Here is a 112,630-nt window from a genome sequence, read left to right as displayed (position 1 = left end):
CATCGACCACGGCCTCAGCCCGCGGTACGCCGTCCTTGGAGTGGTTGGCGAAGTAGCCCGCGAGGTCGTAGCCGCTGGACTCGAGATCGATCTCCAGGCCCCCGATGTCGTGGATCTGGGTGAAGACCACGGGCACATCACCTTCGGTCTGCGCCCCCGACGCAGCGAGGACAAGCATGTCCGCCGTGGCCGGCAGCTCCCACTCGATCCCGGTGACCTGCTCGGGCACTGCGAAGCCGCTCGTGAAGTAGCCCTTGCCGGCGAGCACGACCAGCTGCTGGTCATCGAACTCGTAGAAGGCGTCTACCTTCTCGCCCTGGCCGGGGGAGTAGGTCACCTGCGAGATGCCGAACGGCAGGGCTTTGGCCGGGGTGACCGAGCGCAGCTCGCCCGTCATGTGCAGATAGGGGCGGTAGTTCTCCTCCTTGCCCCGGTGCTTGAGGTCGAGCGATTCGACCATGACGCCGAGCTCGGCGGTCACCCCCTCCAGCCGGTACGTCTCCACTCCCCGTTCACGCAGGACACGGTGGGCCCATACGTCGTTCATCGTCAGTCCTGCGGTGCGCATCACTTGCTCCTCTTGCGGTTGGTCTTGCTCTGGTTGGTGGTCCTGGTCGTGGACTTCGGTGTGACGTCGGCCCCGGTCGCCTCGCCCCGGGCGTCCCGGATCTTCGCGATCATCCGCGTTGCCCAGCGCCACATGCCGCGCATCACGACGATCTCGACCGCGGCGAGCAGCGCGACCAGGAAAAGGAGCGGCATCAGCCACATGGCGATGGTTCCGTCCGCACTGAGCGCACCCCGGGATGCGCCCGACCGCTGGTGCAGCCATGCGCCCAGCAGCGGGATGATGACCACGGCCGTGATGAACGCCAGCAGGTAGTCGGCGAGAAGGACGATGACCCGGAAGAGCCCCGCCCACACCACGACGGAGAACCTGCCGGCCTCCTTCTTCGGGGCCAGACGCCGCCATCCGGTGCGCAGCTTCGAGTCCTTCTGCTCCTTCACGGGCTTCGCCGTGGTCTTCTTCGCTGTCGCGGCCTTGCTCGTCGGGGCAGTCGTCTCGGTCTTCTCCAGGGCCTGGGTCGACATGTTCGTGTCCTTACCTCTCGTCGGGGTCTTCTGGGATGCGTGCTGAAGCGGTGGGCGCTTTGCTCACCCGGTCGGTTTGGGGGAGGGCTGTTCCTCGCTGGCGGCAGCGGAGGCCCGATAGGCGTCCAGCGACGTCACCGTGCCGTCGTGAGAGGTGGAGTAAGTGAAGACCAGGAACTCGCTCTTGGCAGCGCTGTTCTGATCCGGTCCGAAGCGGACTGGATCGAGCCGGGCCACCCCCGTGTAGGAGTAGTTCAGGCCCTGCACCCGACTCACACCGATGTCCAGATCAGCGAGCGTGTACGTCGTCCCAGCGCCCTTCGTGGCTCCGATCGCCGTCATCCAATCCGGTACGAACTCGGTGAGCACCCGGGACTTGTGGTCGAGGAAGTCGTAGCGCGCGTCGAGCAGTACCTGCTGCTCCTTGACGGTCCGGGTTGACGTCGAGCTGTCGGTGAGACTGAGCAGGAGGGACCGGCCCGTCGCCCTGTCACGGTTCACTCGCTCGATGTCCATGCCCGGCAGCTGAACCAGCAGCGCTGTGTGCTGTGTTGCGAGCTTGGCCTGGGCGTCGCCGAGGTTTCTTTCGAGCTTCTGAACAACCGCATCGGCCTGGGTGTCCGACGCGGCCGGGCCGTCGCTGAGCAGGCTGGCTCCGAGCGTGACCACCGAGAGCGCGAGCAGCGCCCCAGTACCGCCGAGCAGGATCTTCCCGGCGTGCTGGCGCAGCTTGTCCTCGATCTCCTCGTTCACGGTGCCTTCACCTCCTGCTTCAGGGCCTCGCCGGTGGCCGTCGTGCCGGTCTGGATGTTCACGAACGCCTTGCGGACCAGGTCGTAGTCGGCGCGGGCCCAGGCCAGCACCGCCGGCTTCTCGCCCGCACCGGTCCTGGTCTCCATCGCCAGCCAGGTCGCCGTGATGGTGCTGTCGTCGTTGACCAGGTAGGGCACCTGGGCGACCCACTCAAAGCCGGAGTTGAAGCTCATCGGGATCCCGACGCCGGCTGCCACGTCCTTGTCACTGGCGAGCAGGTACCACGGTCCGAGGTTCGCCTGGTGCACCGAGGGGGCGAAGTAGGGGATGAGGTTGCGCAGTGTCGACTGAGACGTCGCCGTGTCGAGCGTGCCGCCGTCTGCTGCCACGCTGGGCGTCAGGTAGCGGTAGTTGTTCTGCAGCTTTGCGACCTGACCAGCCGCCGCCAGGGCCGCGGTCAGACCACGCTCGGCGTCGTCGGCCTTCGGCAGCGTCGCCGTCTTCGCCTCGGTGATCCTGATCTGCTCCTGCAGAGAGGAGATCTCCGGCGCAGCCGTATAGCTCACCGCGCTCTGACCGCCGGAGAACCCCGCGGAGAGTACGAAGCACAGCAGTGCGCCCACACCCATGCTCACGCCGGCCACGAGGGTGCGCTTGTGCAGGCCGCCCGCGGGCTCCGTCTGCTCAGGAGTGTCCGCGCCCTCCTGCGAGGACGCGGACGTCGCGACGAAGCGCGTCTTGCGCACTGCGCTCCCACCCGACTCATCGGTCTGTGTCGACGCCATTGGTCCTCAACTCGCTGTTTCACTTGAATATCAGTGCAACTCTATCAATGGGGCGAGTCGAAAGGGAGTCTTGGTTATCCGGAATAGCGAGTCTCGCCACTCGCCGGGACGCCGGAGAGATTCGAGACCTTGCCCTGGGCGTCGACAGTGACGAAGAGCAGCGCGCGCCGGTGCGCCGTGACACTGGCTTTGCTCGACTTGCTCTGGGTCACTGCGTCGGAGGTGACCTCGACGTCGGCCAGGACGGCGTAGGTGTAGACGCCCGCCTTGACGTCGACGACTTCGATGTCCGGATCCGCGCCGAGGGCCGAGTTCAGGCCGACCGTGTCGATGTAGTAGTAACGCCGCCCCTGGGAGTCCTCGTTGAACCTCGACGAAGGCATGAACGACTTCAGGAACGTCTTGTTCTCGGTGAGGCCGAACCGGCTCTTCAGGCTCTCGCGCGCCGCCTCGTAGCTTTGTCCCGAGTCCCACGTGAAGGCCATCGAGAGCAGCGACCTGATGCGCTCACCGTTGGTGCTCAGCCGGTTCTGGCTGACGCCCAGGGCCGCCATAACGTCCGCGTTCACCTGCTCGGCGTTCTTCTTCTGGACGCCTGCCAGATGTCCCTCGACATCGTTGATCTGGGCTTCCTGCTCAGCCAGGGCCGCGTGCTGGCTGCTCCAGGTCACACCGGCAGCCGTCGCGACGACCGTGAGGGCCGCTGCCGTCACCAGGACCGAGAGATTGCGCCGGAAGAATCCCCGCCGCGTGGGTGCTGCCGTCTGCTCCGTCATCGCTTCCCGCCCTTCTTCTGTGTGCCCGTGCCGCTGAGTTCAGGGGCTCCGGACCCGGCCGGCATCTTGATCGCGGGGTTCTCGTACTGAGACCCGGCAGCGGTCACCACGAGCGCCAAGTGGTCGAAGGCCCTTGTCGTGCCGTTGCGCACGTAGCGCGCGCTCGCCCAGGCGAGCACCTCGCTGCTCTTCGTGTCCCGGCACAGCCAGACGACCTTTGCCTCGTTCGTCGCGCCCGAGCCGTCCTTCACGCTCAGATCGGGCATCACCGTCTCGACCTTCCACGCATACGTGCTCGGGGCAGCTGCGTTCTGGCCGGCGTAGCGGATGTACCAGGCGTGGCGCGGATCGATCTCTGTGGTCGCATCGAACGGCGTCAGCGACGAGGTGCCGTATGCCTCCTTGTCATTGACCAGGAAGGAGTCCTTGCCGAACAGCGGCGCCATGTCTCGGCGGTGCTTGATGATCTCCAGCGTGGCCTGGTTCGGAGCTCCGTTGTTCGGGCTGGGCTGGACGCTGGCCTGGTGGTACAACGTGGCGAAGGTCTGCTCCCCGGTCGCGACCTTCTTCGCATCGGTGGCTGCCGCCTCGGTGAGCTTGGACAACTGCGCGCCGGCGTCCGCCTTCACGGGCGTGGACCGGGCATCGTCCAGTTGCCCCTTGAGCTGGACGATCTGGGCCTCGTTGTCCGCCGTGCTTGCCTTGAAGCTCTCGCTGGCCACGCCTGTGGCGACGACCAGGGCGAGGATCCCGGCCCCCATCACTGCGGTCACGCTGCGTCGGATCAGGCGCGCGTTGTCCTCCGGGCTGCGTGTCTGGACACGTTCGCGCTGGCGCGTCGTCCAGCTCGCGAAGCGCTCTTCGAGCTCAGCTCCGGTGACCTTCTTGCGTGTCTTCGGTGCCGCGGGCTTCTCCTCGGGCATCGACCCGGTCTTCTGCTCGGGGCCCGTGCTCTCGGACTCGTCATGGGCTGTCGTCACGGAACGAACTCCTCACTCCACGTTGCTCTCATAACGACTCAAGTCTATCTATAAAGGCATTCGAGATCGACTCTGAATCTATTCGATAAGGGCTCCGAAAAGCGAAGTCGGCACGCAGGGCCTGCACCGGACTTGAAGAAGCCGGTGCCCGGATCGCCCGGCACCGGCTTCTCGCTCCCAGATCAGATACAGCGCATCAGACCGTCTTGATCTTGTCGGAGGGGAGCATCGAATCCGACATGTCCACGAACTTCCAGCCCTCGGCCGCCATTCGCGCCGCGCTGTCGACGCGAACCCGGCCCATGTAAGCGCAGTAGCCGGCCTCGCCGAGGATGACCTTGTCGCCCTGGATGCCGAGCACCACGAGAGTGTGGCCGGCGGGGGTGCTGCCCGGGGCGGAGCCCACCGAGTAGGCCGTCGGAGTCGAGGACATTTGCTTGCCGGTCACCCTCGCAATCGTGTACGCCGTCTCCTTGCCGTCACCGGCCGGGTAGGTCTGGAACGTCGTGTACTTGTTCACGAAGTAGGTCGAGAATGATGTGCAGTTCTGCGCGTGATTGCTCCCGCACGAGCCAGGACCACCTTGGTCGCCGTAGCGGTCGTCGAGGAACTTGTCACCCTCCTTGTTGAAGAGGTCGACGAGGGCCTGAGCCTCTTCCTGGGTCATCCCGCCGTCCTTCAATGAGATAGAAGTACCGCCCTTGGTACTGCAGTTGCCCAGGATCGTGTTGATGCCGTTGACGATGTTCTCGATGATCCCGCCGACTATGTTCTTGACGCCGTCCACGATCGAGTTGTCGACCGACCAGCCGCTCATCCTGCCGAACCACATCTCGGCGTTGTCGCCTCGTGCGGTGAGCCCGGCCGCGCCGTCAGACGAACGCTCCCAGTTCTCGTGGAAGTGCAGCGCGGCCGCACGCGGGGAGCCCTGCGACGTCTTGAGCATGTCCTTGAAGACCGTGACATCGCCCGGATTGTCCCCGTCGACGATGAAGGCCAGCTGGGTCTTGATCGTGAACCAGTCGATGCCCTTGCTCTCCGCGTACTGGCGCAGCAGCGTGTTGCGGCCGAACGTCCACTGCCCGAGACCGATGCCGTTGTCCGTGTTCTGTGCGGCGCTGGCCTTCTCGGCGGTCATGGCATACGTCCCCGTGGGGAAGTTCTGCACGCTCGTCGGGTCGATTCCGGACTCCTGCGACCAGTTGCCGAGGATGCCCGCGATGTTCTCCTTCGGCATCCCCCAGCTGCTGAGCACCGAGTAGATCTCCTTGGCGTTCTTCTCCACGCCCGCCGGGACGGTGGCCCCGGAACCGTTGCCGACGCTACCCGCGTTGACGACGCACGCCGTCCCGTTCGCGTTGATGCTGCCCTCGGTCAGCGCCGTCGAGTTGAGGACGCCGGTCAAGACCGTGCCCAGCAGGGCCACGGTGGCGGTCACCGCGACCGCACCCGACATCGCTGCCGCTACAGGGATCATCGTCGCCGTGACGGTGACGCCCAGGACCGCGCCCGCCCCCTTGGCTATAAGGCTGCCGATCGCCATGAACGGCGCAGCGATCGCATGACCAACCGCCTTGGCGATGTTGACGACGAGCGTCCACAGCAGCTTCCCTGCGTTGACAGCCATCGCCATGGCGGCGAAGAACATGGACTTCAACCAGTTCAGCAAGGCCATGGCCATGACCACGCCCATGGCCGGCGGAGCAGCAGCCGCGCCACTGCCGACGGCGACGCCCTTGGCCGCCTTCGAGCCCAGGCCCTCGTCGTCTTTCGACGCACCGCGCTCGTAGCCCGTGCCGCCGGCACCCAGCTCGCGCTGGTCAGCCGGCTTGGCGTCCGGGCTGCCGCCGGTGACCTTGGACACGCCCTTGACCGCGTCCTGGGCTCCCTCGACGCCGACGTTCTTCGCTGCGCCAACGGCGGCTCCCGGAAGCCCGCCAGCCTGTGCGCCGGCCACGGCACCGGAGACGGCAGCTCCTGCGTAACGCCCGGCGTTACGGCGGGTCGCGCTGCTGCCGTCTCCCTCGATGGCCTTCTGGGCCGCGCCTCCGGCCATGTTCCCGGCGACACCGTTCATGCCCTGCTTGATCTTCGACCCGGCATTCGCGGCACCGGCCGCCTTGCCTGCGGTCTCTGCGGTGTCTGCCGCGTCCGGCATCTTCGGCGCGGCCTCCGGCATCCTCGGCGCAGTGTTCGCCGCGCCAGAAGGACCAGAAGAATCAGCTCCCGGCCCCGGGAGCTGCTTGGGCACGCTGGCCTTGCCCTCGGGAGGCTTCTCGATGCCCTCCTCGGGGCCGAGGCTCTTGGTCCCGCGACCTTGCCGGGGCACCCCCTGACTCACCGACGTGCTCGGCTGGTCCTTCGGCGTCCCCTTCCTGGGACTCCGATTCGGCTTGTCGGTGGCCATGTCGTTTTTCCTTTCCAGCTCAATGCCAGGTAGCGGGATGCTTCACTTCCTCGCCGCACTTAATGGAGAGTGGTGAGGAAGTCCTTGTCGTCGCGAATGGTGTTGTTGGACTGCACGTCCCGCAGACTCACGTCCAGTCGGAGCAGGTCGAGCGACAGATCAGACTCGTACTGCGACTTGTTCCGGGAGTAGTTCTGATACGCCTGTGAAAGATTGTTCATGATGTTCATGAGAGGGCGCATCGTCACGTCAGAGGACTGGTAGTCCTTGGTGAGGCTGGTGCCGTCCGAGAGGATCCACTGCATGTCCGAGATCTGCTGGCTCGTCGGATCCGAGCCCTCGTCACGCTTCTTGGTGAAGAACTGGGCGTAGCTCTGACCGGCCGGCACCAGGGCGTCGAGGTAACCGTCGTAGACGTTGCCTGCACGCCAGTTGAGGTCGAAGCCGCCCGTGACGACGCGCTTGGTCTGCAGCGCCAGCGTCGAGACGCCGTCCTTGGCCTCGGTAGCGGAGACGCCCGTGATCTTGTCGGTGGCAATCGAGACCGGAACGGCCGGCGGACGCAGGAACAGGCCGTCGATCTTCGTCGTCTGCAGGTCGGACGTGTACGAATGAATCTGCGTCAGATTCGTGCGCATCTCGACGAGCTTCTGGTCCAGGGCATCCCTGGCCTCGGCCTCCATCTCCTTGAGCGCGACCTCGTAGTAGGCCTGCGCAGGGTCGAAGGTCAGAGCGTCGAGCGCCGCGATCTTCTGGACCCCGGATGCGCCGGGGTTGAAGAAGACCCGCCACTGGTCGTACTTGGAGAAGGTCTCGTCGCCGGCCAGCTTGCCGCTGCTCTGCGCCTGCTCCGCTCCGGGCGTGGTGAGTTCGGCATTCGCACGGACCGTCAGGTTCAACACCTGGCGGTCGAAGGGCCGGTCGGCGTTCAGGAGGACCCCGACGTGGCCGGTCGAGCCGAAGGCGTAGAAGGAGCCCTTGATCCCGCTGGTGCTGACCGGCTCGCTGTTCAGCGAGGTGTCCGATCCGAGCAGGAACGCCCTGTAGTCCGCGGCGTTGTACGAGATCTGAGCGGTCGGACTGAAGTGCATCATCACGAGCGCCTTGTTGCCGTTCTCGTTGGTGTAGATCCCGTCGACGGTGCCGTCGAGATTCGTCTTCGACGTCTTGAAGTCGCTGGTATACAGCGCCGTCTGCGACAGCGAGTCACGCTCCGCCTGGTACGCCGAGGCCCCCGATGCGCTGATCACGATCGAGCCCGTGACCGCGAAGATGCCGAAGAACACCCCAAAACGCTCGATCGCGTGGTGCGAGTCGAGCTTGCACTTCCTGCTGAAGGCCAGTGCCTTGTCCTTGATCCCCATGTTCTGCTCTCTTTCGTGCCTGCACCGTGCTGCGGGCCCGGATATGGCGAACCGGGCCGGAGGAGGCCTTGCACCTCAACCGACCCGGTTCGCTCGACGCCTCTGTCCCCGGTCGTGTGCACGGTCTGTGACGGCCCCTTACTTGGAAGGGCCGCTCAGGAACCCACTGAACTGCTCAGCGGTCTGGACGATCACCGTGCCGCCGCCGAGGTCCGTGATGGTCTGCTGGCCGCCGGAACCGACCGTCGAGATCAGCGACCACCCGCCGGTGCCCAGGGCTCCGCCGACGAGAATGAGGAGCGCGATCGTGCCCCAGCCCTGCTGCTGACCCGCGGACTGCGGGTTGGCCATCAGCTTCTTGATCAGGAGCACACCGCCCCAGACCAGGCCGACAGCACCGACCAGCATGAGCAGAAGACCGCCCCAGTGCTGGATCTGGGACTTGGCGTTCTGCAGGAAGCTGGTCAGGTCCCAGGCTGCACTCGGCAGGGAGGCCTGTGTGAGGACGGCTGCCTCGTAGATCTTCGTCACGGTTCTTTCCTCTCGCCTTTCGAATCATTCGATGGCATGACAGTGAGTCACAAGGCGACAAGCACAGCCCATCCACCAGATCGGGCAGTGATAGAAGCCGGAGTGGTCGGTGGGCATGCTGTCAGCTCCCCCGCTGGCTCGTATACGTGCGCATCAGCAATGGTCAATCTACCTCATTCGAATGGCGGATCGCAGAGGCGCAAAGAAAGATCTATTGGTAAAGAGTCGAAAGGGACTCGAAAACGAGGTGAGTCGGCATCGCGGCGCGCGACCGCAGGGCCGTGGTGGACGCCTGTGGAATCCGCAGTGCGAGATGTGTAATGTGCCGCTCCAGCACCGCTGCGACGCCGGCCTGCTCGATCTCGAGGCGGGCCACCCTCACGCACCCTGTCGATCGCGATCTCGACCAGGAAGTACCAAACCGCCATGAACCCACTGCCCGGGGACCTTTTCGCCCGCCGACTTCGTCAAGAACGCGAACGCCTCGGCATCAGCCAGGCAGAGCTAGCACGCCGTATGGCCGCACTGCTCGGCACGAACGTCGACTCCACCGCCATCACACGCATCGAGCAGCAGACCCGCGCGGTCCGGCTCGATGAGGCCGTCGCCGCCGCCCGGGCGCTCGACGTGCCACTGATCCTCCTGATCAGTGAAGATCCCGCCGCCGAGTGCGTAGCCCAGCTGCAGCAGTACCGCGCCGAGCTCGTACTGGCCCGATGTGAATGGGAGAAGAACGGCCTCGAGATCCAGCGCCTCACCCGGGCCGTCGAGGTCCTCACCAGCGACATGGAAGCCCTCCCCAGCGACGACTCGTCTCCGGCCTCACTTGACCCGGGGCTCCGGGAGGCAATCGACGCCCGGGTTCCCGCTGAGGGCAAACCCTTCGGTGACGGGCCCGCCACACACCAGGGCACATGACAACCTCACAGGCTGGCGGGAAGCCGGGACCCCGGTCCTGCGCGTGCTCCGCGTCGCTCTTCTGACAGGAGCTCCTGCTTCGGGATCAGCGGCCCGCCACGCCGCCAGCCCAAGAAGCAGAGGCCCCCGACCGGAGTTCCCCGGTCGGGGGCCTCTGCTTCTTGGGTGAGGGGCTGAGCTGCACTCGGCCTGAGGAAGAGACCGGACTCTCCTCTGGGGCCGACGGGCTCAATACGCGCGCCGCCCGGATCCCCGAAGGGCTCGGGTAGGGTCCTGCCCATGGGTTACGACTGGGAGAACATCCTCGGCGCTAGCGGGGCTGGAATTGAAGAGGCCTACGACGCCGCCGTATCCACTGTCATCTATGACCAGGATCCCGGTGACGACGAACTGGCTCTTCCCTTCGACGAAGAGTAGACCGCGCCAGCCAGACACACCCTCACGGGCTGCCTCACGCAGCGGGTTTGAACCGTGTACCGGACGACTTGGTCCGGTCGCTGCCAGCAGGACGCGCGCTGGCCTTGCGGCGGCGGGCCTTGGCCAGGTCCGACGGTCTGGCCCTCTCGCGATTCATCTCCTGTATCTCACGGCAGTCCTGAAGGCTGAACCGCAGGAACTTGCCGAAGCGGTGGTGAGGGAAGCCGCTGTGGTTGGCCCCATCCCTGAGCCACCTCTCGCCGCAGCCGATGGCGCGGGCCGCTTCCTCTGGAGAGAGCATCACTTCGCCCTGCTCAAGGGCCTTCTTGGCCGCTTCGACGATGGCCTCCCGATCGGCATGAGTGTGGTTGGTTTCCGAGCTGGTCATGGCACCTCCTCTGCCGAGGACTGTCTGGAAACTTCGAGGGGATTCGGCTGTGGCTGATCCCCCGGCCGAGCGTTCGCGCGCGATCCGGAAACGCTGGCATCGCCGCCTCGCTCGGCTGGGGGCAGCCAGGCATGAAGGCAATGTACGTCATCCGACTCGCAGAAACTAGCAATATCGTCACCAAGGCTTGAATGAAATCGCAGATTCTGCACGGTTTTTGTGTGCCCTAACTGTCAGTATGCGCGTGGCCCGACCTGGATCATGAGGGTTCCTGGATGTTTCTGTGAGTCCCTGGGAGGATGTGCCCATGCCCTCGCCTGCAGATGAGACCGCGCTCCAGACGCTCGCCGACGCTGTCCGGCAACGCCGAGTCCAGCTGGACTTGAAAAAGATCGATGTCGCCAACGATGCCGAGATCGCCATCAACACCTACATGAAGATCGAAAACGGCCAGTCCGTCCGCGACGTCACCTACGGGAAGATCGAAAGCGCGCTCGGATGGGCACCAGGTTCCTGTCAGGAGGTGCTGTGCGGCGGCCAGCCGACCATTGCTGAACGCCTCACAGACGAAGCCGTGGTCTCACCTCTCACCAGCGCACAGCTGGAAGCCGACGTGGAACAGGCTGTCGTCAACGCCGCCATCGCCGTGACGGACAATCTCAGTGCCTCCGAGATCCGCAAGCTGAAGCATGCGGTGATCGAAGAGCTGCGCCAAGCCGGTCACCTCCCCAAGGGCAACAGCTGACGGGGCCGGCACTGATGGACCGGTGTAGATCCCCACCCTGCGAGAACTCGCCTTCGGCTCCGCCGCATTCAACCCCAACCCCTGACATGCCAGGCCATGAGTGGGTGAAGAACGCGCCTGCCATGGCCATCGAACCAAAGACCAGGAGGCCTCATGCCCTACATCGAATGGCGCGGCGATAAATGCCGAGTCAAGTGGTGGGCGGGTGAGTACCTGCCCAACGGCCGCAAGAAGTATGAGTCGGAGTCCGGCTTCGACGACGAAGAAACGGCCCGCAACTACGGCCTCGACCGTGAATACGAAGTACGCCATGGCACCGCGGTCAAGTCGAAAGACGGCAAGGCCCTCATGTCGGACTACTGTTGGGACTGGTTTGACGCACAGGACCTGCGGCCGTCGTCAATGCGGTCCTACAAGGCCATCATCAACAGGAGGATCGAGCCTTATTGGGGAAGCCGGGCCGTCGGCGACATCACTGCATTCGAGTACGAAGCGTGGAGGAGAGCCCTGCGCGCGTCCGCCGACAACGGAGAGATTTCGGCCAGATACGTCATAGACATTCTCATGGTCTTTGGTGCCATGATGGATGACTCGGTGACCCGCTACCACCTCCGCACGACGTCACCAGTCGTGAAAGAGAAACGAGGCCGCGGCAAGTACAAGAAGAAGATACGTGTGCCGAAGCGCCCCATGGAGATGATCACGCTCCATCGGCTCGCGGCTAACGCGTACCAGGTCTGGGGGTACACCGGCTGGACGTACATCTGGACCGCAGCGTTCACCGGTATGCGGCCGAAGGAGATGTGGGGGCTGCAGCGGTGCTTCGCCTCACCGAACTGGCCGGCCTCGGACCCGTTCGAGGTGGACGACGTGAGACGTGAACCGGACCTGGATCGGTACACGAAGATGCCGGCGCTCCGGGTGCAGTACCAGCATCAGTGGGTTGATGGGGAACGAACGCTGGTGGAGCCGAAATACGAATCGTGGCGGACGTTGGTCGTGCCGCCGTTTCTGCATGAGATGCACACGGCACTGCTGGCGTCGCATGATGCTCAGTGGGTGTTCCGGGCTTACAGCGGGGGGCCGCTGCTCGGAACGCAATTCGAGCAGACGTATTGGTATCCGATCCGGGACGGGAGTCCGGCACGCCAGGGGCAATATGCGCGGCCGGAGATCCCTGCGGTGCCGGAAATGGTGAAGAAACGGATCTATCTCCTGAGGCACGGCCACAAGGAGTGGCTCGACGAGGACGGGCACCCGCGGGTGGCGGTCGAGACTCGCATGGGACACGAGCTCGGGGGAGTGGAAGGCGTGTACGCGAACGTGACACCGGCGATGGAATCACGGATCGCAGAATCGTTGCAGGAGCGTTGGGAGAAGTTCGTGGGGGAGGGGGATGTATGGCTGCCGCCGTTTCCCAGTCCTCTCCCAGTTGATCACTCGATTCGCGTACCAGGCCAGGTCAGGGCAGGTGTCACCCGAGATGTAGATTCATCGCCATGAGCAATCTCGATCGCCAGGCCGCACTCTCCGTCTGCGGAGGACGGGGTTTCGTCGTCGCCGAGCCCGTACGGGAACTCCTCACCCCGCGCCACGTCCAGCTGGGTGAGTCCACCGAGGTCCGCAGGCTGCTGCCCAACCTGGGCCGCAGGATGGTCGGCGCGTGGGCCTTCGTCGATCATTACGGGCCCGACGACATCGCCGGCGAACCAGGGATGCAGGTGCCGCCCCACCCGCACATGGGTCTGCAGACGGTCAGCTGGCTGCACGACGGCGAGGTCCTGCACCGGGACAGTCTCGGCAGCCTGCGGACGATCCGCCCGCGCGAGCTGGGACTGATGACGTCGGGCCGCGCCATCAGCCACTCCGAGGAGAGCCCGAAGTCCCATGCGAGGTATCTCCACGGCGCCCAGCTCTGGGTCGCCCTGCCGGAGGCCCACCGGCACGTCGAACCGCACTTCCAGCACCACACCGAACTGCCGACCGTCACCGCGCCCGGCCTCACCGCGACCCTGATCCTGGGTGGACTCGACGGCGCCACTTCGCCCGGCACCGCCTACACCCCGATCGTCGGCGCCGACGTGTCCCTGTCCGCCGGTGCCGAGGCCCGCCTGCCGCTCGATGCGGACTTCGAGTACGCGGTGCTCTCGATGTCCGGCCAGGCCGAGGTCGACGGCGTACCCGTGCTGCCCGGCTCCATGCTCTACCTCGGTTGCGGGCGCTCCGAACTTCCCTTGCGCGCGGACACCGACGCGGGTCTCATGCTGCTCGGCGGCGAGCCCTTCGAGGAGGAGATCGTGATGTGGTGGAACTTCATCGGGCGCTCCCACGAGGAAATCGAGGAGGCGCGGAGGGGCTGGATGTCGACCACCCGCTTTGGCGAGGTGAAGGGCTACGACGGTGACCGACTGATCGCCCCCGAACTGCCGCCTGTTGCCCTGAAACCGCGAGGTCGGGTGCGCTGACCTGGTGTGATGCGTTCGCTCCGCTCTTCTGTCGTGTGCCCTTGCTGCGTCCCCTCGCCGGTACGGCGAGGAGACGCGGTTGCGCCTGGCGCGGGTCGGCTTCTCGGGTGGTTGGTACGTGCAGGTGCTGGCGCCTGTGATCAGGTCTGATCGGACACTTGCTGACCCTGCTGACAAGTAATCTGACGGGGCCAGGCCCGCAATCTCCTGGTCGCCCGGCCTGGGGTGACACACGGCCGGTCCTGGTCGCACTTGTCTGCCAAGGGCGCCCGGTGCTGCCGCTGGCCGCGTTCGGGCACCATGTGTTCGTCAGAGCGACTGTTCTGCCGCGTCGATGACTGTTCGGCTGTTCCCACGCCACCACAGACCGAGCCGGGCCGACCGTAGTCCTTCGTCGCCGTGCTCACCCCTGACGGGCCCTCGCGGACACAAGTTCCTGGACGCGAGCCGGACTGGTCCAGGTGGCGCGAGGTACGCGAGGCTGGTCCGCGACCGCGTCGGCAGTGGAGGCGGTGGCGACGGCGCCGCCGAGCAGCAGCGTGCCGGTGCCGGGTGTCGCGAGCCGGTGGACCTTTCCGGTCGCAGCTCCAGTGATCAGTGGGCGCAGATGTGGGGGGCCGCGGCGCCCGCGGCCGGGGGCTCGCTCGCGGCGGCGGCACGCGCCACATCGGCCAGCAGGCGCAGGCGTTCCCCGCGGTCCAGGTAGCGGCCCGCGACCAGGACGGAATCGATCCGCCGCGTATGACGGATGTGGGTGCGCGGGTCCGCGTCCAGGACCAGCAGGTCGGCGCGGTCGGTGGGCAGGCCGAGCATCCGGGCGGGCGCGGTGGTCGCGGCGTGGAGGACGTCCCGGGTGGGCAGTCCGGCCTCGGCGAGCAGCTCCAGCTCGTGATGGAGGGAGAAGCCGGGGACCGCGTAGCCGGTGCCGGTGTCGGTGCCCGCGAGCAACTGCACGCCGGACCGGTGGAGTTCGGCGACGAGGCGCAGCCGGTGCTCGTAGATCCGGTGGATCCTGGCGGTGTCCTGCGCGGTGCGGCCGGCGGTGAGAGCGGACCAGACGGTGGGCCAGTAGCCGGTCATCCATTCGGGTAGATACTTGAACTCCGTTGATTCGGAGGAGAGTTGGTCGGTCCGCTCCAGGGAATGGTGGACGGTGAGGGTCGGTGTGACGCGGGTGCCGTTGGCGGCGAGCCGGTCGAAGAGGGCGCGGGTACGGCCGACGTCGTAGGTCCGCACCGCCTGCCACTCCACAGCGTGCACCTGTCGGAACCAGCTCGCGTAGCGCTCGAAGCTGGTGTGCAGGGTGGGGTCGATACGGACCTTCGCCATGGCCCGCCTGATCTCGGACTCCCGGGCGGAGGTGGCGAGGAGCAGGGCGTGGAGGTGCTCGATGGACTGCTGCCCGGCGTCGCTCGCGCGGGCGATGGGCAGGGTGTCGGGGCAGTGGCCCGCGTGGCGCAGGCCCTGGCGGCGGGACTCGTCGGCGATCGCCTCGTACGCCTCGGGTGTGAGCCGTGAGTACACCTTGACGAAGTCGGCGCCGCTTGCTTTCGCCTCCCGTACCGCGCGGCGTGCGGACGGGGCGTCGGTGACCTCTACGACTCGCTGACCGGTGTCATTGGCCCAGATCGAGGGGCCTCCGTCGATGATCGAGCCGGCGATCAACCAGCGCGGGCCGAGGAGTTCGCCCGCGCGGACCTTGTCGCGCCACTCGTGGTGGACGGGTCCGCCCCACATCTCGCGGACCGCGGTCACGCCGTTGAGCGGGAACAGGGGCGGCAGCACGCTCTCGGGCCCGTCGTTGTGGACATGGGCCTCGACGAGGCCGCCCGGGACGATGTACTTGCCGGTCAGGTCGTACGTCGTCGCCCCGCGCGGGACCGGGACCTCGGCCGAACGGCCGGTACGGGTGATGCGGCCGTCGCGGATGAGGACGGTGTGGTCGGGGCCCGCGCCGAGGACGGTGGCGTGGGTGAGGGCGATGGTGCTGCCGGGGCGCTGACCGGGCGCGGGCGTTGCGCGGTCCGGGGCCGCGCGGGGGACGGCCGCCGCGGTCGGGGCGGCGGACAGGAGGGCGCCGCCGGTCAGGGCGGCCGAGGTGGCGAGGGCTTCGCGTCGAGTGGACATGGCACCACTCTGGTCCGGGACGGATCCTCGATCACTGGCCCCAGGCCGTGAGTTGGGGGTGTCGGTGGCAACACCATGGGGAGTGGCACTACCACGGGCCAGGTCGGGTCCCGGATGGACAACCGGGTGCTCGATGTCATCGACGAGACACGCCGGGGCGGCCCACCCCACTCCACCTCTGGCGTCGGCCCGGGTGCCGGGACCGGTCCCACCGAGTCCGGCGCTCAGTTCCTCGCTGCCGGTCTCGGGCCGTGGTCGGGGCGGGCCGGGCCGCCGGCTTCACGCACCGGATACCGATGGCTCGATACGGGACCAGTGACGCCTGTCCTCCGATCCTCTGACGAGGGCCACGCCGGCGCCGCACTGGCGTCCGGCCGTATCAGACGTGAGTGAGGAGACGCTCCAGCGGCCGGGGAACGCGATCGAGGGGCAGGTGTGCGACCAGCGCCTGCGCGTAGAGCGCCTTGCGACCGCTGTGCGTCCCCATGAAACGCCGCAGCTGGTGTTCCACGGGCCGCTCCCGTTGTGCCGGCTGGCCCTGGAAGGTGTGGAAGGGACGCATCTCGCCTTGGGCCTCGATCACATCCTGCACGCCCTCGGCCCCGACAGCGCGGATCAGCTCGTCCTCCAGGTCGGCGACGCACACATGGAACCCGAGTGTTTCCAGTTCGGCGTGCGCGAGACCGGACCCGAGCCCGACCCGTTCAAGATGACGCCGGAAATGCCGCTCCTCACCGATGTCGCAGAGACCGGCCAACGGGAGGCCGAGCCCCGGAGGACCGCACACGTCCAGGAAACGCCCGATGTTCGTCGCACCTCCGAGCGGTACTACCGCCACGCCCTCTGCACCGAGGTCGCGCCCGTGGCGCGTGGCCAGTGCTTCGAGCGCGACCTGATCACTGGTCCCCTCGACGAGCACGATCGTCCGCACACCGCCGCCGGCCAGCTCCCGTGCCACTGCGGCGGCCGCACCCGCCTCCGCTCCGCCGGCCGCCCATGCGACCAGCGCCAGGCGGAAGTGCCTCAACTCGTCCACGAGACCTCGCTTTCCGACGCCATCCTGGCACGGTCGAGCGCGCGTACGCACGCACGTTTTCCAGGGGGCAGCGCCGGTTCTGCGCTCGCTCCACGAGCGGTCGGACCGGTCCCGGACGCTGATCGGCTCCAGCCACGTGCGGGCCGCTCGGCCGGGTCCAGAAGCGGAACGAGCCCGGTCGACCGTGCCCGACCGGGCAGCAGACGCGCCCTCGGTGATCCCCGTGGTCCGCAGCGGCTTCCTCGGCTCGCCTCGCATCCACCGACGCGAACGCGTCGTCACGGCCCTCGACGCCACGCCCTGCTGCGAAACAGCCAGGACATCACCGTCTCCGGCCTCGCCCGCGCAGCACGGGTCGAACACACCGTTCCCTACTGGTACTTCAGACGGTGACCTGCGGCTGTGCCGGGCTGAGGTAGTACACGGCGGTCTGTTCGGCGTGAAGGGCGAGCAGACCCTGCAACTCCTCCGCTGCGGCCTTGAGGAGGTGGCCGTCATCGGGGGCACGGAGGGTTTCGAGGACGAAGGCCATGTGTGTGGAGTCCTCGGTGACGCGGGTGCGGTGGGCGTCGCGATGGTTCCAGTGGCGGGTCAGGACGCCGTTGGTGTCCGCGTAGATGATCTCGCCGGGCTTGGGGTTCTCGACGGTGTCGGGTTCGCCGAGCGGGGTGAAGGATTCGGTGCCGTCCGCGTGGCGGATGTCGATGGCACCGGTGACGCGGTCCAGGTCGAAGGCGCCGGCCGGCAGGCCGTGCTGCACGGAGACGCCGTTGTAGGAGTCGACGGCCGGGTTGATGCGCGGAAGGGTTCCCTTCTTCGCGAAGCGGCGGCCGAGCGCGTCGACGCTGGGGCGGATGCGGCGGGGGTTGGTGCCGAAGGAGCGGTAGGCGGCGTGCCACGCCTCGATACGGGGGTCGGTCTCGTCGGCGGGCCGCCAGGTGCCGTCGGCGAGCTGCTGCTCCAGGTCTTCGAGGGCGGCGGCTGTCCGGGGCCAGGGTCCGTGGCCGCACACGCCGGCGGCGGTGACCAGGGCAATGAGGGTGTCGGGGAAGGCACCCGCGATGGCGGGGGCGAGGCGGAAGTCGGTCATGTGCGGGGTTCCGTTTCATGGGCGCGTGCGGGGTCGGGGTGAGGGTTTCCAGGGGGCGATGCGGTCCGGGCGGCGGCTGCCGGCGTGCGGCGGGGGCGACGAGGGCCTGGCCGCGTGGGGGAGGGGTGGGCTGCGGGCTCGCTCAGGTCAGGGCGAGGAGGCTGACGGCGAGCGCTGCGGTACCCAGGCCGACGATTTGGCCGCGGTGGATGCGTTCGGCGAGCACGCTGCGGGCGAGCAGGACCGTGCCGGCGGGGTAGAGGGCGGTGATCACGGCGACGACGGCCAGGTCCCCGCTGCGGGCGGCGAGCAGGAACAGCAGGTTCGCCACGGAGTCCAGCACACCGGCGGCTGCCGACATCGCGTAGGCGGGTCGCTCGGATCCGAGCTTGCTGAGCATCAGCCCTGCCGCGGCCAGGGTGACGGCCGAGGAGACCGCCCGGCCCACGATCAGCGGCGCCACCCCGCTGTCGGACGGCGCCTGGTGCAGAAAGATCAGCTGAAGGGCGATGGCGGCGCCCGCGCCGAGGGCCAGCAGGAGCGCGGTACGTGAAGGTCGCGCCGACCCGGTGCCGTTTCCGGCGCTGACCAGCACCACCGCCACGAGCGCGAGCGGGAGGCCCACCAGCCCGGCGGCGCCCAGGTGCTCGCCCTGCAGCAGACCCACACCGACGGGCAGCGCGGCGGACACCACGGCGGTCACGGGTGACAGCACGTTCATCGGGCCGATCGCCAGGGTGCGGTAGAGCAGGGTGAACGCGGCGGCCGAGGCGACCCCGGACGCGGCACCCCAGCCGAGAGCGCCGATGCTGAGCGAGGCGCCCAGGAGCGGCCACAGCAGCATCTCGACCGCGAGGCTGGCCGGGGCCGCGATCATCACGGTACGCAGCACATGAGTCCTGCGGGCGCCGAGGCCGCCGAGGAAGTCTGCGCACCCGTAAGCGAGTGAGCTGCCCAGGGCCAGCGTCAGAGCGATCACGGCACATCCCTTACCATTTCAGTGGAATGACTGAACCGTACAACGGATCGACCGGGTCGTGTCAACCGAACGACCGCACGGTGCATTCCAGTGGTCCACTCGCAAGGATGGTGATCGGATGGCCGAGACGGCCGCAGCCCTGCGGACGCTTGCGCACAACGTCAGGGCGGCCCGCACTCGCGCCGGCCTGTCACTGGACGAGCTCGGCCGACGCGCCCAGGTCAGCAAGGGCGCACTGGTGGGGCTGGAGAAAGCCCAGGGCAACCCCAACTTCGCCACCCTGGTCCGGCTGGCCGACACGCTCGGCCTCTCCGTGTCCGCGCTGATGGAAGGGCCGGCCGAAGGCCGCGTCCGCGTCGTGACCGCCGACGCCGTGGCCCCCTTGTGGACCGGGGTGCAGGGCGGCGAAGCCCGGCTGATGCTGACGACCTCGGGCCCGGCGCCGGTCGAGGTCTGGCGCTGGAGACTGGAGCCCGGCGAGGAGTACCCCAGTCACCCGCACCAAGCCGGAGTCACGGAAACCGTCAGCGTCACCTCCGGTCGGATGACCTTGGTCGTCGACGGCGCCGAGTACCCCGTCGAAGCCGGACAGACCGCCACCTTCGACGGCGATGCCCCCCATGCCTACCGCGGCTCCGGCACCGAGACCTGCCACCTGATCATGACGGTTCACCTGCCGCCCGGCCCTGCCTCCACGACCTGACCCGCGCAGCGCGGGCCGGATTGCCAACCCGAAGAAGTGGTGGGCGAGTTGCTCGGCCATGAACTTGTTGGCCGATTGGACAACAAGGTATTGTCCACCTTGCAAACAGGAGAGGGTCATGGTTGCCGGACGGCGAAGGCGTACACCTGAGCAGGCGCGGACGGAGATTCTGGACGCTGCCACCGACCTCATCGCGCGGCACGGGCCCGACGGTGTGGGGCTGCGCCGAGTCGCGGAGGCGGTCGGGGTCACGCACGGTCTGGTCACCCACTATTTCGGCACGTATCGGGCGCTGGTGCGGGCTGTTCTGGAGCGTGAGAACGAGCGCAAGCGAGAGCTCGTACGGGAGCGGATGCGGGCGGACGGGAGCGTGCCGTACGCGGACGGGATGACGAGGGTGCTCTTCGAGATCCTCGGGGACGAGCGGTATGTCCGGCTCTGGACGTGGTCCCAGCTGCATGACTGGGGCGTCGAGAAGGACCCGGACTCCGCGACCGATCTGTCCCGGCTGGTCGACGCGATCGAGGAGGGGGTCCGTACGGTCCTCCCCGGGCCCGAGGGGCCGGACCGGGCGCGGATCGAGATGGTCGTGCTTCTGGCCATGTCCGGCGCGTACGGCTACGCGCTCGGTCGGCGCTACTGGTTGACCGACCTCGGCCACGACCCCGAAGAGCCGGGGCGCGACGACGCCTACCGCACTGCCCTGTCCTCAGTGCTTGCCGCCTATCTCGGAGGGTTGACACCATGACGCCGCACGACCTCGACTTCCTGGCTTCGGACGATGAGCGCTACGAGGCCGAGGAGCGGCTGCGGGCCGCAGTGGAGAACGGCCGGCTGCCCCTGGAACAGCTTGCGCCCCGGCTGGACGAGGTGCACGCCTCGCGCACCCGGGGCGATCTGGAGGCCGCCTGCCGGGGTCTGCCGCGACCGGGCCCGCGGGACGCGCTCGTCGTGGACCGCCCGCCGACCTCCCGGCGTTTCGTGGCGGGGATCTTCGGCGGCTTCGAGCGCAGGGGCCAGTGGGTCGTGCCGTCCCGGATGACCCTCTGGTCGATGTGGGGCGGCGGCAAGCTGGATCTGTCCGAGGCACGCTTCAGCAGCCAGGACACGGAGATCCGGGCCGTCGCGCTGTGGGGTGGCACCAGGATCGTGGTTCCGGACGACATCGAGGTCGAGGTGAGGGGCCTCGGCCTGTTCGGCGTCTTCGACAAGCGCGCCGCGCGCAGGATCGGCAAGCCGGGCACACCGCGCGTCGTCATCAAGGGCCTGGCCCTCTTCGGTGCGGTCGTGACCCGTACGAAGAGGTAGGGCGTGTTCGGCGCCGGCTCGCTGGGGTCAGTGACGCGATGGGATGCGTGGAACTCGACTGTTGGAGCACGAGTGTGCGAGCTCGGGTGGTTGTGCTCGAACTCCTCGTGGGCGAAGACCGGTTTGCAGGTGAGGCGGGATGCCGGTGCCGTCGAAGGTCTGCCCTGAGCCGGCCAGGAACTCCTCGTTCGGGAGCCAGACCTTCATGCCGCCCGGCAGCCTGCGGCGACACATGGACCGGCGTCCGGGGTGCCCGTCGCAGGGAGGGCGTCCATGGGCGTCCATCCTCATGGCGGAGTCCAGCGATCCGGCCGTCGTGCCTGTTGGCGCCGGTGGCCGGACCTTCGACAACAAGTTGATCGCCGGGGTGAGCTCGCACGAGCGTCACCGCTTCCTCATGATGTTGCTGTACTCGGGCCCGCCACGCGCAGCGTGCCGCTGCCGTCAGGTCCAGTGGGCCGTTTCAGGGCCCACTTGCCTCCCCGAACGGGCCCGGTCGGCTCAACCGTGGGCGTCCGGTTCCGGATTCACTCGACATATGACCACTTCTGACCGTCACACCCCGAAGGGGGCGTCACATGCATCACCGAACCGTCGCAGAGCTCATGACGCGAGACGTCGTCCGGGCGCGGCGTGACCTGCCGTTCAAGGAGATCGTCAAGCTGTTGGCGGAGAACGACGTCACCGCGGTGCCCGTGGTGGACGAACTCGACCGGCCCATGGGTGTGGTGTCCGAGGCCGACCTGCTGCGCAAGTCGTCGGACCAGGCCGATCCCTCCGGCCTGACGCCGATGCCGCATATCGAGGCGTGGGAGCGGGCCAAGGCCGAGGGGGCCAGAGCGGAGGAGTTGATGTCGGCCCCCGCGGTGTGCGCGCGTCCGGAGTGGACCGTGGTGGAGGCGGCCCGCCTCATGGAAGTGCAGGATGTGAAGCGTCTGCCCGTTGTGGACGAGGCGGACAAGCTGCTCGGCATCGTCAGCCGCGGAGACCTGCTGCGGGTCTTCCTGCGCCACGACGACGCCATCCGTGAGGAGATCAACCGGGACGTGCTGCAGCGGACGATGGGCCTCGATCCCTCCGCGGTGACGGGCGAGGTCCGGCAGGGGGAGGTGGTCCTCGGCGGATCCGTCGAGTTCAAGAGCCAGATCCCCATCATCGAACGGTTGTGCAGGAGCGTCGACGGTGTGGTGTCCGTCGCCGAGCACCTGGCCTACCGGACCGACGACGTACGGAGTTCACCCACCGGCGCCTGAGAGCCTGTCGGGTGGCCTCCGACCGGGCGGGACCGCCTGCTCACCGTGCGCGGACCGGATTTCCCTCCCCGAGCGCCACACCGGGTTCCGCATGCGCCACCGGAGGATCTGGGGTACTTGTCGAAGGAAGAGAACCCGTGCTCGGCGCGACTGCGCAGACGGTCACGACGGGGTGAGCGTCCGCGTGGACGCACACTGCGTCGATCCTGTGCCGTGGTCCTCCACATCCCGGACCGGGGCACAAGGGCGACGGCAGCGGGGCAGGCGGCCCCACACCGCCACTCAGGCTTCTTGCGAGACGGAGGCAGTCGTCATGGAGCCAGTCGTCACCGTCGGCCTCGACGGCTCACCCGAGAGCCTGTCCGCTGCCCGCTGGGGCGCCGATGAAGCCGAGCGCCGCAATCTCACGCTGCGCCTGCTGCACGCGTGGCCTCTGCTGGTGCCGGAATCGACCCGCGTTCCCGCCGAGATGGATCAGAACTACTGGGCGAGGCGGATCGTGCACAACACGCGGGCAGAGATCCAGGCACACCACCCCGGCCTCCCCGTCATCGGCAGCCTGGTCGCCGACGATGCCGAGCACGCGCTTCTGCGAGCGGCATCGGAGTCCGAGATGATCGTGCTCGGTTCGCGGGGTCTGGTGCCTGTCGAGAGCTTCTTCCTCGGCGACATCAGCATGCCCGTCGTGGCACACGCCGAGCGGCCGGTGGTCCTGGTGCGAGCCGGTACGGGCGAAGACGGGCCACATCCCACTCGAACCGCGGCAGGCGGCGTGGTGGTGGCGCTCAAACTGGACGGCCCCTGCGACGATCTGCTCGCATTCGCGTTCGAGACCGCTGCCGTGCGGGGTCTGCCACTCGAGGTCGTCCACGGCCGGAGTCTGCCGGTGGCCGCATACGTGCCCTGGGGCGTCAACCATGACATGGCGGATGGAATCGTTCAGGACGCACAGAAGCTCCTCAGCCAGACCCTCCGACCCTGGTGTGACAGGTTCCCGCAGGTGGAGGTCACCGACAGCACCCCACTTGTCAGCCCTGCCAAGGCTGTCGTACGGGCCGCCGAAGGTGCCGATCTGTTGGTCGTCGGCCGACGACAACACCATCGCGCCCCGGCACCGCATCTGGGCCCCGTCGCCCAGGCAGCCGTTCATCACGCGCGCTGCCCGGTCGCCGTCGTCCCTCACGACTGACGCGAGGACCACACGGGCCGACCCATCGAGGCACCGGGCCGACCACGCGTTCCTCGGCGCCGACGACGTGCCGCGCTCTCCCCGAGCCCGCGCCCTGATCGGGTTCTCGTCGGCGACCACCCCCATGCGGACCGTTCAGCCCCCCCCGGCAGGGTCCGTGCTCTCTCCCCTCGACGGCGCCGCGTCGCGCCATCCTGGAACTGTCGACAGTCGGCCGTCCTGAAGAAGGTGATCGGCATGATGTGGTACCACGGCGGTTGGGGCGGTGGATGGCTCCTCATGACCGTGATCATGATTGTGTTCTGGTCGCTGCTGATCATCGGGGTCGTCGCGGTCATCCACTACCTCACCAACGCCCGCCGTAGTCATCAGCCCGGCCCGCCCACCGGTGAGGCAGCATGGGGAAGCCGACGAGCCGAAGACCTGCTCGCGGAGCGGTTCGCCCGCGGGGAAATCGACGAGGACGAGTACAAACGCCGCCTCACGCTGCTGCGCGAGCAGCGCTGACCAGCGCCGCCAACACACCGTGGCCGGGCATCCGCGGGGGTGCCGCCGCGGTGCGGGGCGGCGCTGTGCGCAGGATGTGCCCGGCAGTCCGGCAGCCCGGCAGTCCACGGTTCTTGTCGGCTGGGTGATCTCGCTCCAGGGAGGCGCCCCGCTGTGCAGGGGAGTGAGTGGCAGAACCTCCGCCGTCATCCGACCGTGTAGGGGCGCATCATCTCGTTGTCCTCGTGTTCGAGCATGTGGCAGTGCCAGACGTACCGGCCCGGCCGGTCGAACGTCGCCTTCAGCCTCGTGGCGACACCTGGGTAGGCGACTGCGGTGTCCTTGAACCCGCGCTCCCACGGCTCTGCGGGCTGGGCGGCACGGCCGGCCCGCAGCCGGTCGAGGACCTGGAACTGGACCTCGTGGATGTGGATGGGGTGGGCATCTTTCGTGAGATTGTGAATCTCCCAGATCTCGGTCGCACCCAGGGCCGGATTCTCCGTGACGGGGTCGTCCCAGAGCATCGGCACAGCGGCTCCGTTCTGGTCAAGGGTGCCCAGCAGCATTTGTCGGGGGCCGACATGCGGGAGTGACGAGGAGTTCTGCTCACTCAGGGAGAGCCGTCGGATGCGACTCGCCTCACCCAGGGGCTCGATCGACGGCAGCGACAGCTGCGAGGGCGGGACGGTCGTGTCCGGCGTGGTGAGTGCTCCGACCGTGAGCTTCATGACCTGCCCGGTGGTGGCCGGGTCAGCCGGGGAGAAGTCCGCACCCGCCTTCCCGCCCTGGAACGCTTTGTCGGGAGCCTCATTGATGAGATACAACTCGGTCCCGACCGGTACCGACGCGAAGTCGACGATCACGTCGGCGCGTTCTGCGGGAGCGATGAGCAATTCGTCGCGCCGTGCGGGTGCGGGGAGAAAGCCTCCCTCGCTGCCGATCTGCCAGAAGGGGAGTACGGCGTGCACGGGCCTGCGAGCGAGCGGGCGGGTGACGATCTTCAGGATCAGGTACCGCGAGTTGCATCCGTTGAGAAGCCGGAGCCGGTAGCGGCGCGGTTCGACTTGAAGGATCGGCCAGGTTCTCCCGTTGGTCACCATCGTGTTGCCGAAGAACTCGGGGCTCCAGATCGGAGAGATGTCGCTGGCCGGAATGTAGGGGCCCTTGAATCCGTCGAACGCAGCGCGTCCGGCCGGGTAGAAGAGGCTGCCGTCGACGTGGAACGAGCGGTCCTGGATGACGAGAGGGATCTCGTAGTACTTCCGACCGGGCGGATCACCGGCCCGGGGTGCGGGACCGGGCAATACCCCGTCGGGAAGGTCCGCAGGGCCGCCTCGTAGGAGGTAGAACCCTGCCAGTCCGGCGTAGACATTCAACCGCGTGACACCCAGCGCATGATCGTGGAACCACAAGGTCGAGGCCCTCTCCGCGTTGGCGTACTGGAACACGGCATCTCCCCGGCCCCAGGCGTCGCCGAACCGGTCTTCGAACTTGTCCTTGAACTCCGCGTAGAAGGAACCGACTTCGGCGCATCCCGCAGGGAGGTCGACCGCGTCGGGGAGGTACCAGGCTTCGGTGTAGCCGTCGCTCTCCTCCGTGCTCCGCCCGCCATGGAGGTGCGTCACGATCGGTACCGGGCCCGAGTACGCTCCGGGTGTCGAGCGGAATCCGGGACGTGTGTCCCGGGCCGAGGTTCCGCCCGTCGGGTTCGCCCAGTGCAGTGTGGGGTCGACCGGCAGCAGGTGCGGCAAGTAACGACCCTTGCGATCAAGCAGCTGGTTCTTCCATCTCACCCGCACAGGCGTTCCGTAGCGGGCCTCGACGGTGAACGCGGGGTAATGGAAGCTGCGCGGATGCAGAGTCGAGCCGTACCCCCACACGGTTGTCGCCGGCAGGCCGGGGGGCAGGATCTGCTGCCGGAACTGTCGTACGCCGATCACGTAGTGGTCGATGCGACCAGCGACGGTGCCGCCGGACTGCGGCATCGTGGGAGGGACGACGAGCCGCGTGACGTACTTGTCCACCGTTCCCGGATCCAGGACACCCTTGCCGCCGGGCACGCGGAGGCGTGGAGCCACCGTGGCCGCCGGAAGGAGCGCGAACATTCCCCCGGCCGCTGCCTGGACGACACGCCGCCTCGTGACCACCCACATCCTCCAAAGCCTGTCGGACCGTCTCCGGTGCTGCTTCCTTGCTTCAGCTCCGCCGGGCGGCGGCCCGAGACCGCCGACAAGCACCGGGCATCACCAGGTTGCCGCAGACGGCAGCTCCGCGCGCTGTCGCACTGCTCCAGGGGAGGGATCCATGCCGGACCGGTTCGCTGCCACGTCAGTTCTTCGATGGACCCCCGTAGGGCCTCGTCCGTGTTGTCGTCCCCGCCGATCTCATGACGTCATGCCGGCCGATTTCCCCGCAGGCCCTTGACGACGAAGACCCGGTCGGGCGGCTTCAAGCTCGGTGTGTCAGCAGGTCATCCAGTTCGGCCGCGAAGAGCAGGGCGGGGTCGAAGCCCATCCCGTTGAAGTGGCCTGCGAGTTCGAGGGACAGGATTCCGTGCACGCGGGTCCAGAAGGTCAGGGCCCGATGGAGGACAGCGGGGTGGGCGGGGTGGTTGCCGGCCCAGTCCCGGTGCTCCTCCAGGTGCTTGTCGAACGGCGTCGCGGGGCTGTCCCCCGGGAGCGCCATGAAGGCATCGAGCAGGGTCGCCATCATCTCGGACGAGATGGCGGTGGTCTCCTCGGGTGCGTGGTAGCCGGGGACGGGCGTGCCATAGATGAGGAAGTACCGCTGAGGGTCCTGAAGGGCCCAGTCGCGCAGGGCGTGTGCCAGTCCGGCCAGGTCGGCGCCGCCGGCGGCGGCCGTGCGAAGGGTGTCGGCGAGGCTTCGGTAGGCGTCCTTGACGAGTTCGGTGATCAGTGCGTCGCGGCCCGCGTAGTAGCGGTAGAGCGCGGGCCCGCTCATGCCGATCTGTTTGGCGATCGCATTGAGGGAGAGCGCGGACGCTCCCGCTCTGGCGATCTGCTCCCAGGCGCGTTCCTTGATCTCCGCGCGCACCTCGGCCCGATAGCGCTCCCGCGGGGTCTTCGTGTCCGATTTCGTCACGAGTTGTCACCCTTCCTCATCTGTGCGGGTATAGCTTCAAAGTTTCGTTAGAGGTTATCACGCAAGGTGTTGACCCCTGATGTGGTGCGTTATACCTTCTAACGCAAGAGAGAGCCTATAAGGGTTCTGGTGGTGCAGCCGCCGGAGCCTTCCCGCGCGGTGACGCGAATCCCGCACGTCGACCAACGCGCGCTCAACCACCGAAGCCTGTTCAGCAACTGACAAGGAGACCGCCATGCCCGGCATCAGGAGCACCGGCGCCCCTGCCGCCCTCTTCGCCATCCCGCTCGTCGCCGTCAGTCTTCTCGGTACCGCCGCGGCACCTGCCGGGGCCGCTCCTTCCCACTCCGCCAAGTCCCTCATGTGCCACGGCAAAGGCGTCGATCCCGACGCGCGTGTCCGCTACAGGACCGAGACCGTGATCCACGCGCCCCTGAAGACCGTCTGGAAGCTGCAGACCGACGTGGAGCGGTGGCCGAGCTGGCAGGCCCCCGTCAAAACCATCGAACGCCTCGATCAGGGGCCCCTCCGGGAGGGATCGGCCTTCCGGTGGACGACTCCGGTACCCCCCAATCCTGCGATCCCCGCCACCAGCCTGGACATCACTTCGACCGTCGAGCAGCTCAAGCGCGACTCCTGCATCCGCTGGACGGGCCCCGCGGTCGGTGAAGGGCTGCGCATCGACGGCGTCCACGTGTGGACCTTCACCAGGATCGAGGGCGGTGTCCGTGTGCGGACCGAAGAGACCCACACCGGCGACCAGGTCGAAGCGGACGTTCCCGCCGCGACCGAGATCCTCGCCAATGGCCTCGAAGCGTGGCTGCGCGACCTGAAGACCACCGCCGAGGCCCGCAGCCACGGTTAACCGCACGGAACCATGAACCGGGCCGGACCCGCGCCGCCGTCCTCCTCGGACCCGCGCACGATGAGGGCGGTGCCCGGACCGAGGCGCTCGCCGGCACACGCCCGGCCGCACCGCCGTGTCGATCCTGAGACATTCGCCGTGCCGGTCGGGGGGCAGGAATCGTATTGACCACGGTTCTGACGGAGAGCGCCCGCAGGACCATTGAGCAAGGCAAGGAGTGTTCAGAATGCGTACGAACTGGAAGTTCGCCGTCACCGTCGCCGCCACCGTGCTGACAGGAGTCGCTGGTGCGGGAGTCGCGCAGGCTTCGTCCGTATCGGCCGACGGTGTCGCCCCTTCGGCCTGCCGGCCGGCCAACCACATCGCGAAGATCACCCCTGGACCCGCCAGCGCGGGGCACCGCCACTACCGCGTGACGTTGACCGCGCCGCGCGGGTACGAGCCGTGCAAGCTGGCCGGTTCACCCACCGACGTGCAGTTCTCGAACCGTGGTTCGGAGATCGGGGTCACCGCCGGTCACTACGGCGGCCAGGCGACCGTGGTGACCTTCGGCCCGGGGCACCCGGTGCACTTCGACATCCAGGTTCCCAACAGCGGCCGCGGCACCGCCGCGACGGAGGCGTCGTTCACGCTTCGGGCCCCGGACGGGGAGATCCCCGGTACGTCCGTCGCCGAGGGCGAGTTCCAGGTGGCCACCGGCACCCTCATCGGTCCGGTCGAGCGCGGCGCCTGACCCCCTTCCGCACCCCGGTGTGTTCCGCGGCAGTGTGACGGCGGCGGGACTCACCGGGTCTTTCGCGTGCGGCGTACCGCCGATGGGCCCCCATGGCCGGGCCGTTTCCGGTCCCGGCCCGCGTACGGCCGCAGCCCGTAGCCTTCAGAAGCCCTCCCTGTCGGCAGTCGGCGTGGCCCGCGCCGCGCAGCAGCACGCAGAGTGAGAGCAGCCCCGACAGGCCGAGAAGCAGCGTGGACCAGAACCAGAAACGCACCCAGGTGTCGGGGACCGGCAGCAGGATCACCAGCGCGGCCGGATACAGAACCAGCAGCCACCCCAACCGCCTTTCCGATGATGCCTGTTGACGCAGTCGCCCGGTCACGCCCTCGCCCGGCCCGGTGGCCCCATGGGTGGTCAGTTTCAGGCCGTCGGCGATGGTCAGCCGACACGTATGCACGAGCGCGCCGATCAGCGTGAGGAGCAGGGCCAGCCCCAGTAGCTGGGCCCATTCGGGCACTCTGGGACGGCCTGCTGTGGTGACCGTCAGCATGGGTACCGCGAACAGTACGGTGCTCATCGCCTCGAAGGCGAAGAGCCGGGTGGCCGGGGTGCGGCTCAGTGCCGTGGACACCGGCGACTCCTTGGACAGAAGCCTCCGTCGGCCGCAGGCGCAACCGATCGCCCGGGGGCGGCGAGGGCTCGTCATGACCCCGGCTGCGCTTCGCCGGCGCCCACGCGGTCGGCCCCGCCGGAGACGTGCCGGTCCGGGGCGTCGCGCGATGCCGTCAACATGTAGTCGATCGGGTCGATGGCTCGGGTACGACGGCGAAAGCGCCAGGTCGGCGCGGGCCAGATGGTGGTGACACGGCCGGTGCGGTCCTGGTACCAGCCGGAGCAGCCGCCGGCGGCCCAGACGGTGGGAGCCATCCGGTTCTGCAGCTCGGCGTTGTACGCGTGCTGCGTCTTCGTGCGCACGTCTACGGCGCCCAGGCTGCGGTTGTGCATCAGCCGCAGGGTGCTGACGAGGTAGTTGATCTGTGACTCGATCATGTAGATGAGGCTGGTGTGTCCCACGCCCGTGTTGGGACCTGCCATCAGGAACAGGTTGGGGAATCCCGCGACGGTCGTGCCGAGGTATGCCTGCGGGCTGCCCTGCCAGACCTCGCGCAGGGACCGTCCGTCACCACCGATGATGCGCTGCGCGTAGGAGGCGTCGGTGACACGGAAGCCGGTTCCGAGAATCAGTACGTCCACTGGATGGGTGGCGTCGGCGGGTGCGATGCCACCGGGTGGGGCTTGCGGGCGTTCGCCCGGTGCGGTGAGGACGGCGTCCGGCCCGACGCTCGCGATCGGGTCGGTGACGACGCGGACGTTGGGTTGAACCAGTGCCGGGTAGTAGTCGTCGGACAGCAGGACCCGCTTGCAACCCAATGCGTAGCCGGGGGTCAGCTGGGACCGCAGCTCAGGATCCTTGACCTGGCGGTGCAGGTGGGCCAGTGCCTCCCGACGCCCCAGAGCGGCCATGCCGCTGTTGCCGAGCAGTGCGGGCAAAGTCGCCTCCCGAACCATGTACTCCCAGCCTCGCGCCATTCGTTGCACCGGCGGAGCCAGCTGGAACAGGCGGCGCTGCCATGCCGGGACCGGTCGATCCCGGCGCGGAGCGATCCATGACGGAGTTCGCTGAAAGACCGTCACATGTCGGGTCGTGCGCTGCAGATGGGGGATGAACTGGACGGCGCTTGCGCCGGTCCCGATCACGCCGACGCGCTTGGCCGACAGGTCCAGGTCGTGCCTCCACCGGGCGGAGTGGAACACCTCTCCGGTGAAGCCCTCCAGACCGGGCAGTGCGGGGACGACCGGCTCCGAAAGGGGGCCCTGGGCCATCACCAACAGCCCGGCGCTGAGTGGTCCGGTGCTGGTTTCCAGGTCCCAGCGCAGCCGCCGAGGGTCCCAGGTGGCGCGCTGCAACTCGCAGCCGAGACGAAGGCGGGGCGTCAGCCCGTATGTGTCGACGCAGCGTTTCAGGTACCGCTCGATCTCTTCCTGGGGCGCGAAGCGCCTGCTCCAGGTGGGGTTGGGTGCGAACGAGAACGAGTACAGGCGCGAGGGCACGTCGCAGGCGCATCCGGGATAGGCGTTGTCCCGCCATGTGCCGCCGGCCTCGTCGGCCCGCTCCAGTATCAGCAGGTCGCGGTGGCCCTCCTGCAGCAGCCGGATGGCGGTGCCGAGGCCCGCGAAACCCGCGCCGACGATGACGACGGACACGTGACGCTCGGGTGAGGCGCTGCCCGGCCCGATATGCCGATGCTGCGCCGCAACTGGCCCATGGGGGGCCGAATCAGTGCTGTGCGGATCGGTCATGATCCTCCTCCATCAATAATCGCTCACTTCAAATACGATCGGATCGTCTACGATCGTATTACACACGATGAATGGAGCATGCGATGAGGATTCTGGCTCTCGGTGGCCCCGGAGCGATGGGTGCCGTGGCGGTACGCGTGGCGGCCGGACTCCCCGGCGTCACCGAGATCGTGGTGGCCGACCGGCACCTGGAGGCGGCCCGGGCGCTGGTGCGCCGACTCACCGAGGACGGCACGGGTGGCGCGCCGTTGCGGGCGCTCAAGGTGGATGTGACCGACAGCGGTGCCCTGCACGCCGCTCTGGAGGGCGCGGACGTCGTCCTCAACACCGTCGGCCCGTACTACCGCTTCGGCCTGACCGTGCTGCGTGCCGCGATCGCGACCCGGACGCACTACCTGGACATCTGCGACGACTGGGAGCCGACCTCGCAGATGCTCGGCCTGGACGAGGAGGCCCGGGCCGTCGGCGTCCGCGCCGTGGTGGGAATGGGCGCCAGTCCCGGTGTCAGCAATCTGCTGGCCACGCGCGCGGTCCAGCAGCTGGACCATGTCCAGGACCTGTACACCGCATGGCCCGTCGACGTCTCCGGCGCCGGCGGGGACGACGAGCAGCTGAGCGACCCCGACGGGCGCCCCAGCGCGGCCGCGGTGCACTGGATGGAGCAGATCAGCGGGGAAGTGGCGGTGGTCAGTGAAGGCCGACTCGTCCGCCGGCGGCCACTCCTGCCGGTCGCCCTCTCCGTATCCGCCGGACGCTCAGGCACGGCCTACACCGTCGGCCACCCCGAGCCGGTCACCCTGCACCGCAGCTTCCGGCCGGCCGGCGAGGCTGCCAGCGTCATGGTCGTCACCCCGGGCACGGTGGCCTACCTCGATGTCCTGCGCCGCGACATCGACGCCGGGAAACTCACCAACGAAACCGCGGCGGCCGATCTGGCCAAGCCCTCGGTGTTCCGGGCACTGCGGGCCACTGCGGGTGCCATGACCCGTAAGGGGCCCGGATCGCTGCCCCCCTTCTTCGCCACTGCCACGGGCACCCGCGACGGCCGCCGGGTCACTGCTCTGGCCCGGCTCGCCGACACGCCCGGTGCCTCGGCGCTGCTCGACGACATGGCGGAGGCGACCGGTCTGCCCCTGGCTCTGGGGCTTGCACAACTACTGGACGGCACCGGTGGCCATCCCGGCGTCCATCCGCCGGAGACAGCCGTGGACGCCGAACGCTTCTTCCTCGACCTGGCGCGCCACGTGCCCGGCCTGGTCGGTGACGACGGCCCTCGCGACGGCGTGGTCATCGACGTGACCCCGGCCGAGTGAAACGCGACAGGAGATACGACGTGCCAACAGACGAAGCCACCACGCCCCCCACCGAGTTCGTCGACGTCGCGGGACGTGCCGTCCGCTGCACCGCGACGGGCAGTGGCCCTCCGGTGCTCCTGCTGCACGGCCTGGACCGCAGCCTGGCGGACTGGGCACCGCTCCAGGCCGCCCTGCCCGACCACCGGCTCATCGCCATCGACGTCCCGGGGTTCGGCCGATCGCAGCCCCTGCCGGACTGCCGGCTCGCCTCACTGGCCGGGCACGTCGAGCGAGTGCTCGACCGACTCGGCCTCACGTCCGCCGTGCACGTGGTGGGCAATTCCCTCGGTGGGGCCATCGCGATGCAGCTCACCGCTCATGCCCCCACGCGCGTGTCCTCGCTGACGCTGCTCAACAGCGCTGGATTCGGCCGCGAGGTCACCTGGGCGCTGCGCATACTCGACCTGCCGCTGCTCTGGCGGCTGCTCCTGCGACCCGATGAGAGAAACGTGCGGCTGACGGAGCGTTCCCTCTTCCACGATCCGGACTTCGCGACCCCCGAACGGATCGCCGCGGCACTCGCTCTCGCCCGCCGCGAAGGGGCTGCCCGAACGCTGCGGCAGGTGGCCCGCGACCTCGGTTCCTGGCGCGGCGTACGTTCCGACTGGCGTACGAAGCTGCTCGCGGAGGTCTCGGCGCTCGATACCCCTACGCTCGTCGCCTGGGGCACCCACGACCGCATCCTCCCCGCCCGTCACCTCATCAACGCCGCGTCCGCCCTGCCCCAAGCACGCACCCACCTCTTCCCGCGAACCGGTCACCTGCCGCAGATCGAGCGCACCGAGGAGACAGCCGCTCTGCTCAGCTCCTTCTGGAACGACCTGTGAGGCGCGTTGCGCGGGCGCGAGGGCCCGGCGGTGGGAAGCAACGCGCCTGTCGCGGCCCCGGTCGTCCCACGCATGCCCGCCGGCACACCACGCACGGGCGTGTGCGAGAACCAGCGCGATCACATCGTCCTCGGCCTGGGCGCGGCCCCGGCACCGAGGTCGATCCGATGGGCCCGACCCGCGCCGCCTGCCCGAGCGCACGGCGGACTCTCTTGGCGAGCGCAACGAACTGATTGCCCCAGCCCGGATCGGGGCGACGACAACGATCGGCGTCGCTTCGCGGCCTTGATCAGGACCTCGTCGAGGTGGTCGGCATCACTCTCGGTACCCATGGCCGACGGTAATCTGTTTCGTGAACGATCGAATCGATTCCGACCGCTCCTCGATTCAGCCGTCCGGGGCAGCACCTTGATCAACCATCTCGACGACGCTCGAAAGGGTCACCACCCCATGCCTGGAACGGATTCATCCCGCACTCCGGAACCGGCCGTCCAGGTCCCCACGCGGACGCTCGTCGAGGCGCTGATCCGTACCGACCACACCGTCGACACCGGCGAGCTCTATGCCACCGCCCCGCTGCTCGGCATGACCGACCAACAGGTGCGACTGTGCGTCAAGCGGCTGGTCACCGAGGGACGCTTCACCCAGGAAGGCAGGGGGCGCAAAGCAGTCCTGCGGGCCATCGGGGCCACCGAGCAGGCTCTTGGGCCCGACGTCGAGTTCGTCGCGCACGCCTTCCGGCAGGACGCTGGCCTCGCACCCTGGGACGGCATCTGGCACCTGGTCGCCTTCGCGGTCCCCGAGTCCGCCCGCACCGCACGCGACGCCCTGCGGGCCGAACTCACCCGGCTCGGCGGCGTCGCCGTGCAGGGCGGGCTCTACTTGAGCGCCAACGCCTGGGAGCCCTACGTCGAAGACCAGGCCCGTCAACTCGATGTCCTCGACCACCTCACGCTGCTGACCACGGACAACCTGCGCCAGGGCGACGAACACGAGCCCGCCGCACTCGCCCGCGCACTATGGCCCCAGGAGGAGATCGCCGAACGCTACCAGCGACTCGCCTCCGTCGCCCGACCGCGGCTGCGCCGACTCCAGGAGGACGCCGACCTTCCCGGTCCCCAGCGGCTGGCCATCGCGATCGAACTGGCCGCGGAGTTCACCCGCGCCATGGAGCCCGATCCCCTCCTGCCCCCGGAGCTGCTGCCCCAGCCCTGGCCCGGCACCCAGGCTCGTCAACTCGTCGCGCAGTGCTGGTCTCTCCTGGAGGAGCACGGGGAGGGGAGTGAGCGAGTCAGCCTTTTCCAGCTCTACCGCGACGCGATCCGCCCGGGAGCCACCGACAACTGAAGTCCGCGACAGCGGCTGCCCGACCTGCTTGACGAGGTAGCCACGGTCCGCACCGGGCGGGAACGTGGCGGTGGGGTCGTCGTCCGGGAGCTTCTGCGCGTACCCCGGGCTGCCGCCGAAGGCGCCCGGTGGGTCAGCGCGCCTCCACCACACGATGCACGGCCGTCCCGCCGACGTGGTGCTCGCGTACGTATGCGAACGCCTCGCCGTCGGCGCCACGCCGGGTGGATGAGGGAACGTCTCCTACGGAATCCGTTTCAGCTCAGCCCCGTATGGGCCTGTCGAATTGTGCAGCCGGTGCGGTCGGCATGAGGCTGGAGGCCGAGTCCGTGGACGGTCGGACCGGTATCCCCGGACGGCCGCGCCAAGCCGTCGAGCCGAGGACGACCACGGCTGACCAGCGTGAGAATCCAGGGGCCACGGTGTCGGAGCCGACAGCTGAGGGCTGTCCCGTAACCCCACGGCGGGCGCACGACCAGGGATGACGGGACGGCCCTCGGGGCCCGTGGAAGGTGCCATTCGCCGGGCCGCGCGAAGGGCGGAGTTCACCCATGGTGCGGTGAAAGCGGTAAGGGATGCAGAAGGAGCGTGCTCAGCGTGGCCCGGAACTACCGTCTGATCCTCAGTTCGCCGTCCGAGGTCTGGGGCCTGCTGTCCGACGGCCACCGTTACGGGGAGTGGGTGACAGGAACCCGGCAGGTCCTTGCCGCGGACCTGCACTGGCCGGAAGTGGGCGCCCGCCTGAAAGTCCGAGTCGGTGCCGGCCCACTGACTCTCGACGACACGTGCGTAGTCCGTATCTGTGAACCGGAGCACCGCCTCGAACTGGAAGCGAAGGCGGATCCCTTCGGCGCAGCCCGTATCGCCATGAACTTGATCCCCTGGGGCGGCAACACCCTCTTCGTTCTCGACTGGCACCCACTGCGGGGCCCCGGCACCCGGATGCACGGACTGCCCGTGGATTACATTGTCGCGGTCCGCAACGGCCTGATGCTGACGAAGCTGGCCCGGATCGCGATGCGCGAGCATGGCGAAAGTGATTGAGCCACTTGGCGGAACACCCGAGGCGGAGCCGTTCTCGACCAAAGCCATCCGGTTCGGCTGACTGGCAGTCCGCCGTTTGCGCCGCGGGATTCGCTGATCGTGCGCTCCGAGATGATCACAGCTCGACTGCCGCCCGGAGGACCAGGAAGTCCTCCTCGTCGATTCTGACCAGGCATCCGCAGAGGTTGTCGCCGGTACGACAGTGATGCACGCCGGATCCAGCAGTCTGATATGGGCCGTCCCCTGAACTCGGCGCTCCGGGGATGCCCCGACGACTACGGGACGAGGACCGAGGCTCCTTCGGTGACCAGGCCGACGATGATGATCAGTGGGCTGCCCTCGAGTGCGGCGCTGAGGTGGTAGCGCAGGTCACGGTATTCCGCCATGCCTTCGGTGCCGGGAAGAACGAGGAGGCGGGGGCGCAGTCCGGCCCGCGCGGCCGGAGGGTGGCCGTGGTCACGCAGCCCGTTGTCGCATGGACGGCACGACCGAGACTGCCCGCCGAGATTGCTGTAACCCGGCAACCAGGCGCGGGTATCACGCTGCCGACTTCGGACCTGTGGCCTGATCCATGGCGTGTGGCTCAATGCCTCCGAAGCGAGGGGGAACCATGAAAGATGCTGTAGAGACGGCGGAGCGGTCGGGATCAGGTCACCCCCGGCAGACATGGTGGGGAGCGGTGGTCCGGGCGCTGCTCGGGCTGGTGTTGCTGGCGGTTTCCGCGGCCGCGGGCATTCCGGTCCCTGACCGGATCGCTGACGAGAAGGCCTTTCTGAGCGCACAGCCGTGCTCCAGCGGAGATGAGGCGCGGGACAACCGGGACTGCCTGCGCACGATCCATGGGACGGCCCTCTCCGCTGAGCGCGCCAAGAGCGGCAAGGCGACGGTCTTCCGAGTTCAGTTGCGGGCTCCTGTTCCGGCCCCCGCCGATCGGCCGATGCACCTCGATACGCACGGTGAATTGTCGGAGCGCATCAAGCCGGGGGACGAGGTGGAGGTCACGACGTGGCGGAACGTGCGGGTCGCCGTCAGCCACAACGGGATCAGCGAGACTCTTCCCGGGCTGCCCGACGAAAAGGCCACCATGCTCGTCGGGCTCACGCTGGCCGGTGTCTGGGCGGCGGTCCTGGCCTTCATCGGCGCTTTCGGCAGTGCCCGTCGGGCCCGCCGCTTCGCCACCGGCCGCCCCTTCGCACCCCGGATTCCGTTCGGCCCGGCGAAGTGCGCCGGCGTGGTGGCCCTGCCGCTCGTCGTGGCGTTCGTCGCCGGCCGTGTCTGGGATGCCTGGACGGCCGTGGTGATGACGGTGGTCATCTGGGCGTCGGCAGCGGTCCCGGCGACGATCGCCGCTCTGCGCTGGGACCGCGATCGGTCTCGCACCTCGGTGCCGACCGCTCAGTTCGACGCGGAGCACGGCCGAACCGACTGAATCCCTCACCGACCGGCTGAATCGCTCGGTCATCTCGGTCATGGTGTGCACGGTCCAGGCATCGGCGCGCACCGTGGCCGGAAGGACGATCGGCGCGGCGTGGAAGTTCCGCAGCGCGGTAGGTCTCGGTGCCGCAGTGATGTCGCCGGAGTGTCCGACCGAGAGGCACCGGCCCGGCCGACGGCGGGCGACAAGCCTCGAAAATCACTTGCAGTGCCTGCATAGGGTGCAGGCATGCCGAGTTCACTGCATCTGCAAGAGATCACCTCTGAGAATTTCGAGACCGCCATCGACCTGAGGGTCCGTCCCGATCAGGAACACCTGGTGGCGCCAGTGATGAAGTCTCTCGCCGAGGCATATGTCCACCCCGCTGTCGCATGGCCCCGCCTCATCTGTGACGACGACGAGGTCGTCGGGTTCCTCATGGCCTTCTTCGACATCGACTGGACAGGCGAAGGCAAGGACTTCCGCTCCGGGCTGTGGCGCCTCAACATCGCGGCCGGAAAGCAGAGACGGGGCTACGGACGCTTCGCAGTCGAGTCCGTCGCCACCGAGATCCGGCGTCGTGGTGGCACACGTCTGACGACCAGCTGGCATCCCGGAGCGGATGGCCCGACAGGCTTCTATCTGGGGCTTGGATTCCGCCCGACCGGAGAGACCAGCGGGGATCAGACGGTGGGGATGCTGGAACTGGACTGAGCCGGGCTTCTGTCACGCCGGTACTGGTCGCACCAGGATGCCCCCGGCCCACACGATGCGAGAACTCTGCCGCCGGCGACCCGTCAGCAGCCGGATTCAAGAACACCACAGCGCGCGGGTGGGCGCTGCCGATGCCGTAAATCCACGAACTGCCCAGGTTCTTGCTGCCCGTCCGGTGGTGAGCGCACACTGCCTCCGGCGCGTATATGCCCACGGAATCGGTGGATCACGGGTCGACGCCGACGCCGACGCCGACGCCGGTTCCGACGTGCTCGGGCATGCGGAGTGGCCGCTGCGAATGCCGTTCTCCTTCGTGCTCACGACCGATCCGCGCCCGGATGCTCAGGGGATGCGCGGCCGCCGATGTCCGTGCAACGGTCCGGCCGAAGTGCCAACTCCTCGCGCACGGACGGACACACGCTCTCCCGGCACGCCGAGGCGTGAGCGTGAGGCGTGAACAACCGTGATAGAAGAAGGCGTTATGAAGCACGAGTCATACAACGCAGAGCAATTCCACAGCGCCGTTCCGCACTCGGCCCGCGTCTGGAACTACTGGATCGGAGGCAAGGACCACTACCCGGTGGACCAGGAGCTGGGAGACCAAGTCATCGCGAGCTATCCCCAGACGCGGGAACTCGCCCTGGCCTCGCGGGCCTTTCAGGCGCGTGCGGTGCGGTATCTGGCCGAAGCGGGAATATCCCAGTTCCTCGACATCGGGACCGGTCTTCCCGTGCAGAACAGCACCCATGAGGTTGCGCAGAACACCGAGCCGAAGGCTCGCATCGTGTACGTCGACAACGACCCGCTGGTCCTGGCGCACGCCCGCGCCCTGCTGACAAGTGCACCGGAAGGTCTGACGGACTACGTGCACGCGGACATGCGGGAAGCCGAGCGGGTACTTGAGGAAGCGGCGCGCACTCTGGACATGTCACAACCCGTTGCCGTCATGGTGCTGTCCACGCTGGGGCACCTCCAGCCGCAGGCCGGCATCGAACTCATGCGGCGGTACATGGACGGCACAGTGGCAGGAAGCTATCTGGTCCTCTGCGACACGGTCTCCACACCCCAGACGCTGGCCGCGCAGGAGGCGTATGCGTCGGGCGACACCCCGCCGTATCTGGTGCGCCAGCCGGAGGAGATCCTCGCCAGTGCCGATGGGATGGAGTTGGTCGAGCCCGGATTCGGGTCGATCACTCTCTGGCGAGCAGAGGACGAGGACCTCGCGCCGGTCGACCAGTGGGGATTCGTGGCGCGGAAGGTGTAGCAGTCGACGACTGCCACCGTCCGATGCTCCGAGTCGCTTGCGCATGTGGTCGACAAAGCGGTCGCAGCACGCTTCGTCGACCATATGGCGTCGCCGGGCGCCCCCGGTTCGGCCTGTCTGCGGCAGGCCGAACCGGTGTACAGGAACGAGGACATGAACTCCGCGGCCACACTCCCTTGGGCGCGTCCGGGCAGGCCCGGTGCGAGCACGGCCTGCCCGCCCGTGGTCGCGGCGTGCCCGGCAGCGAGATGCCGACGCCGAGCCCGAGCACGCGGGCTCTCGACCTGCCCGAGCGGGGCGGGTGCGCTCGCTGTTCAGGACAGCCTCGTCCACAGGGAGTCCCACTGGTCGAGGAACACAGTGCCGACATCTACTGCTGTGACCGAATAGGTTCGCCCGGTTGCTGTTGATGTGAAGTGCTCGATGAAGCGGATGTGCTCGTGTGCTTCAGCGGTAGTCGGCCAGGCCGTCCTCGAGTTCTTCTTCGTCGCCGTCGCGGATGGCGTAGAGGGCTTGTTGCAGAGCGAACGTGCCGCGGATCGCGGCGATGCGGCTAAGGAGCCCGTGGTTTGACCAGCTGCCCAGGGCGAGCACCCGCTCCAGGAGCTCACGGCCGTAGCTGGCACCGATGGCTGCGAGGTCCTCGGCCGGGTCACTGAGTGTGACATCGTCCCAGTCGAGTACGCCGGAGAGGTGCGGCAGGCCGTGCGTCCACTCCCACAGGACGTTTTCAGCACCGAGGTCACCATGCACCACTGCTCGAGTGACATGGGGAAGGCTGTCGAGTGCTGCAAGTTCCCGCTCGGCCCGTAGTCGCCCGCTGTCGGACATGAGCTGCAACAGCTCCGCGCGCACGTTCTCCGCGAACCGCCGCCACCGGCTTTCTGCTGCCTGAGGGAGAACCGCTCGTACCGTCTCGTCGGTGCCGGCACGGGCCAGAGCGGACAGCAGTGCGGCGTACTGCGCCGCCACGGTGTCGACCAGTTGGGCATCGTTGAGTGTGTCGGACTTCAGCGGTTCCCCGGGAATGCGACTGAGTACCAGGAACGGCACCTCGTCGGCGCCGCCCTGGAACAGCGGCTCAGGTGTGCGGAAGCCGAGGTCGAGGCCGGCGAGTGCGTGTAGTGCGGCCACCCGCTGGGGCAGCCGGGCGGCCGTTGCCCGGGTGCGAGGCAGGCACACGACGCGGTCCGAACCAATGACCACGATGTGGAATTGTCCCTGACGTACTGCAAGGTCGTCCGGTTTGTCGTTGGGCAGCAGACGGCTCAGCAGAGCGCGATGCGTCGTACGGATGCTCACGAGTGTGACCTCTGGATCCTTCGATGGGTAGGAGGCGATGTGCACAAAGTGCTGTCAGGCCGCGCTGTCGAGCGGGCGTCCGCCCCAGCGAATGCCCTTCTCGCTGCGGATACGGGCCCGTTCTCGGCGTTGAGCGGCCAGAACGTCGGGATGGCGGGCGTTGGCGTTGCGCCAGCGCAGGTAGCGGTGCAGGGCACGGGTCTGCGCGGGATGGCACGGTGATGCGAGTTGGCCAGGGTGAACTGCCGCAGCGGGCCGAAGTGGGCCTCGCTCGGGTTGGCCCAGGAGGCGTAGGTCGGGGTGAAGCACAGCTCGACCTTGTTCTTCTTCGCCCAGTGGCGGATGTCCGCGCCGGTGTGGGCGGAGAGGTTGTTCAGGATGATGTAGATCGGGGCTCCGTCGGGCCGGGCGGCGCGGATCGACTTCAGCGCGGCCAGGGTGTTGGCGGTGCCTTTGCGGCGGCGGTTGACGCCCCACAGCCGGTCGTCGCCGACGGAATAGCAGCCGTGGAAGTAGGTCACACCGTGGGTGCGGCGGTACGTCGCCGGCAGACGGTCGGGCTTGCCCTGCTTCGCCCGGCAGGAGCCCGCGGTGGGCCGGATCCCCAAGGGCCCGAACTCGTCGAAGGCGAAGACTCGGTCCGGAAAGTGCTCCAGCACACGCTCGATGCGGTCGATCTTGGCGTCGCGCTCGGGGTCGGGAGACTCCTTCCATGTCTTGGTGCGCTGGAAGGTGATGCCGCGGCGCAGCAGGAGGCATCGTAAGGCTTCACGGCCGATGCGGATGACGCGTTCGTTTACTTTCCGCAGGTAGGCGGCGAGTTTACGGATCGACCAGCGGGTGAAGGGCTGGCCGAGCTTGGTCGGGCGGGTGGTGGCCGTCTGGATGACGAAGTCCTCGTCGTCAGGGGTGAGCAGGCGAGGACGGCCTCCCGCCCACTGAGGGTCCAGGCAGGCCAGGCCGATCTCGTTGAACCGGTGGATCACCTCCCGCACCGTGCCCTCGTCGGCCTGGACCAACTGGGCGATCACCGGTACGCGGTTTCCGCCGGCGGACGCCAGGAGCATCATCGCCCGTCGATAGCGCACCGAGCTGGTACTGCCCCGGCGCACGATCTGCTGCAGCTTCTGCCCTTCTTGGTCGGTCAGTCTGCGCATCCGCACAGGCTCGGCCACCACACCTCCAGCGATCGGAACGGACATCACCGCCCATCCAACCGCTCCAACTACCAACCCGGCGAACCTATTCGGTCACAGCACTACAGGGATGTTCCACAACTGCGTCGTCGCCCGGAAGTCCGAAATCCTGGTCGAGTTGGACAAGGCCCCGCTGGAGGCATACGTCCCGCAGACCACCACCGCGGTCGTGAAGCGGAGTTCGGCCTCGGCGATGTGACGATGTGTCCGGGCCGAGTCTCTTCGATCACCGGTTGTCTTCCCGAGTCTCCGGACCCGCACCACGCCGACCGGTCGGAATCCGGGTGCGGACCGTCGGTGCCGTGGTGTGTGATCGGGGGTATGGCGATTGTGTCAGGAAGGCCGGCGTCGACGGGCTGAGCGAGGCTGTGGGCGCGCTGCGGGAGTGGCAGAACGAGGAGCGCCGATGCAACTGCATCCGGGGGACCTGCCGGCTTCCAGCAGGGCCCCGAGATCCGGGATCAGTACTGGGAAAACCGGGACGTGTACCGGAACTACGACGATCTCGGCTTGTCACACGTGGATTGAGCGCGTGTCGCCCGACAACAGGAGCGCCTCGATCTGGTGGGAGGCGCCGTAGCGTTACATGTTCGGGCAGGCCTTGGCTTTGAACTCCGCGATGGGGACGGTGATTGCGGATTCGTCGCCGTTGTCCGAGATGCTGTCGTAGCGAACCTTTCCCGGAGTGAGCCGGTCCCGGTCGGCCAGGGTGAAGGAGACGCTGTTCGCTGCCCATGAGTTGTCCTTGGTCCACCCGTAGAGCGTGTAGGTGGTCTTGGCGGTGAGCGGAGTGAGGGATCTGGTTGCGGTCCAGCCAGCAGCAGGAGAATCGAGGGGCCAGGTGGCGAGACCCGGCGTGAGGGGGCGGTCGGCAGTCCATGAACCGACCGTCACCTGCTTGTTGACGTCGTCGCTGTCCACGTAGAGGGTCGCGCCATCGATCTGATGTCCGCAGACCATCATGACGCCGAGCAGATGGCCGTCGGCGGTCACGGAGACGCCGGCGACGGCGTCGGCGGGAACGGTGCATCCTGAGGTTGCGGCCAGGGCCACGCCGACCGCGACGGCACCGACGAAGCGCCGGAACACCGGACGTGAAGTGGTCGACCACATGCTTAGCCCCTGCCCGGGGTGCGCGTGGGGCCCCCTGCCCCGGATGGTAGGGGGCGAGAGGCATCTGACCGCAGTGTCGCCACCCACTCGTTGCGCGCTCGTTGTTGCCTTGTAGTCGCTTCGCTGAGTCAGCCCGATGACGGCACTGATGCCCCGGCATCTTCTGCTCAACGATCGGCGGCATGCGAAACGGATGCGACCACCGATGATCACCGGTGTGTGAAGACAGAAGATCAGGCGGTGGACGCAGGTCACAGCATAGATCCAGCCCGCTGGCAGGACATGTTCGAGGCTCTGATGGGCCGCATCGCGGGACGGTTCACCCGAGTGGAACCACGGCGGCGGGCGCGGGAGTTCGTGCTCGGGCTCTTGTCGGACCTGCCATGCAAGAATTACTGGACGCCGGCCGAGCACGCCGGCGATGCCACCCCGTACGGCCTGCAGCAACTGCTGTTGAGGGCGAAGTGGGATGCCGGTGCCGTCCGGGACGATCTGCGTAGCTTTGCCTTCGAGCAACTGCATGATGAGGACGCGGTGTTGGTGGTCGATGAGACCGGCGACCTGAAGAAGGGCACTGCCACTGTCGGCATGCAGCGCCAATACACCGGCACTGCCGGGCGCATCGAGAACAGCCAGGTCGCCGTCTACCTCGCCTATTCCAGCCGACGCGGGCACGCGGAGATCGACCGGGAACTGTATGTGCCGCGCTCGTGGATCACGGATGCGGCCCGCTGCCGGTTGGCCGGGATTCCCGAGGAGATCGGCTTCGCCACGAAGCCCGCGCTTGCCCTCCGTATGATCGACCGGACCCTGGATGCCGGGATCCCGTGCAACCTGGGTGGCCGCAGACGAGGTCTACGGAGGCAACCCGCAGATGCGGAGCGCGCTGGAATCCCGCCAGGTCGGCTACGTCCTCGCGGTCGCCTGCGATCACCAGATCGCCACCCGGGCGGGCAAGGTGCGGGCCGATGCACTGGCCAAGAAGCTGCCGAAACGGGCCTGGCAGAAACGCTCCGCAGGCGTCAGGCGCCAAGGGGCATCGCTACTACGACTGGGCCCTGGCCGACGTTGCCGACGACCAGCCCGGTCGCCGCCATCTACTCGTTCGCCGCAACCGCAACAGTGGCGAACTCGCCTTCTACCGCAGCTACTCGGCCACCCCGGTGCCGCTGGCCACGCTGGTGCGGGTGGCCGGGCGCAGGTGGACCGTCGAGGAGACGTTCCAGGCCGCCAAGGGCCTGGCCGGGCTGGACGAACACCAGGTCAGACGCTGGACGTCCTGGCACCGCTGGGTCACCCTCGCGATGTTCGCCCATGCCTTCCTGGCCGCAGCCACCACACACGAACACGGCCACCACCCGGTTCCAGACGAGCTGATTCCGTTGACCTGCAACGAGATGCAGCACCTGTTCGCCGCGCTGACCACCGCCCGCCCAGCCGCACATCACCTCGGCTGGTCCGTCCGGCGACGACGCCATCAAGCCCGGTCCCGGGCCTGCCATTACCAACGGCAGGCTATCCATCAACGATGAAGATCATGATCTACAACTGGATTATTAGCCTCGGGCCTTCATGAGCGGCCCGTCCGACAGGTGATCAGATAGGCAAAAGAGTGCCTCTGACCAGCGACAATGAGGATTGTCTAGGCCCTTGTTCCCGCGCCGTCGGAGGCACTTCCCAGGTGAGTAAGCGTATCGGGCCCTACCCGCGTGTGCAGGTGTCGGGTGGCGGCAACGGGGTGGTTTCGCAAGCCGGCGGGGTACTGCTCGTGGAAACAGCCCGCCGGACAGGCCTGGCTGACGCGCTGTCTGCGGCACTCGCGCCGTGGCGCAAGCCCAGAGCGGTGCACGATCCGGGCAAGATCCTGCTGGACGTCGCGATCACCGCGGCCCTGGGCGGGGACTGGCCGATGTCGCGATGCTGCGAGCCGAGCCCGCCGTGTTCGGCCCGGTGGCCTCCGACCCGACCGTCTCCGGCCTGGTCGACACCCTGGCTACGGCCGGACCCCGCGCCCTTTCGGCGATCCGGCACGCACGGGCCGAAGCCCGCGAACAGGCTTGGCGGCTGGCCGGGAACGCGGCCCCGAACGCGGGCGGCGAGGTGACTGTGGACATCGACGGGGTCCTGGTTCTGGCGCACTCCGAGAAGCAGGACGCGGCCGCGACCTGGAAGAAGACCTTCGGGCATCACCCACTGTTCGCGTTCGTCGACCACGGGCGTGAAGGGTCCGGCGAGCCGGTCGCGGGCCTGTTGCGGCCGGGGAACGCGGGCAGCAACACCGCCGCCGACCACATTGCCGCCGCCCGAACGGCGCTCGCCCAACTGCCGAAGAAACACCAGCGCGGACGGCGGACCCTCATCCGCGCCGACTCCGGCGGCGGCACCCATGAATTCCTCAACTGGCTCACCGCCCGCGGCCGATGGCTGTCCTACTCCATCTCTTGAACTACCCTGATTCCCGAGGAAGGTTGACGCGGCAGGGGGTGCTCGGCGTGGGATTCCCGGCGGGGGAGTGGATCCGCCGTGTGGTGAAGGACCACCTTCGGCAAGAGAGCGTCCAGGTCATCGGCGCGCGAGACTCGGCAAGCGGCACGTACGAGTGCAAGGGAACGGGTTTCTTTGTCGCTCCCGGTGTCGTTCTCACCTCCGCCAAGGTGGTTCGTGAGGCGATGGGGGAGGGCGCGACAGGCGGATTCGCCGTATGTAGCAAATTCCTCGATGCGGGTCGGCCGGTGCCGGCCCGTCTGCGGCAGTGGCTCGTCACGGACCCGATGGCCCCGATATCCGTCGCGGACGACATCGCCCTCGTGGAACTGCTGGATCCGGTCCCGCAGCACGAGTGCGTGTGGCTGGGCAACATGATCCACGATTACTTCTATGACCTGTATTTTGCTGCGTACGTGACGGAGTTCAACGGGAGGCAGGGCCTCGCGCCTGTCACGGGAAGTGTTCGGATCGTAGAGCCACTTCGTGGGCACTTGTGGAGAGCCGAGAGAATAGAGGCGAACCTTGCCGGGGCAGCCGCGGCCGATCAAGAGACGGCAGCCGTCTGCGGAATGAGCACTAACGGTTCGCCGGACGATCCGCAGATGATCATTGGCATTTCCGCGCTTCGACGCTTTGGTGCCGGCTACCAGAGCGTCATCACGGCGCACGACGCCTGGCACGGCCTACACCAGGGCCAGGGACATGCGCCCACGTGGATCGATATCCAGGTCGACCTGGCGGAGGAGGGCGGAAACCCGCGCGGGAAGCGGTGGACGCCCCGCGACCGCTGTACTGCCTTGGCCCTGTTGGCCGACCTCGCGCACCCCGAGGACGAAAGCGTCGTCCGTGACATCCTGGGGCGGCTGGGCGAACTCGAGTTCCGTATCCTCGCGCGGCCCTCGGGCTTGTACGGCGAGGAGCCGCTGCTCTGCTGGCGCGACGGCCTCAGCCTGCTGCACCGGTGTCCGCCGACCAGCGAGGTGAACGTTCATCTGCGCTACCTGCGCCTCGTCGCGGAACACCTGCATGCGCGGGGACACGATGTCGGGCCACTTGCCGAGTGGATCGGCGATCGCAGCGGCCGATGCAGCTTCGATGAGCGCCAGACGCTGTGGCAGCCTGGCGATCCGCAGGACGTGCCCAAGAGCGGGATCAACGGTTCACGACGTCGTGTCCGCAGCTCCGGGGCCCTGCCGTGCTGGCGGACGGGAGGTGCGCTGCTCGTCGGGGGCAGTATGTATCGTCACCTTCCGAATCTGCCGACGGTGGCTCATAACCTCGAAGACCTGCATGGATTCCTCACCTCACCGCGGTTCGGAGTTCCGGCGACGAACTGCCGGGTCGTCAAGGATCCTCAGTCCGCAGAGGAGGTGCACGACGCCATCGATGAGATCGTGGATGCCGTGGACCCGTCGACGGGAGCCTTCCTCTTCTACTACGCCGGCCATGGGCGCTCCCATCCCTCCCACGGTGAGTTCCTCCTGTCGACCGCGGGCAGCAGAGAAGACCGCCCATATTCTTATTGGGACTTCGCCAAACTACGCGGTCACCTGGTCGACACCGGTTCGCTGAAGAGGCTCGTCATCCTCGACAGCTGTTACAGCGGATCGGCTCTGGAGACGCTGTCGGCTGGCGACGACTCGGGACTCGCCATTGACGGCACCTATGTGATGACCTCCTCCGGAGCCACGCAGCCGTCGATGGCCCGTCCGGGCGAGAGGAACACCGCCTTCACGGGGGAGATCCTGAGAGCCCTGCGCGACGGGATCCCCGGTGTCGGCCCTGTCATCAACACGAACCAGCTCTTCGAATCCGTTAAGGCGGCCTGCCGGGCGGCTCAGCTTCCCGTACCGGCGCGTCAGATACGCAACGACGCTTCCAAGATCCCCCTGGTGTACAACGAGGCTTTTGGAGGAGAACTCGTATGGCGAGTGTGATTCTTGTGTCCGGCTCCGACGGCGGTCGGGTGCCGGACGACCTTCGGCGCTTTCTGCTGCGGGACCCGGCTTTCCGTCCCCACGGGCGGCCCATATGGCGACCGGCCAGCACGGCTGACGAGGGGCACCTGGGGACAGCCCTGGACGTCTTGACACTTGTCATCACCGGGGCTCTGGCACTGCCGTCCGCCATAGAGACCGTCCACCGATGGTGTATCACACCGGGCTGGAGGAGCGAGCAAGTCAGCCTCACTGTCGGTGATGTCACGGTCACCGTTTCCGCATCTACATCGGCGGAGGAGATTGCGGCCATGGTGGCGGCTCTGGCGATCGCCTTGGAAGCCGCATCCGCACCCGCGTCCTCGGTTGAGGACTAGTGCCGCATCAGGCAACGTTCGCCCTGTCGGAGGCCCTGCCCGTCGACGGCTTCGGCCGCTGGCGATAATCGACCGATGAGTGCCATCGAACGCCCTTTGCCGCCCCTGAACGCCGACGAGCGCACCGTGCTCGAAAGCTGGCTTGACTTTCACCGCGCCACCCTCGCCATGAAGTGCGAGGGCCTGGACGACGGGCAGGCCGCCGTCGCGTCCGTGCCACCGTCCGAAATAGGCGGAGAGTGCTCCTGACCTGCAACGATGGGATTTGTCTAGGGTCCTGTTGGCTGCACGGGAAGAAGCACTCTCCAGGTGAGCAAGCGTATGGGGTTGTACCCGCGTGTCCACGTCGAGGGCGGCGGCAGCGGGGTGATCTCGCAGGCCGGGGCAGCGCTGTTGGTTGAGACGGTCCGCAAGTCCGCTCTGGCCACCGCGATATCGACGGCATTGGCGCCGTGGCGCAAGCCGCGGTCGGTGCACGACCCGGGCAAAGTCCTGCTGGATGTCGCGCTCGGAGTCGCTCTGGGTGGGGACTGCCTCGCCCATGTCGCCCTGCTGCGGGCCGAGCCCGACGTGTTCGGCCTGGTGGCATCCGACCCGACGATCTCACGGCTCATCGACGTCCTTGCCGCAGCCGGGCCGAAGGCGCTCACCGCGATCCGGTCGGCGCGGGCCGGAGTACGCTCCCGGGTCTGGGAACTGGCCGGGGCGAACGGTCCAGCCGCCGACAGTCACGTGATCGTGGACATCGACGGCATGCTGGTCCTTGCGCACCCCGAGAAACAGGACGCCACCGCGACCTGGAAGAAGACCTTCGGCCATCATCCGCTCGTCGCGTTCGTCGACCACGGCCAGGCCGGTTTCGGAGAGCCGGTTGCCGCGCTGCTGCGGCCCGGCAACGCAGGCTCCAACACCGCGAGCGATCACATCACCACCACTGGGCTCGCCCTGGCCCAACTCCCCAAACACCTGCGGCGGGGACGGCAGACACTGATCCGTACCGACTCCGCCGGCGGCACCCACGCCTTCCTCGACTGGCTCTCCAAGCCTGGCCGGTGGCTGTCGTATTCCATCGGAATGACCATCACCGACACCATCCACCAGGCCGTGCTGAAGATCCCGAAGAAGGCGTGGACACCGGCCTACGACGCGGGCGGCACCGGGCGGCCCGGCGCCTGGGTCGCGGAGATCACCGGCATGCCCGACGTGAACAGGTGGCCCAAGGGCATGCGGCTGATCGTCCGCCAGGAACGGCCGCACCCCGGTGCCCAGTTGCGATTCGTCGATCTCGACGGGCTGCGGCTGACCTGCTTCGCGACCAACACCCAAGGCGGCCAGCTCGCCGACCTCGAACTGCGTCACCGCCGCCGGGCCCGTTGCGAGGACCGCATCCGAAGCGCCCGCGACACCGGCCTGCGCAACCTGCCCCTGCACGACACCGCGCAGAACCAGATCTGGCTGGAGATCGTCCAGATCGCACTCGACCTCCTTGCCTGGATGCCGATGCTCGCCCTGACCGGCAAGACCCGCCGCTGGGAACCCAAGAAGCTCCGTCTGCGGCTGTTCTCCGCCGCCGCCCAACTCGTCACCACCGGCCGCCGCCGTCGGCTCCGCTTCACCGCCCGATGGCCCTGGACAGATGTGATCACCCGTGCGATCCAGCGACTCGCAGTCCTGCCGAACCCCGGCTGACCAGCCACACCGACCGCCCCGACGATCCGCACCACCACACCGGGAAAGTTGAACCCGGCGCCCACCCGACGCGACAACCGGGCCGTCAACCTGCCCCAGCCCCGGAAAGACCGCACCTCGCGAACCCGGAGTCCCCGTTAGCACACCGACGAGGACTCATGAGCGATCGAGGTTAGGGACAAGAAGGCGGGCCGGGCTTCAATACGGATCCCGCGACGACTGATGTCAACCGCCTTGAGAGACCCACGTCGCTGTCCGGTACGTAGCGCAGCAGGAACACCCACACCACGGCCAGCAGGAGAACGCCGGCGAGCAGGACGAACCCGGCGTAGCTGAGGGTGAGTTTCAGTCGGGCGCTGAGCCCTGGGCGTCTATGCATATGTACTGCCGGGGGCGGCGATGTCGCGGTCCGGGGCGACGGTGTTCATACCGGTGTCGATCCGGTAGCCGACGCCGGGCACCGTGGCGATGATCCATGGTTCGCCGAGCCGTTTACGCAGTGCGGAGACGGTGATACGGACGGCGTTGGTGAAGGGGTTGGCGTTCTCGTCCCAGGCCCGTTCCAGCAGCTCTTCGGTCCTGACGACCCCGCCCTCGGCGGCGACGAGGACTTCCAGCACCGCGAACTGCTTGCGGGTGAGCGCGACGTAGCGTTCGTCGCGGAAGACCTCCCGGCGGAACGGGTCGAGCCGCAGGCCCGCGATCTCACGCACCGGAGGCCGGGCGTACCCGCGTCTGCGGTCAAGCGCCCTCAGCCGCAGGACGAGCTCCCGCAGCTCGAACGGTTTGGTGAGGTAGTCGTCGGCGCCGAGCTCGAAACCGGACGCCTTGTCGTCGATCCGGTCGGCAGCGGTGAGCATGAGGATCGGGATGCCGCTGCCGGAGGCGACGATGCGCCGGGCGACCTCGTCGCCGGAGGGTCCGGGGATGTCACGGTCGAGGACCACGAGGTCGTAGGAGTTGACGCTGAGCATTTCCAGGGCGGCGTCGCCGTCGCCGGCGATGTCGGCGGCAATCGCCTCCAGCCGCAGACCGTCACGGACCGCCTCGGCCAGGTAGGGCTCGTCCTCCACGATCAGTACGCGCATGCGTGAAGCCTATTGTCATCACAAAATCGGCGCCGACGGGTGCACACCAAACACGCGACTCACCCCGCCGGCGCCGGCGCCGGGCGAGGCTGGTCCGACGGCACCTTCGCCGTAGTGCGCCACCAGCGGCGCGACGCCAGCCCGAACAGCACGGCGCCGACGGCGTTGACGAGTACGTCATCCACGGACGACACCCTGTCCAGCCGCAGGACGTACTGTGCGGTCTCGACCAGGACCGAGCAGCTCGCCCCGAGCACCAGGATCCGCGGCACGGACGGCAGCACCGCGAACCGCATAGGGGCGAAGAACCCCAGCGCCGCGAAGATCAGCAGGTTGCCGCCGATCCCGACCGGCCCCATCGTGACCAGGTCCCGCAGGGGGATCAGACTCACCCGGCCGGGGACGACGCCGGCCCCCGGGCCCGGTTGCAGGGTCAGCCACACCATCGGCACCGTCCCGTAGACCATGCCCACCTCGGCCAGCGACATCCGCCACGCCGACGTGACACCGCCGGCGCGCCGCAGGCTCGCCAGAGCCCACACCGCCAGGGCGGCCAACGGCAGCCCGACCAGCATCATGAGCAGCACACCGTTGAACGTATCGAAGCAGCCGTGCCACCGCCCGGCCACGCAGGCCGGAGCGGTCATCACGAGCGGCCGCCACACGGCGAACAGCACGCCCGCCAGGCCGAGGATCGCCAGGCCGGCGAGCATGATCCGGCGGGGCCGTGCTGACGGGGATGGGCTGTGGTTCATGTTCCCCACCTCAGCCGCCCGCCCCGCCGGAGGGCGCAGCCCCGGTGATGGCCTGCGTCTGCTGCTCGAGGATGTCCACCAGGCTGTCGGAGTCGCGGTTGATGAGGGTGACGGCGACCCAGCCGGTGTACGGGTAGATGCTCCAGTTGGCGCCGACGCCGGGGTTTCCACCGGCACGCTGGTACTGCCACTGGCCATTGACGATGTCGATCGCGAGGCCGTACGCACCGAACGACGTCGGCCCGTGGGGGATTTTGGCCCCGAAGAGCACGTCGGCCCAGGGCCGGTCCAGCACCGTGCCGTCGGTCAGCGCCTGCGCGAACCGGACCAGATCCGGCGCGGTGGCGAAGCTGCCGTCCCCAGGGGCATCGATGAAGGCGCGGCCCGGGTTCTTGCCGAGTGCGTATGGGTACGGGCTGCCCTGGTCCAGGTTGCGGAGCGCGTCCACCGCGCTGCCGTCGGCCAGTTCCATGTACGGGTGCGCGATGTGCGGGTCGGTGAGCCACTGCGGCCTGGTGTAGAACGCCGAGCTGGTCATGCCGCAGCGCTTGAAGATGTTCTCCTGAACGTAGTTCCAGTACGCGGTGCCGGCCACGGCCTCCACGATCAGCGCGGAAATGGTGACCTCCGCCTCCGCGTGGACGGAGTCGGGAGTGCCTGGGACGCCCACCAGTTTCGCCTGCCGGGCCCGCTGCTCGTAGTACTCGTGCACCTCGTCCCGGCTCTGGAAGACGCGTTGCACGTCCTCATCCGGGGAATCCAGCCTGGACGTGCCGGACAGCAGGTGGTGGATGGTCACCTGCTCGGCGATGTCCTTGGCGAAGCCGGTCAGGTGGGCGCCCACGGTGTCCGACAGCCGCAGCTTGCCCTGTTGCGCCAGCTGCAAGATGGCCACCGCGTGGAACGGCTTGCCCGCCGAACCGAGGCTGAACGCGATGCCCTCGCGGTTGGGGATCCCCTTCTCCTTGTCGGCCATGCCGTAGCTGCGAGACAGGACCGTGCGGCCCCGGTGCGACAGCAGCACCACGCCGGAGAACTTGCCTTCGGCGGCCAGCTGCGCCACGTACCGGTCGTAGGCTCCGCCGGGCAGGGTGTCCTGCGGGATCCGGTCGTCCCCGGACAAGTCGGTTGGTACCGAGTCGGCGTGGCCGATCCCGACGCCTACCAGCGGCACGCCGGCCGCCACCACGCCGGCGGCAGCCAGCCCGCCCCATCTGAACAGCCGCCGCCGGTCGACGCCCTGTACCGAATCCGAGTCCGTGATCACGGTCCTTTTCCCGGTCGAACAAATCTGGCAGCTGACAGTGATGCGCTGTGGTTCATGCCTCCACTGAAGACGCAAGGCTGTTGCGTTGGCGTATGCGATTTTCGATACGCCCGCGATACACGGAATCCCCTGCCGCGATCCGGGTATGACGAGGTAGCAGCATGACCAGTCGCGTTGCTTGATCCAACACACTGCTCTACCGCATCCCGGGCGGCGGTCGGCCGCCTGTCGGAATCGCGGCGTAGTCGACACGCGTCAAGTGGCGCCGAACCGACAGGTGCCGGCATGACCCTTCTAACGGACAGGTGGATCTCCCGTATGTCGGCACATGCCTGAGGGCCCCTGACCCCGGATTTTGGACACCGGAGAGACTTGGATCTTGATGGTCCAGGAGAACGGAGTCCCTGTGGGGATGAAGCACTGCCCCGTCGAGTTCAAGGCGGACGCGGTCGCGTTGTACCGGTCCCGTCCGGGAGCGACGATCAAGTCGGTCGCCACCGACCTCGGAGTGAACACCGAGACGTTGCGGAACTGGCCCCGCGCCGTCTCCGGCACTACCGACCTCGGCTGACTGGCCCCGCCCCGCAGCCCGTGCAGGCAGGTCGCCGTGAACAGCACCTCCGGGGTGTTCTTGTTTCAGAGTGGGTGTCCGTGGTGGTCGATGGCGGTGGGGAGTGCGCGGAGCCGTTCGGTGGGGCCAGCTGCGTGTCCGGCCGGGAGCGCACGGGTGAGGTCGTGGAGGCGGGTGCGGGCGGTGGAGTGGAGTTGGGCGGCGGGAACGTGGTCCAGGACGTGCAGGGCGCGTTGGGCGGCGTCTTGGGGGAGTCGGTTGCTTCGGCCTGGGCGAGGACGAGGGTGGCGGCCGTCCAGCCGCCCGTGCCATCCGGGCACGCCGCGGCAGATGCTTCGGCGCGGGTGCGGGCCCGTTGATGGCGGCCCAGGGCGAGGTCGGCCTCGGCCTGTTGGAGGTTGAGCTCGGGTTCGTCGAACCCGAACCTGCCCGGCGCAGTGCCTGACGGGTCGGCCCGCGCATCACGACGTCCTGGACTACGTCACCCGCCTTGGCCAGAAGGCATCCTGATGACCCCCACCCCGCCCCCTCACGATCCTGCTGGAAGCAGCCGACCTGCTGCCTGACACCGGCGGCTACGCGCTCGCCTACGGATCCCACGCCACGGACACCCACCAGCTCACCTCCGACCTCGACCTCCTCTACACCGACCTCGACCTCCTCTACACCGGCCGCGAGCACCTGGACAACGCCGACCTGAGCGCGCTCACTGCCGCAGTCGTGGCACTGCACCATCGGCACGGCCTGGACCTGGACGAGGAAGTCCCCTACGCCGTGAAGCTGTACGCCACCGGCGACCAGGTCGACCAAGCCGCCGCCCTCGCCGGATTCCAACCTCCATGGGCAGAACAACTAGGTTGCTTCGACACACCCGGTTGATCACGATGCGGTCACGCCGGAGGGGTATTCCGAGATCGGCGTCACACGAGAGCCGAAAACCGGGCCTGTAGAAGGTGAATGGCGGACGCCCGAACTGGCGTACTTCGTGTTTACTGCCGTTGCGGTGAAGTTACGGCCAACCAGGTCCGGCGTCTTCGCTACGGCCGGGTCCGGGACGGTGGTGGTGCCGACGCCGCAGACGCACCCTCTCAAGACCGGTGGCCCGCATGATCCGGGCGACACGCTTGTGATTGACCGCCTGACCGGCCTGGCCACGGAGCTCGGCGGTGACTCTCGGGGCCCCGTAGGTGCCGTCGGAGTTGCGGTGGACCTTGCGTATCCGGGCCGCGAGCCGCTCATCGGCGGCCTCCCAGGCCGCGCGGTCCGCGGGGCGGTGCGACGCCAGTAGTAGAAGCTCGAGCAGGCGATGCCCAGGATGTCGCAGAGCCGCTTGACGCCGAACCGGCGCTGGTGATCCTCGTGTTCCCGCACCTGAAGTGCGCGGAACGGGGCCGCCTGATGGGCGGGTTCACAGCCGGGCCGGTCGGGTACGCCTGTGATGTGCCGACGACGCCCGGGTGGGCTGTGGACCAGTGGGTCGGCAGGGGGAGACGGAGCCGATGTCCCAGGAGTTCGATTACATCGTCGTCGGCGCCGGGTCGGCCGGCTGCGTGCTCGCCGCGCGGCTGTCCGAGGACGCGGCCACCACTGTTCTGCTGATCGAGGCCGGGCCCGCAGAGACGAAAACCGACCTCGCGACGCCCGCCGCGTGGCCCACGCTGTGGGGCACGGACGTCGATTACGCCTACACCACGGTGCCACAGAAAGGTGCCGACGGCCTGCCGCGACTGTGCCCGCGCGGCAGAGCGCTGGGAGGGTCGAGCGCCATCAACGCGTCGGTGTTCCTGCGTGGACACCGCAACGACTATGAGCGGTGGGCCGCGTCCGGCTGCGTGGGCTGGGACTTCGACGAACTCGTCCCCTACTTCCGGCGGATGGAGACGGCCGTCGGCAGGGACCCGGAATGGCGCGGCGACAGCGGCCCGATGCGCCCGGCACCGACTCAGGACGGCAACCCGCTCTCCCAGGCCTTCGTCGACGCCGCGGCGGCGGCCGGGCATCCCGTGACGGATGACTTCAACGGAGCGGGGCAGGAGGGCGCGGGCTGGCACGACCTGAACATCACCGGGGGCAGCCGACAGAGCACGGCCAACGCCTATCTGGATCCGCTGCGCGGCCGCCGGCCGAACCTCACCGTCCTCACCGACGCCCGCACGCGCCGCCTGCTCTTCGACGGCGAGCGGTGCACGGGCGTGGAGTACCAGCGCCAGGACGAGACAGCGACCGCGTACATGACCGGTGAGGTGATCGTCAGCTGCGGAGCGGTCGACTCCCCGCGGCTCCTCCTGCTGTCGGGCATCGGCCCCGCCGACGAACTCCGCCGCATCGGCATCGACGTCCGTCACGACCTGCCCGGCGTCGGGCGCAACCTGCACGACCATCCGGCGTGCGGGCTCGTCTACGAAGCGAGCCGACCGATTCCCGCAGGGCGCGCCAACCTGGCGGAGACCTCACTGTTGTGGCGCAGCGACACGTCCTTGCACGGCCCCGACATGCAGCTGATGTTCATTCATGTGCCGTACCACCCGCCGACGATGCAGGCCCCCACGAACAGCTTCACCCTCGGGGTCGTGACGGTGCCCCAGAGCCGGGGATCGGTGCGCCTGGCCGACGCCGATCCGGACACCCCACCGCTGATCGACCCGAACTACCTTGGCGAGGAATCGGACATCCGCCGCATGCTGCACGGCATTCAGGTCGCACGTGACATCGCGGCGGCGAGTCCCTTCACACCGTGGCGATCGCGCGAGGTGCTCCCCGGGGACGGCACCACCGACGAGGCGGCACTGCGCACATTCCTGGCGCGCGCCACCGGACCGTACTTCCACCTCGTGGGCAGCTGCGCGATGGGGACCGGCAGCCAGGCGGTGGTCGCGCCGGACCTGAAGGTGCACGGCATCCAGGGTCTGCGGGTCGCGGACGCGTCGGTGATGCCCACGATCGTCTCCGTCAACACCAACGTCGCGACCATCATGATCGCAGAGAAGGCCGCCGACCTGATCCGCCAGGACACGTAGACCGCGCACGCCTTTCCCGTCATTAGCTGCTCCACCAGCACCTTCTCCAAGTGCGGAAAAACCATCCCGAGCAGATCCGCACACTGCGGACGATGGCACCATCGTGACGTTCCGTCACCCCGTCACGAGTTGGGTGTATGCACCTAGATCCGTGCACGCGTACGCGAGGACGAAATTCACCCGCCCGAGGCCGATCACGGAAGGAGGGGCGGACCTCACGGCCGCCCCTCCTTGCACATCGCGCCGTCCAGCGCCCCGTCTCGGACATCAGCCCGCCTTCCGCATACTCCTGGCCCATCGAGAACCGCAGGCGTAGGCCGAACACAGTATGTGCGGACCAGGCCTGCTCCGCGGCCTTCGACCGATGGCCGGAAGCTAAGAAGCCGAGCGAGCATCGTCCAAAGAGCGTCCGTAGGTCCGCAGTTATTGGAGCCGGCTGCGGACTCCCGCAACTGGAACGCCAAGGCTGGTTCGGGCGGTTCCTACATGCTGCACAACGAGTCCGTCGGCCAGTGCCTGACTGTCAACGTCAACGTTCTGTACCTGGCCGAATGCAGCTCCAAAACCGGTCAGAGCTGGCGTACGGGTACCAGCAGCACTGTCGTGAACCTGTACAGCAGCCAGTGTCTCGACGAGAGCGCCACCTGGCCGGTCCTGGCGTCCTGCGAGCCGTCGAAGTCGACTCAGCACTGGGCGAAGGAGTGATCCAGGGCCCTGAGTCTTTGCTGAGTAACTACTCGGGGCTGCGGTCGCACTGCTGGAGGGCGGCGAAGTCGGCGTGCGCCGTCTGACAGGGTCTACGACCGGCACTCGGGAGCGGGCTGAGTCTGCGACTGCCCTCTCCCGCTTTTGGGCGGCTCAGTGGTGTCGTAGGGGGCTGCGGCGCTCCAACTGTCGGCACTACAGCCAATGAGGCGTGTGAGGTGCGGTAGGTGGCGGTTCGCGCCCGGCGGGGCCTGGCGGCCGTCCAGCGGCCGGTTCGGCCGTCGACGGTGAACACGCGGGACCGCAGGGGGCTCGCACTCGGGGGTGTCGAGCGCGTACGCGCTCGTCCACTTCACCTCTCCCCGGGGTGTGCCCGAGATACGCGCCAAAGAGGCAACGAGATGATCTTGAGGTCCTGACGACTGGGGGCGTGCGCAAACCGAGGAAACGCGGATGTTTCGTGCTTAAGCGTTGAAGACCGCCCCTGCTGGTCGAGTACGGGCGAACATCACGAATATGAAGAGGACTCTTACTGCTGCCTTGGCCGCCCTAGCTGCCATCGCCTTAGCCTCACCTGCTGAGGCAGCGCCTGGGGACACCCCGGCACGGGTATGTTCACTGGGCACGGTCGATCTCAAGAACCCCCCGCCCGGCTATCCCGTCGACAAGATCTACGAGATCGCGAGGCAGCTGGGGCTGCCCGAACCCACCGGCCTCGGCGTGGGCTGTGACAAGGAAGTACGGACCGACCCGTACTCCAAAATCCACTCCTACCCCGAGCGTGGCCCGGTCGTGCTCCGTGCCAGCGAAACCGCTCGGACCCAGCTGTACTGCACCGACTCGGCCGCCTTTGCCGGCAAGCTCCTCGACAACCTGCCGGAGACGCTCGTGGTGATCGGATCGGGCTGCGTCGTGGAACCGAACCCGATCATCATTTAGGAAGCACCCGGGAGCGGAGGGTTGGCCCCGCGGAGCGTGCAACGGCCACGACCTGGTCGTGTTCCTCGAAGGTGCCGGCGTCGCCGAGCCCGAGGCCTCCTGGACGACCCGCAGTGGGTGGAATGGCGCGGCGGCCACGCCCACGAGTTCAGCGCCGCCTGACGTCTGACCGGCCGCGGTGGCTACTCCCACCCAGCCGCTTGGCCAGCTGCCGGGCGGACTCACCCGCCGCGATGCCGCGGGATACCTCCTCGCGCTCGCTGCCACTCAGATACCGCTCTGACCGCTTCTGCGGAGTGAGGCGAACCCCGCCGCTCCGGTACAGAAACCAGGCGGACATGGTGCATCGGCGCACCAAGCGCCCGCCCCATCAAGCTGAACGACTGCCCCTCGCGCCAGCGTCGCCAGATCTCATCCTGTTGAGCCGGCGAGAACCCGTAGTCACGCACCTGTGCCTCCACGACCGCGTGATCAACCGGGGTTGGTGCGTTGATCACTTGAGGGTGCCTTCGTTTGTGGAGTAGTGGTTGGGGCAGAGGTGAACCAGCGACTGGGCGATACCCGGTTCCCATGCTGTACTCAGCTTTGAGGCGATCGGAGAGTGAGTGACCAGATGATCGAGCGTTCCCACCGCTCGGTGGCAGCGAGCCCGCCGTCCTGTGCCGATCCCGTCTTCGCCGAGGCGATGGATGCACGCCTGTGGAGGTGAGCGCGTGAGTTCTGAGGGGTTTCAGCACGTCAAAGTCGGCGACATCGATATTGCCTACGTTGAGTCCGGCCAGGGTGAACCGCTGGTTCTGTTGCATGGCGGGGAGAGCCATAGGGGGCAGTTTGATGCCTTCCGCCCCCTGTTAGGCGCTGGAATCCTGGCCATCAGCTTCGACCAGCGTGACACCGGCGACACACTCAACGGGCCCGAGCCGTACGACATCGTTCGGCAAGCTGCTGACTGCGCCGACTTCCTTGCCGCGCTGGGATTTGAGCGCGCGCATGTTATGGGAGTGTCGTACGGCGGAGCGATCGCCATGCACCTGGCGATCCACTACCCCCATCGGGTCGCGTCTCTCATACTGTCAGGCGCCACCCCGAGCTGGACCATGACCGAGAGCCTTGGTGACCGCATCGTCGCCATGAGGCCGGACGCGCGGGCGCAGTTCGCGCTGGACCTGCTCCTCACACCCGAGGGGCAGGCGAGCGACCCGCAGCTCGTCGCCGACACCAAGCGCGCCCTGCGGGGGCGTCCCGTAGACGCCGACGCACGCCGCATGACAGCGATTCAGAACCACGACTGCACTGCCCGGCTGCATGAAATCACGGCTCCTACTCTTGTGCTGCATGGCGCGGAGGACCCCATCGTCCGCGCTCAGGTCGCCGAACTCATCGCATCGGAGATCCCTGGCGCACGTCTGGTGATCCTGCCGCGTACTCGGCACGGCATCACCTTCGAGGCCCGTGAGCAGGCCGCACGCCTGGCGCGCGACTTCGTGCTGAGCCATGCCGTGGGTACAGTCAGCACCGGAAACGGAGGCTGACAGGAGCGGTCACTGCGCGGTCGGACGTCGTTACGGTAGGCGGAAAGCCGAGTTGGCGCTGTATCGGCCTTGCGCGGCCTCCCGACGTGTGCTTGTCGGCGACAGTATCCAGCTGGGCCCGGACTGCCTCAGCGGTGGGCTGGGCGAAGATGGTGCGGATGGTCGCGGCGACCATCTCCCCGGCGCCCTGTACCGGCGCCATGGTTCAGCGCGGCAGCGAGGCCGGCGCGCATCGGGTTGCAACGGCGACAGTCTTGTCGCTTGGTTCCTTGCCGCTTTCACGTGACCTTCGGCGATTTCTACAGACCATCCAGTCGCCTGGTCACTGTGTCGAGTGTCGGCCAAGGAGGACCCTTGCGCAGCAAGCGCAGGAATTCCTCTCCGAATCGCCTCCCATTCGGAAACTGGTCGCCAAGCTCCCAACGCCACGCGGCGACCATCGCGATAACGAGCTGCCGACACTCGTCCAGCAGCCCTTGGTCAACGCTTGGGTAGTGCTCGCAGACCGCCTCGGGAACATGGGCGAGATCGAACTCGACGGGTCCACGGCAGCACGTCTCAAGGTCGATGAACAACGGACCGTTCTTCGTGCTGAGCACATTGCCTGGGTGCGGCTCGCCGTGGAGCAGCTGCTCCACGGCGCCGCGGTCGTCGATCGCTCGTCGCAGGCTTGCCAGCCTGCCGCTGAGGAACACGCGGTCCGCTTCGGTGAGCTCCGGCGAGCGATCCGGGTCGGCGACAACTTCTTCCGCCTCCGTGATCCGGTCCGTGAACCTCGGGCTCGGCACATCGACCTTGCGCATGCCGTCGTGCAGCTGCTCCAGCGCCTTGGCGTAGTCGACTGGTGAGGTGTGAGGTGTCACGGGCTCGTAGTAGGTCCACAGCGTCACTGCGAAGCCATCGCGCGTGTACACACGCGGGTCCGCCCGAGGCTCCAAGGGACACACCGGGCATCCGACCTCGGTGAGCCGCTGAGCGAGATCGACTTCGAACTGTGCAACCTCTTGTCCCACAGGGGCGACCCGGGCAAAGACGTCGCATGGCGTCAGCCGCAGTGCCAGCTTGTTCGAGTTCTGGAGAACGATTGCATCGTTGGCTGGCAGGCCGAGCGATGCGGCGACCGAAGTCGCAGCCGCGATCGCACGCGTGATGTCGGTCATATCCACCCTCGAATCTTGGCATAGATGAGCGAGGGCGATGCCAACCAGCGTGGCCAGGAGCACGGCGCCGGCCGTGCCGGATCGGTTCGGGTGGCTGCCGCATCGGACGGCGGTGACGGGTCCGGCCGTGCGCAGACCCCTCTGCAGGTAAGTAGTCGGCGTGCGGCCCGTTCGTGGCGGACCCTGCGGACCGCAGAGCATGTGGACCGCCCTTGTCCCACGCCTGTCGCCATCGCTGCACGGAGCGGACGCTGGCGCGCAGGTCTTTGGCGATCGCCGAGCTCGTCTCGCCCCGGATGAACCGCTCCGCAGCTTGGAGCCGTAACTCCTCGCGGAACTGCCGGCGTTCGGAGGTCAGTCCACCCCCTTGTGGATACCGCATGCCTCCGGTGATATCGCAGCCAACGACCAGCCATCAGCCCCTACGACACCACGAGTTCAATCTCAGTACCACTCCGAGTGATCAGGCACGAGGAGCCGTTCGGACCCCGAGGTTAAAGATCAAGCTAGGTCAGCTGGCGCTCCGTAGTGGTGCTCGCCGCCCCAGGTCTGCGACGCACACCCCGCCCGCGGCTGGGTGCCCGGCCGCGGCCATCTCGCCGGACTGCCCGGCGCCCTTCTCCTGGGCCAACGAGACCAGGATGGTGCCCTGCGCCACGTTGGCACCGGATGGAGCGACACTGAACCTGGCGTGAGACCGGCGGCGAGCGCGTGCGAGGCGCCGGAAGGACGGAGCAGCTTCGGCAGCATCTCCTGATGAGGGGGCAAGCCCGAATGGCCGCGGCGGTGTACTTGTGACTGGGCAGGCGTTCGGACGGTACTACTGCTGCACAGGTCGGCGATGCTCGAGCAGGCCCGGTTCCCCCGATCGATGAGTCGGGGTAATGAGTGGATGAGATCATCGATCTTGTTCGGCCACGAAAGGGGGTGGTGAGCTGGCCATATGAAAAATACGGAAGCTCTCACACCCCCCGCAGCGGACAGTGGGGCACCTCGCTGGTCGCCGGTCATCGCCGTGGCACTCAGCACGTTCACCGTGGTGTCCTCCGAAATGATGCCGGTGGGTCTGCTGACGCCCATGTCGGAGGCCCTTTCCGTCTCCGACGGGGTCGCCGGCCTTTCCTTGACAATTACCGGGATCATCGCCGCGGCCGTCTCCCCCTTCGCACCCGCGCTCATCGGGCTCCGTGATCGCAAAGGGGTACTCGTCACCTTCATGGTTCTGCTGTCACTGGCGAATGCGCTGACCGCGATCGCGCCCAATTTCCTGGTCCTGGCTTCCAGCAGGATCCTTCTCGGCATTGCGATGGGTGTCGTGTGGGGACTCGCCGCAGGACTGGGCCCGCGACTCGTCGACGGACCACGAATCGCGCTCGCCACCACGCTGATCTTCTCAGGGGTCTCCATCGCCTCGGTTCTCGGCGTGCCGCTGGGGACCCTCCTTGCGGCGCTCCTCGGCTGGCGTGCCACGTTCTGGGCACTCGCACTCGTCGGTGCGGTGGCCACCGGCGTCCTGGTCCTCATGCTTCCGGACCTCCCGGTTCACCATCGGAGCCGCCTCGACGGAATCGTCGACGCGCTGAGAAACCGCGGCGTCGCGGCCGGGTTGGCCATCACGGGGCTGGTCGCGCTCGGCCACTTCACCGGCTACACGTACGTGCGCCCGGTCCTTGAGCTGGACGCGGGCATGAGCGCCGGCCTGATCGCGAGCTGCCTGCTCGTCTACGGCCTGGCCGGCGTCGCCGGAAACTTCACCCTCGGCCCCATGGCGGGCCGGTACACGAAGGAGGCTGTGACGATCGCCTTGGCGGGCGTCGCGCTGGCCGCAGCACTGCTGCCGTTCGCCACCGTGAGCACCGTCACCGTGCTGATGGCGCTGGTCATCTGGGGCGCCTCGTACGGCGGTGTCTCGGTCTCGACGCAGACCTGGGTCCGCACGGCCGACCCCGCGCGTACCGAGGTATCGGCCGCGCTGTGGGCCGGTGTGTTCAACGCAAGCATCGCTCTCGGTGCGTTCGCGGGCGGGCTCGTCATCGACCGTGCGGGAAACCGAGCTGTCCTGTTCTCGGCGGCGCTGATCACGGCGGCCGGGCTGATCGTCGCCGCCGTCTCGCGGCCTCGCCCGACGGCTTCACGCGCGCGGCGGCCGGAGCTGGATGCCGCTGGCCATTGACGGTCTGTCTGTTGCCCTGAACGGACAACCGCCAATCCGAAGGTACGTCCCTCTGACGGGCGGAGACCTGCTCCGCTTAGGGCCGGCACGGCAACGGTGTTTCAGTCCACGTTCTTCACCAAGAGCTCGACGAACCTGTCGGCCAGGCCGTGCTGCTTCCGTTCGCTCTGCAGGACGAGCAGCGTCGTCGGCTCCAGGTCGGGAGCCCGCAGGTAGCGGATGTCCGGCCGGGGGGCGTACCTCGTGCTCGCCTCACACAGCAGCAGACCGAGGCGGGTGCTGGCTACGGTCGAGAGCCCCTCCTGAATCGTGCTGGCGCCTGCCGGGTAGGTCAGCTCGAACCCGTTCCGCGTCCGCGTCGGCGCATTCACCTGGCGCCAGTAGTCGGGGGCGGGGCCGCGCGGCTCGATCAGCGGCAGTTCCGACAGTTCGCCGGCGGAGACGCTCGACTCAGCGGCCAGGCGGTGCGCGGTGGAGACGGCAAGGTACATCGGCTGTCGCGAGAACTCCAGCATGAGCCGGAGGCCTTTCTCGCGGCAGGGCGAGAGCACGATGGCCACGTCGATCTCGGCCCGGTTCAGGCAGGAGAACGGGTCCCCCCAGGAAAGTTCGACGAGTTCGGCGGAACCCTCGGGAAGGCTCGCGATCGCCTTGGCGACCGGCTCGTACACGGCGCACTGGAATCCCACGCGCATGGGCCGGTCCGTCGCCGCAGCCCGGGCGGCGTCGAAACCCTCGCGAAGCTGGCGGAAGGCGGGAACTACCTGCTCGGCCAGCCCTCGCCCCAGATCGGTCAGCTCGACCCGGCGGCTGGTCCGTTCGAACACCGGAGCACCCACCCGATTCTCCAGGCGCTTGATCAGCTGTGAGACGCGTCCCTGGGTCACGCCCAGGATTTCGGCCGTGCGGCCGAAATGGAGTTGGTGAACCAGCACGGAGAAACACTCAAGCTCCTGGAGCGGAAGCTCCGGAATTACGGTCCATGGGGGTGTGCGATCCACCTCCGCATTCTACGCCGGTGTCGCACGGCACCCGGTCCGGGCAGAGGCGATCCGCCTCACGAGGTGCCAGGGGTGGGATAGCTGGGTTAACGCGGCAACAGCCGTGTCCGCCTTCCTCGGTGTCCCGCTTTTGAAGCTTCCTCTTGATCTTGGACACCTGGAGACCGGGATCTTGAGGTTCCAGAGGAAGTAGCACCAGGTGGGAAGCACGTACACATCCGTCCCATAGCCCTGAGAAGGCCGGCCACAAACCCGACCACCGCAGGCCAGGGCCAGCACGCTGTTCCTGGACCACTGTCCCGGCCGCTGCGCCGACGTCCCGTTCCACGGGAGCCACGGCGGCCGGGGTGGTCGGTGATGCGCTGCCCGTACGATGGCCGGCGCGACCGTCCGCCGCGCTCTTGGCACCGGCCCTCAGGCTCCCGCGCACAGCATCCGCGCTGCCCAGGCCGACCTGCCGGTCTCTGGGCGGGGGCTGAGCCGGTGCTGATCCTCTTCCCCGCCGCCGATGTCGTCGTCGTCCAGGTCGGCGAACGCGGCCATCGGCCCCGGCTTGCCGACCGGCTCGGCAGCCTCACGCGCGGAAGATGCACCGGCCTTCGAAGGGACAACGGGGGAGAGCTGCTGACTCTCCACGGACTGCGCGGCCGCAGCTGGCTCTGGGGCGGGTACGTCGCCAGGCGCGTCTGCGGTCAGTGCGACGTCCAGGATGTTGACCTGCTCGGCATCGGGACCGGCGGCCGCGCCAGCGGGGAACTGCCCCGTCATCCCGCCTGACACTCCCGCGGCGACGGTGCGGCACTCTGCGAAGCGCCCACCAGGCGTTGGTGGTGCGGGGGTGTCAGTAGCTTTCTCTGATCCGGGGATCTGCGTAGCCTTGGGTCCTACGCTGGCGTGGTGTCCGAGGACACCGGGCGAGCCGGGGAGATGAACTCTCGGGCCTGAGATGAGCGACTGAGGCCGGGTGCCCGGCCTGATGCGGTGTTCTGCTCTTCGATATGTCGTGCCTGGCAGTGGCGTACGGACCGGCGGTTGCGCAAGCGCCTGGCGGCCGTGCGGGATGGTGAGGGTGAGGTCGGGTGTTCCGAGTGCGGGGCCCGATGGGTGGCCGACGCCGACCGGCGGTCGAACGCCGTCTACTGCTCGCGCCGGTGTGTGGTGAGGGCCTGGAGGCGCCGGAAGGGGCGCCGGCCGAGACTGAAGGTGGCGCATAACTCCTTCACCGATGAGCCGCCACGCGGCGGACTGGGCGCGACGGCTCATCGGCGAGGCGTTCGTCAGACGGTGGTGGCCAGCCAGCCGACCTGCTCCGTCGTGTGCTTGCCGTCGCTCATGACGGTGGTGTTCACCCTGACCTCGTTGAGCCGGATCAGGAATCCCTTCTCGGCCACGTCGTGGACACGAATGCGTCCGGTCTGTCAGATTCACGTCGCCCGTTTGAGTGGACTGCCCAGGATCGAGTCGCCCTCAAAATCGAACAAGTGCTCTAATCAAAGCTATGACGTACCCCTTCCCCGACGACCTGGTCCGGTGTGTCCTGTCGCAATGAAGGTTGAGTGTTCTCACTGAACCTTGGTGACCGGTAGGTTCGTCTCATTGAAGTTTGAGTGGCGGATGCTACTGGGGCGGCGGGGTGCGGTGGGGGAGCTCGCAGGTGTCCACTCAGATCCGGTGCTGGCCGCCTTTGACCTGGAGTTTTACGAGAGTGAAGCCCTGAGCCGGAGACCGCTGGGTGCTGGCTGGAACGTGCGGTTCGAGCAGGTGCCCCCTGTACGGCAGTTCCGGTGGCCCAAGGGTGGTGGGAGCTTTGCGGGCTGGTACTACGCGGCGACGACGGGTGCCCATGTGGGCTACGAGTCGTGGCTGGAGCGGGACCGGTTGATCCTGCTCGATGCGGATCCCGAGGTGGTGGGCATCGCGTCGCAGCCGTTCTGGCTGCATTGGTACGACGGGACGCGCAAGCGGCGCCACGCGCCGGACTATTTCGTACGGCTCGCGGATGGCCGGGGCCGGGTCGTCGACGTCCGTGCTGGAGACCGGATCGACGAAGCGGCTGCGGCGTCCTTCGAGGCAACGGGGCGAGCCTGTGAAGCGGTGAGCTGGGAGTTCGCCCGTGTGGGCGTGCCGGATCCGGTGCTGATGGCGAACATGCGGTGGCTGTCGCGGTATCGCAGGCGCCGGTGCGGACGCCGGCAGGACATCGCCGACCTGTTGGTGAAGGTCTTCGACGAGCCGGTTCCGCTGCGGGCGGGCGCCGCTCAAGCGGGCGATCCGCTAGTGGTGCTGCCAGTGCTGTTCCACCTCCTGTGGTCCGGAGTGCTGGTGGCGGACGTGGCCGGGCGACTGCTGGACTCGGACAGCCTGGTGCACACCGCGGGGAGGCGATGATGGGCAGACTGGCGCGTCCGGACGGGCTCGCGGTCGGCGAACGGATTCGGTTCGACGGGCAGGTCCGCCTGGTGCTGTCGGTCACCGGCCGAGCTGTCACCCTCTCCGAACTGGGTGGTGAGCCCAGGCTGGTGCCGCCCGCGGTCCTGTTCGCCGATGGCGACTTCGAGATCGTGGACACCTCGGGCCGGATGCCGCTGCCGCCGGTGTCGCTGCTGGAGACGCTTCCGCAGCCAGTGCTGGAGAAGGCCCTGTGGTGGGAGGGCCACATCCTGGAGATCTTGCATGGACAGGCCCCTGATGCCCCGCAGGGCACCGAGGTGAGACCGGAGTACGCGCCGACGCGGTCGTTGACCGCGCGGGAGCGGGCCAAGGCGGCCGAGCTGACAGCGGCTGGGCACAAGGCGAGCGTGAGCACGGTCGGCAACTACCGGCGCCGCTACCAGAGCGGTGGAGTGCTCGGGCTGGCAGATCACCGCCCAGTACGTAAGACACCTCCCCACAGAGCGGTGGACGACCGGGTGATCGCCGCGATGCGGCAGGCGATCGGCGAAGCGGTCGACAACTCCACCCGCACGAGTACGTTCCTGTTGTGGCGCACGGGCGAGATCCTTAAGGCCACCGAGGAAGGCCGACTGGTCCAACTTCCTTCCCGGGCCACCCTTTACCGCCTTCTCGACAAGCTGACCACTGGCACCCACACCACCGGGTCGGCAGTGACCCGCAGGTCGCGGGCGCACGGCGCGACAGCTCCGTTCGGGGAACTGCCCGCTTTCGCGCCGGGCGAGGTGATGCAGATCGACTCAACCCCGCTGGACGTGCTTGTCCGCCTGGACGATGGGGTGGTCGGCAAGGTCGAGCTGACCGGAATGATCGATGTCGCCACCAGGACGGTGACCGCGGCGGTGCTGCGGCCCACGACCAAGTCGGTGGACGCGAGCGTGCTGCTGGCCCGCACGGTCACTCCGGAGCTGATGAGACCGGGCTGGGTGGACGCGTTGAGGATGTCGCGGTCGGTCCTGCCGCACCGCCGGCTGCTGACGCTGGACGAGCGGCTGGAGCACGCCGCCGCGCGGCCGGTGATCGTCCCGGAGATGATCGTCTGCGATCACGGGAAGGCGTTCATCTCCCGGAACTTCCTTGCCTCCTGCCGGTTCCTGGAGATCGATGTCCAGCCCGCGCACAAGGGCTCGCCGTTCGAGAAGGGGCACATCGAGAAGATGCTGGCCTCCGTGGGCACTCTGTTCTCTCAGTTCCTCCCCGGCTACACCGGCCGCAATACCGATCGCCGAGGGCGGCACCTGGACAAGGAGCCATTGTGGTCCTTGCTGGAACTGCAAGATCTCCTGGACGAGTGGATCGTCGCGAAGTGGCAGAACCGCGAGCACGACGGGCTCAGAGACCCAGCTGTTCCGGGGCGGGCGTTCACACCCAACGAGAAGTACGCCGCGCTGGTGGAAGCATGCGGATACGTCCCGGTCGCGCTCAGCAGCGAGGACTACGTCGAACTGCTGCCGACGGCCTGGCGAGCGGTCAACGACTACGGGATCAGGATCAAACGCCGCACCTACGACAGCCCAGAACTTGCAGGGCTGCGGCGCCAGCACTCAGGAATCGCGGCGAAGAAGGGATTGTGGGAGGTCCATTTCGACCCCTACGACGTCTCCCGGATCTGGGTACGCGATCACCGCGCTGGCACCGGATGGATCGAAGCTACGTGGAAGCACCTGCACCGCGTCCCGGTCCCCTTCGGAGAACTTGCCTGGGACCACGCCCGTCAGAGCCTCCCCGAGGCCACCGAGGCCGAGATCGCCGAAGCGGTCGCCTCGCTGCTGGCTCGGGCCCATGCAGGTCCCGAGCAGCCGGCCAAACCGAAACGGCCGGCCAGGGACCGCCGCGTCGCTGCCCGCACCCGGGCCAGCAGCCCCAGTGCACCGCCGAAACCTGTCTCACCCACTGAATCCGGTTCGGATGAAGGCCCTTTGCCGGACGAGCCGTTGGCCGACGTCGTTCCGCTGGGCCTGTTCGACCCGCTTGAAGATCCATGGAGACATTGATGAACGACGACGGCCCCATACCAGGAGGCTTCCTCGAAGACGCCGAGGAAGAAGCGGGCCGGTATCTCACCACCTTGGACGGATGGCGGCAGCTCCTCCGCGAAGAGCCCCCAGCTCCAGCTCTGTTCTCCGAAACGAAGTACGCACAGCTGTCCCCGGCGGAAAGGGAGATCGACGAGGAGAACCGCCTCGATCACCACGCACGGCTGCTGGTCGTCGCAACGTCCACCGTCCGGCACACCGTCACCTGCGGACGCCGCCTTGTTCTGGTCAACAGACATGCGATCAGCGCTCGGCGAGGTTTGATCGTCTCCGGCCCGGCCGGAACGGGCAAGACCATCGCTATCACTCAGCTCGGACGTTCATACGAGCTACTCGACCGGGCCCGCCACCCAGGCCGCGCAGAGCGAATCCCAGTCGTCTACATCACCGTCCCGCCCGCCGCGACCGCTCGCATGGTCGCTGCGGAGTTCGCCCGCTTCCTCGGCCTGCCAGTCCGCCGGTCCTGGAACATCACCGACATCATCGAATCCGTCGTCGGTGCCTGCACCGACGCCCGCACGGGCCTTGTGCTGGTCGACGAACTTCACAACATCTCACTGACCACCCGGCACGGCACCGAGGTCGCCGACACGCTCAAATACTTCTCTGAGCGCATCCCCGCCACGTTCGTCTACGCGGGAATCAACATCGAGCAGACCACCCTGCTCTCCGGGACACGCGGAGCGCAGATCGCCGGACGCTTCACCCTCATCCCCACACATCCCTTCCCCTACAACACCGAGTGGAAGAGCCTGGTCGCCGCCCTGGAAAACACGCTCGTGCTGCGAGACCACGCCCCGGGCACTCTCGCCGCCCTGGACCGCTATCTCCACGATCGGACCGGCGGCATGATCGGCGGTCTCTCCCATCAGATCCGCGGTGCTGCCATCGACGCCATCCTCTCCGGCACCGAAAAGATCACCCGGGACAGCCTGGCGGCGGTTCCCCTCGACTTCGCTGCGGAGAGCAGTGTCCCCGCCATCCTGCGAGCTGGCCGGTGAGCGATTCACCCCGACGGCAGCTCCGTCCTCTGCCCATGAAAGTCCGCCCGCGGCCCGCCCAGACCATCGACTCCTATATCAGCGAACTCGCGCGGGCCAACCACATCAGGCCCAGTCTCCTGCACGGCCACATCTCCGAGCAGACGATCGCGGCCCCCATACACAACCTCGACCGACTCGCCGCCCTGTCTGGCTTCCCCGTCGCCGTCCTGCGGCGGACATTGGCCAGCCCCGTCGCCTACCTCATCCGAGTCAGACCGTCCTCCGAACTCACGGATGCCAAGAACAACCGGGCCCAGCTCTTCTTCCAGATCCAGCAGGACGCCGACGGCAGAGGGCTGACCGTCCGCACCCTTGCCGAACGCCACCAAGTCTCCCGCCGCACCATTCGACAGGCACTCCGAGCATCACGAGCCCTGCCGCATCAGCTCACACGAACGAACGTCCCCGTGATCGCGCCCTTCAAGCACCTCGTCATCCCCATGCTCGAACAGCGGCTCACTCCGACAGAGGTCTGGGACCGGATGATCAACGATCACGGAGTGACACTGTCCCGGGGGCCACTCGGCACCTTCATCAACAACTGGCACCTTGACCACGTGCGAAAAGGCAACCCACCCATCGCGATCTACCAGCCTGGTCGGCACGGGCGACGCACCTTGGAGTCCTGAATAAACCGTTGGAGTTTTGGCCTTAGGGAATGCAAGCTGCACCGGTGAACATGGAGGAGGTCGGCGCGCGGTTGGTGGCTCGATTCGGTCCCGAGGCCGAGGGGTGGCTCGCTGAAGTTCCGAACCTCGCTGCTCAGCTGGCCGCGCGGTGGGGTCTGGCGCTCGGTGAACTCTTCGAGAGTGGAGCCTCCTCTGTCGTTCTGCGCTGTCAATGGCCTGACGGCACGCCTGCGGTTCTGAAACTCAGCCCAGATCGGGCGCTGTTGAACAAGCAGGTAGAGATGCTGCTCCTGTTCGCACCATCGGGTCGAGTGCCAGCGGCACTGGCTGTCGACGCGGAGGCGGGGGCGATGGTGCTGGAGGAGGTCCTGCCCGGCACCGTGGCGGAGGACATGCCGCAGAAGTCATTGCCGCAGCAGTGGGGAGAACTGCTCGCCGCATTGCACGCCGTGGCCCCACCCGTGCACTGGCCACTTGATCTGCGCGGTCGGTTTGACGAGGCATTCGTCCGGATCGGCCGGCGGCTGTCCGAGCCGGCTATCGGCGCATGGATTGACCAGGCTGCGTGGCGGCGGGCGAGACAGCGCTGTGAGAAGTTGCTGGACAGCCAGGCCAGGCTCGTGTTGCTGCACGGCGATCTGCACCTCGGCAACGTTCTGGACGGCGGCCCGCTGCGCGGTCTGATCGCGATCGACCCCAAGGCATGTGTCGGCGACCCATGCTTCGATGCCGTGGACTACGTTGTGGCCGGTGCTGGCCACGAGGGCGTCGAAGCCCGTTGCCAGCAAGTGGCGACCGCGTGCCAGCTCGATGGGGATCGGCTCTATGCCTGGAGCCGAGTGGTCGCACCTATGGCAGCCATCGCGAACCTCGCCAACGGCGGCCCGGAACCAGCGCTCGACGAACTGCTCGCTCTGTCTCGTCGCTGAAAGCCAGCCCTCTGTGGCCGCTCAAACTTCAATGAGATTGCTCAACCTTCAGTGAGACAGGACATCCGGGCCCAGCGCGACTGGCTCACCACCTACCACCAGCTCGCCGACCCCCGACCCCGCCACACCACCGCCCTGCGCCGCCGCCGGTTCTCGTGCGCTTCTGTGGCGAGAAAGTCTCGCGCCGCGGGGGTGACCTGGTCGCAGATGGGCTGCTGGTCCGAAGGTTGATCGTTCAGCAGGTCGAGTGCTCTCGCCAGATGCACTGACGGCATATCCGACCTGGTCAAGAACCGGGCACCGGAGCAGTGGCTGGTGTGGCAGCTGTGTCAGGTCCGGGGCCGGACGGGACTGCAGCCGCGGCAGTAGGAAGGCGCCCGGGGCAGGTGATGTCGTCCGGTGCGAGGACGCCCGGACCACGATGTCATTTGGCGCGGCCGAGCCTGCGCGGTCGTCGTCCCGGATGTGACGGCCGCCGCATGCATCCACGCCCCGCTGCCGGCCCACCGCATCCGCGAACTCGTCCGGCCGCGCCGCTACTACCCCCACCGGCGGTGGCGACGGCCGCGCACGGCGGGGCGTGGGCCGGGACGCCGCCGACGAACCGGTTGCGTCGGCTCGGCGGGCCGGGGGACTGGCAGGGGCTGCGGATTCTGTGCGAGGTGTGGATCGTCGGCGAGGTGCTGCGCAACGAGACCGATGGGCCTACCGATCTCGCCGCCTGGTACCCGCTCGGCTCCGTGCCCTCCCTCGACCGTGTCGAGCTGGTCGATATCGCACTGCGACTCTGGTGCGTCCGACCTGCGTTGGGTCGCTCGCGCCTGACCGATCCGGTGAATGGCTGGGAACGGCTCAACCGTCACGACCGGGCTCAACTCGCCGCTCGCCTCCCACGGTCCCCTCCTGTGACCGCAGTTCACGATCACGGGAGCCCGCATGTCAGCCGCACGTACTGTCCGTACCCTCCTCGCCGCCGGACTCACCGCCGGGCTCACCGCCACCGCGCTCGCCGCGCCCGCCATCGCCGCGCCGCTGGCCAAGCCGTCCCACGCCGCCACCCAGCAGGCTCTGGACGCGGCCGTCGCCGAGGGCGTGCGCGGGGCCGTCGCGCAGGCCCGTGACGGAAAGGCCCGTTGGGTCGGCACCGCGGGGGAGCGGAAGGGGGGCGATCGTTTCCGGGTCGGATCCATCACCAAGACCTTCACCGCAACCGTCCTGCTCCAGCTCCAGGCCGAGGGCCGGCTCGACCTCGACGACCCGGTCGAGAAGTGGCTGCCCGGTGTGGTGCGCGGGCACGGGCACGACGGCCGGAAGATCAGCGTCCGTCAGCTGCTCAACCACACCAGCGGCATCTACAGCTACACCGAGGATCCGGCCTTCCAGGAGAAGGTCTTCGGTCCCGGCTTCCTGCAGCACCGTTACGACACCTGGACCCCGAAGCAACTCGTCGCCGTCGCGATGGCACATGAGCCCGACTTCGTCCCCGGTACGGACTGGAACTACTCCAACACCAACTTCGTGCTGGCCGGGATGGTTGTCGAGAAGGTGACCGGACGTCCTTATGGCAAGGCGATCGAGAACCGGATCGTCAAGCCGCTCAAGCTGCGTGCCACCTCCGTGCCTGGCACCGACTCCGGTATGCCCGAGCCGAACTCCCGCGCCTACTCCAAGCTCTCCCGAGAGACCGGCGGGCCCACGTATGACGTCACCGACCTCAATCCGAGCATCGCCGGCGCCGCCGGTGAGATGGTCTCCGACGCGAACGACCTGCAGACCTTCTACCGTGCGTTGCTCAAGGGAAGGCTGCTTCCGGCGGCCGAGATGAAGGAGATGACCGACACCGTCCAGACCTCTCCCGACCTGCCCGGCGTCGGCTACGGGCTCGGTCTCATGCGGCAGAAGCTGAGTTGCGGCAAGGAGGTCTGGGGGCACGGCGGCGGCATCCATGGGTCCCATTCCGAGGCCCAGGCCACCCGGGACGGGGAGCACTCCCTCGCCGCGAACCTCAACGCCGACTGGACCGGTGACACCCAGCAGCTGATCGAGGCGGAGTTCTGCGGCACGGCCCCGGCGAAGCGGTAGCGGTCAGCGGGGCAGGGCGACCGTGTAGGCGGCTGGCTGCCGGTCACGCCACCGTTGGACATCCACGGCCGGCGGACCGAGGAAGTCGACGGCGGCGTCGCCCTGTCCACCGAGTTCTCCCGGTGGCCCGGCGGCGGCGCCGCCGAACAGGCCGGGCCGTGCCGCATCGCGGTGATGTGGCGCAACGGGAGCGCCTACGAGTGCGGCTTCCCGGAGATCCGGACCTCCACGGGCAACCCGGCGAACGCGATCCGGTCGATCAGTGGACTGAGCCGGCCGAGGCTCGGCTGCGGGGTCAGGTCGGCCTCGTCCTCGCCGCTCTGCGACGGGGCGAGCAGGCCGAGCAGATGCCGCAGCTCGGTCATCGCGTCCCGGCCGGCGCCCTCGACCGCCACGTCCGAGACGTCCCCGCTCGCGTCCACCTCCTCGACGGCACTGGGGCAGGCCAGGGCGAGGAGTTCCACGAGCAGCGGCAGGCCCAATGAAAGCTGCAGCACCGCCTCCACCACGCTGAGTATCAGCATCAATGTCAGTGCTCTGCGATAGAAACTCCGGCAGTAGCGTGAACGAGAGTACGGAAAAGGGCCCCACCATGGCAGACAACGCAATCTCAGATACCGCACCGGGAGAAGACGTGGCGGATCCGACGCGCGGGCTGACCGGCCGCACCGGCGTCGTCGGCGGTATCGAGTCGCTGGTCCTCGATGGCCGCCGCCTGTGGTTCGGCTTCGATTTCACCTCCGACCAGGTGCTCTCTCCCCTGATCGACGACGCAGGGGCCATGGCGCGGTACGCCGCGCGGCACATGCGCCAGCGCACAGGTGCCCACGACGAGTCCTACTGGGCCCAGCTCGTCCAGGCCGCCGCGGAGAACTCATATCTGGTGCGGTACGACGAGCAGCGCACCTTCACCACGCAATCATTGGAAACAGGGGACGCCGGCCCCGCACACGGGCACCTGCTCTACCTCCTCGACGCCGCAACGGAGGACCCTGCTGACAGCGACCCCGTCCACACCGGGACCGGATCCCAGGAGCCGGCCACGCAATCCGGTCTCCGGCCTGACGAAGTGACCCTAGAAGGCGCGGAGGGGCAGCCGGGGACAGCACTGACCCTGAACACGGTCGGCAACTGGTCGCTTCTGTTCGCGCCCTACGCCCGCAGCGCACCAACCGCCTGACCGTTGGCTCGGACCCGCCGCTGTGTCATGGCTCTCGAGTCTCCGTACCCGGCTCGCCCAGCTCGTCCTTCGGTAACTCCTTCCAACTACGGCGCGACTCCGGCATGTCGAGAGTGCCGACGACCTTCCGGGCCATCGTGGCCAGCTCCGGCGGGAACCGGTCCAGCGAGCCGGGGTCGTCGCGGAGCTTGGCCCGCAGCCCGTGCAGGCAGGTCGCCGTGAACAGCACCTCCGGGGCGTCCTTGTTTCAGAGGGTGTGTCCGTGGTGGTCGATGGCGGTGGGGAGGGCGCCGAGTCGTTCGGCGAGGTCGGCTGCGTGTCCGGCGGGGAGCGCGGTGGCAAGTTGGTGGAGGCGGGTGCGGGCGGTGGAGCGGAGTCGGGTGGCGGGGACGTGGTTCAGGACGTGCAGGGCCAGCGCGCCCGTCAGTCCCCGAACAACAAGGCACCCGCACGATGCCCCAATTCAGAGTGATGCGCCTGGCCCAGCAGGTCCCGGCGCAGCGCATCGCGAAGACGGGGCAGGAGAAACAGGTGCGGACGTATCACCATCGGTGGCCTGTGCGCATGCACGAGGTGCGTCAGTGGTACCCGTCCGCGCAGGAGCACCTCATCTGGCGCGGCCCCCTACATCAAGGGGCCGGCCGACGCGCCCCTCATGGTCGGCGAGAAGGTCTACGTAGCTGATCGCCGCTGAGGTTGCCCGCGTCGGCGGCCAGGCCAGGGTGCTGTCAGCCGTGTACTCGGTGGCGATCGGCGGTGCCACTTACGACGTCGCCCGGGGCACCGACAACAACATCTGGTTCCGGCACAACGGCGGAAGCTGGAATCCCCTCAACGGGGACCCTGCCTCCCGGACCACATCGCCGCCACGCATCGTTGAATTTCCCCCCGGGCGCGCGATGACCGTCATCCGAGGTCTGGACGGGGAGATCTGGTACAGCCAGGTGAACAGCGGATCCTTGAACTCCTGGACGTCCTGGACCCGGCTTCCGGCTGGTGCCAATGCGATCGGCAGCCCTCTTCCCACCATCAGCTCGGCCACCGGTGACCTCATGATCGAAGCACCGAACGCCTACCGAGCCATCAGTTACACCTTCCTGAGGAATTACCCCGGAGGTCTGTCATCCATCGGCTGGACGGTGGACAGTCACGCGATCCTCGGAACCGATGCCGTGGATATCGAAGGCAACAGTCAGATCTCCGTTTACGGCACCGACTATTACCGATCAGTGGTCCGAAACTACTTCACGGGAAGCGACCATCGTGTCTGGCGCGAAACGGTGAATCCTGCAGATGGCGCGGTCATGGATCTGGAGCAGGTGAACGGCGGGGCCGAATGCACCACCGGTGTGGCGGCGGCGCATCTGGGAAGCCAGACCACCGTGGCCGCTCCCGGGCAGACAGGTTATGCCGATCAGCAGCGCGTACTGATCGCCTGCGTCGGCAATGACGGGTACGTGTGGGAAAGCACGTCCTCCGACGGTGGCATCACCTTCGACGGGTGGCGCCACCCGTCGGGCACGCCGGCGCCCTCGTCCTCGACACCGGCGGTGTCCCCCACTCCTCTCTCGAACACCTCGTGGACCCTCAACGTGAGGTGGAACGGTGCGTGATGCCCACGAGTAAATAATCTGACGAGCCGTCACAATGTGAGCCCGGTCGGGCCCCACGTGGTGAAGCGTTGTTACACAACGATCATTGAGTGCCTCCGAGCGCCCCCGGAATACTTCAAGTCCTGGGGGTCGCACGAGTCTTCGAAAGCACCCCGTCCGGGCCGGGCCCTCGCCCGCCCGATTCACTCCTGAGCAGGGGCAATCTTGCGTAAACGATCAAAGCAGGCGTATGCCGTCGTGGCCGCGGCCGCCGTCGTCCTGACGGCGGGCATGACCGGCCCGGCATCGGCGAGGACCAGCGGCCCGGACCCGGCAATCCCGGGCGCCGTCAAGGGCACGGGGGCGGTCGGCAAGGCCGTGCGCACCGTCACCCTGATCACCGGTGACCAGGTTCTCGTGGACTCCCGCGGCCGGGTCGGCGGTATCCAACGGGCGAAGGGCAGACAGGACATGCCCTTCTTCACCTGGACCTACGACGGCCGTACCTATGTGGTGCCGCGTGACGCCCGGCGGCTGATCGCCGACGGCACGCTGGACCAGCGGCTGTTCGACGTCACCGGACTCGCCGAGCCGGAGAGCCTCAAGGCCAACCGGGCCGGCCTCAAGGTGATCGTCGGCTACCAGGGGTCGGCGGCCGGGTCCGCCCGCGCCGAGGTGCGTTCCTCCGACGGCACCACCGTCCGCCGGAGCCTGTCGGCCCTCGACGCCGACGCCGTCACCAGCACCACCGACAGCGCGGGTTCCCTGTGGGACGCGCTGACCCGTCGGCGGAGCGACGGTTCGGCGGCCAAGGCCTCCGGCATCGCGCGAATCTGGCTGGACGGCGTACGGAAGGCGTCGCTCGACCGCAGCACCGGCCAGATCGGCGCTCCGGCGGCCTGGGCCCGCTCCTACGACGGCACCGGTGTGAAGATCGCCGTCGTGGACACCGGAATCGACGCCACCCACCCGGATCTGACGGGCCGGGTGGTGGCGGAACGGAACTTCAGCGGCTCCCCGGACGCCCGGGACCGGGTCGGACACGGCACGCACGTGGCCTCCGTCGCCGCCGGTACGGGGGCCAAGGACACCCGGTTCAAGGGCGTGGCGCCCGGGGCGCGGTTGATCAGCGCCAAGGTGCTGGACGATCAGGGCAACGGTGACGACTCCAGCATCCTGGCGGGGGTCGACTGGGCCGTCGCGCAGGGGGCCGACATCGTCAACATGAGCCTGGGCAGCCCCGACACCCCGGGGATCGACCCTCTGGAGGCCCAGGTCGACAAGCTCTCCGCGGAGAAGGGCGTCCTGTTCGCGGTGGCCGCGGGCAACAGCGGGCCGGGCCGGGGCACGGTCGCGTCCCCCGGCAGCGCCGACGCGGCGCTGACGGTCGGCGCCGTCGACGACGACGACCTGATCGCCGACTTCTCCAGCGTCGGGCCCCGCATCGGGGACGGCGCCGTCAAGCCCGACATCACCGCACCGGGCGTGGAGATCACGGCGGCAGCGGCGAGCGGCACCCCGGACCAGAACCCTCCCGGATACGTCAGCATGAGCGGCACGTCGATGGCGACCCCGCACGTCGCGGGCGCCGCGGCGATCCTCAAGCAGAAGAACCCCACCTGGACGGGCGCACAGATCAAGGCGGTCCTGACGGGCTCGGCCAAGGGCGGCTCCCACTCGGTCTTCCAGCAGGGGGCGGGCCGACTCGCCGTCGACAAGGCGATCGACCAGACGCTCGTCTCCGAACCGGCCTCGGTCGCCCTGGGCACCCAGCAGTGGCCCCACACCGACGACACACCCGTCGGCAAGCAGGTGAAGTACCGGAACAGCGGCACCACCGACGTGACGCTGGACCTGTCGCTGGAGGCGCCCACCGGCGGAAACGAGAAGCCCGCCCCGGCCGGGTTCTTCACCCTCGGGGCACAGCGGATCACGGTCCCGGCGGGCGGCACCGCCGCCGTGGACCTGACAGCCGACACCCGGCTCGGCGGTACGGTCGACGGCTCGTACTCGGTCACGGTCGTCGCGACCGGAGGCGGCCGGAGCGTGCGCACCGCGGCATCGGTGGAGCGCGAGGCAGAGTCGTACGAGGTCACCTTCAACACCCTCGGACGGGACGGTGCGGCCAGTGCCAACTGGCAGGCCGACCTGAAGGGCTACAGCGGGTCCGCCACGGGCCGTCGGTTCTTCCCGGACCTGTCGTCGGGCTCCGCCACGGTCCGACTGCCGCGAGGCACCTACAGTCTCGCCGCCGACATGCTGGTCGACCCCGCTGCCCCGGCCAAGGGCATCGACCTGATCAACAACCCGCAGTTCTCGGTGACCGGTCCCACCACCGTCACCCTCGACGCCCGGACCACCCGGCCCGTCGCCTTCGCGGTGCCGGACGCGGCCGCACGCTACACGCGCGCCGGAATGATGTACACCGTGAGCACACCCGAGACCTTCATCATCGAGGGGGGCGAGTTCGGCAGCTTCGACCATCTGCGCACCGCGTACCAGGGGCCCGAGATGGACGACGGCGTCCTCGCCCAGCAGTGGTCCGCGCACTGGCAGCGGGGCAGCGACGAGTACAACGTCCTCACCGGCGGCCCGGTCAAGGAACTGGCCACCGGTTACAGCAAGACCTACAAGCCCGGGGACATGGCCCTGGTGAAGGCGAAGGTCGGATCGTCCGTACCCGGCCTCGACGGCGCCCTCGCGGCGAACGGCGTACTGGACTACGGAGGCGGCGTCGACGCCCCCTACACCGTGCAGCCGGCACCGGGAACGCGCAACGTGTATCTGTCCACGGCCGACGGGGCCGCCTGGAACATCGTCGCGGGTGTACTGGGCGGGGCGGATCCCTCGGGCCGGCGGAACTTCGACGCGCTCTACGGCCTCGACGAGCCGCGGCGGTACAAGGCGGGGGAGACGTACACCGAGACCTACAACGTCGGTGCATTGGGGCCGCGGATGAACGCGAACGAGGGGATCGTGCGCGACGGCGACACCATCTTCGGTTCGCTGCCGATGGTCAGTGACGGGGCGGGCCATTTCGGGATCGCCCGGTACTCGGGCGCGAGCACCACCGTCCACCGCAACGGTGAGTTGTTCGTGAAGAAGGACGCCGCCATCGACCAGGAGCCCTTCGCGCTACCGTCGGAACCCGCCACGTACAAGGTGTCGACCACGATCCACCGGAACCCGGAGTTCAACCGTACCGGGGCCCGGATCGACGCCTCGTGGACCTTCGACTCGGCCCGTACCGAGGGCCCGACCATGCTCCCGGTCTCCATGGTCCGCTTCCTGCCGGATCTCGCGCTGGACTCCACCGTTCCGGCAGGCGGCAAGCAGACCTTCCCCGTCGAGGTGCAGGGCGCGGCGGCCGGCGCCGCCCTGAAGACCCTGCGGGTCCTGGTGTCGTACGACGACACGACGTGGCTGCCCGTCCCGGTCACCGCGGACAGGATCACGGTGAAGGCCCCCGCGAAGGGCAAGGCGATCTCGCTGAAGGCCGTCGTCACCGACAAGGACGACAACGAGTCAACGGTCACGATCCACAACGCCTTCTTCGGCAAGTGAGGCGAGACCGGACCGACGAGCACGGGCGCCGCGCGATCGGATGAGAATCCGACGCGCGGAGCGCCGGTGCGGGAACGACGCCGAATCGTCCGCACGATACGCAGGGCGACTCCTCGACCGGTGCCGGGGCCGGGCGCTCGCCGCCACGGCTCAGCGCGTCGGCACCCGGACCGGTCGAACGGGGCAGTCGGCCGGGGCGAGGCGCCCGTCCTGCCCGACCAGGGTCACGGACACGGCCCCCTGCGCATGCGCCGCGAACGCGGCCGTGCAGACGATCTGGTCGCGGGCGGCGGCGGTCAGCCCTCTCACCCGCAGACGCAGCATGACCTCGACGGTGCGGTCGCCCACGGCGATCCGGTCCGCGGCGGACGCCGCACGGGACAGCGAAGCGGCATTGTGGAGGCCGGCCCGCCGTTCGGCCTTGTCCGGTCCGGCGAGCAGGGCGGCGACGGCCGCGAGCGGAGAGGGGGACTCGCTCATCCCCGCGCCCGGCGGGGACGAACCGCCGAGGCCGTCCCGTCCGGGCGACTCGTCCAGGTGGGACGACGCGTCATCCGACCCGGCGGAACCTGCGGTTCCGTTCTGCCGCGGTGCTTCGACGATTCGCGGCACGGGCAGCAGTTCGTCGTCGGGGGAGAGGAAGAACAACAGCAACCGTTCCTCGCGCGGAGGAAGCAGATCGGCGACAACGGGCCTGCCGGCCTCGATCACCGCCGTCTCCTGGATGCCGCAGCCCACGAGCGGGACCCCGGCGAGCATCAGCAGCGCGGCGACTCGGACCGTCCGACGCCCACGGAACGGCGACTTCTTCACGTGATGGTCTCCGTCCGGTCGAGGCTCTCCGCCGGCCCCGTGCCACCGTGCGCGGGCGACGGACCGTCCGGCGCGCCGCTCCCGGACGCGGGCCCGCCGAAGGGCAGCTCCACGGTGAACAGTGCGCCGCCGTCGGCCGCGTTGCGCGCATGGATCGTGCCGCCGTGCAGCTGCACGTTCTCCTTGGTGATCGCGAGCCCGAGGCCGCTGCCCGTCGAGCGGGAACGGGCGGCGTCCGCCTTGTAGAAACGGTCGAAGATGTGCGGCAGAGCGTCCGGTGGGATTCCGGGGCCGCTGTCGTGCACCTCGGTGATCAGCACGTCCCCGCGTGCCGACAGCCGCACGGTGACCGGTTCGGCGCCATGGCGCAGGGCGTTGCCGACCAGGTTGGCCACGATGACGTCGAAGCGGCGCGTGTCGAGGCGGATACGCAGGCCGTCGGGGAGCTCGGTGCGGACCCGGCCGAGCCACTGCCTGCCGGACAGGGTGTTGCGTACGGCCTCCGCTGCGTCCACCTCATCGGTGTTGAGTTCCGCCGCGCGGGCGTCGAAACGGGAGATCTCCATCAGATCCTCCACCAGCACGGCGAGTTTGCCGGTCTCGGCGCTGATCAGGCGTACCGCCCGAGCGGTGTTCGGGGCGAGCGTCCCGGCCTCCTCGTCCACCACGTCCGTGACGGCGAGCATGCCGGCGAGCGGGGTGCGCAACTCGTGCGAGACGTCCGAGGCGAAGCGCCGGGCCCGTGCCCCGGCTTCCCGCAACTCCTCCACGGAGCGTTCGAGACGGGCCGCCGACTCGTTGAACGTCCTGGCCAGGTCGGCCATCTCGTCCCGGCCGCGCACGGTGATGCGTGTGTCGAGCTGCCCGCCGCCCATGGAGTGTGCGGCACGCCGCAGCTCGCGGACGGGGCGCAGCACGCTGCGCGCCGCGAGCAGTGCGGGCACCAGGGCCACGGCCAGCCCCGGCAGGGCGCCGTCTCGGGCAGCGGTCACCAGGGAGTCGATGTCCACGTCCTCGTTCGTCATGGGCATCACGGCGAAGAGAACCAGGCCGCTCGGCATTGCGGGGCCACCGGCGACGACCCGGGTCATCACCGGCATCCCGATGGTCAGATACGCGTTCCCGTCCTTGACGACCCGCTGGAAGCTGCCGTGTGCCGAGGTGAGCGCGGTGCGGCGCAGCTTTGGGGTCAGCACACCGGAGACGGGCCGGTCACTCGACGAGACGCGCACCGAACCGTACTCGGCGAAGACGATCCAGGGATGTGGTTTGGCGCGCGCCGCGATGTCGTAGAGGTCCCACCGCAGCGCATCCGGATCCAGGGGCAGGCTGGGGACGAACTGCTCGACCTCCTCGCGGAAGGAGGTGACGGCCGTGTCCTGCGCACGCACGAGGACCGCGTTGCGCGCCTGCCGATAGGTCAGCGCGGCGGTCGTGACGGCGCTGACAGCGGCCACCAGCAGGAACGCGATCACCAGCCGGGTGCGCAGCCCGAACGCGGCGGCCACGCCGGGCATCCTCACAGCGGACCGAAGCGGTAGCCGTAGCCCCGCAGGGTCTGGATGTAGCGAGGATCGCCGGACGGATCCTCGATCTTGGCGCGCAGTCGGCGCACACAGGCGTCCACCAGGCGGATGTCGCTGTGGAAACTGTGATCCCAGACCTCCTTCAGGAGCCGCTGCCGGCTGAAGACCTGTTCCGGTACCGCGGACAGGTGCAGCAACAGCTTCAGTTCGGAGGGCGCGAGGGCGACCGGGTGGCCCGACCTGAGGACGGTGTGACCGGCGCGGTCGATGCCGAGTTCACCGTGGTGCTCGACGGCGGGTCTCGCGCCGATCGGGCTCTCGGCGCGGCGCAGCACGGCACGTATGCGGGCCTCGATGACCTCGGTGCGGGCGGGCTTGACGATGTAGTCGTCCGCACCCGCCTCGAGGCCGACGACGATGTCGACGTCGTCGCCGCGCGCGGTCAGCATGATGATCGGTAACTGGCTGGTCTCGCGTACCCGGGAGCACACCTGGACGCCGCTCATCGCGGGGAGCATCAGGTCGAGCAGCAGGATGTCGGGGCGAAAGGCACTCAGCGCCTCAAGGCCCTCCTCGCCGGTCACGGCGGCGTGGACCTCGTGCCCGCGCTGGCACAGCCCGATCTCGACGCCCTCGCGTACGGACGGGTCGTCTTCGACGAGGAGGACGCGTGGCATGGCGGTGTCTCCGGGATCATGGGGAGTGGTGGGTCGTCAGGGCTTCAGCGACCGGGGGCGGGGGAGGAACTGGCGAGCGGATGACCGCGTGCGCGACGGCCTGCGTGCTGCGGGTCGTCCGACGTCCCGAGTCAGTGGTCCCGGCGCGGACCTGCCCGGTGCGGCAGCGCGTCCGGCCCGGTCGGCCGCGGAAGCCGCGCCGGCCGTGCGAACGCGGCGGCGACCGCCACCGACGCGTCGGTGGTCCCGGCGAACAGCTCTCCCGGCTCTGCCCCGTCCGGCGGGCGGGAGACCAGGAGCATGAGATCGCGACGGGGCATGTCGTACTCCAGGGGGTGGGGCAGCGATGGCCCCCCATACTTTCAGGCGTGCGCGAGGCGATGATGGGCGGTCAGTTGTCCCGGAAGAGACGAGCGAGGCCCGTGACCTGCCCATCTTGGTGTTTGAGAGTCACTGACCTGCGGATATCGTCTTTCGGTTGTTTCAGGGTCGTGCCGGTTGATGCAGCCGAAAGTCCCAGAAAAGTTCCAGGGGTATCCCGAGGGCGATGGCTGATCTTTCGGCTTTGTGTGGTGGTTGGGTCCAGGTTGTCGGAGCGCCTGGAGTAGAACGCCCGCCGCTACTTCGCCGGGGAGCCGTACTCGGGCTGGGCCTCGGGCATCACGGCCGTCGATTACCACCAGGCGGTGCCCGTGGCCGTCACCGAGCTGGAGCGGATCACGGCCGATCCGGATGGGGCGGCGGGGAAGGTGTGGCTCGGGCGCGATGAGGATGAGTGGCAGGCGCTGCACGAGGCACTGGACAACCCCGACGGCGATCGGCTGTATACGGTGCAGCGGAAGGAGGCCCACTGCCGCAAGGAAGAGCGTGAGGCCGCGCAGCGGGAGGTGCAGCGGCCGGTTTGCACCCGTTGTGGAGCGAAGTTCACCGACGATCGCTAGCAGTCGATCCAGCAGTCCTCTTGGCACAGCGAGGGGGATGAGCTGTGCGAGCCGTGCCTGGACGAACACCATGAACAGGTGAGGGCGGAGAAAACCGCACGGCTCCAGGCACAGGAAGCCGCAGCCCGGGAGGCGGCCGAAGCGGAGGCGAAGAAGAACTGCGGCCTGTTCGGCCGCCGCCGGTAGCCGACGCGCGGGCCGGCGGCCGGAGGACGTCTTGTCCGCTGCCGGGCCGGGGCGGAAAGATCGGATGCGGACCATTCACTACCGAGGGGGAAGAACACGGTGAGCAACAAGCTGCTGGCACCGGACGGCTGGCTCGTACTGGGACTGCCCTGGCCGGAGCAGACCCAAGATGGCTGGGGCGAGTGCGCGGTGGCCGTCGTCCCGGCGATGATCCCCCGCCACCTCGTCAGCAAGGGCGCCGGCATCGCGCTCGATCTCGCGACCGGCCTGGCCCGCGACCCGAACGACGGGCCGGGCAAAGCGGTCTTCTTCTCCGACGTCACCCTCTGGCTCGACAAGCAGGGCAAGGACTGGGCGGACTTCGGAGTCGACTACGAAGCCGTCATCGACGAACTCGTCAAGGCACCGGTCCCGCAGCTCTGCATGACGCTCGTGCAGAAGGCCCACGCCATTCTGTGCGACGCCAGCCGCGACGGGGTGGGCCTGTATTACCCGGGCGGCGACGTCGAACACGTCACCCCGCAGGTACGCGCTGACGTTCACGCCGCCATCACCACCAGCCTGGAGTGGGACTGGCCTCCCTATATCCAGGGTCTCATCGACCGCGGCGCCCTCCAGACACGGTAGTCACACAGCGACGGGCTCCTGTGACTGGGCGAGCTAGTTGTTCTGACTGGGAAGGTTCGTCGGGTTGGCGGGTCACTTCTGCTCGGATGCGGCGGCGAGGTGACGGCGGCGCCTCGGTGGCGCGCCGGGTGGGGTACGCGGATGCCTTCGGTTTCAGCACGGCCTTCAAACGGGTCCGGGGGGTGGGCCCGAGCGCTTACCGCGATCGCCCGCTGGCCGGGCGCTCCCCCCAGTTCCCGTAGGACAGGCCTGATCCGGTGCGCAGCCGAGGACGTCAACCCGGCGAACCTCTGCGGTCACAGCGTCAGGTCCTGTCGTGAGAAATGCTGGTCGCAGCCCTGCGGGGACTGCGACCAGCAGGTTGTGCCGTATCGCCACCGATCAGTGGCGATCAGCGGTCATTTCAGCCAAAGGGCTTCCATCGGAAGCCCACGGCCGGTGGTTCCCAGCTCGGTGATCCCGAACCCGCCGCCGTACCCGCCGTCGATCCAGCCGATGTTGCTGACGTGGGCGGCGCCATCCACCATCCCTGTCGTGTGGTCCAGGTAGACCCTGACCGCCTCGATCGGAGCGTCCGTGTTGACGTCGCCGACCTGGATGGTCCGGTTGCTGGGAGAGGTGCAGGAGTAATAGGCATCCCAGCCGTAGTTGGAACGGTGTGCTCTGGCACAGAACTCGATCGTGCTGGCGGGGAAGTGAAACCGGATTGAGTCGATGCTGATGGCCTGCCCGGTGCTACCGGCCCATTCCCCGTCGCATCTCCAGTCCTGCCAGCCGACCCTCTTGAGGTGAGCCTGGTAGCAGACGGTGCCGGTGGGGTTGTCCCTGGCGCTGGCGGAGCCCGCTCCCATGAACACAGCTGTGGCAGTGACCGCCGCCGCGGCGACTACCCGGATCGTACGCTTCAACATGTGTGCTTCCCCGATTCCAGGGCCTCGGATGGCCCGGCGGGCAACGTTAGCGATCACGGTCCGCCGTGTCGTGAATCTGACATCGGCAGTTGCCAAATCGGAGAGTTCGGCACGGAATTGTGAATTCCGCCCGGTCCAGGAGCTGGGCCGGGGCCCAGTATTAGTCGTCTGCCGAGGTCGGCGGCTGTGAGATGGGGCTTGTGCAGCGCATCGCTGTAGAGCCGCATCTCACGAGCCGCCCCGTCCAGGTGCTGCCAGAAGGGAAGCCCCCAGCCTTCAGCCGCCCGCCTTCGGCCGGCCCTCCCCGGCGCTGATCGCCCGCGCCGACCGCGGCTACGCCCGGTTCCTCGCCCACACCGCCCTGGCCGCACCGGACGACCGCATCGGCCACCACGACCACGACGGCACGGCGAGGCATCGATGAGCGGCAACCACCGTGCTCTACGACCCTCACGGCCTGATCGAGGCCGAACTTCCGCTGGACCGCACTCCGTACGAAGCGCTCGTCACCGCCGTGCTCGCGTGGAAGAACCCGCACCTCAGCGCTGCCATGAGCGCGGCCCTGTACGGCGCGTTCGAGAGGTTCGCGCGGCATTGAGCGTAATTGAAGCGCCGTAGGGTTCCCTCCGGCCACGGGACGGCGTGGCTGGCTCCTTCGGGCTACGGGGCGGCGGGAAGGGGCTCTGTGAGGCGGTCCAGCCGCGTGTAGAGCGCCAGTACGAGTCGGGCGCGGTTCTGGGCGCAGCGGGCGGTGCCTTCCAGCGGTGCGGACAGGCGTCCGATCTCGTCGTCGACCTTCACATACAGTCCGGTGATGAGGGTGTCCAAGTGTTCGTTCGTCACGAAACGATCTTGGGTGCCCTCCCTGTGCCTCCGGACGGGCCGACAGCATTCGGAACTACTCGTCTAGAACCCCTTCGGCGCTGCTGGCCGGCGCCGATCTGCGCGCGGCTGGGCCGCCTCACAGAAGCCCTCCCGGCCGCCACCTAGGACTTGTCCGGCCGATCATGTGCGGAGCCAGATGACGAGGGCTGCTGCGGTGATGGTGCCGAGGTAGACGTAGCCGCGCTTGTCGTAGCGAGTGGCCACCGCTCTGGCGTGCTTGAGCTTGTTGATGGCCCGCTCGACGGTGTTGCGTTTCCTGTACCGATCCTCGTCGAAGCCCGGTGGCCGCCCGCGGCGTGAGCCCTTGCGCAGGCGGGCGGCCCGGCTGCCGGTCTTCTCCGGGATCGTGTGCCGGATGCCCCGCCGACGCAGGTAGTCGGGGCACGGCCCGTTGCTGTGGGCCTTGTCGGCTGCCAGGCTCACCGGCGTCTTGCGGGGCCTGCCGGGCCCGATCCGCGGGACGCGGATCTTCTCCAGCACGGGTATGAACTGCGTGCAGTCCGCCCGCTGCCCCGGCGTGACGATCAGGGACAGCGGGCGGCATCGGCCGTCTGCACTCAGGTGAAGCTTGGTGATGAACCCGCCGCGCGAGCGGCCGAGGCCCTCGCCTCCCGCACCACTTCCACCAGGCGGGCGACGAGGCTCTGCCACGGCGTCTCGTCGTGATGTTCTCCCGGCCCAGCCCCCCTTTGAGGCCAGGGCCGGCGGCGGATCGGTGCGGCTGCCGGCCGCGTGCTGATGGGCCCGCACGATCGTGGAGTCGACCGAGATGTCCCAGTCGATGTCGCCTGCCGTGTCCGCTTCGGCCTGCACCTGCCGGAGCAGGCGTTCCCAGGTCCCGTCGGCCGACCACAGCCGGTGCCGCTCGTAGACCGTCTTCCACGGCCCGAACCGTTCGGGAAGATCACGCCACTGCACGCCGGTCCGCACCCGGTGCAGAATCCCGTCGATCACCTGCCGATGGTCCCGCCACCGGCCACGACGCCTGTTACTGACCGGCAGGAACGGCCGCAACTGTTCCCACTCGGCATCCGTGAGATCATCCCGCCCCATACCCGGAACAACGGCCCAGGCAGGCGATAGTCACATGATCGGGCGGAGTCCTAGGCATGGGTCCGGCCGGCGTTGATCTCGGCGTCCGGTGCCGTGTCGGCGGCGTTGCCCTCTCCCCACTGCTGGGCGCCTTGCTTGGGCCGGGGGATGAGGAAGGTTGCCAGCATGCCGAGGACGAGCAGCGCGGCACAGGTGTAGCCGTTGATCTGGATCGCGTGGGACATGGCGTCGCGGGCGGCGTCGGCGGCGGACGCCGTCTGCGGGTTGTCGCCCAGCCCGGAGATCATCGCGCCGGCGCTGTCGGAGACCGCCGAGGACAGCTGGTCGGCGCCGGCCTCGGGCGTTCCCTGCTTGACGAGCCGGTCCGACAGGTCGGAGGCCAGTGCCGTGAAGAACGTCGAGGTCAGGACCGCGATACCGAGTGCGGAGCCGAGCTGGCGCGCGGCGCTCTGGATTCCGGAGCCCTGGCCGGCCTGCCGCGGCGGCACGTCCGCCAGGACAACGTTGGTGACCTGGGCGGTGGCGAAGCCGACCCCCATGCCGTACAGGAACAGGGCGATGGCGATGACCCACCACTGGGAGTCGCTGCTGGCCAGCAGGCCGAACATCAGCAGGCCGGCGGCCTCCAGGACCAGGCCGATCCGGACCAGGCCGACCGGCCCGGTCTTCTCGGCCATGCCGAAGCTCGCGCCGCTCGCGAAGAAGCTGCCGACCGCGACGACGAAGACCAGCAGCCCGGTCTGGACCGGGGAGTAGTCCAGGGCGTACTGGAGCCACAGCGGCAGCACGGCGAGCATGCCGAACTCGGCTAGGGCGATGACGAGTGTCGCGATGTTGCCCGTGCTGAAGGACTTGATGCCGAACAGCGAGGTGTCCATCAGCGGCGCCGTGCCGTTGCCCCGGGTGAGCCGCACCTGGAGGAACAGGAAGAGGGCGAGACACACCACCGCGACGACCAGGGCGACCGGGATGACCGACAGGCCCGTGCCGTCCCCGAAGGGACCGAAGTCCTTGCGCGGTTCCCACCACCCGTAGTTGCGTCCCTCGATCAGCGCGAACGCGAGAAGTCCGAGGCCCGGCACCGAAAGCACCGCGCGGGCGGCGTCGATCCGTCCCGGCTGGCGGGGGGAGGGCTGGAGGAACTTCATGACGCCGACGAGGATCAGCGCGACGACCGCGATGTTGATGCCGAAGGCCCACCGCCAGGAGTAGTCGGCGAGCCAGCCGCCCAGCAGCGGTCCGACCGCGGCGGCCGCCCCGATTGTCGATCCCCAGATGGCGAACGCCTTGCCGCGGTCCGCGCCCCGGAAGGTCAGATTGAGCAGCGCCAGCGACGTCGGCATGATGATCGCGCCACCGACACCCTGCGCGAACCGGCCGGCGATCAGCAGCTCCCCGGTGGGCGACACCGCCGCGGCGATGCTGGCCAGCCCGAAGACCACGGTCCCGACCATGAACAGCCTGCGCGCTCCCAGGATGTCCGAGAAGCGGCCCATCACCAGCAGCAGGGCGGCCAGGGTGATCGCGTAGGACTCCTGGATCCACTGAGCTCCGAAGGCCGAGATCTCCAGGTCGTCGATGATCGGCGGCATCACCACATTGACGATGGTGAAGTCCACGACCACCAGCGAGACACCGAGGGAAATGGCGACCAGGCCCAACCAGGCGTCCCGGTTGGTGGGTGAGGGCCGAGCCGGATTCTCGGACACAGCGTTTCTCCGTTCTGTTCGATGGGGGTGCACCCGGTTCGGTCGCCGAGGGCGAGGTACTGGGGGTGTCGGGGAGGCGTCCCGCCTCCGAGCCAATGGCACCCTGCCAGAAGAAGAGGACGTATTCTGACCTCTACTGACACCAATCCGGAGGGCAATCCGTGATCGCCAACCGAACGCTGGAACTGCTCAGCCTGCTTCAGGCCCAGAAGGAGTGGACCGGCGACGGTCTGGCCGAGCGGCTGGGGGTGTCCCCGCGGACGGTCCGGCGCGACATCAACCGACTGCGCGAACTGGGCTATCCCGTCACGGCGCGCAAGGGCCCCTCCGGCTTCTATCGGCTGTCCCGCGGAGCGCGGCTGCCCCCACTGATAGTCGACGACGAGCAGGCCATCGCCATCGCGCTGGCCCTGCAGACGGCTCCGGCCTCGGTGACCGGCATGGGGGACGCCACGAAGCGGGCGCTGAACTCCATCAAGGAGCTCCTGCCTCCCCACCTGGCCCGCAGGCTGGCGACCTTCTCGATCGAGCAGATAGAGAACGCCTGGGAGCTGGCCCCGCCTCAGGTCGATCCCGCGCTGCTGGCGCAGCTGAGCGCCGCCGCGCAGCAGCGCGAGCTGGTGCGGTTCGCCTACCGGTCCATCGACCGCGACCCGGTGGAGGACGACGAGGTCCTGGCCGAACCCCATCGGCTCGTCGTCTGGTCCGGGCGCTGGTATCTGGTGGCGTACGACCAGCGCAGGAACTCCTGGCACACCTATCGGCTCGACCGCATCGGGCAACTGACCTCCACCGCCTGGCGGTTCGGTCCTCGGGAAGTGCCGGAGGCGGACATCACCCGCTTCGTCCAGAGCCAGCCCGACCGGGGGGACACCGCGGACACCTGGCCGTGCTGGGGCACCGTCCTGATGGAGTGCCCCGCGACGCTGGTGGCGAAGTGGGCTCCGGGCGCGGCGAGCTTCGAAGCGATCGACGAGCGGATCACCCGGATCCGGATGGGGGCGTGGTCCTGGTCGGCGCTCATTGGCTTCCTCGTCACCTTCAGCTGCCGTTTCACCGTTGAAGGCCCGCCCGAACTCGCCGAAGCGGCCCGCCAGGTGATCGGCCGCCTCGACGTCGGGGTGCCCCTGCCCGACGAGCGCGCGCCGGATCCAGTCAGTTCAGTCCGAGCCGGTACCTGAGATCGGAACGAACGGCCCGCATTCCTTCCTCGATTTCAGGAACGGGGACGACGCCAGATCCGTCCACACCCGTCAGGTGACCGAGAGATCGACGTTCGGACCCGCCGCCACGGGCTCGCGCGCGACGGGCACCGACCAGTCGAAGAGACGCTCGGCCGCCTCCAGGAGCTCGTCGATCCGGAAGGGCCGCCCGCTGGCGAATATCTTGCAGACATACGGGTCCGTCCCCCGGGTACGGGCGTCCCCTCCCGACCGCCCCGGTAGCGTGCGCTGGCATGACATCGGAACTGGAACGCCCCCCGCTCCAAGCGGACGAACGCACCGCGCTCATCGGCTGGCCGGACCTGCAGCGGCAGATCCTGCGCTGGAAATGCGAGGGGCTGAGCGATGAGGACGCGCACCGCCCGGTCATCCCGACCTCACCGGTCATGACGATGGCCGGCTGGCAGCGGCTTTCGGCCGGGTGGGCCTCAGTGGGGGTTTCCCACCTCCGGAGGTGGGATTCTGGCCCTGCGGTGGGCTGCTGCCGAAAGGTAAGTGGGCCAGCTGCGCGGCCCTTCTACCTCAGCAAGATTCTCGCCAACCAACACAAGAGCACATTTCCGTCCTCACGCCACTCTCTGACCGACCTGACAAGGAAATGCCGTGAGTACCAGCACCCTCACCGACATGGACTACCTCCGCCGCGCCATCACCGTCTCCCAGAGCGCGCGCGACAACGGCAACCACCCCTTCGGCGCGATCCTCGTCGCACCCGACGGGACGATCGCACTCGAAGCCGAGAACAGCGTCACCACCGAGAACGACGTCACCCACCACGCCGAGACCAACCTCGTCCGCCTTGCCTCCCGGACCATCCCGCTGGACCAACTGGCCAAGTACACCCTCTACACCTCGTGCGAACCCTGCGCCATGTGCACCGGTGCGATCTTCTGGGCGGGCATCGGCCGCGTCGTCTACGCCCTCTCCGAAACCGGCTTGTACGCGATCACTGGAGCCAACCCCGACAACCCCGTCCTCGCCCACCCCTGCCGTCTCATCTTCGCCGACGGCGGACGCCCCACCGACGTCTCCGGCCCACACATCGAGGACGAAGCCGCCGTTCCCCACCAGGACTTCTGGAACTGAGAGCCGCTGCACACGCCGTTGAGCGGACATGCTGGGGCGTGTACGGAACTTTGTGTAAGTCCTGTGATTTCACTTGGTGTTGAGCCGATCCTCGAAGAAGAGTGAGAACTGGTTCAGTGCCTTCTTCCAGTGTGGCGCGGCGTGGTTGACATCGCGCGCCCTGGGGGTGATCTGCTCGCGGACGGCGAGGTAGAGCACCTTCTGCGCGGCCTGCTCGGAGGGGAAGTGTCCGCGGTTGCCCCGACGGCCAGGTAGACCGGCCGGGAGGCCACGGATCCGGAGCGGATCTTCACCCACAGCGCGTCGATGTAGATGATCGGCCAGACCGCGTCCAGCGGTCTGTTCTGCCACGCGTCGAGCTCGTCGGTGACGGCGTCGGTGACCTTGCTGATCAGGTCCGGTGAGACCTCGACCCCGTACATGCCGGCCAGGTGCGAGCGGATGTCGCGCACCGACATGCCGCGTGCGTACAGCGACAGGACCTGCTCGTTGAAGCCTGCGAGCCGCCTGGCGTGCTTGGGCACGAGCTGCGGTTCGAAGGACCCGTCACGATCCCTCGGAACTGCCAGCGTGACCGCCCCGGCATCGGTCAGCACCGTCTTCCGCGACGTGCCGTTGCGGCTGTTGCTCGAGCCGCGGCCCGCGGGATCGTGCTTCTCGTATCCGAGGTGATCCGTCATCTCCACGTCCAGGGCCCGCTCCAGCACGGCTCGGGTCATCTGCGTCAGCAGCCCGTCCTCACCCAGCAGGGCAGCACCCGAGGCGTCGGCGCGGTCCATCAACCGCTCAACGACCTCATCCACGAGCTTGTCCTCGACCGGTTCAACGGCCGGGATCTCGTTGTCGTTCATGTCCGTCCGTCCCGGCTGGTCAAAGGCCCAGGTCAGAGCCCCGACCAGACTGTCACATCACGGACTTAGTGGTCACGCGGATAGGCGCGGTCTAGGGACACCAGCAGCAGAACGGTCACGAGTCCCGGTGATCATGGAGTGGCGACGCTCTGTGATCGTTGAGGAGAACTGTGCCTGTTCTGCCGTCGTGGCTGAATGAACCGCTCTGGGACCAGTTCGCGGCCCTGTTGCCTGTGCGGCCGGAGTACCACCCGGGTCATCCGCTGGGCTGCCATCGGAGGCGTATCGGCGACCGGATCGTCTTCGACAAGCTGCTGCAGCTGCTGCGGTTCGGTTGTTCGTACGAGGCGATAGCGGATACGACGTGCTCGGCCACCACGATCCGCAACCGTCGCGACGAGTGGATCCGACTCGGTGTGTTCGCCAAGCTCAAGCAGATCGCGCTGGAGTCCTACGACCGGATCGTGGGCCTTGTCCTGGACCAGATCGCCGTCGACGGCTCGATCACGAAAGCCCCCGGCGGCGGTGAGGTCGCGGGGCGCTCCCCGGTCACGCCGAGCGTCGTGCTCCGTTGGGCTTGATGCACTCCAGGAGATCACCGTTCGCGGCAGCATGATGATCTACCGCATAGAGTGACCATGCGCCTGGCTGGTCTGTATGAGGGCTTCCGACAACAAGCGAATGAGGCTGCAATGAATGAACTGACGAAGCCCGAGATCGACCTTCCGGAGGGTGACGCTCCCACCGAGCTGACAATCCGTGACCTCGTCGTCGGGGACGGGCTTGAGGCGAAGCCGGGCAGGGTTGTCCAGGTTCACTACGTCGGGGTCACCTTCGAGTCCGGAAAGGAATTCGACACCTCCTGGGACCGGGGCCAGACGTTCAAGTTCGCCGTGGGCGGTGGCAAGGTCATCAAGGGCTGGGACCGCGGGGTCAGAGGGATGAAGGTCGGCGGCCGGCGCGAGATCATCGTTCCCCCGCGCCTCGGCTACGGCAACCAGTCGCCCTCGCCGTTGATTCCGGCGGGCTCGACACTCGTCTTCGTGGTGGACCTGCTCTCCGTCGCAGCCTGAGGCCTTCTGCTACCCGGCCTCTCCGCCCAGGACCAAGGCCGGCAACACCTGCCGGCCGACCGCGACACCACACCCGTGCACCCTTCACCCGCAGCCACGGACAGAGGCACGCGCCGGCAACAACACGCATCGGCGCCCGTGACCCACAAACGGCAGACACCCTGTCGCGGGCCCGAACCTGAGCCCGGACCGCCGGCCGACGGCCGGGGTGCCGACGGCCATGAACCCCGCGAAACGAATCATCCGCGCGGCGACCTCACGCTGCCCGCCAATGCCAGCCCCGCGGCACAGATCTTCACGGCCTACACCGCTTGGCGGGACGCGATCCCCGACCGGACTCACCGCTCTCAAGTGCTGCTACTTCCCATCGACATCCCTGGGCCTCTTGACAGCGAACCGATGCCAGGAACCACCGACATTCGCTCTCCGCTCTCACCTACGCAGTCACCCGGGGCTTACGACCTTGGGGAGCACCCACGCCAAGGTCCTCGTCTTCTACGACAGCTGGTGATCGCCTCCTTCAGCTGGCTCTCCTTCAGAGGCGACCCCGAGCGCACCTACCGCATGGAGGAAGGAAGCCTCGCCCGTAACAGGCAGATCGCTAACACCCAGTGCGCCCGATACCTTGAGCTGATCGACGACCAACGCCGATAACGGCATCCCCCTTCGCGTCGTGGACACCCGACTCGCCCAGCTTGCCGATGCTCCCGAGCACGAGGTAGGAGGAGGTCGTCAACCGCACGTCAGCCATGGGTGGGACCGCATGTCGCCGACGCCCGGGCGGGCCGACGGCCCCGGCCGGTGTCACACGGCCGTCAGGCTCGGTCGCCGCCTCCCGCCACGCCCGCCCGGTACGCCAGGACCACCGCCTGGACGCGGTCGCGGAGGTCCAGTTTGGTGAGGATGCGGGAGACGTAGGTCTTCACGGTCTCTGCGCTGATGACCAACTGGGCGGCTATTTCGGCGTTCGACAGGCCCTTGCTGATGAGGAGGAGGACCTCGTGCTCGCGGGGGGTGAGCACCTTGAGGCGGTCGCGCTCGGGGGACGTGGGGACGGTGGTGGGGCGCAGGCGTTCGGCGAAGCGACCGATCAGGGTGCGGGTGACGGCGGGGGCGAGGAGGGACTCGCCGCGGGCGACGGTGCGTACCGCGTTGATCAGTTCGGGCGGTGGGGCGTCCTTGAGCAGGAAGCCGCTGGCGCCGGCGCGGAGGGCCTCGTACACGTATTCGTCGACGTTGAAGGTCGTGACGATGAGGATCTTCGCGGGGTTGGGGGAGTCGGGTCCTGCCAGGCGGCGGGTGGCCTCGATTCCGTCGAGCAGGGGCATGCGGATGTCCATGACGACGACGTCCGGCTTCAGCTCCTGCGCGCTCCGGATCGCCGCTCGGCCGTCCTCGGCCTCGCCCACGACCTCCATGTCGGGCTGGGCGGAGAGGATCGTGACGAAGCCGGCGCGCACGAGGGCTTGGTCCTCGCAGACCAGCACCCTGATCGCAGCGGGCGGAACACTCATGCGGCACCTTCTGTGGGGATGCGTGCGTGCACGCGGAACCCGCCCTCCGGGCGGGGCCCGGCGGCGAACTCGCCGCCCAGCATCTCCACCCGTTCCCGTAGCCCGGTCAGGCCCCGGCCGCCCGAGACGTGCGGCCCGCCGTCGCGGAGGGTGGCGGACACGGGCGCGCCGTCGGCCGCTTGGGCGGTGGTGACCTCGATGTCCGTCCAGTCGGGGGCGTGCGTGAGCCTTACCAGTGTCGGCCTGCCCGCGGCGTATTTCACGGCGTTCGTCAGGGATTCCTGCACGACGCGGTACGCCGTGAGTCGGGCGCCTATGTCCATGTCCGGCTGCTCTCCGTCCTCGACCAGTTCGATCGGCTGGCCGCCCGCTCGTGTCTGCTCCACCAGGTCAGGCACCCGGCCCGGCAACGGCGTCCGTTCCTTGGGCGCCGACTCGCCGGTCGCCTCCAGCACGCCGAGCAGGAACCGTAGTTCGGCCAGCGCGCGGCGGCCGGTGCCGTTGATGGCGTCGAGGGCCTCGTCGATCCGGTGCGGTGACCCGGTGAGGTACTGTGCCGCGCCGGCCTGCACGACCATCGCGGTCACATGGTGGGTCACCACGTCGTGCAGCTCCCGGGCCAGTCGTCCGCGTTCCGCATCGATGGCGGCCTGTGCGGACAGGCGCCGACGCTCGGCCTCGTGCGCCCGCCGCCCGCGAACCAGGACGCCCAGGCCCCACATCGCCACCAGGACCAGGTAGTAGACCAGGAAGTCGGTCAGGCCGTCGGGCGAGCCCAGCGCGTACAGGACGACATCGAACACCAGGTACCCGCCCGTCGCCGCCAGCGGTACGGCCCGCCGGAGGCGTTCCTGGTGGGCACCCACGGAGTACAGCGCGATGTACAGCCCCAGGCTGCCGAAGGCCGCCGGGTAGCCGAGGCACTCGTGGACCGCGAACGAGGTCCCCGCTACCGCGAGGCAGACGGCCGGCCATCGTGTGCGCACCGCGAGCGGCAGAGTCTGACCCAACGTCAGCAGCACGCTCGCCATGGAGGCGCCGTGAGTGGGAAGGTCGCCGAATCGAGCCCCGACCCGTGACAGCGGCTCCGCGAACGACAGCACGGTGAAGACGAGCGCGAACTCGCGGTCCCTGGTAGTGGTGGGGCGTGCTCCCCACCACCGCGACAGCCAGCGGAGCCGACTGATCGCGGCGGCCACCGGGTTCCCGCGTGCGGAGGGGCCCCTGTCCCGCGCCCGCGGTTCGGCCCCGGCCCCGGAAGGGGGCGCCGGGGGCCGGCCGGTCCTTGGCCGGCCCGGGCGGGGAGCGGGGTCCGTCGGCGCGGGGCATGCCGAGCCTGATGGTTCACAAGCTGCTTGGTCTTCCGTCATCATCCGTGATCTCGCAAGTCCCGCACTGAGCGGTATGAGGACCGGGCCGTGGTCCGCGGCCTGGTCCATTCGGTACGACCCGTCCGGCATCCGCACCATACGGCAGCGTGGACCGGACGGTCCTGCTCGGTGAATCTAGCGTCCTGTGGCGAGAGTTGTGTCCCCCGCAAGAGAACAGCCGGGTAGCTCGCTCGGGGGACCGGAGGATGCGGCAAGTGCCCACCCGGTGGTGACGATTCGCAGGAGCCGCGGCCCGTAGTTTTCCGGCATCGAAAGCGGAGACCGCCTGCTGGGAGCGGGCCCCTGAGGAGGAAGCCATGTCGTCCAACCACCACCAGCCACCGAAACGACTCGCCGGTCGCGGAGCCGAAAGGACCGGACCGGCCGGGAAGAACACCGGGCACCCCGCGCGGTGGGCGACGTCGACGTGGGTGCGTCTGCCGGTGCTGTTCGTGCTGATGCTGGCCGTGGGCGGGATCACCAGCGCGATCAACAGCGCCGCCGCCGCCACTCCGCTGACCGCTCTGATCAGCGGGGTGGCCACCGGCGGCCTCGCCCTGGCCGCCTATGCCAGGCTCGTGCGGTACCTGGAGGGCCGCGGCAGGCCGCAGGAGCTGGCTCCGGCGCAGGCCCAGCCGGAACTGTGCCGGGGAGCCCTGCTCGGGCTGGGTCTGTTCACCGTCACGATCGCGCTGGTCGCGACGACCGGCGGATACCACATCCACGGCTGGGGATCGATCGGTGGCGCACTGACCACGCTGGGGTTGATGAGCTGCGTGGCGGTCACTGAGGAACTGGCCTTCCGCGGTGCGCTGTTTCGGGTGCTGGAGGAGAAGACCGGGACGTGGGGGGCGCTGGCCGTCTCCGGGCTCGCTTTCGGCGGCCTGCACTTGGTCAACCCCGACGCGACGCTCTGGGGCGCGCTGGCCATCGCCGTCGAGGCGGGGCTGATGTTCGGCGCGCTCTACGCCGCCACCCGCTCGCTGTGGCTGCCGATCGGCCTGCACCTGGGCTGGAACATGGCCGAGCAGGGCATCTACGGCACCGCCGTCTCCGGCTCCGGGATCGGCACCGGCGGCCTGCTGCACGCCTCCGTCAGCGGTCCTCAGGCCCTGACCGGCGGCGACTTCGGCCCCGAGGCCAGCATCTTCGCCGTCCTGGTGTGCGCCGTGCCCACCGTGCTGTTCCTCATATCCGCCAAGCGCCAGGGCCGCATCTACACCCGCGCCGAAATGGCACAGGAACGGCAGAACTGACACGGGGCCGCGCCACCGGCGCGTGGAGGGCGGGCGGCCCGGCTGCCCGCCCTCCACGCGCTCCGCTGTTCCGACACCGTGCCGCTTCGCAGAGCTGGTGGCGGCCCACGACGGCTTCAGGGCGGCCGGGGTGGGCAGCGCCTGAGCCAGCGCGGCGGACCGCCAGAGTGTGCGTTCCTCCTCGAAGGCATGGCGCGCTTTGACCGTCATGGGCTTGGCGGCCGCCGCGGTGGTGCCGCTCACCGCGGCTCAGGCATCCCCGGCCGTCGACAGACGGCAGGACAACGAGTCCAGGATTGTGATGTTCCCCGGCAACGGCAAGCGCCTCGACGTGGAGGGTGGTAGCCAGGCGGACGAAACCCCGATCGTCCAGTACACATGTGGCGATGGGGCCGACCAGCGGTTCACGGTGAACGTTGTCCGTGGCGACGAGATCGAGATCCGGACGTTCGCCGGCAAGTGCGTCGAAGTGAAGGACCGTATCCGAGAGGAGGGCACCCCGATGGTCCAGTCCACCTGCTTCGGTGCGTACAACCAGCGGCTCCGGCTTGTCTCGGTCCCTGGCGGCGGCTACGAGATCCACACGGACGACGACAGGAAGTGTCTCAACGTGAAGGACCGTAGTCGGGCGGACGGCGCCCCGATTGTCCAGTACACCTGCCACCGTGGGCCCGACCAGCAGTTCGGGTTCGAGCCGGTGTAGCCGCTTACCCGCTTCCCACCCGCACTGCCCTTCCAGGCGGTGCGGGTTCGGCGTGCCGGGGCTCTTGGCCCGGCAGCGAGGACAGGCGGCGCCGGCCGCGGGAGTTCGCATGAATGGCACTATATCCACTCGCGATGAGTCCCCATGGCTGGGACTGCGGTTCTCCGCATGAAGCGACAGCAAGTTATGTACTTGAAGCGCTCCGGGATCGGTGGAGGCTCTATGCGTTGACTCCAGCAGCCGGTTGGGGCTGGAGTTGAGTGTAGTGGTTGGTTTCGTGCTCGTGGGGCGGGATGTTTCCGATGGCGGTGTGGAGTCGCTGGTTGTTGAACCAGTCGACCCATTCCGCGGTGCCGAGTTCGACGTCGGCCAGGCCGCGCCAGGGCCTGCGGGGCTTGATCAGCTCCGTTTTGTAGAGGCCGATCTGGGATTCCATGAGGGCGTTGTCCAAGGCATCGCCGACAGTGCCGATCGAGGCGTCGATGCCGGCCTCGAGCAGGTGGGCAGCGAACGCGAAAGACGTGTACTGACTGCCCGCGTCGGAGTGATGAACCAGCCCGGGGCCTGCGGGGATGCCGGCTCGGTCGCGGCGCCACAGGGCCATGTCGAGGGCGTCGAGGACGAGCTTGGCCCGCTTGCTGGTGGCGGCCGACCAGCCGACGATCGCCCGGGAGAACACGTCCACGACGAAGGCGGTGTAGACGATGCCTGACCAGGTCGCGACATAGGTGAAGTCGGCGACCCACCGCTCGTTCGGACGGGACGCGGTGAAGTCGCGTCCGAGCAGGTCAGAGGCCCGCTGGTGGCCGTCGTTGCGGATGGTGGTGCGGATCTTCCTGCCGCGTCGGGCGCCCTGAAGGCCCGGCTCGCGCATCAGCCGGGCGACCGTGCAGCTGGCCGCCACGACGCCCTCGCGGTGCAGCTGCCGCCAGACCTTCCGCACCCCATAGACGCTGAAGTTGTCCGTGTGGACGCGGCTGATCCGGGTCTTCAGCTCCGCGTCGCGGACCGCCCTGGCACTGGGGGTGCGGTTCCTGGCGGCGTAGTAGGTGCCCGTCGCGATCTTCAGTCCGTGGCCGGTCAGGACCTTGCAGATCGGCTCGACTCCGAACACCTGCCGGTGGGCATCGATGAACGCTACGAGCGCTTCGACGGCCGGTCGAGTTCGGCCGCGAAGAAAGCCGAGGCCGCCTTGAGGATCTCGTTGGCCCGGCGCAGCTCAGCGTTCTCGGCTCGCAGCCGCTTGATCTCCGCGGCCTCCTCCGAAGTCACCCCGGGACGCCGGCCGGCGTCGACCTCGGCCTTGCGGACCCACGTCCGCACCGTCTCAGCGGCACCGATGCCCAGCTTCGCAGCGACCGCCTTCATCGCGGCTCGCTCGGTCGGGTAGTTGGGGCGGACGCGACCATGCGTACCGCACGCTCACGAAGCTCGGCAGGATAGGGGGACGGACGGGCCATGACTCGATCCTCTCGAGGAATTGAGCCTCCATCAGACCCGGAGCGCTTCACTGGGCCTTCATCGCCCGCCGCCGGGCATTGCGACCCAGCGAGGAGTACCGCACCCCCACCGATGCCGAGCGGGAAGAGTTCCTTGGCCACTTCGAGCGGAGAAAGGTCGCTCTGGGCGACTGCGGTCGCGCCTACGGCACCACTTGCCAGCACGAACACAGCTGCGTCCGCTGCCCAGTTCTCCGCGTCGACCCTGCTCAGCTGCTCCGTCCCGAAGAGATCCGCAGCAATCTGGACGAGCGGATCACTGAGGCCGAACGCGATGGCTGGTTCGGCGAGGCCGAGGGACTGCGCGTCAGCCTTGCCGCCACGAAGAACAAGCTTGCTCAGCTCGACGACCGCCGACGCCGGGCCACGACCATCAACCTTGGGATTCCGACCTACCGCGAGATCGCCGCACGAGCCACCTGACCCCGTCTCTGCCGGGCGACTGGCGGAGATGCTCAAGGCTCACGACGCGCGAGGATGATCCCTCCCAACTTGCTCTCGGCCGAGGTGAGAGTCTTGTGCGTCTCGACGGCGAAGCCAGCCTCGTCAAGCCACTCAATCGTCTGGTCATGTTGCCGGCGATGGACATAGACCTTCATCGGGTGCCCGCCATAGCCCTCCGTCTTCAATCGCGACTCATCGCCGACATGGAAGCTGAGCAGCAACGGCCCACCGGGCCGAAGCACTCGACGGAAATGCGCAAGGACCGAGCTGATCTCGTCGTCAGGAATGTGAATCAGTGAGTACCAGGCGACCAGGCCAGTCACCGAGGCGTCAGCCAAGGCGAGGTCCGTCATGGAACCGAGAACGAACCGCACCCCAGGGTGATGGCGACGGGCCACATCGATCATTCCAGGTGACAGATCGATGCCGAACGCGTCCAGGTCCAGTCCCCGCAGGTGGCCTGTGATCCTGCCTGTCCCACACCCCACGTCCGCGACCAGCCCGCCGCCTTGGGCACGCACCAGGTCGGCAAACAGGGCCAAGGCCGCACGTTCTTCCGGTGACTCATCCAAGATGTGACGTGTCAGCTTCGCGTAACTTGCAGCGACGGTGTCATAAGACGTCCGCGTATCTGCCAGCCAGTCATCTGCATTCAGTCCCATTTCCACCGACGGCAGGCTACACAAGTCATCAAGCAGCATGACGACTTAGGCACTGTTTCTTGGATCATGTTCGGAGCCAGATCGCGAGGGCCGCGAGGGTGACGGTGCCGAGGTAGATGTAGGCGCGTTTCTCATAGCGGGTGGCGACTGCGCGGAAGCCCTTCAACCGGTTGATGGCGCGTTCGACGGTGTTGCGTTTCTTGTAGTGCTCGCTGTCGAATCCGGTGGGCCGACCGCCTCGGGAACCTCGGTTCTGCCGGTGTCTTTGCTGGTCGAGACGTTCGGGGATGGTGTGCCGGATTCCGCGTCGTCGCAGGTAGCGGCGGTTCTTCCGGGACGTGTAGGCCTTGTCCGCCAAGACATGGTCGGGCCTGGTGCGGGGCCGTCCAGCTCCGGTGCGGGGCACGCAGACCTGCTCCAGCACACGCTCGAGTTGCGGGCCGTCACCGTAGTGTCCGGGTGTCAGGACGAAGGCAGTTCCGGCACCGGATGCGGGTCATCGTTCCTGCCTCCTGGTGGTGCGCGTGGAGGCCGCCGTGATGGCGGACGTTGTGGGTGTCCCAGCGTGTGCGGAACTCGTCACTACGGGTGGAGAGCTCACCGACCAGGTCGTGCAGGCCCTTGTCGAGAGGGTTGCGGCCCGCTTCAGTGCGAAGGATGGCCACGGCGACGTCGGCGTACTGTTCCTGGGGGAAGGCCAGCACCCGGGCGCTGATCGGGTCGAGCACGACGGTACTGCGTAGAAGTACGCATTTTGTTACTACCGTTTGCTGAACGCCCTTGCTGAGGCCAACGGGCGGGCGCGATCGTTGGGTACTGTGCCAGCCATGATCGATCGCTGGGACGTGCAGTGGGCCACCAGTTCCCGCGCTGATTCCGCTCTTGTGACCGGAGTGGTGCCAGCCACGGTGCATGGCCGGCCCTGCGTCGTCAGCGCTGGCGACGACGGCACCGCGTGGGTGCGCGACCTCTTTACCGGAGAGCCCGTCACGAGCACTCTCATCACCGGCGAGTGGGGTGGAGGCGTCGAGGCGCTCGGCCTTATGGCGGGCCCGGACGACGGCCCGATGGTGATCAGTGCTAACAGCAGCTATGTCGTGACGTGCTGGGATCCTGAGAGCGGGCACGTGAGCCGCCTCGGCGAGTACGGCTCAGGGTTCCCCTCCGCGGTGGCGACCACGAAGCAGGGCTGGAGGTCGTTCGTGGTGACCGCCGGAGACGGCCGGGTCGAGGTCTGGGACGGCGGCGGCGTGGAGATCGCCTGCGCCCACGTGTCGCAGCGTCGCGGCGAGATCCTGCTGACGCGCGCCCTCGCCACCGCGGCCCTGGACGGCGAGCAGGTGGTGATCGCTGGTGCCTCCGACGGGACGCTGCGTGTGTGGGGTTTCCCAGATGTGCTGAAGACCAGCCCGGACCCCGACAACTTCCTATTTCCCTGGACGCTGCGCGAAATCACCGTGTCGCGCTTGCCCGCCAGCATCGGTGCGGTGGCGATGGTGGAGGTGGACGGCCGGACGCTGGTTCTCGCAGCGGTGGATCGGTGGCTGCGACTGGCAGATCCGGTCAGCGGAGACCTGGTCGGGCTGCCGTTGTCCGGCCACGCCGACAGCATCACGACGATGAGCACCGGTGTGGTGCGGGGCCGGCCGGTCGCCGTCACCGGCAGCACCGACGGTACGGTGTGCGCCTGGCCGTTGGATGGCGGCCTGCAGATCGATCCCGTCATTGTGCAGAGACTTCCTGCTGCTGTGAACGCGGCGGCGCTGACTTCGGACGACCGGCTCGCGGTCGGCTTCGGTGCAGATGTGGCTGTTCTGGCCGCTAGCCGGAGAATGACCTGACCGCGGGTATAACGAAGTGTCCCGGCTGCCCGGGAGGTTTGGTGCGGTGTGGTCAGGCTGCTTCGGTGAGGCTGACGGTGTAGCCGAGGTGTTCGAGTTCGCGGATGGCTTGGCGGGTCTTGCGTGTGCGGTTGAGGTGTCGGTCGTGCCGGTCGGGTCCAAGGTCGATGTAGCGGGCGCCGGGGTCGCAGATCAGGATCCAGGCGATCTCCAAGATGTTGCGGGCCACGGCGACCATGGCCTTCTTGGCGGGGGCGCGTGTGACGATGCGTCGGTAACGCGCACCCAGGAAGGTCTTGGTTTCGGCGGCGTTGTTCGCGGCCTGCCCGAGCGGCCCTTTGAGCCAGCATCCTGCCCGGCTAGTGCGTACTGCCGATCACCGCCCGCGTCCGGAGCCACGCCGCCGGACGCGGGGGCCAAGGTCCTGCAGGGCCCGCTCCCTCCCGTTCTGCGTTCCGTTGTGTCCACGGCTGTCTTACGAGCCGGTGTCGGAAGCGTGGCCCGGCCCGGCAGAGGAGTACGTCATGTCGAAGAACCAGTCACTGCCGCGCAGACCGCCCGCAGGGCGAGCCGGAGCCCTGCGCCGCGCAGCGACCGGCGATACGCCACACGCACCGCATGTCCTGCGGTTCCTGGCTGAGCGCTCGGGGAACCTCTACCACCTGGCCGGCGGGATCGCGGCGGCCTGGGCGCACAGCGGACAGCGGGTCCTGCTCCTGGAGGAAGCCGAGGACTACTGGCGCTGGACCATGAACGGCGTGTTCGACCGTCGCAGCCGGGGCTGCCGCAAGAAGGAGACCGAGCCGGCCGCCCCGCCGGAGCCGACGACCAGCACGCTGTGGGCCTCGCCGGACGGCCCCGGCGTCCTGGTGCAGCACACCTGCATGTGGGAGGTCCGCCACCCCTCACGGGAGAGCGACCGCAGCGGGCCCCGCACGGACCGCAGTCCGCTCGCGGCGGCTGGCCGACGCCCTCGACGCCTACGACCTGATCGTCCTCCTGCCGAAGTCGGCATGGAGCTACCCGGATCGGGAGAGCGCGACGGCGCACGTGGTTCTCGGTGAGATCGACATCTTCCCGGATGCCGACTGCAGAACTGCGCTTCCCGGTCCCGGGGGCGAAGAGAGGGGCGTCCTGCTGAGTCCCGAGCAGAGCGCGGTGGTTCTGCGGGAGCGCTGCCTGGGCCTCCTCCGGTGGTCCGCTCGCAGCGGAGTGGCCGACCTGGAATCCGGCCGGCCGGTGCCGCAGGGCGGGTATTTCCAGATGGGCAGCAACACCAAGACGTTCGTGGCCATGATGGTGCTGCAACTGGCGGAGCAGCGGCGACTGTCCTTGGACGACACAGTCGACAGGTGGCTGCCCGGCGTGGTGCGGGGCAACGGCAACGACGGCACCAGAATCACTCTCCGGCAGCTGCTCCAGCACGCCAGCGGCCTGTACGACTACGCCAACGACCTGCCGGTCCTCACCTCCGCCGAGGGATACCACCGTCACTGGAACGACGACACCCCACCGGAGCGGCTGGTGGCGATAGCGATGCGGCACAAGCCCGGAGACGGGAGCTGGTCGTACTCCAACACCAACTACGTCGTGCTCGGCCTGATCATCAAGAAGGCGACCGGCCGTGACTGGTCCACGGAGGTGACCGACCGCATCCTGAGGCCGCTGCGCCTGAGGCATACCTTTCGCACCCCGGCAGAGGGCATACCTGCCGCGTCCGCACGCCAGCGGCTACGAGCAGTTCACCGAGGGCGGGCCACTGATCGATACCACCAGGCTCAACTACAGCTGGGCCGGTCCAGCGGCTGAACTGATCACCACCACCGACGACCTGACCCGCTTCTGGCAGGCGCTCATGGGCGGCCGACAGGTCTGCGCCGACCTGGGCTACCGGTTGTTCCTGCGGGCGGTGAAGTTGTACGCCGTGCCGATCGGCACGACCAGCCGAGAGGAGTTTGTGGCACTCGGCGAGCGCTTTGGATACCCGGAAAGCCTTGTGGCAGAGGGCCTCCATGGGGGCTGACCGAAGGTTGCCGGTACGGGGGTGGGGCAGAGCGAGGTTCTGTCCCACCCCTGCGTAATTGGCAGGGCGCTCTCCAGCCGCTCGCAGATCACCAGACTCTCGGGCTGGCGCTGTCGCGTTGTTGAGTGTGTGTGCGTGCCTGACGGTATGTCGGGTGTGGTGGGGCCGGGTTCCGGCTCCGTGCTCAGGGCGCGGCAGGCAGGCCGGCGACGCCGGTGATCTGATCCCAGATGGCGAAGCGGGTGGTCATCTCGGTGCGGTAGTGGGCGGTGGTCATCAGGTGGCGGCGGGGCCTGAAGTGGGGTGATACCGCTGAACGCGGCCAGGAATTGCTGGGCTCCGCCGACGCTGCGGAAGCCTTTCATGGCGCGTTCGCGCTGCCGGGTGGGCTGATGACTGTTCTCGGCCCGATTGTTCAGGCCCTTGTGGGAACGGTGCTCGACGGCCTTGAAGTCCTAGCTCAGACACCAGCCGCAAAGTAGCTCCGTGGTCAGTGGCCGAGGATGTTGACGCGGGTCTCGTACTCACGCCGGGCCTTGCGTTGGGCCGGGATCGCGGCGGAGCTGTCGAGTGCCTGGCAGTGAGCGAGGAGTTGGCGGTGGACTGCGGTACGGCGGTTACGCGCAGGGTGTAGCCCGTTCCGCGTCGTACGGCCTGGCCGTGGTCGAGCGCGGCACGCTCGGCGTCGCCCAGTTCAGTGTCACGCAGGAAGTCGGCGACCTTGCCGGGCATGTCGAGAGTGATGGGAGCTCCGAGGCCGGGTCTGCGGGAGCGCTGTCTGGGCTTCCTCTTCGGATCCCCTCACCACGGTCCGATGCCGAGTCACGAAAGTGAATTGAGAGCTGTTCTGGCTGTTCGTCGGCTGGCGACGGCATCTCAGTGCCAGGTGTTGTCGTTTCCGGAGGTCTTGGTCGGGAGCCGGTAGCCGAACTCCTCCCGGAGCTTTGGGGCGGCAGCGTCCGAACGCATCGACAGCGCGATGAGCACGGCGAAGCCGAGCGCCCAGATGCCGGCGACGATCAGTACCGGCGCGACATCCGCGGTCCGGTGGACCACAGTGCCGAGCGCTGCGGCGCCGAGCAGCGCCCAGACGGTTGTCGCCGCGTGCAGCTCGGACGCCTGGGTCGTCGTCGCGGTGATCGCGTGCGCGCGGTCGATGCCGGACACGTCCGCGCCCCCGCGGCGCACCCGTACAAGAGTGCGTCGCAGTCGCCGGATCCGGAGCACCCTGATGCCGAGCAGTACGAGCAGGCACAGGACGCCGAGCCCGACGCCGACCAGCTGCGCCTGTCTCCAGATGGCAGCCGTGGGTGAGAGTGAGGGGCTCATCATGGCGAGGGTCGCGATGGCGAGGGTCACGAGCACGGGGGTGGTCGCATGGTCGAGTTCGGTGGCCTCGGCGCGCTCTCGGGCCTTGACCTGCCGCCGCAGTTCCGTGTCGGCGTCGCCGAGGAGGAGGTGAGCGGAGCCCTGTTCGCCCAGGGCCCGTGCGGGAAGGCGCTCAGGCGCGGTACGGCTCCACCGTCGGTCGGCGGCGATCAGAGCGAGTACGGCCGGGACGCAGAGCACGCCTGAGAGGAGCAGGGGGATCGCCACCGTCGGCCAGGCGGACGCGGCGAGCAGGATGCCGGCCGTTGCCAGGAGCAGGAATCCGACGACGATGCTCGTCACGACCGCCGGGAAGAACGGCGTGCGTGTGACGCGGCCACGCACCTCGACCGCATTCCTCAGCGCCGACGAGTCCTCAACCGATGCGTACATGCCCGCGAGCGCCAGCTGATGGAAGGTCAGGGCATAGCCGAGCACGATCAGGAAGACGGCGATGCCCAGCGCCGCAGCGATGAGCGGGCCGCCGAACACCAGCACGAAACCTGGCGGGTCGTCGGGGAGACCGAGTCTGCCGATGAGCGCGAGGACGGGAAGCAGACCGAACAGTGCCCCGCAGCCCACGGCCGCTGCGCCCGACACGCGCACCAGGCCGCCAGTGATCAGGACGCTGCGGGTCGGCGGCAGCTCGGGGCCGCGGTCGCGCCGCTCATCGCCCAGGGGAGCACACTTCGCTTTCACCGTCCTAGGCTCTCACGGGTGTGCGAAGCCGTCGTTCTGCGCCCCGGCAGCACCGTCGCGGGCCTCTGATTCGGTATCTGCCTCATGCTCGACTGCATCCCCCTGGTGGCACTGGCCCAAGCCGTCCCGGTCCTGCCCCAGGGGCCGGGCTGGTGGTACGAGCCCAAGTACGACGGCCACAGAACAGTGCTGCGCCGTACCGATGAGACCGTCGTGCTGTACGCCCGGTCCGGCAGAGTCGTCACCCAGCACTGGATGGACCTGGCCGTCGCCGGCATGACACTGCGCCCCGGCACGGTCCTGGACGGCGAGGCCGTGATCTGGCAGGACGGCCGGCTCGACTTCGCCGCCGCACAGTCACGGTGAGGATGATCCTGTGGAGTGGACACCCTGACAATGGATCTTGACGGTCCAGGGAGGGATATCCAGGTGGGACGCAAGTCTCCGTATCCGGAGGAGTTCAGGAAGGATGCCGTCGCGCTCTACCGCGCCGCGGCCGGGAAGCGGACGTACGCGGCGGTGGCCGCAGATCTCGGCATCACCGCGGAATCGCTGCGGCCGTGGGTGCGCAAGGACGAGACGCAGGCCGCGCCCGAGGGCCGCGTGAGCGCGGCTGAGGAGCTGGCTCGGCTGCGGGTGGAGAACGCCAGGCTGCTCAAGGCCGAGCAGGAGTGGCAGCTGGAGCGCGAGATCCTGCGCCGGCAGTCGCCTATTTCGCCCGGGAGGTGAAGTGAGCCCCCGCCGCTGGGACTTCATCTCCGACAGCCGCGCCGACTTCGGCGTCAAGCGGATCTGCCGGGTGCTCGGGGCGTCCCGTGCCGGCTACTACCGGCACCTGGCCACCGAGCAGGCCCGCGCCACGCGCCGGGTCGAGGAGGAGCGGACCGTGAGCGAGATCCGCGCCGTCCACGCCGAACACCATGGCGCCTACGGAGCCCCATGTGTCCATGCTGAGCTGCGTGCGAGGGGGCAGAGGATCAACCGCAAGCGTGTGACCCGGCTGATGCGGATCAACCACATCGTCGGCCGTCACCTGCGGAAGGAGAAGCGGACGACGATCGCGGACAGGACCGCGCCGCTCGCTCCGGACCTGGTGATGCGCGACTTCACCGCGCGCACGCTGAACACCAGGTGGTGCGGCGACATCACCTACATAGCCGTCGGCGTGACGTGGCTCTACCTCGCCACGGTCATCGACATCTGCTCGAGGAAGGTGGTGGGCTGGCCGATTGCCGACCACAGGCGTACCTCCCTGGTCACCGGCGCGATCGAGATGGCCGTTGCCGCCCGCGGCGGCCGGGTCCACGGCGTCGTCTTCCACACCGACAGGGGCACCCAGTACAGCGCGGCCGCGTTCGCGGACATCTGCAGCCGGCACGGCATCCGCCGCAGCATGGGCCGGGTCGGCTCGAGCTATGACAATGCCCTCGCCGAGTCGTTCTTCCAGGGCCTCAAGCGCGAGTTGCTCCACGGGAGGAACTGGACCTCCAAGGCACAGACCCGGCTCGAGCTGTTCCGCTGGCTGTCGTACTACAACCGGCACCGTCGGCATTCCGCGCTCGGCTACCTCACACCAGCCGAGTTCGAACAGCAACTGATCACGTCACCTACGCTGTCACTCGTTGCATGAAACCCGGTGTCCACTCCCAGGGATCAACCTCAAGTGCGCGCTGCACCCTGGGGCCCGGCCACACGGGCGACCACTACGACCGGTTCACCCGTCCGTCGTGGGACCGTCCCTGCGTCTCGTGGCCCGCCGAGGCCGTGCCGCACCAGTCATGACCCCCACACTGCCCCGCCCTCTCGGATGTTCCCTCTGCGTCCCGACAAGGCAGGCCACCACCGCGCGAAACGATGGGGGTGGCACGCGCCCGATGAACGCTCCCCGCGCGCCGGACAGTCGTTCACACCACAGCGACACTCACCGAACGGAGACTCATGGCAGGCATTGAGTACGAGGCGAAGGCCCTGGACATCGACCCCGCGAAGACTGCCCGGCTCATCATCGACGCCGGCGGCACCCAGCAGGGCGAGCCCCGGCTCACGCGCCGATATGTATACAACACCATTCCGGCTGTCCCCGGGCGGTGGGTCCGGTTGCGCGACACCGGCGCCGACATCACTCTGTGCGTCAAACAGATCTCAACGGACGCGGTCGACGGAACCCACGAGACCGAGGTCACCGTCGACTCGTTCGAGGAAGCCGCCACGCTGCTGCGCCTCACCGGCCTGACACCGCGCAGCTACCAGGAGAACCGCCGCACCTCGTACCTCCTCGGCGCCGACCGGCTGGAGATCGACGAGTGGCCGCTCATCCCGCCCTATCTGGAGATCGAGGCCGACGACGAGCCGCAGGTATGGGAGGCCGCCGCCGCGCTGGGGATCGACCGCGACCGGCTCACGTCGGTCAACACCACGAAGGTCTATGGCCTGTACGGCATCGACCTGGACTCCATCGCCGACCTGCGTTTCGAGTAGGCCGACGCCCGTTACTCCCGGCCGGGGCACACAGCCCCGGCCGGCACGGAGAGGGGGCACCATGCACGATCCGAAAGACGTCCCGGTCGAGGTCGGACCGGACCGCACTTTGCGCGTGGAGATCATCGACGCGTGCGGCCTCGCCTGCTCGTTCTGCCACAACGAGGGAACGCCCGTCGCGTCCGACAACACCGACCGGTCCGCTGACCAGTTCACAGGCACGCCGGGCCGCTCCGGTCGCGTCTCCATCTACCTCCGCACCAACGGCGCCGACTTCCTGCCGGCCCGCATCCCCGCCGACGCCGATTTCGCCCTCGCTCTTGCCGCGATGTGCGGCAGCCTGCCGACGAGCGAAGTCTTTCCCCACCTGCTCGACGTGCTTCCGAGGCACCCGAAGATGCCCCTCACGTGCGTGGAACTGCCGTGCGGCTGCCAGGTTGTGGGCCCACACATGTCGTCCTGCGTCCGCCGTACCGGCCGTTCTGCTTCCTCGGCGGGTTCGATCCCGAGGACGTTCTCCGCAGCCACTGCTGCGCGGGCAGGAGCTGCTCCCACCCGAACCGCTGCGCCGTAACCCATCGTCCGAGGTCCTCGCCCTGCACGATCGCTTCCCCGGCCGCCACCGGCAAGGCCCCGCCGTCCCGGAGGAGGTTCTGGGTGAGGCGGAAGCACCGCTGCCACCCGGTGCCCCAGACCGGGCACCATCCCGGATCGATCTCCTCCAACGCCGCCCGCCGCGCCTCGGTCAAGACACGGTTGCGCGGCAAGGCAGTCAGACGCCGACCTCAGTCAGTCACGGACACGGCTCTCGTCACGCGACGCTGGCCTTACTGCCCTCTCGCATGCTTCTATTCAGATGTGCAGATGTCCAACATTTGGAGGTTGTGATGGAGGGGCTGCGGCAGCCGCGTCGAGCGTCGACTCTGGCCGCACAGGTTGCTGACCAGTTGCGAGAGCAACTGGCCTCCGGGCGGTGGCCTGTGGGCACCCGCATTCCGGGTGAGCACGAACTGGCCGAGATGCTCCACGTGAGCCGGAACACCATTCGCGAAGCATTGCGGGCACTGGTCCACCTCGGCCTGCTGGAATCGCGGGTCGGCGATGGCACCTATGTCCGGGTGACCAGCGAGTTGGAGGCGGTGCTTCTGCGGCGGACGGCCACCACGCGTCCGGCGGACGTCTTGGAACTGCGGGCAGTGTTGGAGGAGCATGCCGCCGGCTTGGCCGCCGAACGTCGGTCGGAAACGGATACCGCCCGGCTGCGGGAACTGCTTGCGACGGCTCGCGAGAGCAACCACTCCGGGTCGATGGCGAAGGTCGCGGCCGCCGACGGAGCCTTTCATCTCGCGGTTGTGCAGGCCAGCGGCAACGAGTTGCTCGCGGAGCTCTACGAACACCTGGGTGGCGCCCTCTCGGCCCTGCTGGCCGCGCTGCCGTGGGACGACGCCGTCGCTGCCGAACATGATCACTGGCATGCCGAGCTCGTCTCCGCGATCGGTGCAGGCGATGCGGTCGCCGCCCGCTACGCGGCGTCCATGCTGGTGCGGGTGACCGGTCGGCTGAGCGCGGATGCCGCCGCTGAGCGGGGCGGTGCGGTGGGGAGCGGTCGTCATGCGGGTGAATAACTCGCGCGAGGTGGCGGACCAGGTGAGAGCTGCTGCGCCGAGCGGGCGGTCCACGGTGTGGCTGCTGGTGGGCGTCGTGCTCGTCGCGGCCAACCTGCGTGCCGCACTGACCGGTGTGGGTCCGCTGCTTCCCGGAATCGAGGCATCGACCGGCCTGTCCGGCACCTGGACCGGGCTGCTCAGCACTCTGCCACTGCTCACGTTCGCCGCCACTTCGCCCCTGGTCAGCCGGACCGCGCATCGCTACGGCGCGCCGCGCGCCCTTGGTGTCTCGCTGACCGTGCTGGCGGCCGGGCTGCTCATGCGCTCCCTGCCGGACGTGCCCTTCCTGTTCATCGGAACGGTGGTGATCGCGGCCGCGATCGCCTTCGGCAACGTGCTGCTGCCTTCCGTCATCAAGAGCACCGTGCCGGAGGACCGGATCGGTCCGGTGACAAGCCTCTACGTCACCGCGATGGGCTTGCTGGCCGCTATTTCGTCCGGGGTGTCAGTGCCCATGGCTGACCACCTGCCAGGCGGCTGGCGCACCGCTCTGGGTATCTGGGCCGCACTGGCTGTGCTGGCTGTCGGGGTTTGGATCCCTCGCTGCCGGCGCACCGGCCCCGCCGCGACAACGCCTGCCACGCGAGAGCGCATTCCCTGGCGTTCCCCCTTGGCCTGGCAGGTCAGCGTGTTCATGGGGCTGCAGTCCCTCGGCTTCTACACCACGATCGCCTGGCTGCCCAGCATCGTGCACGACCACGGAGTGGGAGAGGCCGCCGCCGGCTGGCAGTTGTTCCTGTTCCAGATCGTCGGCCTGGTATCGAGCAGTGCACTTCCCGTGCTTGCCCGCCGGTGGACGGACCAACGATTCCTGGCGGCGGCCGCCTCGGCGATCGTCGCGCTGGGCTTCGCGCTGCTGGCCGTGGCCCCCCAACTGGCCTTCGTGTCCAGCGTGCTCACAGGCTTGGGCGGCGGAGCGTGCCTGGTCCTCGCCCTGACTTTCCAAGGCCAGCGGGCGGCGGACGCCTCGCAGGCGGCGGCGCTGGCCTCGATGGCCCAGTCCGTCGGCTACCTGGTGGCCGCCGCCGGACCGCTGCTCCTCGGCGCACTGCACGACCTCACCAGCGGATGGACGCTCCCCCTGATGCTGCTTGTCGCGCTGACGCTCATCCAGGCCGCCGTCGGCGCCGGCGCCGGCCGCGACCTGCGCCTGAAATCCACTTCCCAACTCCCCGAACCCGTACGGACCGGAGGCTCACCGTCATGACCACGACCGCCCCCTTCAGTTACCTGGACACGCCGACGGCGGCACCACTGTCGATCACCGAGCTGATGCCCGGCGCTTACAACCTCCTGGAATACGCCGCGGTCACAGCGGGAGAGCAGGTGCTGGTCCTGGCCGAGCACGGCACCGATCCGGTGGCCGTCCAGGCCATCGCAGCGGCGGCCGCCTACCGCAACGCTGAGGTGCACGTGCTGTCCATACCGCCGATCAGTGCCGGTGGGTGGGACCGCGCGACGCCCTCGCCGCTGCCTTCTGCCGCCCACGCCGCCGCCGACGTGGTGATCTCGCTGACTTGGTGGGGGGAAGTACACACCACCCCACTGTTCTTCGACGAAATCGCCAAACAGCGGGCCCGGTTCGTCTCCCTGCACCAGACGGCCACCGCCTCGTCCCTGTCCACCGGGGCCCGTTTCCCGCTCGAGCTGTATTTCGCACTGGAGGCCATGGCGTACGCCCGGATCACCACGGCGCAGGAGATCCGGGTCACCACTGCACTGGGTACCGACGTGACCTTCCGCGCCTTCACCACCCCCGGTCACCCGAGTACCCCCCTCACCACCGGCATGTGGCGACCCTTCCCCTACGGAGGCTCCAACTTCTACCCCGACCAGACCGACGGCGTGGTCGTCATCGAGGAATCCACCGTCACCGGCGTCCCCGCGGAGCGGACCACCCTGGAGCTGGAGAACAACCGCGTCACCGCCGTCCACGGCGGCACGGCGGCCGCCGAACTGCGGCGTTACGCACCGGACGGCTACTACATGCGCCACGCACTCATCGGACTCAACCCCAAGGTCCGCTCGGCAGGCGGTACCCAGTTCGAACGCGAGAAGCACGCCGGCGCCTTCTACTTCGGCCTCGACGGCCTGACCCCGCAGGGAGAAGCCGACCGCACGGGCCCCGGCCACGCACACTGCGACTGCCAGTTCGACCAGCCCACCATCACACTCGACGGCCGGCTCATCGTCGACAACGGCTACCTCCTGCTCCTCGACGATCCCGAAATCCGCGAGCTGGCCGGGAAGTTCGGCCCTGCCGACATCCTCCTCGATCCCAACCCCCGCCTCGTCCTGCCGCCCCGCTACAGCCGCTGACTACAACCGTGGGTAGTCGCGGCCAGCGACGCGCCGGGGCTAGGGGGCTGGGTGCCGCTCCGGCCGGCCCGGTGCCGCCCAGCCCCACAGTTCGGTGACGCTTGGGCTGCACCGCTCTGATCTGCGCTTATGTGAGTTCAGTACCGGCCCTCGGTGCCGGGTGCCGCTCCCTGGCCTCCGCCTGCGTCTATGTACCCCGAGGGTGCCCGGTGCGTGAGCACCAGGCCGCGAAGCACGCAGGTGCCGGGCGCCGCCCGGTGCCACTCCTTCCTGATCCCCGCAGGGTGAGCCCAGCACCCAGCACCTCAGGTGCCGCGAGCTGCGCTTCGTGTCCCTCATCCCGAAAATTCATGCCGCCCATTCCACTCCGAGTTCGGTGAGGGCGGTGCGTTGTTCGGCGGTGAGTTTGTTCCGGCGTTGTTTCTGGTTGGCGTACCAGATGCCGAGCGCCAGTTCGTGCTCCTGGCCGTCGAGGACGATCGTCTCGCGGTGGGGCCGTTTACATCGCCGCTTCGGCCCTGTGCGGTGGGGGGGGGGCCGCGGCCCCCCCCCCCGCGCCCCCCCCCCCCCCGCCCCCCCCCCCCCCCACCCCCCCCCCCCCCCCCAACCCC

The 112,630-nt window shown here is 68.2% G+C and carries 102 protein-coding genes and 17 pseudogenes (1 of these 119 only partly in view); 65 read left to right on the top strand and 54 right to left on the bottom strand.

Annotated elements, in window-relative coordinates; genetic code table 11:
• The 9 genes from ACIQCZ_RS33150 to ACIQCZ_RS33110 form a co-directional block, all read right to left on the bottom strand.
• Positions 1-568: the 5' portion of a hypothetical protein gene (locus ACIQCZ_RS33150; RefSeq protein WP_402287922.1), read on the bottom strand. Its footprint begins 470 nt before the window's first position; the window shows 568 of its 1,038 coding nt (coding positions 1-568); it begins with the start codon at positions 566-568; its stop codon lies beyond the left edge, outside the window.
• Positions 568-1,092 (bottom strand): hypothetical protein, encoded by a 525-nt coding sequence (locus ACIQCZ_RS33145; protein WP_402287920.1) that lies wholly within the window; start codon positions 1,090-1,092, stop codon positions 568-570. The genes ACIQCZ_RS33150 and ACIQCZ_RS33145 overlap by 1 nt, the downstream gene beginning before the upstream one ends.
• A gap of 63 nt (positions 1,093-1,155) precedes the next feature.
• Positions 1,156-1,845 (bottom strand): hypothetical protein, encoded by a 690-nt coding sequence (locus ACIQCZ_RS33140; RefSeq protein WP_402287917.1) that lies wholly within the window; start codon positions 1,843-1,845, stop codon positions 1,156-1,158.
• Positions 1,842-2,591 carry a hypothetical protein gene (locus ACIQCZ_RS33135; protein ID WP_402287915.1) on the bottom strand — a complete coding sequence of 250 codons (750 nt, stop codon included), beginning with the start codon at positions 2,589-2,591 and terminating at the stop codon, positions 1,842-1,844. Before ACIQCZ_RS33135 ends, ACIQCZ_RS33140 begins: the two co-directional genes overlap by 4 nt.
• A gap of 113 nt (positions 2,592-2,704) precedes the next feature.
• Complete coding sequence (locus ACIQCZ_RS33130; protein WP_402287912.1) at positions 2,705-3,406, bottom strand: hypothetical protein; 702 nt, start codon at positions 3,404-3,406, stop codon at positions 2,705-2,707.
• Positions 3,403-4,386 (bottom strand): hypothetical protein, encoded by a 984-nt coding sequence (locus ACIQCZ_RS33125; RefSeq protein WP_402287910.1) that lies wholly within the window; start codon positions 4,384-4,386, stop codon positions 3,403-3,405. Before ACIQCZ_RS33125 ends, ACIQCZ_RS33130 begins: the two co-directional genes overlap by 4 nt.
• A gap of 196 nt (positions 4,387-4,582) precedes the next feature.
• Positions 4,583-6,793, bottom strand: coding sequence for a phage tail tip lysozyme (locus ACIQCZ_RS33120; RefSeq protein WP_402287907.1), 2,211 nt, complete (start codon positions 6,791-6,793; stop codon positions 4,583-4,585).
• A gap of 59 nt (positions 6,794-6,852) precedes the next feature.
• On the bottom strand, positions 6,853-8,157 hold the full coding sequence (locus ACIQCZ_RS33115; RefSeq protein ID WP_402287905.1) for a hypothetical protein: 1,305 nt from the start codon (positions 8,155-8,157) through the stop codon (positions 6,853-6,855).
• 138 nt (positions 8,158-8,295) lie between these two features.
• Positions 8,296-8,688 (bottom strand): hypothetical protein, encoded by a 393-nt coding sequence (locus ACIQCZ_RS33110; protein WP_402287902.1) that lies wholly within the window; start codon positions 8,686-8,688, stop codon positions 8,296-8,298.
• A 426-nt stretch (positions 8,689-9,114) separates the two neighbouring features.
• On the opposite strand from ACIQCZ_RS33110, the gene ACIQCZ_RS33105 reads away from it, so the two are divergent.
• Positions 9,115-9,606, top strand: coding sequence for a helix-turn-helix domain-containing protein (locus ACIQCZ_RS33105; RefSeq protein ID WP_402287900.1), 492 nt, complete (start codon positions 9,115-9,117; stop codon positions 9,604-9,606).
• 279 nt (positions 9,607-9,885) lie between these two features.
• A complete protein-coding gene (locus ACIQCZ_RS33100) occupies positions 9,886-10,023 on the top strand; it encodes a hypothetical protein (RefSeq protein WP_402287897.1) in 138 nt (45 codons plus the stop codon).
• Positions 10,024-10,057: 34 nt separating this feature from the next.
• Here ACIQCZ_RS33100 and ACIQCZ_RS33095 read toward each other — a convergent pair whose 3' ends face one another.
• Entirely contained in the window at positions 10,058-10,411 is a 354-nt protein-coding gene (locus ACIQCZ_RS33095; RefSeq protein ID WP_402287895.1) for a hypothetical protein, read from the bottom strand.
• A gap of 307 nt (positions 10,412-10,718) precedes the next feature.
• Here ACIQCZ_RS33095 and ACIQCZ_RS33090 point away from each other — a divergent pair, with 307 nt between their 5' ends.
• From ACIQCZ_RS33090 to ACIQCZ_RS33080, 3 genes are all read left to right on the top strand, one after another.
• Positions 10,719-11,156, top strand: a complete 438-nt coding sequence (locus ACIQCZ_RS33090; RefSeq protein ID WP_402287892.1) for a hypothetical protein — start codon at positions 10,719-10,721, stop codon at positions 11,154-11,156.
• A gap of 153 nt (positions 11,157-11,309) precedes the next feature.
• A complete protein-coding gene (locus tag ACIQCZ_RS33085) occupies positions 11,310-12,659 on the top strand; it encodes an integrase (protein WP_402287890.1) in 1,350 nt (449 codons plus the stop codon).
• Complete coding sequence (locus ACIQCZ_RS33080) at positions 12,656-13,621, top strand: pirin family protein (RefSeq protein WP_402287887.1); 966 nt, start codon at positions 12,656-12,658, stop codon at positions 13,619-13,621. Before ACIQCZ_RS33085 ends, ACIQCZ_RS33080 begins: the two co-directional genes overlap by 4 nt.
• 594 nt (positions 13,622-14,215) lie before the next feature.
• On the opposite strand, the gene ACIQCZ_RS33075 is transcribed toward ACIQCZ_RS33080, so the two are convergent.
• The 4 genes from ACIQCZ_RS33075 to ACIQCZ_RS33060 form a co-directional block, all read right to left on the bottom strand.
• Positions 14,216-15,748: an amidohydrolase family protein gene (locus ACIQCZ_RS33075; protein ID WP_402287885.1), complete on the bottom strand. Its 1,533-nt coding sequence runs from the start codon at positions 15,746-15,748 to the stop codon at positions 14,216-14,218.
• Positions 15,749-16,127: 379 nt separating this feature from the next.
• Entirely contained in the window at positions 16,128-16,784 is a 657-nt protein-coding gene (locus ACIQCZ_RS33070) for a TOPRIM nucleotidyl transferase/hydrolase domain-containing protein (RefSeq protein WP_402287883.1), read from the bottom strand.
• Between the two features lie 382 nt (positions 16,785-17,166).
• Entirely contained in the window at positions 17,167-17,874 is a 708-nt protein-coding gene (locus tag ACIQCZ_RS33065) for a B3/4 domain-containing protein (protein WP_402287881.1), read from the bottom strand.
• A 142-nt stretch (positions 17,875-18,016) separates the two neighbouring features.
• Positions 18,017-18,853, bottom strand: a complete 837-nt coding sequence (locus ACIQCZ_RS33060; RefSeq protein ID WP_402287879.1) for an EamA family transporter — start codon at positions 18,851-18,853, stop codon at positions 18,017-18,019.
• Between the two features lie 118 nt (positions 18,854-18,971).
• Here ACIQCZ_RS33060 and ACIQCZ_RS33055 point away from each other — a divergent pair, with 118 nt between their 5' ends.
• From ACIQCZ_RS33055 to ACIQCZ_RS33045, 3 genes are all read left to right on the top strand, one after another.
• The gene (locus ACIQCZ_RS33055; protein WP_402287877.1) at positions 18,972-19,556 is read left to right on the top strand and encodes a helix-turn-helix domain-containing protein; all 585 of its coding nucleotides are present in this window, start codon (positions 18,972-18,974) and stop codon (positions 19,554-19,556) included.
• Between the two features lie 118 nt (positions 19,557-19,674).
• A complete protein-coding gene (locus ACIQCZ_RS33050) occupies positions 19,675-20,304 on the top strand; it encodes a TetR/AcrR family transcriptional regulator (protein WP_402287875.1) in 630 nt (209 codons plus the stop codon).
• Entirely contained in the window at positions 20,301-20,864 is a 564-nt protein-coding gene (locus tag ACIQCZ_RS33045) for a DUF1707 domain-containing protein (protein ID WP_402287873.1), read from the top strand. The genes ACIQCZ_RS33050 and ACIQCZ_RS33045 overlap by 4 nt, the downstream gene beginning before the upstream one ends.
• Here ACIQCZ_RS33045 and ACIQCZ_RS33040 read toward each other — a convergent pair.
• Positions 20,815-21,243: a DUF1918 domain-containing protein gene (locus tag ACIQCZ_RS33040; protein ID WP_402288068.1), complete on the bottom strand. Its 429-nt coding sequence runs from the start codon at positions 21,241-21,243 to the stop codon at positions 20,815-20,817. The two genes, ACIQCZ_RS33045 and ACIQCZ_RS33040, sit on opposite strands and share 50 nt — an antisense overlap.
• Positions 21,244-21,442: 199 nt before the next feature.
• Between ACIQCZ_RS33040 and ACIQCZ_RS33035 the strand changes: the two genes are divergently transcribed.
• The 3 genes from ACIQCZ_RS33035 (at position 21,443) to ACIQCZ_RS33025 (ending at position 23,813) form a co-directional block, all read left to right on the top strand.
• Complete coding sequence (locus ACIQCZ_RS33035) at positions 21,443-22,117, top strand: CBS domain-containing protein (protein ID WP_402287870.1); 675 nt, start codon at positions 21,443-21,445, stop codon at positions 22,115-22,117.
• Between the two features lie 313 nt (positions 22,118-22,430).
• A complete protein-coding gene (locus tag ACIQCZ_RS33030) occupies positions 22,431-23,306 on the top strand; it encodes a universal stress protein (RefSeq protein WP_402287868.1) in 876 nt (291 codons plus the stop codon).
• Between the two features lie 237 nt (positions 23,307-23,543).
• Complete coding sequence (locus ACIQCZ_RS33025; RefSeq protein WP_402287865.1) at positions 23,544-23,813, top strand: SHOCT domain-containing protein; 270 nt, start codon at positions 23,544-23,546, stop codon at positions 23,811-23,813.
• A 185-nt stretch (positions 23,814-23,998) separates the two neighbouring features.
• Here ACIQCZ_RS33025 and ACIQCZ_RS33020 read toward each other — a convergent pair whose 3' ends face one another.
• A complete protein-coding gene (locus ACIQCZ_RS33020; RefSeq protein ID WP_402287862.1) occupies positions 23,999-25,939 on the bottom strand; it encodes a multicopper oxidase family protein in 1,941 nt (646 codons plus the stop codon).
• Positions 25,940-26,240: 301 nt separating this feature from the next.
• Positions 26,241-26,894, bottom strand: a complete 654-nt coding sequence (locus ACIQCZ_RS33015) for a TetR/AcrR family transcriptional regulator (protein WP_402287859.1) — start codon at positions 26,892-26,894, stop codon at positions 26,241-26,243.
• A 235-nt stretch (positions 26,895-27,129) separates the two neighbouring features.
• Between ACIQCZ_RS33015 and ACIQCZ_RS33010 the strand changes: the two genes are divergently transcribed.
• Together ACIQCZ_RS33010 and ACIQCZ_RS33005 are read left to right on the top strand one after the other, a co-directional pair.
• Positions 27,130-27,759: an SRPBCC family protein gene (locus tag ACIQCZ_RS33010; protein ID WP_402287857.1), complete on the top strand. Its 630-nt coding sequence runs from the start codon at positions 27,130-27,132 to the stop codon at positions 27,757-27,759.
• 226 nt (positions 27,760-27,985) lie between these two features.
• Positions 27,986-28,492, top strand: coding sequence for a DUF4232 domain-containing protein (locus ACIQCZ_RS33005; protein ID WP_402287854.1), 507 nt, complete (start codon positions 27,986-27,988; stop codon positions 28,490-28,492).
• Here ACIQCZ_RS33005 and ACIQCZ_RS33000 read toward each other — a convergent pair.
• Both ACIQCZ_RS33000 and ACIQCZ_RS32995 read right to left on the bottom strand, forming a co-directional pair.
• Complete coding sequence (locus ACIQCZ_RS33000) at positions 28,464-29,105, bottom strand: hypothetical protein (RefSeq protein WP_402287851.1); 642 nt, start codon at positions 29,103-29,105, stop codon at positions 28,464-28,466. The two genes, ACIQCZ_RS33005 and ACIQCZ_RS33000, sit on opposite strands and share 29 nt — an antisense overlap.
• A 71-nt stretch (positions 29,106-29,176) precedes the next feature.
• Positions 29,177-30,835, bottom strand: coding sequence for a flavin-containing monooxygenase (locus ACIQCZ_RS32995; RefSeq protein WP_402287849.1), 1,659 nt, complete (start codon positions 30,833-30,835; stop codon positions 29,177-29,179).
• 83 nt (positions 30,836-30,918) lie between these two features.
• Between ACIQCZ_RS32995 and ACIQCZ_RS32990 the strand changes: the two genes are divergently transcribed.
• The 7 genes from ACIQCZ_RS32990 (at position 30,919) to ACIQCZ_RS32960 (ending at position 38,800) form a co-directional block, all read left to right on the top strand.
• Positions 30,919-32,148 (top strand): saccharopine dehydrogenase family protein, encoded by a 1,230-nt coding sequence (locus ACIQCZ_RS32990; RefSeq protein ID WP_402287847.1) that lies wholly within the window; start codon positions 30,919-30,921, stop codon positions 32,146-32,148.
• A 20-nt stretch (positions 32,149-32,168) separates the two neighbouring features.
• Complete coding sequence (locus tag ACIQCZ_RS32985) at positions 32,169-33,017, top strand: alpha/beta fold hydrolase (protein ID WP_402287844.1); 849 nt, start codon at positions 32,169-32,171, stop codon at positions 33,015-33,017.
• A 450-nt stretch (positions 33,018-33,467) separates the two neighbouring features.
• Positions 33,468-34,364, top strand: a complete 897-nt coding sequence (locus ACIQCZ_RS32980) for a PaaX family transcriptional regulator C-terminal domain-containing protein (protein ID WP_402287838.1) — start codon at positions 33,468-33,470, stop codon at positions 34,362-34,364.
• A 597-nt stretch (positions 34,365-34,961) separates the two neighbouring features.
• Positions 34,962-35,408 carry an SRPBCC family protein gene (locus tag ACIQCZ_RS32975; RefSeq protein WP_402287836.1) on the top strand — a complete coding sequence of 149 codons (447 nt, stop codon included), beginning with the start codon at positions 34,962-34,964 and terminating at the stop codon, positions 35,406-35,408.
• A 610-nt stretch (positions 35,409-36,018) separates the two neighbouring features.
• A complete protein-coding gene (locus ACIQCZ_RS32970) occupies positions 36,019-36,837 on the top strand; it encodes a hypothetical protein (protein WP_402287834.1) in 819 nt (272 codons plus the stop codon).
• Positions 36,838-37,071: 234 nt separating this feature from the next.
• A complete protein-coding gene (locus tag ACIQCZ_RS32965) occupies positions 37,072-37,536 on the top strand; it encodes a GNAT family N-acetyltransferase (RefSeq protein WP_402287832.1) in 465 nt (154 codons plus the stop codon).
• 481 nt (positions 37,537-38,017) lie between these two features.
• Positions 38,018-38,800 carry an SAM-dependent methyltransferase gene (locus ACIQCZ_RS32960; protein WP_402287830.1) on the top strand — a complete coding sequence of 261 codons (783 nt, stop codon included), beginning with the start codon at positions 38,018-38,020 and terminating at the stop codon, positions 38,798-38,800.
• Between the two features lie 447 nt (positions 38,801-39,247).
• On the opposite strand, the gene vph is transcribed toward ACIQCZ_RS32960, so the two are convergent.
• Positions 39,248-40,102: a viomycin phosphotransferase gene (gene vph / locus ACIQCZ_RS32955; RefSeq protein WP_402288065.1), complete on the bottom strand. Its 855-nt coding sequence runs from the start codon at positions 40,100-40,102 to the stop codon at positions 39,248-39,250.
• A 54-nt stretch (positions 40,103-40,156) separates the two neighbouring features.
• Positions 40,157-41,277: pseudogene (locus tag ACIQCZ_RS32950) on the bottom strand (IS630 family transposase).
• Between the two features lie 91 nt (positions 41,278-41,368).
• On the opposite strand from ACIQCZ_RS32950, the gene ACIQCZ_RS32945 reads away from it, so the two are divergent.
• Positions 41,369-41,497 carry a hypothetical protein gene (locus tag ACIQCZ_RS32945; protein WP_402287827.1) on the top strand — a complete coding sequence of 43 codons (129 nt, stop codon included), beginning with the start codon at positions 41,369-41,371 and terminating at the stop codon, positions 41,495-41,497.
• A gap of 383 nt (positions 41,498-41,880) precedes the next feature.
• Here the strand turns inward: ACIQCZ_RS32945 and ACIQCZ_RS32940 are convergent, their stop codons facing one another.
• Positions 41,881-42,411 (bottom strand): hypothetical protein, encoded by a 531-nt coding sequence (locus ACIQCZ_RS32940; RefSeq protein WP_402287824.1) that lies wholly within the window; start codon positions 42,409-42,411, stop codon positions 41,881-41,883.
• Between the two features lie 297 nt (positions 42,412-42,708).
• Here ACIQCZ_RS32940 and ACIQCZ_RS32935 point away from each other — a divergent pair.
• The 6 genes and pseudogenes from ACIQCZ_RS32935 (at position 42,709) to ACIQCZ_RS32910 (ending at position 48,901) form a co-directional block, all read left to right on the top strand.
• Positions 42,709-43,943: pseudogene (locus ACIQCZ_RS32935) on the top strand (IS701 family transposase).
• A gap of 149 nt (positions 43,944-44,092) precedes the next feature.
• Positions 44,093-44,850, top strand: a pseudogene (locus tag ACIQCZ_RS32930) (transposase); the annotation flags it as partial.
• Between the two features lie 86 nt (positions 44,851-44,936).
• Complete coding sequence (locus ACIQCZ_RS32925) at positions 44,937-46,835, top strand: caspase family protein (protein ID WP_402287822.1); 1,899 nt, start codon at positions 44,937-44,939, stop codon at positions 46,833-46,835.
• Positions 46,823-47,212 (top strand): hypothetical protein, encoded by a 390-nt coding sequence (locus tag ACIQCZ_RS32920; RefSeq protein ID WP_402287820.1) that lies wholly within the window; start codon positions 46,823-46,825, stop codon positions 47,210-47,212. Before ACIQCZ_RS32925 ends, ACIQCZ_RS32920 begins: the two co-directional genes overlap by 13 nt.
• Positions 47,213-47,287: 75 nt before the next feature.
• A pseudogene (locus ACIQCZ_RS32915) lies at positions 47,288-47,440 on the top strand (DUF664 domain-containing protein); the annotation flags it as partial.
• 81 nt (positions 47,441-47,521) lie between these two features.
• Positions 47,522-48,901 (top strand): IS1380 family transposase, encoded by a 1,380-nt coding sequence (locus ACIQCZ_RS32910; RefSeq protein WP_402287819.1) that lies wholly within the window; start codon positions 47,522-47,524, stop codon positions 48,899-48,901.
• A 253-nt stretch (positions 48,902-49,154) separates the two neighbouring features.
• On the opposite strand, the pseudogene ACIQCZ_RS32905 reads toward ACIQCZ_RS32910, so the two are convergent.
• The 4 genes and pseudogenes from ACIQCZ_RS32905 to ACIQCZ_RS32890 form a co-directional block, all read right to left on the bottom strand.
• Positions 49,155-49,280, bottom strand: a pseudogene (locus ACIQCZ_RS32905) (two-component sensor histidine kinase); the annotation flags it as partial.
• Positions 49,273-49,989 (bottom strand): response regulator transcription factor, encoded by a 717-nt coding sequence (locus tag ACIQCZ_RS32900; RefSeq protein WP_402287817.1) that lies wholly within the window; start codon positions 49,987-49,989, stop codon positions 49,273-49,275. The gene ACIQCZ_RS32900 and the pseudogene ACIQCZ_RS32905, both read right to left, overlap by 8 nt.
• Before the next feature lie 59 nt (positions 49,990-50,048).
• Positions 50,049-50,744 carry a VanZ family protein gene (locus ACIQCZ_RS32895; protein WP_402287815.1) on the bottom strand — a complete coding sequence of 232 codons (696 nt, stop codon included), beginning with the start codon at positions 50,742-50,744 and terminating at the stop codon, positions 50,049-50,051.
• A 10-nt stretch (positions 50,745-50,754) separates the two neighbouring features.
• Entirely contained in the window at positions 50,755-52,011 is a 1,257-nt protein-coding gene (locus tag ACIQCZ_RS32890; RefSeq protein ID WP_402287813.1) for a serine hydrolase domain-containing protein, read from the bottom strand.
• A gap of 406 nt (positions 52,012-52,417) precedes the next feature.
• Between ACIQCZ_RS32890 and ACIQCZ_RS32885 the strand changes: the two are divergent.
• Positions 52,418-52,555: pseudogene (locus tag ACIQCZ_RS32885) on the top strand (transposase); the annotation flags it as partial.
• A gap of 747 nt (positions 52,556-53,302) precedes the next feature.
• Complete coding sequence (locus ACIQCZ_RS32880) at positions 53,303-53,461, top strand: hypothetical protein (RefSeq protein ID WP_402287811.1); 159 nt, start codon at positions 53,303-53,305, stop codon at positions 53,459-53,461.
• 130 nt (positions 53,462-53,591) lie between these two features.
• Here the strand turns inward: ACIQCZ_RS32880 and ACIQCZ_RS32875 are convergent, their stop codons facing one another.
• Positions 53,592-53,867, bottom strand: a complete 276-nt coding sequence (locus tag ACIQCZ_RS32875; protein ID WP_402288062.1) for an IS3 family transposase — start codon at positions 53,865-53,867, stop codon at positions 53,592-53,594.
• A gap of 214 nt (positions 53,868-54,081) precedes the next feature.
• On the opposite strand from ACIQCZ_RS32875, the gene ACIQCZ_RS32870 reads away from it, so the two are divergent.
• The 3 genes from ACIQCZ_RS32870 to ACIQCZ_RS32860 all read left to right on the top strand — a co-directional run bounded on the left by ACIQCZ_RS32870 (position 54,082) and on the right by ACIQCZ_RS32860 (position 57,243).
• Positions 54,082-55,599, top strand: coding sequence for a GMC family oxidoreductase (locus tag ACIQCZ_RS32870; RefSeq protein ID WP_402287809.1), 1,518 nt, complete (start codon positions 54,082-54,084; stop codon positions 55,597-55,599).
• Between the two features lie 426 nt (positions 55,600-56,025).
• Positions 56,026-56,304, top strand: a complete 279-nt coding sequence (locus ACIQCZ_RS32865; RefSeq protein WP_402287806.1) for a ricin-type beta-trefoil lectin domain protein — start codon at positions 56,026-56,028, stop codon at positions 56,302-56,304.
• 516 nt (positions 56,305-56,820) lie between these two features.
• The gene (locus tag ACIQCZ_RS32860) at positions 56,821-57,243 is read left to right on the top strand and encodes a hypothetical protein (protein WP_402287805.1); all 423 of its coding nucleotides are present in this window, start codon (positions 56,821-56,823) and stop codon (positions 57,241-57,243) included.
• A gap of 148 nt (positions 57,244-57,391) precedes the next feature.
• On the opposite strand, the gene ACIQCZ_RS32855 is transcribed toward ACIQCZ_RS32860, so the two are convergent.
• On the bottom strand, positions 57,392-57,583 hold the full coding sequence (locus ACIQCZ_RS32855) for a helix-turn-helix domain-containing protein (RefSeq protein ID WP_402287802.1): 192 nt from the start codon (positions 57,581-57,583) through the stop codon (positions 57,392-57,394).
• Positions 57,584-57,956: 373 nt separating this feature from the next.
• Here ACIQCZ_RS32855 and ACIQCZ_RS32850 point away from each other — a divergent pair, with 373 nt between their 5' ends.
• Entirely contained in the window at positions 57,957-58,775 is an 819-nt protein-coding gene (locus ACIQCZ_RS32850) for an alpha/beta fold hydrolase (protein WP_402287800.1), read from the top strand.
• Between the two features lie 299 nt (positions 58,776-59,074).
• On the opposite strand, the gene ACIQCZ_RS32845 is transcribed toward ACIQCZ_RS32850, so the two are convergent.
• The 3 genes and pseudogenes from ACIQCZ_RS32845 to ACIQCZ_RS32835 all read right to left on the bottom strand — a co-directional run bounded on the left by ACIQCZ_RS32845 (position 59,075) and on the right by ACIQCZ_RS32835 (position 60,593).
• Positions 59,075-59,935 (bottom strand): phosphotransferase, encoded by an 861-nt coding sequence (locus tag ACIQCZ_RS32845; protein WP_402288060.1) that lies wholly within the window; start codon positions 59,933-59,935, stop codon positions 59,075-59,077.
• Positions 59,936-60,137: 202 nt separating this feature from the next.
• Positions 60,138-60,317 (bottom strand): annotated as a pseudogene (locus tag ACIQCZ_RS32840) (helix-turn-helix domain-containing protein); the annotation flags it as partial.
• A 129-nt stretch (positions 60,318-60,446) separates the two neighbouring features.
• Positions 60,447-60,593 (bottom strand): hypothetical protein, encoded by a 147-nt coding sequence (locus tag ACIQCZ_RS32835; RefSeq protein ID WP_402287798.1) that lies wholly within the window; start codon positions 60,591-60,593, stop codon positions 60,447-60,449.
• A 357-nt stretch (positions 60,594-60,950) separates the two neighbouring features.
• Between ACIQCZ_RS32835 and ACIQCZ_RS32830 the strand changes: the two genes are divergently transcribed.
• The gene (locus ACIQCZ_RS32830) at positions 60,951-62,108 is read left to right on the top strand and encodes an MFS transporter (protein WP_402287795.1); all 1,158 of its coding nucleotides are present in this window, start codon (positions 60,951-60,953) and stop codon (positions 62,106-62,108) included.
• Between the two features lie 101 nt (positions 62,109-62,209).
• Here the strand turns inward: ACIQCZ_RS32830 and ACIQCZ_RS32825 are convergent, their stop codons facing one another.
• Positions 62,210-63,109: a LysR family transcriptional regulator gene (locus tag ACIQCZ_RS32825; RefSeq protein WP_402287793.1), complete on the bottom strand. Its 900-nt coding sequence runs from the start codon at positions 63,107-63,109 to the stop codon at positions 62,210-62,212.
• A 414-nt stretch (positions 63,110-63,523) separates the two neighbouring features.
• Complete coding sequence (locus ACIQCZ_RS32820; protein WP_402287791.1) at positions 63,524-63,877, bottom strand: hypothetical protein; 354 nt, start codon at positions 63,875-63,877, stop codon at positions 63,524-63,526.
• Positions 63,878-64,723: 846 nt separating this feature from the next.
• Between ACIQCZ_RS32820 and ACIQCZ_RS32815 the strand changes: the two genes are divergently transcribed.
• From ACIQCZ_RS32815 to ACIQCZ_RS32790, 6 genes are all read left to right on the top strand, one after another.
• On the top strand, positions 64,724-65,497 hold the full coding sequence (locus ACIQCZ_RS32815; protein ID WP_402288057.1) for a TnsA-like heteromeric transposase endonuclease subunit: 774 nt from the start codon (positions 64,724-64,726) through the stop codon (positions 65,495-65,497).
• The gene (locus tag ACIQCZ_RS32810; RefSeq protein WP_402287789.1) at positions 65,497-67,554 is read left to right on the top strand and encodes a Mu transposase C-terminal domain-containing protein; all 2,058 of its coding nucleotides are present in this window, start codon (positions 65,497-65,499) and stop codon (positions 67,552-67,554) included. Before ACIQCZ_RS32815 ends, ACIQCZ_RS32810 begins: the two co-directional genes overlap by 1 nt.
• The gene (locus tag ACIQCZ_RS32805) at positions 67,554-68,597 is read left to right on the top strand and encodes a TniB family NTP-binding protein (RefSeq protein ID WP_402287786.1); all 1,044 of its coding nucleotides are present in this window, start codon (positions 67,554-67,556) and stop codon (positions 68,595-68,597) included. Before ACIQCZ_RS32810 ends, ACIQCZ_RS32805 begins: the two co-directional genes overlap by 1 nt.
• Before the next feature lie 35 nt (positions 68,598-68,632).
• A complete protein-coding gene (locus ACIQCZ_RS32800; RefSeq protein WP_402287784.1) occupies positions 68,633-69,268 on the top strand; it encodes a hypothetical protein in 636 nt (211 codons plus the stop codon).
• A gap of 50 nt (positions 69,269-69,318) precedes the next feature.
• Positions 69,319-70,197, top strand: a complete 879-nt coding sequence (locus ACIQCZ_RS32795; RefSeq protein ID WP_402288055.1) for an aminoglycoside phosphotransferase family protein — start codon at positions 69,319-69,321, stop codon at positions 70,195-70,197.
• Positions 70,198-71,133: 936 nt separating this feature from the next.
• A complete protein-coding gene (locus ACIQCZ_RS32790) occupies positions 71,134-72,279 on the top strand; it encodes a serine hydrolase domain-containing protein (protein ID WP_402287782.1) in 1,146 nt (381 codons plus the stop codon).
• Between the two features lie 194 nt (positions 72,280-72,473).
• On the opposite strand, the gene ACIQCZ_RS32785 is transcribed toward ACIQCZ_RS32790, so the two are convergent.
• Positions 72,474-72,803, bottom strand: a complete 330-nt coding sequence (locus ACIQCZ_RS32785) for a hypothetical protein (RefSeq protein ID WP_402287780.1) — start codon at positions 72,801-72,803, stop codon at positions 72,474-72,476.
• A gap of 38 nt (positions 72,804-72,841) precedes the next feature.
• On the opposite strand from ACIQCZ_RS32785, the gene ACIQCZ_RS32780 reads away from it, so the two are divergent.
• Positions 72,842-73,459 (top strand): hypothetical protein, encoded by a 618-nt coding sequence (locus tag ACIQCZ_RS32780; protein ID WP_402287778.1) that lies wholly within the window; start codon positions 72,842-72,844, stop codon positions 73,457-73,459.
• Between the two features lie 25 nt (positions 73,460-73,484).
• Here the strand turns inward: ACIQCZ_RS32780 and ACIQCZ_RS32775 are convergent, their stop codons facing one another.
• Positions 73,485-73,688, bottom strand: a complete 204-nt coding sequence (locus ACIQCZ_RS32775) for a hypothetical protein (protein WP_402287776.1) — start codon at positions 73,686-73,688, stop codon at positions 73,485-73,487.
• A 505-nt stretch (positions 73,689-74,193) separates the two neighbouring features.
• Here ACIQCZ_RS32775 and ACIQCZ_RS32770 point away from each other — a divergent pair.
• A complete protein-coding gene (locus ACIQCZ_RS32770; RefSeq protein ID WP_402287774.1) occupies positions 74,194-75,072 on the top strand; it encodes a hypothetical protein in 879 nt (292 codons plus the stop codon).
• Positions 75,073-75,276: 204 nt separating this feature from the next.
• Complete coding sequence (locus tag ACIQCZ_RS32765; protein WP_402287772.1) at positions 75,277-78,615, top strand: S8 family peptidase; 3,339 nt, start codon at positions 75,277-75,279, stop codon at positions 78,613-78,615.
• A 150-nt stretch (positions 78,616-78,765) separates the two neighbouring features.
• On the opposite strand, the gene ACIQCZ_RS32760 is transcribed toward ACIQCZ_RS32765, so the two are convergent.
• The 4 genes from ACIQCZ_RS32760 to ACIQCZ_RS32745 all read right to left on the bottom strand — a co-directional run bounded on the left by ACIQCZ_RS32760 (position 78,766) and on the right by ACIQCZ_RS32745 (position 81,951).
• Positions 78,766-79,374, bottom strand: coding sequence for a hypothetical protein (locus ACIQCZ_RS32760; protein ID WP_402288052.1), 609 nt, complete (start codon positions 79,372-79,374; stop codon positions 78,766-78,768).
• 50 nt (positions 79,375-79,424) lie between these two features.
• A complete protein-coding gene (locus ACIQCZ_RS32755; RefSeq protein ID WP_402287770.1) occupies positions 79,425-80,945 on the bottom strand; it encodes a sensor histidine kinase in 1,521 nt (506 codons plus the stop codon).
• A 2-nt stretch (positions 80,946-80,947) separates the two neighbouring features.
• On the bottom strand, positions 80,948-81,631 hold the full coding sequence (locus ACIQCZ_RS32750) for a response regulator (protein WP_402287768.1): 684 nt from the start codon (positions 81,629-81,631) through the stop codon (positions 80,948-80,950).
• Positions 81,632-81,762: 131 nt separating this feature from the next.
• Positions 81,763-81,951, bottom strand: a complete 189-nt coding sequence (locus ACIQCZ_RS32745; protein ID WP_402287765.1) for a hypothetical protein — start codon at positions 81,949-81,951, stop codon at positions 81,763-81,765.
• Between the two features lie 372 nt (positions 81,952-82,323).
• Between ACIQCZ_RS32745 and ACIQCZ_RS32740 the strand changes: the two genes are divergently transcribed.
• From ACIQCZ_RS32740 to ACIQCZ_RS32730, 3 genes and pseudogenes are all read left to right on the top strand, one after another.
• The gene (locus ACIQCZ_RS32740; RefSeq protein ID WP_402287763.1) at positions 82,324-82,572 is read left to right on the top strand and encodes a hypothetical protein; all 249 of its coding nucleotides are present in this window, start codon (positions 82,324-82,326) and stop codon (positions 82,570-82,572) included.
• A 285-nt stretch (positions 82,573-82,857) separates the two neighbouring features.
• A complete protein-coding gene (locus tag ACIQCZ_RS32735) occupies positions 82,858-83,385 on the top strand; it encodes a hypothetical protein (RefSeq protein ID WP_402287760.1) in 528 nt (175 codons plus the stop codon).
• 110 nt (positions 83,386-83,495) lie between these two features.
• Positions 83,496-83,627, top strand: a pseudogene (locus ACIQCZ_RS32730) (AraC family transcriptional regulator); the annotation flags it as partial.
• Between the two features lie 156 nt (positions 83,628-83,783).
• Here the strand turns inward: ACIQCZ_RS32730 and ACIQCZ_RS32725 are convergent.
• Positions 83,784-84,296: a hypothetical protein gene (locus tag ACIQCZ_RS32725; RefSeq protein ID WP_327278467.1), complete on the bottom strand. Its 513-nt coding sequence runs from the start codon at positions 84,294-84,296 to the stop codon at positions 83,784-83,786.
• 436 nt (positions 84,297-84,732) lie between these two features.
• On the opposite strand from ACIQCZ_RS32725, the pseudogene ACIQCZ_RS32720 reads away from it, so the two are divergent.
• Positions 84,733-84,840 (top strand): annotated as a pseudogene (locus ACIQCZ_RS32720) (restriction endonuclease); the annotation flags it as partial.
• 116 nt (positions 84,841-84,956) lie between these two features.
• Here the strand turns inward: ACIQCZ_RS32720 and ACIQCZ_RS32715 are convergent.
• The 3 genes from ACIQCZ_RS32715 to ACIQCZ_RS32705 all read right to left on the bottom strand — a co-directional run bounded on the left by ACIQCZ_RS32715 (position 84,957) and on the right by ACIQCZ_RS32705 (position 87,943).
• Complete coding sequence (locus ACIQCZ_RS32715; RefSeq protein WP_402287758.1) at positions 84,957-85,139, bottom strand: hypothetical protein; 183 nt, start codon at positions 85,137-85,139, stop codon at positions 84,957-84,959.
• Between the two features lie 162 nt (positions 85,140-85,301).
• Complete coding sequence (locus ACIQCZ_RS32710) at positions 85,302-86,234, bottom strand: IS5 family transposase (protein ID WP_402287757.1); 933 nt, start codon at positions 86,232-86,234, stop codon at positions 85,302-85,304.
• A 50-nt stretch (positions 86,235-86,284) separates the two neighbouring features.
• Positions 86,285-87,943 (bottom strand): MFS transporter, encoded by a 1,659-nt coding sequence (locus ACIQCZ_RS32705; protein WP_402287756.1) that lies wholly within the window; start codon positions 87,941-87,943, stop codon positions 86,285-86,287.
• A 161-nt stretch (positions 87,944-88,104) separates the two neighbouring features.
• Between ACIQCZ_RS32705 and ACIQCZ_RS32700 the strand changes: the two genes are divergently transcribed.
• The gene (locus ACIQCZ_RS32700; RefSeq protein ID WP_402287754.1) at positions 88,105-89,124 is read left to right on the top strand and encodes a helix-turn-helix transcriptional regulator; all 1,020 of its coding nucleotides are present in this window, start codon (positions 88,105-88,107) and stop codon (positions 89,122-89,124) included.
• 72 nt (positions 89,125-89,196) lie between these two features.
• On the opposite strand, the gene ACIQCZ_RS32695 is transcribed toward ACIQCZ_RS32700, so the two are convergent.
• Entirely contained in the window at positions 89,197-89,406 is a 210-nt protein-coding gene (locus ACIQCZ_RS32695) for a hypothetical protein (protein WP_402287751.1), read from the bottom strand.
• Here ACIQCZ_RS32695 and ACIQCZ_RS32690 point away from each other — a divergent pair.
• Both ACIQCZ_RS32690 and ACIQCZ_RS32685 read left to right on the top strand, forming a co-directional pair.
• Positions 89,400-89,567 (top strand): annotated as a pseudogene (locus ACIQCZ_RS32690) (mini-circle protein); the annotation flags it as partial. The gene ACIQCZ_RS32695 and the pseudogene ACIQCZ_RS32690 overlap by 7 nt on opposite strands.
• Positions 89,568-89,769: 202 nt before the next feature.
• Positions 89,770-90,252: a nucleoside deaminase gene (locus tag ACIQCZ_RS32685; RefSeq protein WP_402287749.1), complete on the top strand. Its 483-nt coding sequence runs from the start codon at positions 89,770-89,772 to the stop codon at positions 90,250-90,252.
• Between the two features lie 113 nt (positions 90,253-90,365).
• Here the strand turns inward: ACIQCZ_RS32685 and ACIQCZ_RS32680 are convergent, their stop codons facing one another.
• Positions 90,366-91,103 (bottom strand): transposase, encoded by a 738-nt coding sequence (locus ACIQCZ_RS32680; protein WP_402287747.1) that lies wholly within the window; start codon positions 91,101-91,103, stop codon positions 90,366-90,368.
• A gap of 170 nt (positions 91,104-91,273) precedes the next feature.
• On the opposite strand from ACIQCZ_RS32680, the pseudogene ACIQCZ_RS32675 reads away from it, so the two are divergent.
• Together ACIQCZ_RS32675 and ACIQCZ_RS32670 are read left to right on the top strand one after the other, a co-directional pair.
• Positions 91,274-91,654: pseudogene (locus ACIQCZ_RS32675) on the top strand (transposase); the annotation flags it as partial.
• Between the two features lie 141 nt (positions 91,655-91,795).
• Complete coding sequence (locus ACIQCZ_RS32670; RefSeq protein WP_402287745.1) at positions 91,796-92,176, top strand: FKBP-type peptidyl-prolyl cis-trans isomerase; 381 nt, start codon at positions 91,796-91,798, stop codon at positions 92,174-92,176.
• Positions 92,177-92,991: 815 nt separating this feature from the next.
• Here the strand turns inward: ACIQCZ_RS32670 and ACIQCZ_RS32665 are convergent.
• Both ACIQCZ_RS32665 and ACIQCZ_RS32660 read right to left on the bottom strand, forming a co-directional pair.
• On the bottom strand, positions 92,992-93,690 hold the full coding sequence (locus ACIQCZ_RS32665) for a response regulator (protein WP_402287742.1): 699 nt from the start codon (positions 93,688-93,690) through the stop codon (positions 92,992-92,994).
• The gene (locus ACIQCZ_RS32660; protein ID WP_402287741.1) at positions 93,687-94,889 is read right to left on the bottom strand and encodes a sensor histidine kinase; all 1,203 of its coding nucleotides are present in this window, start codon (positions 94,887-94,889) and stop codon (positions 93,687-93,689) included. The genes ACIQCZ_RS32665 and ACIQCZ_RS32660 overlap by 4 nt, the downstream gene beginning before the upstream one ends.
• A gap of 488 nt (positions 94,890-95,377) precedes the next feature.
• On the opposite strand from ACIQCZ_RS32660, the gene ACIQCZ_RS32655 reads away from it, so the two are divergent.
• Together ACIQCZ_RS32655 and ACIQCZ_RS32650 are read left to right on the top strand one after the other, a co-directional pair.
• Positions 95,378-96,316, top strand: coding sequence for a lysostaphin resistance A-like protein (locus ACIQCZ_RS32655; protein ID WP_402287738.1), 939 nt, complete (start codon positions 95,378-95,380; stop codon positions 96,314-96,316).
• A gap of 208 nt (positions 96,317-96,524) precedes the next feature.
• Positions 96,525-97,019 carry an RICIN domain-containing protein gene (locus ACIQCZ_RS32650; RefSeq protein ID WP_402288050.1) on the top strand — a complete coding sequence of 165 codons (495 nt, stop codon included), beginning with the start codon at positions 96,525-96,527 and terminating at the stop codon, positions 97,017-97,019.
• Between the two features lie 220 nt (positions 97,020-97,239).
• On the opposite strand, the pseudogene ACIQCZ_RS32645 reads toward ACIQCZ_RS32650, so the two are convergent.
• A pseudogene (locus tag ACIQCZ_RS32645) lies at positions 97,240-98,479 on the bottom strand (IS3 family transposase).
• Between the two features lie 78 nt (positions 98,480-98,557).
• Here ACIQCZ_RS32645 and ACIQCZ_RS32640 point away from each other — a divergent pair.
• Positions 98,558-98,941, top strand: coding sequence for a hypothetical protein (locus tag ACIQCZ_RS32640; protein ID WP_402287736.1), 384 nt, complete (start codon positions 98,558-98,560; stop codon positions 98,939-98,941).
• Between the two features lie 32 nt (positions 98,942-98,973).
• Here the strand turns inward: ACIQCZ_RS32640 and ACIQCZ_RS32635 are convergent, their stop codons facing one another.
• The 3 genes and pseudogenes from ACIQCZ_RS32635 to ACIQCZ_RS32625 all read right to left on the bottom strand — a co-directional run.
• Entirely contained in the window at positions 98,974-99,618 is a 645-nt protein-coding gene (locus ACIQCZ_RS32635; RefSeq protein WP_402288048.1) for a class I SAM-dependent DNA methyltransferase, read from the bottom strand.
• Positions 99,619-99,688: 70 nt separating this feature from the next.
• A pseudogene (locus tag ACIQCZ_RS32630) lies at positions 99,689-100,099 on the bottom strand (IS5 family transposase); the annotation flags it as partial.
• A gap of 19 nt (positions 100,100-100,118) precedes the next feature.
• A pseudogene (locus ACIQCZ_RS32625) lies at positions 100,119-100,349 on the bottom strand (transcriptional regulator); the annotation flags it as partial.
• Positions 100,350-100,451: 102 nt separating this feature from the next.
• Between ACIQCZ_RS32625 and ACIQCZ_RS32620 the strand changes: the two are divergent.
• Positions 100,452-101,465, top strand: a complete 1,014-nt coding sequence (locus tag ACIQCZ_RS32620; protein ID WP_402287734.1) for a WD40 repeat domain-containing protein — start codon at positions 100,452-100,454, stop codon at positions 101,463-101,465.
• Positions 101,466-101,517: 52 nt separating this feature from the next.
• Here ACIQCZ_RS32620 and ACIQCZ_RS32615 read toward each other — a convergent pair whose 3' ends face one another.
• Positions 101,518-101,694, bottom strand: a complete 177-nt coding sequence (locus tag ACIQCZ_RS32615; protein ID WP_402287732.1) for a hypothetical protein — start codon at positions 101,692-101,694, stop codon at positions 101,518-101,520.
• A gap of 295 nt (positions 101,695-101,989) precedes the next feature.
• Between ACIQCZ_RS32615 and ACIQCZ_RS32610 the strand changes: the two genes are divergently transcribed.
• Together ACIQCZ_RS32610 and ACIQCZ_RS32605 are read left to right on the top strand one after the other, a co-directional pair.
• Entirely contained in the window at positions 101,990-102,529 is a 540-nt protein-coding gene (locus ACIQCZ_RS32610) for a hypothetical protein (RefSeq protein ID WP_402287730.1), read from the top strand.
• 148 nt (positions 102,530-102,677) lie between these two features.
• Entirely contained in the window at positions 102,678-103,274 is a 597-nt protein-coding gene (locus ACIQCZ_RS32605; protein WP_402287727.1) for a serine hydrolase domain-containing protein, read from the top strand.
• Between the two features lie 498 nt (positions 103,275-103,772).
• On the opposite strand, the pseudogene ACIQCZ_RS32600 reads toward ACIQCZ_RS32605, so the two are convergent.
• Both ACIQCZ_RS32600 and ACIQCZ_RS32595 read right to left on the bottom strand, forming a co-directional pair.
• Positions 103,773-103,934: pseudogene (locus ACIQCZ_RS32600) on the bottom strand (DDE-type integrase/transposase/recombinase); the annotation flags it as partial.
• 430 nt (positions 103,935-104,364) lie between these two features.
• The gene (locus tag ACIQCZ_RS32595) at positions 104,365-105,555 is read right to left on the bottom strand and encodes a hypothetical protein (RefSeq protein WP_402287725.1); all 1,191 of its coding nucleotides are present in this window, start codon (positions 105,553-105,555) and stop codon (positions 104,365-104,367) included.
• A gap of 84 nt (positions 105,556-105,639) precedes the next feature.
• Here ACIQCZ_RS32595 and ACIQCZ_RS32590 point away from each other — a divergent pair, with 84 nt between their 5' ends.
• The 7 genes and pseudogenes from ACIQCZ_RS32590 to ACIQCZ_RS32560 all read left to right on the top strand — a co-directional run bounded on the left by ACIQCZ_RS32590 (position 105,640) and on the right by ACIQCZ_RS32560 (position 112,019).
• Complete coding sequence (locus ACIQCZ_RS32590) at positions 105,640-105,921, top strand: hypothetical protein (RefSeq protein ID WP_402287722.1); 282 nt, start codon at positions 105,640-105,642, stop codon at positions 105,919-105,921.
• Positions 105,922-105,984: 63 nt separating this feature from the next.
• Positions 105,985-107,185: pseudogene (locus ACIQCZ_RS32585) on the top strand (IS3 family transposase).
• A gap of 308 nt (positions 107,186-107,493) precedes the next feature.
• The gene (locus tag ACIQCZ_RS32580; RefSeq protein WP_402287720.1) at positions 107,494-108,033 is read left to right on the top strand and encodes a CYTH domain-containing protein; all 540 of its coding nucleotides are present in this window, start codon (positions 107,494-107,496) and stop codon (positions 108,031-108,033) included.
• Positions 108,034-108,094: 61 nt separating this feature from the next.
• Positions 108,095-108,436, top strand: a pseudogene (locus ACIQCZ_RS32575) (radical SAM protein); the annotation flags it as partial.
• Positions 108,437-108,920: 484 nt separating this feature from the next.
• Positions 108,921-109,658 carry a FadR/GntR family transcriptional regulator gene (locus ACIQCZ_RS32570; RefSeq protein ID WP_402287717.1) on the top strand — a complete coding sequence of 246 codons (738 nt, stop codon included), beginning with the start codon at positions 108,921-108,923 and terminating at the stop codon, positions 109,656-109,658.
• The gene (locus tag ACIQCZ_RS32565; protein ID WP_402287716.1) at positions 109,645-110,907 is read left to right on the top strand and encodes a CynX/NimT family MFS transporter; all 1,263 of its coding nucleotides are present in this window, start codon (positions 109,645-109,647) and stop codon (positions 110,905-110,907) included. Before ACIQCZ_RS32570 ends, ACIQCZ_RS32565 begins: the two co-directional genes overlap by 14 nt.
• Positions 110,904-112,019 carry a hypothetical protein gene (locus tag ACIQCZ_RS32560; RefSeq protein ID WP_402287714.1) on the top strand — a complete coding sequence of 372 codons (1,116 nt, stop codon included), beginning with the start codon at positions 110,904-110,906 and terminating at the stop codon, positions 112,017-112,019. Before ACIQCZ_RS32565 ends, ACIQCZ_RS32560 begins: the two co-directional genes overlap by 4 nt.
• The last annotated feature ends 611 nt before the right edge of the window (positions 112,020-112,630 follow it).

The sequence above is a fragment of the Streptomyces sp. NPDC093149 genome, from assembly GCF_044754145.1.
Taxonomy (GTDB): domain Bacteria; phylum Actinomycetota; class Actinomycetes; order Streptomycetales; family Streptomycetaceae; genus Streptomyces.
The sequence above is the reverse complement of the archived record's forward strand: the minus strand, read 5'-3'. Positions and strand labels throughout refer to the sequence as shown.

Bases quoted from the DNA above. Each gene is read 5' to 3' on its own strand.
- ACIQCZ_RS33085 (WP_402287890.1), top strand. From the start codon at position 11,310: ATGCCCTACATCGAATGGCGCGGCGATAAATGCCGAGTCAAGTGGTGG.
- ACIQCZ_RS33045 (WP_402287873.1), top strand. From the start codon at position 20,301: ATGACGCCGCACGACCTCGACTTCCTGGCTTCGGACGATGAGCGCTAC.
- ACIQCZ_RS32665 (WP_402287742.1), bottom strand. From the start codon at position 93,690: ATGAGTGTTCCGCCCGCTGCGATCAGGGTGCTGGTCTGCGAGGACCAA.
- ACIQCZ_RS32785 (WP_402287780.1), bottom strand. From the start codon at position 72,803: ATGCTGATACTCAGCGTGGTGGAGGCGGTGCTGCAGCTTTCATTGGGC.
- ACIQCZ_RS33010 (WP_402287857.1), top strand. From the start codon at position 27,130: ATGCCCGGCATCAGGAGCACCGGCGCCCCTGCCGCCCTCTTCGCCATC.
- ACIQCZ_RS32845 (WP_402288060.1), bottom strand. From the start codon at position 59,935: ATGACCGACATCACGCGTGCGATCGCGGCTGCGACTTCGGTCGCCGCA.
- ACIQCZ_RS32980 (WP_402287838.1), top strand. From the start codon at position 33,468: ATGCCTGGAACGGATTCATCCCGCACTCCGGAACCGGCCGTCCAGGTC.
- ACIQCZ_RS32755 (WP_402287770.1), bottom strand. From the start codon at position 80,945: ATGCCCGGCGTGGCCGCCGCGTTCGGGCTGCGCACCCGGCTGGTGATC.
- ACIQCZ_RS32920 (WP_402287820.1), top strand. From the start codon at position 46,823: ATGGCGAGTGTGATTCTTGTGTCCGGCTCCGACGGCGGTCGGGTGCCG.
- ACIQCZ_RS32580 (WP_402287720.1), top strand. From the start codon at position 107,494: ATGGCAGGCATTGAGTACGAGGCGAAGGCCCTGGACATCGACCCCGCG.
- ACIQCZ_RS32670 (WP_402287745.1), top strand. From the start codon at position 91,796: ATGAATGAACTGACGAAGCCCGAGATCGACCTTCCGGAGGGTGACGCT.
- ACIQCZ_RS32860 (WP_402287805.1), top strand. From the start codon at position 56,821: ATGAAGAGGACTCTTACTGCTGCCTTGGCCGCCCTAGCTGCCATCGCC.
- ACIQCZ_RS33095 (WP_402287895.1), bottom strand. From the start codon at position 10,411: ATGACCAGCTCGGAAACCAACCACACTCATGCCGATCGGGAGGCCATC.
- ACIQCZ_RS32960 (WP_402287830.1), top strand. From the start codon at position 38,018: ATGAAGCACGAGTCATACAACGCAGAGCAATTCCACAGCGCCGTTCCG.
- ACIQCZ_RS32790 (WP_402287782.1), top strand. From the start codon at position 71,134: ATGTCAGCCGCACGTACTGTCCGTACCCTCCTCGCCGCCGGACTCACC.
- ACIQCZ_RS33120 (WP_402287907.1), bottom strand. From the start codon at position 6,793: ATGGCCACCGACAAGCCGAATCGGAGTCCCAGGAAGGGGACGCCGAAG.
- ACIQCZ_RS32965 (WP_402287832.1), top strand. From the start codon at position 37,072: ATGCCGAGTTCACTGCATCTGCAAGAGATCACCTCTGAGAATTTCGAG.
- ACIQCZ_RS32760 (WP_402288052.1), bottom strand. From the start codon at position 79,374: ATGCTCGCCGGGGTCCCGCTCGTGGGCTGCGGCATCCAGGAGACGGCG.
- ACIQCZ_RS32895 (WP_402287815.1), bottom strand. From the start codon at position 50,744: ATGAACCACAGCCCATCCCCGTCAGCACGGCCCCGCCGGATCATGCTC.
- ACIQCZ_RS32710 (WP_402287757.1), bottom strand. From the start codon at position 86,234: ATGGGGCGGGATGATCTCACGGATGCCGAGTGGGAACAGTTGCGGCCG.
- ACIQCZ_RS32610 (WP_402287730.1), top strand. From the start codon at position 101,990: ATGTCGAAGAACCAGTCACTGCCGCGCAGACCGCCCGCAGGGCGAGCC.
- ACIQCZ_RS32570 (WP_402287717.1), top strand. From the start codon at position 108,921: ATGGAGGGGCTGCGGCAGCCGCGTCGAGCGTCGACTCTGGCCGCACAG.
- ACIQCZ_RS32565 (WP_402287716.1), top strand. From the start codon at position 109,645: ATGCGGGTGAATAACTCGCGCGAGGTGGCGGACCAGGTGAGAGCTGCT.
- ACIQCZ_RS33065 (WP_402287881.1), bottom strand. From the start codon at position 17,874: ATGACCGACTTCCGCCTCGCCCCCGCCATCGCGGGTGCCTTCCCCGAC.
- ACIQCZ_RS33090 (WP_402287892.1), top strand. From the start codon at position 10,719: ATGCCCTCGCCTGCAGATGAGACCGCGCTCCAGACGCTCGCCGACGCT.
- ACIQCZ_RS32800 (WP_402287784.1), top strand. From the start codon at position 68,633: ATGAAAGTCCGCCCGCGGCCCGCCCAGACCATCGACTCCTATATCAGC.
- ACIQCZ_RS33030 (WP_402287868.1), top strand. From the start codon at position 22,431: ATGGAGCCAGTCGTCACCGTCGGCCTCGACGGCTCACCCGAGAGCCTG.
- ACIQCZ_RS33080 (WP_402287887.1), top strand. From the start codon at position 12,656: ATGAGCAATCTCGATCGCCAGGCCGCACTCTCCGTCTGCGGAGGACGG.
- ACIQCZ_RS32590 (WP_402287722.1), top strand. From the start codon at position 105,640: ATGCTCGACTGCATCCCCCTGGTGGCACTGGCCCAAGCCGTCCCGGTC.
- ACIQCZ_RS33075 (WP_402287885.1), bottom strand. From the start codon at position 15,748: ATGTCCACTCGACGCGAAGCCCTCGCCACCTCGGCCGCCCTGACCGGC.
- ACIQCZ_RS32815 (WP_402288057.1), top strand. From the start codon at position 64,724: ATGCTACTGGGGCGGCGGGGTGCGGTGGGGGAGCTCGCAGGTGTCCAC.
- ACIQCZ_RS32990 (WP_402287847.1), top strand. From the start codon at position 30,919: ATGAGGATTCTGGCTCTCGGTGGCCCCGGAGCGATGGGTGCCGTGGCG.
- ACIQCZ_RS32750 (WP_402287768.1), bottom strand. From the start codon at position 81,631: ATGCCACGCGTCCTCCTCGTCGAAGACGACCCGTCCGTACGCGAGGGC.
- ACIQCZ_RS32945 (WP_402287827.1), top strand. From the start codon at position 41,369: ATGTTCCACAACTGCGTCGTCGCCCGGAAGTCCGAAATCCTGGTCGAG.
- ACIQCZ_RS33100 (WP_402287897.1), top strand. From the start codon at position 9,886: ATGGGTTACGACTGGGAGAACATCCTCGGCGCTAGCGGGGCTGGAATT.
- ACIQCZ_RS32745 (WP_402287765.1), bottom strand. From the start codon at position 81,951: ATGCCCCGTCGCGATCTCATGCTCCTGGTCTCCCGCCCGCCGGACGGG.
- ACIQCZ_RS33130 (WP_402287912.1), bottom strand. From the start codon at position 3,406: ATGACGGAGCAGACGGCAGCACCCACGCGGCGGGGATTCTTCCGGCGC.
- ACIQCZ_RS32900 (WP_402287817.1), bottom strand. From the start codon at position 49,989: ATGCGCGTACTGATCGTGGAGGACGAGCCCTACCTGGCCGAGGCGGTC.
- ACIQCZ_RS32655 (WP_402287738.1), top strand. From the start codon at position 95,378: ATGTCGTCCAACCACCACCAGCCACCGAAACGACTCGCCGGTCGCGGA.
- ACIQCZ_RS32695 (WP_402287751.1), bottom strand. From the start codon at position 89,406: ATGTCATGCCAGCGCACGCTACCGGGGCGGTCGGGAGGGGACGCCCGT.
- ACIQCZ_RS32650 (WP_402288050.1), top strand. From the start codon at position 96,525: ATGGGCTTGGCGGCCGCCGCGGTGGTGCCGCTCACCGCGGCTCAGGCA.
- ACIQCZ_RS33145 (WP_402287920.1), bottom strand. From the start codon at position 1,092: ATGTCGACCCAGGCCCTGGAGAAGACCGAGACGACTGCCCCGACGAGC.
- ACIQCZ_RS32995 (WP_402287849.1), bottom strand. From the start codon at position 30,835: ATGACCGATCCGCACAGCACTGATTCGGCCCCCCATGGGCCAGTTGCG.
- ACIQCZ_RS32560 (WP_402287714.1), top strand. From the start codon at position 110,904: ATGACCACGACCGCCCCCTTCAGTTACCTGGACACGCCGACGGCGGCA.
- ACIQCZ_RS33055 (WP_402287877.1), top strand. From the start codon at position 18,972: ATGGCCGAGACGGCCGCAGCCCTGCGGACGCTTGCGCACAACGTCAGG.
- ACIQCZ_RS32870 (WP_402287809.1), top strand. From the start codon at position 54,082: ATGTCCCAGGAGTTCGATTACATCGTCGTCGGCGCCGGGTCGGCCGGC.
- ACIQCZ_RS33115 (WP_402287905.1), bottom strand. From the start codon at position 8,157: ATGGGGATCAAGGACAAGGCACTGGCCTTCAGCAGGAAGTGCAAGCTC.
- ACIQCZ_RS33025 (WP_402287865.1), top strand. From the start codon at position 23,544: ATGATGTGGTACCACGGCGGTTGGGGCGGTGGATGGCTCCTCATGACC.
- ACIQCZ_RS32970 (WP_402287834.1), top strand. From the start codon at position 36,019: ATGAAAGATGCTGTAGAGACGGCGGAGCGGTCGGGATCAGGTCACCCC.
- ACIQCZ_RS32725 (WP_327278467.1), bottom strand. From the start codon at position 84,296: ATGTTGAAGCGTACGATCCGGGTAGTCGCCGCGGCGGCGGTCACTGCC.
- ACIQCZ_RS32820 (WP_402287791.1), bottom strand. From the start codon at position 63,877: ATGACGGGGCAGTTCCCCGCTGGCGCGGCCGCCGGTCCCGATGCCGAG.
- ACIQCZ_RS32940 (WP_402287824.1), bottom strand. From the start codon at position 42,411: ATGTGGTCGACCACTTCACGTCCGGTGTTCCGGCGCTTCGTCGGTGCC.
- ACIQCZ_RS33050 (WP_402287875.1), top strand. From the start codon at position 19,675: ATGGTTGCCGGACGGCGAAGGCGTACACCTGAGCAGGCGCGGACGGAG.
- ACIQCZ_RS32795 (WP_402288055.1), top strand. From the start codon at position 69,319: ATGGAGGAGGTCGGCGCGCGGTTGGTGGCTCGATTCGGTCCCGAGGCC.
- ACIQCZ_RS33005 (WP_402287854.1), top strand. From the start codon at position 27,986: ATGCGTACGAACTGGAAGTTCGCCGTCACCGTCGCCGCCACCGTGCTG.
- ACIQCZ_RS32680 (WP_402287747.1), bottom strand. From the start codon at position 91,103: ATGAACGACAACGAGATCCCGGCCGTTGAACCGGTCGAGGACAAGCTC.
- ACIQCZ_RS32620 (WP_402287734.1), top strand. From the start codon at position 100,452: ATGATCGATCGCTGGGACGTGCAGTGGGCCACCAGTTCCCGCGCTGAT.
- ACIQCZ_RS32855 (WP_402287802.1), bottom strand. From the start codon at position 57,583: ATGTCCGCCTGGTTTCTGTACCGGAGCGGCGGGGTTCGCCTCACTCCG.
- ACIQCZ_RS32810 (WP_402287789.1), top strand. From the start codon at position 65,497: ATGGGCAGACTGGCGCGTCCGGACGGGCTCGCGGTCGGCGAACGGATT.
- ACIQCZ_RS33035 (WP_402287870.1), top strand. From the start codon at position 21,443: ATGCATCACCGAACCGTCGCAGAGCTCATGACGCGAGACGTCGTCCGG.
- ACIQCZ_RS32805 (WP_402287786.1), top strand. From the start codon at position 67,554: ATGAACGACGACGGCCCCATACCAGGAGGCTTCCTCGAAGACGCCGAG.
- ACIQCZ_RS33105 (WP_402287900.1), top strand. From the start codon at position 9,115: ATGAACCCACTGCCCGGGGACCTTTTCGCCCGCCGACTTCGTCAAGAA.